Origin of the sequence: Psychroserpens sp. SPM9, from assembly GCF_025153525.1 — a bacterium.
Taxonomy (GTDB): Bacteria; Bacteroidota; Bacteroidia; order Flavobacteriales; family Flavobacteriaceae; genus Psychroserpens.
In genome coordinates this window covers 57,672-173,014 of the sequence record NZ_JANZNR010000002.1, presented here as the reverse complement: position 1 = coordinate 173,014, position 115,343 = coordinate 57,672, and the positions used below count along the sequence as shown (strand labels likewise).

Annotated in this window: 93 protein-coding genes and 2 tRNA genes (2 of these 95 cut by a window edge); 50 read left to right on the top strand and 45 right to left on the bottom strand. The window is 35.3% G+C overall.

Features of this window, described 5'->3' with window-relative positions; genetic code table 11:
* A protein-coding gene (locus N4270_RS04620; RefSeq protein ID WP_260095764.1) for a hypothetical protein crosses the window boundary here: on the bottom strand, positions 1-367 show its 5' end (the start). The gene continues 968 nt to the left of window position 1, outside the view; 367 of the gene's 1,335 nt are visible here — the first part of the coding sequence; its start codon is at positions 365-367; its stop codon lies off the left edge, out of view.
* Between the two features lie 197 nt (positions 368-564).
* Here N4270_RS04620 and N4270_RS04615 point away from each other — a divergent pair, with 197 nt between their 5' ends.
* Both N4270_RS04615 and N4270_RS04610 read left to right on the top strand, forming a co-directional pair.
* Entirely contained in the window at positions 565-1,908 is a 1,344-nt protein-coding gene (locus N4270_RS04615; RefSeq protein ID WP_260095763.1) for a deoxyguanosinetriphosphate triphosphohydrolase, read from the top strand.
* Between the two features lie 228 nt (positions 1,909-2,136).
* A complete protein-coding gene (locus tag N4270_RS04610; protein ID WP_260095762.1) occupies positions 2,137-2,310 on the top strand; it encodes a hypothetical protein in 174 nt (57 codons plus the stop codon).
* Here the strand turns inward: N4270_RS04610 and N4270_RS04605 are convergent.
* Together N4270_RS04605 and N4270_RS04600 are read right to left on the bottom strand one after the other, a co-directional pair.
* Positions 2,285-4,066, bottom strand: a complete 1,782-nt coding sequence (locus tag N4270_RS04605; protein ID WP_260095761.1) for a 1-deoxy-D-xylulose-5-phosphate synthase — start codon at positions 4,064-4,066, stop codon at positions 2,285-2,287. The genes N4270_RS04610 and N4270_RS04605 overlap by 26 nt on opposite strands.
* Positions 4,067-4,088: 22 nt before the next feature.
* On the bottom strand, positions 4,089-5,069 hold the full coding sequence (locus N4270_RS04600; RefSeq protein ID WP_260095760.1) for an energy transducer TonB: 981 nt from the start codon (positions 5,067-5,069) through the stop codon (positions 4,089-4,091).
* Between the two features lie 79 nt (positions 5,070-5,148).
* Here N4270_RS04600 and N4270_RS04595 point away from each other — a divergent pair, with 79 nt between their 5' ends.
* Positions 5,149-5,598, top strand: a complete 450-nt coding sequence (locus N4270_RS04595; RefSeq protein ID WP_260095759.1) for a nucleoside deaminase — start codon at positions 5,149-5,151, stop codon at positions 5,596-5,598.
* A 208-nt stretch (positions 5,599-5,806) separates the two neighbouring features.
* Here the strand turns inward: N4270_RS04595 and N4270_RS04590 are convergent, their stop codons facing one another.
* The 8 genes from N4270_RS04590 to N4270_RS04555 form a co-directional block, all read right to left on the bottom strand.
* Positions 5,807-5,998, bottom strand: coding sequence for a cold-shock protein (locus tag N4270_RS04590; protein WP_260095758.1), 192 nt, complete (start codon positions 5,996-5,998; stop codon positions 5,807-5,809).
* 101 nt (positions 5,999-6,099) lie between these two features.
* Positions 6,100-6,327: a hypothetical protein gene (locus N4270_RS04585; RefSeq protein ID WP_260095757.1), complete on the bottom strand. Its 228-nt coding sequence runs from the start codon at positions 6,325-6,327 to the stop codon at positions 6,100-6,102.
* Between the two features lie 28 nt (positions 6,328-6,355).
* On the bottom strand, positions 6,356-8,134 hold the full coding sequence (locus N4270_RS04580) for a chloride channel protein (RefSeq protein ID WP_260095756.1): 1,779 nt from the start codon (positions 8,132-8,134) through the stop codon (positions 6,356-6,358).
* A gap of 122 nt (positions 8,135-8,256) precedes the next feature.
* Positions 8,257-10,011, bottom strand: coding sequence for an aspartate--tRNA ligase (gene aspS, locus N4270_RS04575; RefSeq protein ID WP_260095755.1), 1,755 nt, complete (start codon positions 10,009-10,011; stop codon positions 8,257-8,259).
* A 172-nt stretch (positions 10,012-10,183) separates the two neighbouring features.
* Positions 10,184-13,696 (bottom strand): efflux RND transporter permease subunit, encoded by a 3,513-nt coding sequence (locus tag N4270_RS04570; RefSeq protein ID WP_260096128.1) that lies wholly within the window; start codon positions 13,694-13,696, stop codon positions 10,184-10,186.
* Positions 13,686-14,879: an efflux RND transporter periplasmic adaptor subunit gene (locus N4270_RS04565; protein ID WP_260095754.1), complete on the bottom strand. Its 1,194-nt coding sequence runs from the start codon at positions 14,877-14,879 to the stop codon at positions 13,686-13,688. The genes N4270_RS04570 and N4270_RS04565 overlap by 11 nt, the downstream gene beginning before the upstream one ends.
* Positions 14,880-14,897: 18 nt before the next feature.
* Positions 14,898-16,241 carry a TolC family protein gene (locus N4270_RS04560; RefSeq protein WP_260095753.1) on the bottom strand — a complete coding sequence of 448 codons (1,344 nt, stop codon included), beginning with the start codon at positions 16,239-16,241 and terminating at the stop codon, positions 14,898-14,900.
* A gap of 9 nt (positions 16,242-16,250) precedes the next feature.
* Positions 16,251-16,856 carry a TetR/AcrR family transcriptional regulator gene (locus N4270_RS04555; RefSeq protein WP_260095752.1) on the bottom strand — a complete coding sequence of 202 codons (606 nt, stop codon included), beginning with the start codon at positions 16,854-16,856 and terminating at the stop codon, positions 16,251-16,253.
* A 123-nt stretch (positions 16,857-16,979) separates the two neighbouring features.
* On the opposite strand from N4270_RS04555, the gene N4270_RS04550 reads away from it, so the two are divergent.
* Positions 16,980-17,954 carry a polyprenyl synthetase family protein gene (locus N4270_RS04550; RefSeq protein WP_260095751.1) on the top strand — a complete coding sequence of 325 codons (975 nt, stop codon included), beginning with the start codon at positions 16,980-16,982 and terminating at the stop codon, positions 17,952-17,954.
* Complete coding sequence (locus N4270_RS04545) at positions 17,941-18,303, top strand: hypothetical protein (RefSeq protein WP_260096127.1); 363 nt, start codon at positions 17,941-17,943, stop codon at positions 18,301-18,303. The genes N4270_RS04550 and N4270_RS04545 overlap by 14 nt, the downstream gene beginning before the upstream one ends.
* 5 nt (positions 18,304-18,308) lie before the next feature.
* Here N4270_RS04545 and N4270_RS04540 read toward each other — a convergent pair whose 3' ends face one another.
* Positions 18,309-18,824 (bottom strand): alpha-ketoglutarate decarboxylase, encoded by a 516-nt coding sequence (locus N4270_RS04540; protein ID WP_260095748.1) that lies wholly within the window; start codon positions 18,822-18,824, stop codon positions 18,309-18,311.
* 139 nt (positions 18,825-18,963) lie between these two features.
* Between N4270_RS04540 and N4270_RS04535 the strand changes: the two genes are divergently transcribed.
* Positions 18,964-21,720 (top strand): 2-oxoglutarate dehydrogenase E1 component, encoded by a 2,757-nt coding sequence (locus N4270_RS04535; RefSeq protein ID WP_260095746.1) that lies wholly within the window; start codon positions 18,964-18,966, stop codon positions 21,718-21,720.
* Between the two features lie 48 nt (positions 21,721-21,768).
* Positions 21,769-23,037, top strand: a complete 1,269-nt coding sequence (odhB, locus tag N4270_RS04530) for a 2-oxoglutarate dehydrogenase complex dihydrolipoyllysine-residue succinyltransferase (protein ID WP_260095744.1) — start codon at positions 21,769-21,771, stop codon at positions 23,035-23,037.
* Positions 23,038-23,746: 709 nt separating this feature from the next.
* On the opposite strand, the gene N4270_RS04525 is transcribed toward odhB, so the two are convergent.
* Entirely contained in the window at positions 23,747-24,382 is a 636-nt protein-coding gene (locus N4270_RS04525) for a response regulator transcription factor (protein ID WP_260095742.1), read from the bottom strand.
* A 67-nt stretch (positions 24,383-24,449) separates the two neighbouring features.
* Positions 24,450-24,890, bottom strand: coding sequence for a retropepsin-like aspartic protease (locus N4270_RS04520; RefSeq protein WP_260095741.1), 441 nt, complete (start codon positions 24,888-24,890; stop codon positions 24,450-24,452).
* A 51-nt stretch (positions 24,891-24,941) separates the two neighbouring features.
* On the opposite strand from N4270_RS04520, the gene N4270_RS04515 reads away from it, so the two are divergent.
* From N4270_RS04515 to N4270_RS04480, 8 genes are all read left to right on the top strand, one after another.
* The gene (locus N4270_RS04515) at positions 24,942-25,709 is read left to right on the top strand and encodes a TatD family hydrolase (RefSeq protein WP_260095740.1); all 768 of its coding nucleotides are present in this window, start codon (positions 24,942-24,944) and stop codon (positions 25,707-25,709) included.
* Between the two features lie 2 nt (positions 25,710-25,711).
* Positions 25,712-26,743 (top strand): asparaginase, encoded by a 1,032-nt coding sequence (locus N4270_RS04510; RefSeq protein WP_260095739.1) that lies wholly within the window; start codon positions 25,712-25,714, stop codon positions 26,741-26,743.
* A 35-nt stretch (positions 26,744-26,778) separates the two neighbouring features.
* Positions 26,779-26,866: transfer RNA gene (locus tag N4270_RS04505), tRNA-Ser, on the top strand.
* Between the two features lie 770 nt (positions 26,867-27,636).
* Positions 27,637-28,416, top strand: coding sequence for a MotA/TolQ/ExbB proton channel family protein (locus tag N4270_RS04500; RefSeq protein ID WP_260095738.1), 780 nt, complete (start codon positions 27,637-27,639; stop codon positions 28,414-28,416).
* A gap of 27 nt (positions 28,417-28,443) precedes the next feature.
* Positions 28,444-28,887 carry a hypothetical protein gene (locus N4270_RS04495; RefSeq protein WP_260095737.1) on the top strand — a complete coding sequence of 148 codons (444 nt, stop codon included), beginning with the start codon at positions 28,444-28,446 and terminating at the stop codon, positions 28,885-28,887.
* An 8-nt stretch (positions 28,888-28,895) separates the two neighbouring features.
* Positions 28,896-29,507, top strand: coding sequence for a biopolymer transporter ExbD (locus N4270_RS04490; RefSeq protein ID WP_260095736.1), 612 nt, complete (start codon positions 28,896-28,898; stop codon positions 29,505-29,507).
* Between the two features lie 14 nt (positions 29,508-29,521).
* The gene (locus N4270_RS04485) at positions 29,522-29,998 is read left to right on the top strand and encodes a biopolymer transporter ExbD (RefSeq protein ID WP_260095734.1); all 477 of its coding nucleotides are present in this window, start codon (positions 29,522-29,524) and stop codon (positions 29,996-29,998) included.
* Positions 29,999-30,096: 98 nt separating this feature from the next.
* Entirely contained in the window at positions 30,097-30,825 is a 729-nt protein-coding gene (locus N4270_RS04480; RefSeq protein ID WP_260095731.1) for a porin family protein, read from the top strand.
* A gap of 4 nt (positions 30,826-30,829) precedes the next feature.
* Here N4270_RS04480 and N4270_RS04475 read toward each other — a convergent pair whose 3' ends face one another.
* The 7 genes from N4270_RS04475 to pyrH form a co-directional block, all read right to left on the bottom strand.
* Complete coding sequence (locus N4270_RS04475) at positions 30,830-31,435, bottom strand: hypothetical protein (RefSeq protein WP_260095729.1); 606 nt, start codon at positions 31,433-31,435, stop codon at positions 30,830-30,832.
* A complete protein-coding gene (rpoN, locus tag N4270_RS04470) occupies positions 31,435-32,895 on the bottom strand; it encodes an RNA polymerase factor sigma-54 (protein ID WP_260095727.1) in 1,461 nt (486 codons plus the stop codon). The genes N4270_RS04475 and rpoN overlap by 1 nt, the downstream gene beginning before the upstream one ends.
* 143 nt (positions 32,896-33,038) lie before the next feature.
* Positions 33,039-34,469: an asparagine--tRNA ligase gene (asnS, locus tag N4270_RS04465; RefSeq protein ID WP_260095725.1), complete on the bottom strand. Its 1,431-nt coding sequence runs from the start codon at positions 34,467-34,469 to the stop codon at positions 33,039-33,041.
* A 30-nt stretch (positions 34,470-34,499) separates the two neighbouring features.
* Complete coding sequence (locus N4270_RS04460) at positions 34,500-36,908, bottom strand: RND family transporter (protein ID WP_260095724.1); 2,409 nt, start codon at positions 36,906-36,908, stop codon at positions 34,500-34,502.
* 73 nt (positions 36,909-36,981) lie between these two features.
* Complete coding sequence (locus N4270_RS04455; protein WP_260095722.1) at positions 36,982-38,259, bottom strand: hypothetical protein; 1,278 nt, start codon at positions 38,257-38,259, stop codon at positions 36,982-36,984.
* Between the two features lie 64 nt (positions 38,260-38,323).
* Entirely contained in the window at positions 38,324-38,881 is a 558-nt protein-coding gene (gene frr / locus N4270_RS04450; RefSeq protein ID WP_260095720.1) for a ribosome recycling factor, read from the bottom strand.
* 50 nt (positions 38,882-38,931) lie between these two features.
* Positions 38,932-39,642 carry a UMP kinase gene (gene pyrH / locus N4270_RS04445; RefSeq protein ID WP_260095718.1) on the bottom strand — a complete coding sequence of 237 codons (711 nt, stop codon included), beginning with the start codon at positions 39,640-39,642 and terminating at the stop codon, positions 38,932-38,934.
* Between the two features lie 219 nt (positions 39,643-39,861).
* Between pyrH and N4270_RS04440 the strand changes: the two genes are divergently transcribed.
* Positions 39,862-41,274, top strand: coding sequence for a S1C family serine protease (locus N4270_RS04440; RefSeq protein ID WP_260095717.1), 1,413 nt, complete (start codon positions 39,862-39,864; stop codon positions 41,272-41,274).
* A 113-nt stretch (positions 41,275-41,387) separates the two neighbouring features.
* On the opposite strand, the gene tsf is transcribed toward N4270_RS04440, so the two are convergent.
* From tsf to rplM, 4 genes are all read right to left on the bottom strand, one after another.
* A complete protein-coding gene (gene tsf, locus N4270_RS04435; RefSeq protein ID WP_260095715.1) occupies positions 41,388-42,362 on the bottom strand; it encodes a translation elongation factor Ts in 975 nt (324 codons plus the stop codon).
* Between the two features lie 86 nt (positions 42,363-42,448).
* A complete protein-coding gene (rpsB, locus tag N4270_RS04430; protein ID WP_260095714.1) occupies positions 42,449-43,252 on the bottom strand; it encodes a 30S ribosomal protein S2 in 804 nt (267 codons plus the stop codon).
* A gap of 329 nt (positions 43,253-43,581) precedes the next feature.
* Entirely contained in the window at positions 43,582-43,968 is a 387-nt protein-coding gene (gene rpsI / locus N4270_RS04425) for a 30S ribosomal protein S9 (protein ID WP_260095712.1), read from the bottom strand.
* Complete coding sequence (gene rplM / locus N4270_RS04420; RefSeq protein WP_260095710.1) at positions 43,968-44,423, bottom strand: 50S ribosomal protein L13; 456 nt, start codon at positions 44,421-44,423, stop codon at positions 43,968-43,970. The genes rpsI and rplM overlap by 1 nt, the downstream gene beginning before the upstream one ends.
* Before the next feature lie 237 nt (positions 44,424-44,660).
* Here rplM and N4270_RS04415 point away from each other — a divergent pair, with 237 nt between their 5' ends.
* From N4270_RS04415 to N4270_RS04405, 3 genes are all read left to right on the top strand, one after another.
* On the top strand, positions 44,661-46,292 hold the full coding sequence (locus tag N4270_RS04415) for an ABC-F family ATP-binding cassette domain-containing protein (RefSeq protein WP_260095708.1): 1,632 nt from the start codon (positions 44,661-44,663) through the stop codon (positions 46,290-46,292).
* A 244-nt stretch (positions 46,293-46,536) separates the two neighbouring features.
* Positions 46,537-48,501: a YgiQ family radical SAM protein gene (locus tag N4270_RS04410; RefSeq protein WP_260095706.1), complete on the top strand. Its 1,965-nt coding sequence runs from the start codon at positions 46,537-46,539 to the stop codon at positions 48,499-48,501.
* A 130-nt stretch (positions 48,502-48,631) separates the two neighbouring features.
* On the top strand, positions 48,632-49,192 hold the full coding sequence (locus tag N4270_RS04405) for a type 1 glutamine amidotransferase (RefSeq protein ID WP_279309189.1): 561 nt from the start codon (positions 48,632-48,634) through the stop codon (positions 49,190-49,192).
* Positions 49,193-49,460: 268 nt separating this feature from the next.
* Here N4270_RS04405 and N4270_RS04400 read toward each other — a convergent pair whose 3' ends face one another.
* From N4270_RS04400 to polA, 3 genes are read right to left on the bottom strand one after another with little or no spacing between them, the layout of a single operon-like run.
* Positions 49,461-52,826 (bottom strand): DUF3427 domain-containing protein, encoded by a 3,366-nt coding sequence (locus N4270_RS04400; protein WP_260095704.1) that lies wholly within the window; start codon positions 52,824-52,826, stop codon positions 49,461-49,463.
* Entirely contained in the window at positions 52,810-53,217 is a 408-nt protein-coding gene (locus tag N4270_RS04395; protein ID WP_248413062.1) for a (deoxy)nucleoside triphosphate pyrophosphohydrolase, read from the bottom strand. Before N4270_RS04395 ends, N4270_RS04400 begins: the two co-directional genes overlap by 17 nt.
* A gap of 12 nt (positions 53,218-53,229) precedes the next feature.
* Positions 53,230-56,076, bottom strand: coding sequence for a DNA polymerase I (gene polA / locus N4270_RS04390; RefSeq protein ID WP_260095702.1), 2,847 nt, complete (start codon positions 56,074-56,076; stop codon positions 53,230-53,232).
* A 101-nt stretch (positions 56,077-56,177) separates the two neighbouring features.
* Between polA and N4270_RS04385 the strand changes: the two genes are divergently transcribed.
* Together N4270_RS04385 and N4270_RS04380 are read left to right on the top strand one after the other, a co-directional pair.
* Positions 56,178-57,107 carry an isoaspartyl peptidase/L-asparaginase family protein gene (locus N4270_RS04385; protein ID WP_260095701.1) on the top strand — a complete coding sequence of 310 codons (930 nt, stop codon included), beginning with the start codon at positions 56,178-56,180 and terminating at the stop codon, positions 57,105-57,107.
* A 3-nt stretch (positions 57,108-57,110) separates the two neighbouring features.
* Entirely contained in the window at positions 57,111-57,929 is an 819-nt protein-coding gene (locus tag N4270_RS04380; protein WP_260095699.1) for a GNAT family N-acetyltransferase, read from the top strand.
* Positions 57,930-57,935: 6 nt separating this feature from the next.
* Here N4270_RS04380 and N4270_RS04375 read toward each other — a convergent pair whose 3' ends face one another.
* From N4270_RS04375 to N4270_RS04365, 3 genes are read right to left on the bottom strand one after another with little or no spacing between them, the layout of a single operon-like run.
* Complete coding sequence (locus N4270_RS04375) at positions 57,936-59,033, bottom strand: HTTM domain-containing protein (RefSeq protein ID WP_260095697.1); 1,098 nt, start codon at positions 59,031-59,033, stop codon at positions 57,936-57,938.
* Positions 59,033-59,371: a hypothetical protein gene (locus N4270_RS04370; RefSeq protein WP_260095695.1), complete on the bottom strand. Its 339-nt coding sequence runs from the start codon at positions 59,369-59,371 to the stop codon at positions 59,033-59,035. Before N4270_RS04370 ends, N4270_RS04375 begins: the two co-directional genes overlap by 1 nt.
* Positions 59,372-59,413: 42 nt before the next feature.
* Complete coding sequence (locus N4270_RS04365; protein ID WP_260095693.1) at positions 59,414-60,274, bottom strand: cyanophycinase; 861 nt, start codon at positions 60,272-60,274, stop codon at positions 59,414-59,416.
* Positions 60,275-60,370: 96 nt separating this feature from the next.
* On the opposite strand from N4270_RS04365, the gene cphA reads away from it, so the two are divergent.
* Positions 60,371-63,010, top strand: coding sequence for a cyanophycin synthetase (gene cphA, locus N4270_RS04360; RefSeq protein ID WP_260095691.1), 2,640 nt, complete (start codon positions 60,371-60,373; stop codon positions 63,008-63,010).
* Positions 63,011-63,081: 71 nt separating this feature from the next.
* Here cphA and N4270_RS04355 read toward each other — a convergent pair whose 3' ends face one another.
* A complete protein-coding gene (locus N4270_RS04355) occupies positions 63,082-63,354 on the bottom strand; it encodes a hypothetical protein (protein ID WP_260095689.1) in 273 nt (90 codons plus the stop codon).
* Between the two features lie 175 nt (positions 63,355-63,529).
* On the opposite strand from N4270_RS04355, the gene N4270_RS04350 reads away from it, so the two are divergent.
* Positions 63,530-64,942, top strand: coding sequence for an aldehyde dehydrogenase family protein (locus N4270_RS04350; protein ID WP_260095687.1), 1,413 nt, complete (start codon positions 63,530-63,532; stop codon positions 64,940-64,942).
* On the opposite strand, the gene N4270_RS04345 is transcribed toward N4270_RS04350, so the two are convergent.
* The 4 genes from N4270_RS04345 to N4270_RS04330 are packed head-to-tail and all read right to left on the bottom strand — an operon-like array spanning position 64,939 to position 70,993.
* The gene (locus N4270_RS04345) at positions 64,939-65,955 is read right to left on the bottom strand and encodes a N(4)-(beta-N-acetylglucosaminyl)-L-asparaginase (protein WP_260095685.1); all 1,017 of its coding nucleotides are present in this window, start codon (positions 65,953-65,955) and stop codon (positions 64,939-64,941) included. The genes N4270_RS04350 and N4270_RS04345 overlap by 4 nt on opposite strands.
* Positions 65,956-65,994: 39 nt before the next feature.
* Complete coding sequence (locus tag N4270_RS04340; protein ID WP_260095683.1) at positions 65,995-67,665, bottom strand: MFS transporter; 1,671 nt, start codon at positions 67,663-67,665, stop codon at positions 65,995-65,997.
* 11 nt (positions 67,666-67,676) lie between these two features.
* Positions 67,677-68,042, bottom strand: coding sequence for a VOC family protein (locus N4270_RS04335; RefSeq protein ID WP_260095681.1), 366 nt, complete (start codon positions 68,040-68,042; stop codon positions 67,677-67,679).
* 2 nt (positions 68,043-68,044) lie between these two features.
* Positions 68,045-70,993 carry a GH92 family glycosyl hydrolase gene (locus N4270_RS04330; protein WP_260095680.1) on the bottom strand — a complete coding sequence of 983 codons (2,949 nt, stop codon included), beginning with the start codon at positions 70,991-70,993 and terminating at the stop codon, positions 68,045-68,047.
* 111 nt (positions 70,994-71,104) lie between these two features.
* Here N4270_RS04330 and N4270_RS04325 point away from each other — a divergent pair, with 111 nt between their 5' ends.
* Together N4270_RS04325 and N4270_RS04320 are read left to right on the top strand one after the other, a co-directional pair.
* Entirely contained in the window at positions 71,105-72,331 is a 1,227-nt protein-coding gene (locus tag N4270_RS04325; protein ID WP_260095678.1) for a metallophosphoesterase, read from the top strand.
* A 54-nt stretch (positions 72,332-72,385) separates the two neighbouring features.
* Positions 72,386-72,682, top strand: coding sequence for a co-chaperone YbbN (locus tag N4270_RS04320; protein ID WP_047548241.1), 297 nt, complete (start codon positions 72,386-72,388; stop codon positions 72,680-72,682).
* A gap of 12 nt (positions 72,683-72,694) precedes the next feature.
* On the opposite strand, the gene N4270_RS04315 is transcribed toward N4270_RS04320, so the two are convergent.
* Both N4270_RS04315 and N4270_RS04310 read right to left on the bottom strand, forming a co-directional pair.
* On the bottom strand, positions 72,695-73,336 hold the full coding sequence (locus N4270_RS04315; protein WP_260095674.1) for a polysaccharide deacetylase family protein: 642 nt from the start codon (positions 73,334-73,336) through the stop codon (positions 72,695-72,697).
* Between the two features lie 8 nt (positions 73,337-73,344).
* Positions 73,345-76,701: a DUF2723 domain-containing protein gene (locus tag N4270_RS04310; RefSeq protein ID WP_260095672.1), complete on the bottom strand. Its 3,357-nt coding sequence runs from the start codon at positions 76,699-76,701 to the stop codon at positions 73,345-73,347.
* Between the two features lie 150 nt (positions 76,702-76,851).
* Between N4270_RS04310 and N4270_RS04305 the strand changes: the two genes are divergently transcribed.
* Positions 76,852-76,924 (top strand) — tRNA-Gln (locus N4270_RS04305).
* A gap of 54 nt (positions 76,925-76,978) precedes the next feature.
* On the opposite strand, the gene N4270_RS04300 is transcribed toward N4270_RS04305, so the two are convergent.
* The gene (locus N4270_RS04300; protein WP_260095670.1) at positions 76,979-77,803 is read right to left on the bottom strand and encodes a universal stress protein; all 825 of its coding nucleotides are present in this window, start codon (positions 77,801-77,803) and stop codon (positions 76,979-76,981) included.
* A gap of 156 nt (positions 77,804-77,959) precedes the next feature.
* Between N4270_RS04300 and rimP the strand changes: the two genes are divergently transcribed.
* The 3 genes from rimP to infB are packed head-to-tail and all read left to right on the top strand — an operon-like array spanning position 77,960 to position 82,439.
* Positions 77,960-78,424 carry a ribosome assembly cofactor RimP gene (gene rimP, locus N4270_RS04295; protein WP_260095669.1) on the top strand — a complete coding sequence of 155 codons (465 nt, stop codon included), beginning with the start codon at positions 77,960-77,962 and terminating at the stop codon, positions 78,422-78,424.
* A 12-nt stretch (positions 78,425-78,436) separates the two neighbouring features.
* The gene (nusA, locus tag N4270_RS04290) at positions 78,437-79,669 is read left to right on the top strand and encodes a transcription termination factor NusA (protein WP_260095667.1); all 1,233 of its coding nucleotides are present in this window, start codon (positions 78,437-78,439) and stop codon (positions 79,667-79,669) included.
* 46 nt (positions 79,670-79,715) lie between these two features.
* The gene (gene infB / locus N4270_RS04285; RefSeq protein WP_260095665.1) at positions 79,716-82,439 is read left to right on the top strand and encodes a translation initiation factor IF-2; all 2,724 of its coding nucleotides are present in this window, start codon (positions 79,716-79,718) and stop codon (positions 82,437-82,439) included.
* 65 nt (positions 82,440-82,504) lie between these two features.
* On the opposite strand, the gene N4270_RS04280 is transcribed toward infB, so the two are convergent.
* On the bottom strand, positions 82,505-82,885 hold the full coding sequence (locus tag N4270_RS04280) for an SPOR domain-containing protein (RefSeq protein ID WP_260095663.1): 381 nt from the start codon (positions 82,883-82,885) through the stop codon (positions 82,505-82,507).
* Positions 82,886-83,129: 244 nt separating this feature from the next.
* Here N4270_RS04280 and N4270_RS04275 point away from each other — a divergent pair, with 244 nt between their 5' ends.
* The 13 genes from N4270_RS04275 to N4270_RS04215 all read left to right on the top strand — a co-directional run bounded on the left by N4270_RS04275 (position 83,130) and on the right by N4270_RS04215 (position 100,057).
* On the top strand, positions 83,130-84,422 hold the full coding sequence (locus tag N4270_RS04275) for a cytochrome c3 family protein (protein WP_260096125.1): 1,293 nt from the start codon (positions 83,130-83,132) through the stop codon (positions 84,420-84,422).
* Positions 84,423-84,455: 33 nt separating this feature from the next.
* Positions 84,456-87,611 carry a TAT-variant-translocated molybdopterin oxidoreductase gene (locus N4270_RS04270; RefSeq protein WP_260095662.1) on the top strand — a complete coding sequence of 1,052 codons (3,156 nt, stop codon included), beginning with the start codon at positions 84,456-84,458 and terminating at the stop codon, positions 87,609-87,611.
* Positions 87,612-87,645: 34 nt separating this feature from the next.
* The gene (gene nrfD / locus N4270_RS04265; protein WP_260095661.1) at positions 87,646-89,376 is read left to right on the top strand and encodes an NrfD/PsrC family molybdoenzyme membrane anchor subunit; all 1,731 of its coding nucleotides are present in this window, start codon (positions 87,646-87,648) and stop codon (positions 89,374-89,376) included.
* An 8-nt stretch (positions 89,377-89,384) separates the two neighbouring features.
* Complete coding sequence (locus N4270_RS04260; RefSeq protein ID WP_260095660.1) at positions 89,385-89,915, top strand: DUF3341 domain-containing protein; 531 nt, start codon at positions 89,385-89,387, stop codon at positions 89,913-89,915.
* 9 nt (positions 89,916-89,924) lie between these two features.
* On the top strand, positions 89,925-90,485 hold the full coding sequence (locus N4270_RS04255; RefSeq protein ID WP_260095658.1) for a cytochrome c: 561 nt from the start codon (positions 89,925-89,927) through the stop codon (positions 90,483-90,485).
* A 49-nt stretch (positions 90,486-90,534) separates the two neighbouring features.
* Entirely contained in the window at positions 90,535-91,896 is a 1,362-nt protein-coding gene (locus tag N4270_RS04250) for a quinol:cytochrome C oxidoreductase (protein ID WP_260095656.1), read from the top strand.
* A gap of 27 nt (positions 91,897-91,923) precedes the next feature.
* Positions 91,924-92,985 carry a cytochrome c oxidase subunit II gene (locus N4270_RS04245; protein WP_260095655.1) on the top strand — a complete coding sequence of 354 codons (1,062 nt, stop codon included), beginning with the start codon at positions 91,924-91,926 and terminating at the stop codon, positions 92,983-92,985.
* Between the two features lie 25 nt (positions 92,986-93,010).
* Positions 93,011-94,801 (top strand): cbb3-type cytochrome c oxidase subunit I, encoded by a 1,791-nt coding sequence (locus N4270_RS04240; protein ID WP_260095654.1) that lies wholly within the window; start codon positions 93,011-93,013, stop codon positions 94,799-94,801.
* Positions 94,802-95,040: 239 nt separating this feature from the next.
* A complete protein-coding gene (locus N4270_RS04235) occupies positions 95,041-95,541 on the top strand; it encodes a hypothetical protein (protein ID WP_260095652.1) in 501 nt (166 codons plus the stop codon).
* An 81-nt stretch (positions 95,542-95,622) separates the two neighbouring features.
* Positions 95,623-96,075: a hypothetical protein gene (locus N4270_RS04230; RefSeq protein WP_260095651.1), complete on the top strand. Its 453-nt coding sequence runs from the start codon at positions 95,623-95,625 to the stop codon at positions 96,073-96,075.
* 78 nt (positions 96,076-96,153) lie between these two features.
* Positions 96,154-97,176 carry a Holliday junction branch migration DNA helicase RuvB gene (gene ruvB / locus N4270_RS04225; protein ID WP_260095649.1) on the top strand — a complete coding sequence of 341 codons (1,023 nt, stop codon included), beginning with the start codon at positions 96,154-96,156 and terminating at the stop codon, positions 97,174-97,176.
* A gap of 62 nt (positions 97,177-97,238) precedes the next feature.
* Positions 97,239-98,573, top strand: coding sequence for a cytochrome P450 (locus N4270_RS04220; protein WP_260095648.1), 1,335 nt, complete (start codon positions 97,239-97,241; stop codon positions 98,571-98,573).
* A gap of 143 nt (positions 98,574-98,716) precedes the next feature.
* On the top strand, positions 98,717-100,057 hold the full coding sequence (locus N4270_RS04215; protein WP_260095647.1) for a cytochrome-c peroxidase: 1,341 nt from the start codon (positions 98,717-98,719) through the stop codon (positions 100,055-100,057).
* A 161-nt stretch (positions 100,058-100,218) separates the two neighbouring features.
* Here the strand turns inward: N4270_RS04215 and N4270_RS04210 are convergent, their stop codons facing one another.
* Both N4270_RS04210 and N4270_RS04205 read right to left on the bottom strand, forming a co-directional pair.
* Positions 100,219-101,052, bottom strand: a complete 834-nt coding sequence (locus N4270_RS04210; RefSeq protein ID WP_260095646.1) for a reverse transcriptase family protein — start codon at positions 101,050-101,052, stop codon at positions 100,219-100,221.
* A complete protein-coding gene (locus N4270_RS04205; protein WP_260095644.1) occupies positions 101,049-101,342 on the bottom strand; it encodes a helix-turn-helix domain-containing protein in 294 nt (97 codons plus the stop codon). The genes N4270_RS04210 and N4270_RS04205 overlap by 4 nt, the downstream gene beginning before the upstream one ends.
* Before the next feature lie 1,037 nt (positions 101,343-102,379).
* On the opposite strand from N4270_RS04205, the gene N4270_RS04200 reads away from it, so the two are divergent.
* The 8 genes from N4270_RS04200 to queG all read left to right on the top strand — a co-directional run bounded on the left by N4270_RS04200 (position 102,380) and on the right by queG (position 112,419).
* Positions 102,380-106,408: a hybrid sensor histidine kinase/response regulator transcription factor gene (locus tag N4270_RS04200; protein ID WP_260095643.1), complete on the top strand. Its 4,029-nt coding sequence runs from the start codon at positions 102,380-102,382 to the stop codon at positions 106,406-106,408.
* Positions 106,409-106,584: 176 nt separating this feature from the next.
* Positions 106,585-107,640 (top strand): class I SAM-dependent methyltransferase, encoded by a 1,056-nt coding sequence (locus N4270_RS04195; protein WP_260095641.1) that lies wholly within the window; start codon positions 106,585-106,587, stop codon positions 107,638-107,640.
* A 23-nt stretch (positions 107,641-107,663) separates the two neighbouring features.
* On the top strand, positions 107,664-108,458 hold the full coding sequence (locus N4270_RS04190; RefSeq protein ID WP_260095639.1) for a DUF6503 family protein: 795 nt from the start codon (positions 107,664-107,666) through the stop codon (positions 108,456-108,458).
* 125 nt (positions 108,459-108,583) lie between these two features.
* On the top strand, positions 108,584-109,672 hold the full coding sequence (locus tag N4270_RS04185) for a nickel-binding protein (protein ID WP_260095637.1): 1,089 nt from the start codon (positions 108,584-108,586) through the stop codon (positions 109,670-109,672).
* 147 nt (positions 109,673-109,819) lie between these two features.
* Entirely contained in the window at positions 109,820-110,491 is a 672-nt protein-coding gene (locus tag N4270_RS04180) for a hypothetical protein (protein WP_260095635.1), read from the top strand.
* Between the two features lie 67 nt (positions 110,492-110,558).
* Entirely contained in the window at positions 110,559-111,080 is a 522-nt protein-coding gene (locus N4270_RS04175; protein ID WP_260095633.1) for a hypothetical protein, read from the top strand.
* A 97-nt stretch (positions 111,081-111,177) separates the two neighbouring features.
* Positions 111,178-111,408 carry a hypothetical protein gene (locus N4270_RS04170; protein WP_260095631.1) on the top strand — a complete coding sequence of 77 codons (231 nt, stop codon included), beginning with the start codon at positions 111,178-111,180 and terminating at the stop codon, positions 111,406-111,408.
* A gap of 75 nt (positions 111,409-111,483) precedes the next feature.
* The gene (gene queG / locus N4270_RS04165; RefSeq protein ID WP_260095630.1) at positions 111,484-112,419 is read left to right on the top strand and encodes a tRNA epoxyqueuosine(34) reductase QueG; all 936 of its coding nucleotides are present in this window, start codon (positions 111,484-111,486) and stop codon (positions 112,417-112,419) included.
* Positions 112,420-112,484: 65 nt separating this feature from the next.
* On the opposite strand, the gene N4270_RS04160 is transcribed toward queG, so the two are convergent.
* The 3 genes from N4270_RS04160 to N4270_RS04150 form a co-directional block, all read right to left on the bottom strand.
* Positions 112,485-114,077 carry a T9SS type A sorting domain-containing protein gene (locus N4270_RS04160; RefSeq protein WP_260095628.1) on the bottom strand — a complete coding sequence of 531 codons (1,593 nt, stop codon included), beginning with the start codon at positions 114,075-114,077 and terminating at the stop codon, positions 112,485-112,487.
* Positions 114,074-114,208, bottom strand: coding sequence for a hypothetical protein (locus tag N4270_RS04155; RefSeq protein WP_260095627.1), 135 nt, complete (start codon positions 114,206-114,208; stop codon positions 114,074-114,076). Before N4270_RS04155 ends, N4270_RS04160 begins: the two co-directional genes overlap by 4 nt.
* 165 nt (positions 114,209-114,373) lie before the next feature.
* Positions 114,374-115,343: the 3' portion of a tetratricopeptide repeat protein gene (locus tag N4270_RS04150; RefSeq protein WP_260095626.1), read on the bottom strand. The gene runs 647 nt beyond the window's last position; the window shows 970 of its 1,617 coding nt (coding positions 648-1,617); its start codon lies beyond the right edge, outside the window; the stop codon is at positions 114,374-114,376.

The following is a 115,343-nucleotide window of genomic DNA, read 5'->3' as shown; positions in this document are numbered from 1 at the left end:
AAATGATAGGCTGAGTTGCAGTACCAACTGCGTTTATTTTTGCACCTCTTGCAATAATTAATGCCGAAGCTAAAGAACCTGTTCCCGGAGAACCTTTAATGATAGTTCCTTCTTGAATTGTTAAAGTAGCACCATTGTCTACAACAACTTTTTGGTTCAATCTATAGATATTATCGTTTGTCCAAGTGGTGTTTTCTGTAATCGCACCAGTGATATTAATTACCGGACAATCTTCGCCGCCGCCGTTTCCTTCGCCATTATTAATAATGGTAACTTCTTCAATAATGATTGGTGTGTCGTCATCTTTAAAGCAACTAGTGAAAACTAGAGAAGAAGCGATCAATGCAGATAATACTAATTTTTTCATGATATTTTTTTTAATAGTTTTTGTTATAGTAATAATGGTGCAAAGAAAGACGCATAATGTAAAGTCAAGGTTAATTGAGAATTAAACCTAAGTCAAAAAACCATTAACTCAATGTTACGTACTGAGCTATTTTTTATCTGATGGAAACATTAAATTAACATTGAAATATTCTATCTTGCAAAGACTAAAATTTATCTATGAATTGGGAACAATTACTCTCCTTAAAGCGGTTTGGAGATACTCATAAACGTTTACGAAAAGAACAAGACGAAACACGATTAGGTTTTGAAGTGGATTATGATAGAATCATTTTTTCTTCGGAATTCAGAAGCCTTCAGGATAAAACTCAAGTGGTACCAATGTCTAAAACCGACTTTGTACATACGCGCTTAACGCATAGTTTAGAAGTGAGTGTGGTTGGACGGTCTTTAGGGCGAAAGGTTGGACAACGTTTGTTAGAAAAGCATCCGCATTTAAGAGATGTTCATGGGTATCAAATTAATGATTTTGGAGCTATTGTAGCAGCTGCGGCATTAGCACATGATATAGGAAATCCGCCTTTTGGGCATTCGGGAGAAAAGGCAATTGGCGAATTTTTTAAATCTGGTGATGGTCGTTATTTTGAAGACCAGCTAACCAAAAAACAATATGAAGACCTCTGTAGTTTTGAAGGGAATGCTAACGGATTCAAAATTTTAACTGAAAGCCGACAAGGTCGTGTAGGAGGCTTACGATTGAGTTATGCCACACTTGGAGCATTTACAAAATATCCTAAAGAGTCGCTCCCTAAAAAGCCTTCATCTCATATTGCTGACAAAAAATACGGTTTTTTTCAGAGTGAAAAGGACTTGTTTGAAGACATTGCAAACGAGTTAGGTCTCGTTAAACGAGGCGCTAATGATGCTATTAGTTATTGTAGACATCCTTTAGTTTATCTGGTTGAAGCTGCCGACGATATTTGTTATACGATTATCGATTTTGAAGACGGCATCAATTTAGGTTTGATTCAAGAAGAATTTGCTCTAGAGTATTTAATCAATTTAGTACGAGATTCTATACAAACAAAAACTTATAACGCCTTAGAAAACACTCAGGACAGATTAAGTTATTTGCGCTCTTTGGCTATCAACACACTTATAAGTGAAGCCGTAGATATTTTTATGACGCATGAAGAAGAGATATTATCGGGAGCGTTTTCGAAAGCTTTGATGGATTATAGTGCTTACGAAGCTCAAATTACAGATATTATTACCTTAAGTATAGCAAAGGTTTATCAATCTGATGAAGTGATAGATAAAGAAATTGTAGGTTATAAGGTCATCCATGAGTTATTGAGTAGTTTTACAAAAGCTGTCGTTAATAATTTGAACGGTGAACCGTCTAATTTTGATAAGCTTATTCTTAAATCTATCAAGCAACATGTAGATTTAAATAAAACCAACCTCTATGATTCTTTACTATCGGTCTGCTTCTATGTCTCAAAAATGTCTGATGGAAATGCGATGATGGTGTATCAAAAACTCAAAGGCAATCACTTATAATTAGTAAAATGAAACCCTAAACTAATTTGGGTTAATGTTTTGTTGATATTAGTGTTGATAATTATTCTGAGAGTAGTTCCAAATCCCTAAAATTTACAAGATATTTGAATTATAAAGAAGGGAACTTTTAGGGGTTCCTTTTTTTGTTAGATGCATTTCATCGATTAAATTTGTATTTTAACGACAATTGACTATATTTGTTTAACCTAATCTTTTAAACCTACTCAGATGAAAAAGAATATTCTTGGAGCTGCAGTGATTTTTTTTGTAACATTAGCGTTTTTATTAATGCTTGATGATATTACAAGTAATGGTAATCATGAGCCACAACAAAACAATGTACAGGTTATAGATTCAAATGACCAGTCAGATATTGCTACTTTAGACGAAGACGAGCAATAGCATTAAACAAAAGACTTAAACTATCAGCATCAATCTTAATCGATTGATGTTGTTGTTTTATAGAGGCATGTTCAATAAATGTATCAGGTATCCCCAGAGTTTTTATAGGTTTTGTGTATTTGTGTTCTGAAGCAAATTCTAATACAGCGCTTCCAAATCCTCCAGACTTAACACCATCTTCAATGGTAATTATATAGGCATAAGTTTTAAAAATATGATGTAGTAAATTCTCATCTAAGGGTTTTACAAAACGCATATCATAATGAGAAATCAATTCAGCATCATCACTTTTATAAATAGCATTTTCTACATTAACAGCTACAGATCCAATACTTAAAACTGCTATATGTTTGCCTTGTTTTAGCTGAACACCTTTACCTATCTCAAGGGTTTCAAAGGGTTGTTGCCAATCAAGAATACTGCCACGACCTCTAGGGTATCGAATAGCAATAGGATGCTTTAATCCTAGTTGTGCAGTATACATAATATGCCGTAATTCGATTTCATTACGAGGTGCACAAATAATCATATTCGGAATACATCTTAAATAAGCCAAATCAAAAACACCATGATGAGTCGCGCCATCTTCACCAACCAAACCTGCACGATCTAAACAGAAAATTACCGGAAGGTTTTGAAGAGCTACATCATGGATGACTTGGTCATAGGCACGTTGTAAAAATGTAGAATAAATATTACAAAAGACAACCAAACCCTGGGTGGTCATTCCAGCTGCTAGAGTAACAGCATGTTGCTCTGCTATACCAACGTCAAAAGCACGTTCTGGCATTTGTTCCATCATATATTTTAATGAACTTCCTGTAGGCATGGCTGGTGTAATTCCAACAATATTAGGATTGGTTTTTGCAAGTTCAACAATGGTATGGCCAAATACATCTTGAAATTTAGGAGCTTCTTCTAAAGTTGTCTTCGGAAGGAGGTCTCCTGTAACCGAATCAAATTTTCCTGGCGCATGGTATTTTACCTGATCATCTTCAGCTTGTTTTAAGCCTTTTCCTTTGGTTGTAATCACATGTAAAAACTTGGGACCTTTAACCGACTTTAAGCGTTCTAATTCTGAAATTAATTCCGGTAAATCATGACCATCTATAGGTCCGGAATAATCAAAATTCAAGGCTTCAAAAATATTGTCTTGTCGTTCTTTTCCTTTCTTTACATTGGTTAAATACTGCTTTAAAGCGCCAACACTAGGATCAATCCCAATAGCATTATCATTTAAAATGACTAATAAATTTGCCTTAGTAACTCCAGCATGATTAAGGCCTTCAAATGCCATTCCGCTGGCAATCGAGGCATCACCAATGACGGCAATATGATGTTTGTCTTCACCTCTTAATTGAGAAGCAATGGCCATTCCTAAAGCTGCCGAAATTGAGGTAGAGGAGTGTCCGACACCAAAAGTATCATAGGTACTTTCATCTCGCTTAGGAAACCCACTAATGCCATCTTGTTGCCTATTGGTATGAAAATTATCTTTTCTTCCCGTTAGAATTTTATGTCCGTAAGCCTGGTGTCCAACATCCCAAATTAATTGATCTTTAGGTGTATTAAATACATAATGCAAGGCTAAAGTGAGTTCAACAACACCAAGACTCGCGCCAAGATGTCCTTCTTTAGTGGCAACAATATCTATAATGAATTCGCGTAACTCTTTGGCGAGTTGCGGCAATTGCTCAGGATTTAATTGTTTTAAATCTGAAGGAAAATTGATATGGTCTAATAGTCGCTTTTGCACCACACAAAAATACGAGAATTAATTAGTCTTCTATATCAAATACAATAGGTAAGTTGTAGATAATAGGAGTAAATAAATTTCGTTGTTTTCCAGGTATAAATTTAGGAAGTAGTTTAACAATTCTAATCGCTTCTTTTTCTAATTCTGGATGTGGAGCTCTTGTTTTTATGTCTTGTATTTGACCTGTTTCGTCGATTTTAAATTGTACATAAATTCTTTGTTTTCCTGATAGACCTATATGTTTTGTAGTTTCTATATTGAAATGCTTTTGAACAAAGGAATTCATCTTTGTATTGAAGTATGTTTGTTTTTCTTTACGTGTTAAATTTTGAGGTGTTTGCGGAAACTCTGGTGGTACATCAACTGTAATTAGTCCTACTAAAAAATCATCTTCAATTTCAAGCATGCCTTCTACTTCTGGATACTCGGGCTCAACAATTGAATCTATAGCAACAGGGGATTTTTCCTCATTGATAATATCGCCTGTTAGAATAACCAAACCGTTTAAAATGGGTTTAGGAGGCGCAGTAATCGGGTTCTTTTTAGTGCTTTGATGCTCCATTTTTGTTTTTGCGGCACACGCTGTTGTTGTATCTGTTTCTTGTTTGATTTCAACCTGAGTGGAATCCATTACAGTTTTAATGATCTCAACACGTTCTATTTTTTTGGACTGCCCTTTTTCATCAGAACAATTAAATAAGGTTGTTCCCATAGCTAATAATAAAGCCAATAAAAATAGTTTCTGAAGACTTAATTGTTGGTCGAATACTGTTTCTGAAATCTGTAGATTAACGGTATCCAATTGCTTCTGTTTGATATGTCCGCAAATGCGTTTGTGCTTGTTTTCATGAATGTAATTTTGAATTTCGTCGCTGTTCATTTTAGTGAAATCGACAACCGTTTTTGAACACGACTGGCAAAAACGTCCTTTGTCGTTAGGTGTCATTGTAGACCAATTTTCATGACACGGTTTGGGAATTGAAATGGAATAACGTGTTTTCATAGTGGATTGATTTCTTTTATGGCATCAAATGTCTTGCCATGTTTACGATGAATTCATTTAGAATTGTATTTTTACAACTATGGAAAACCCGTTTGACGATACTTACTATATGAAAAAAGCGTTGCAGGAAGCTGAAACGGCTTTTGATAAAGGCGAAATTCCTGTTGGTGCTATTGTGGTTATCAACGATCGAATTATTGCAAGAGCTCATAATCTCACCGAACTTTTAAATGATGTTACGGCACATGCCGAAATGCAGGCAATTACTGCCGCAGCTAATTTTTTAGGCGGAAAGTATCTAACAAACTGTACGTTATACGTGACTTTAGAGCCTTGTCAGATGTGTGCAGGTGCTTTATACTGGAGTCAGGTTTCTAAGATTGTTTATGGTGCCAGAGATGAAGAACGTGGTTGCATACATTTAAAAACAAAGCTACATCCAAAAACTAAAATGGTTGGTGGAGTTTTAGCAGATGAAGCGTCAGCATTATTAAAACGGTTTTTTATAGAGAAACGAAATTTGAATTAAGCCTAGCACATTAACGATTGAGCGTTTTGTTTGAGCTCTTCCCGATGTATTATTGGGAAAGCAAGTAGTGAAATAGTTATATTCTTGAGTTCCATATTATAAAACAGAAACCCACGAATAAAGCGAAGTAGTAAACACCAGAAATAAAACACAAAAAAAACGTCTAACTTTCGTTAGACGTTGAAACTGTAATATAAAGTATATCTTCTTAAAGAACTTGTACGTTAGCCGCAACCATTCCTTTTCTTCCTTCTTCTTCTGTGTACTCTACACTATCGCCTTCGCGTAACTCAACACCGTTAAGGTTTGATACGTGTACGAAAATGTCTTTTCCTGTTTCTTCGTTGGTAATGAATCCAAATCCTTTTGAATCATTAAAAAATTTAACTGTTCCAGTCATGGTAATAAAAATATATATTAATTAAGGTGCAAAGGTATGATTTATAACAATGCAATGTATTAATAAATTGTAATTTTTTAAATAATTGACTCTCAGTGCGTTTAGTTTTTCTGATTTTCACGCATTTTTTCTAAGTTCTCTTGGGTAAGCATATAATCTTTTATGTTTTTGCCTTTCCATCTATGGTAGGCAAATAATGGAAAAACGACGACAAATAATCCAAGAACACCAAATCCGATTAGTTTTTGGGTATAATCAACGTCTAAAACATAACCACAAATAATACTACCAAGTGATGCGATTAAGGCGACAAGTATAAAATATTTCATGTAAACAATAAAAAGTTTAATGCTCGGTTTAGGTTGTAAAATTAATCAATTCGCGGCGATAAGCTGTTAGTAATTTAGACTTTGAAACAAAGCCATAGTACTTTTTGTTTCGGATTACAGGTAAATTCCAAGCAGCCGTATCCTGAAATTTTTTCATCACCACTTTCATAGAATCTGTTTCGTAATGAATATGTTCTGGCGGACTGTGCATAAAGGTTTCTACCGAAGTGGTATTGTAAAGTGATTGGTCAAACATAACAGTTCTAATATCATCAAGTAAGATAATACCAACGAGATGTTGGTTTTCGTCTACCACTGGAAATAAATTCCGACTTGATTTGGCAACACCTTGATGTAGCATTTCACCTAGTGACATATCGGGATTAAGGATGGTGAAATCTTGCTCAATAACGCTATCCAACTTCATAAGGGTTAACACCGACTGGTCTTTATTATGTGTGAGTAGTTCACCTTTTTCAGCAAGCTCTTTCGTATAAATAGTATGATCGACAGCATTTTTAGTGATAATGAAGGACATAGAAACAGTAATCATCAAAGGAACAAATAATTGATAACCACCAGTGATTTCAGCAATTAAGAAAATAGCGGTTAAAGGCGCATGAAGCACACCAGCAATGAGCCCAGCCATGCCAATAAGCGTAAAATTAGATTCAGATACCTGAAATCCTAAACCGATATTATTAATGATTTTTGCGACGACATTTCCTAAGGCACTACCCATAACCATGGTTGGAATGATAATTCCGCCAGCACCACCAGCAGCGAAGGTTGTGGTCATGGCAACGGCTTTAAAAATGGTAATTCCAATGAGTAATGCGATGACTACCCAAATATTATCGAGATAATCATCAAAAGGCGTTTTACCTAATGCATGCAAGTGATTACCGTCTAAAAGGTCATTTATAAATCCGAAACCTTCACCATACAATGGCGGAATAAAATACAACATCACACCAATGGCCAAACCTCCAACAATGAGTTTTTGTCCGTTGGTTTTAAACCGTTCAAAAAACTTATAAACAGCAAAGTATATTTTGGAGAAATAGATGGAAGCGATTCCGGTTCCAATTCCTAAAATAATAAAAAACAAGGTGTCTCTCAATGCAAATGTGGTAGACACATTATAGTTGAATAAGACGCCGTTTCCGACAAAAAAATAGGAGGTTAATACTGAAGAAACGGAAGCAATCAGAAGCGGTAATAATGACGCAAAAGTTAAATCGAGACTAAACACTTCTACAGCAAAAATAATAGCTGCAATTGGTGACTGAAAGATAGAAGCGATGGCACCAGCGGCTGCACAACCAATTAACAAGGTTCTTGTTTTTCTATCGACATGAAACAACTGACCAATATTAGAGCTCACCGCAGATGCCGAAGCAATTGCAGGACCAAGTAGCCCAACCGAACCTCCAAAACCAGCAGTTAAAGGCGCTGTAATTAAAGGCAAATAGATCTTACTTCGCTTGAGGAGTCCGTTTTTTTTCGACAACGAAAATAAAATACTGGGAATGGCATGTTCAACCTTTTGTTTAGAGACGTATTTCACAAAAAGATATACTAACCAAAGTCCGATAATTGGAAGAATAAAATAAATACTATTTTGAGATACAATAATTCCTTTAGATAGCAGCCATTCTATGCCGTAAGTAATATTTTTAATAGTTACAGAGACTAATCCTGCAAGTAAGCCAATAAGAATTGCCAATAGAAACACAAAGTTTTTTTGCGAGATGTACTTATACCGCAAAATGAGTAAACGCTTTATGAGGTTTTGGGTTGGCATAGATTAAATCTACTAAAAAATCCTGTCAAAATACACAGAAGCCTTAGCAAAGATGTAAACTTAACTTAAATTGTTAATCTAAAATTATGAGATACTGAACCAAGTTCAGCATGACAAAAAAATTATGGTTTTAAGTTAAGTTTTAAACTCAACTCTGTCAATTGCTCTTCATCGATTGGAGCAGGCGCATCAATCATGACATCACGACCATTATTGTTTTTTGGAAAGGCGATAAAATCACGAATGGTCTCTTGTCCGCCAAGAATAGCTACCAGTCGATCCAATCCAAAAGCGAGTCCACCATGAGGAGGCGCACCATATTGGAAGGCATCCATTAAGAATCCGAATTGCGCTTTAGCCTCTTCAGGAGTAAAACCTAAGTAATCAAACATTAAGGCTTGTGTTTCTTTATCATGAATACGAATCGAACCACCACCAATTTCATTTCCGTTAAGCACTAAATCGTAAGCATTAGCTTTTACAGCTCCAGGATCGGTTTTTAATAATTCTATTTGTCCAGGTTTTGGAGAGGTAAACGGATGGTGCATCGCATGGTAGCGTTTGGTGTCTTCGTCCCATTCTAAAAGCGGGAAATCCATGACCCAAAGTGGTGCGAATGTCTTCGGATCTCTTAATCCTAAACGTTCAGCTAATTCCATACGTAAAGCACTCAATTGCGCTCTAACTTTGTTCGTAGCTCCTGAAAGCACACAGATTAAATCCCCTGGTTTTGCACCAGTCACTTCGGCCCATTTTGCTAAATCGTCTTGGTCGTAGAATTTATCTACGGAAGACTTATAGGTTCCGTCGTCATTACATCTACAGTAGACCATTCCTAAAGCACCTACTTGCGGACGCTTGACCCAATCAATAAGTTTATCAATTTCTTTTCTAGTGTAAGTGTTTCCGCCAGGAACTGCAATTCCAACCACTAATTCGGCTGAATTGAAGACGTTAAAATCTTTGTGTTGTGCGACAGCATTTAATTCGCCAAATTCCATTCCGAAGCGAATGTCTGGTTTGTCATTTCCGTAGAGACGCATGGCATCATCATAAAGCATTCGTGGAAATTTTTCAACCTCTACACCATTAACTTCTTTTAATAAATGACGCGTTAATCCTTCAAAAGCATTTAAAATATCTTCTTGTTCTATAAAGGCCATTTCGCAGTCAATCTGAGTGAATTCAGGCTGTCTGTCGGCACGTAAATCTTCATCTCTAAAGCATTTTACAATCTGAAAGTATTTGTCCATTCCTCCAACCATTAACAGTTGCTTAAAGGTTTGAGGCGATTGCGGAAGTGCATAAAACTGACCTTCATTCATACGAGAAGGCACTACAAAATCACGAGCTCCTTCAGGTGTTGATTTGATTAAATAAGGTGTTTCAACTTCAATAAATCCTTCTTTAGATAAATAGTTTCTGACTTCCTGAGTTACTTTATGTCTAAAAATCAAGCTGTTTTTTACAGGATTACGACGAATATCCAAGTAGCGGTATTTCATTCGTAATTCTTCACCACCATCAGTGTCATCTTCAATAGTAAATGGCGGTAACTGCGCTTCGTTTAATATGTTTAATTCTGAAACCAAGATTTCAATATCACCTGTAGGCATATTAGGGTTTTTGGAAGCACGTTCGATCACGTTTCCTTTGACCTGAATGACGAACTCACGGCCTAAATCCTGAGCTTGTTTCATCATGTCTTTAGAGGTGCGTTCTTCATCAAAGACCAATTGCGTGATACCGTATCGGTCGCGTAAATCGACCCAAACGATAAACCCTTTATCTCTTGATTTTTGAACCCAACCTGCAAGGGTAACTTCTGTATTGATGTGTGATGCTCTTAATTCACCACAATTATGACTTCTGTACATATTGAAATTTTAATCGTGCAAATTTAATGAAGTTTACTGAGTATTAAATAAAAAAGCCTCAACAATTGTTGAGGCTCTTTTCGCTATTAATCAAACCTTTTCTAATTCCCTAAAAGGTTTCTCATACTTTAATATAAAATCAAAGTATATTGTTAAAATTGAAATTCAATTTTTAGTCGTTAATGATGTCTTGCTCAGTCAGCGGAATTACTTCTGCTGAGGTGTTTTTACTTCTCAACCACATTTTTAAACGTGTGACTAGGTAAAATAAAATAGGCACCACAATTAAGGTTAAGAAGGTGGCTATTAATAATCCGTAGATAACGGTCCAGGCTAAAGGTCCCCAGAACACTACATTGTCACCTCCCATATAAATGTTAGGATTGAAATCGGCAAACAGCGTAAAGAAGTTGATGTTTAAACCAATCGCTAACGGAATTAATCCTAAAATAGTGGTAATAGCCGTTAGTAATACAGGTCTTAAACGTGCTTTTCCAGCTTTGACGATACTCTCAAAAAGATCGTCTTTAGATAAGTAAGCATCTTCATCTAGGTCTAATTCGTTTTTCTTACGATCAATTAAAAGTTGGGCATAATCTAGAAGTACCACACCGTTGTTTACTACAATTCCGGCGAGCGAAATTATGCCCACCATGGTCATCATAATTACAAAGGCACTACCAGAGATGACGATACCACCAAATACACCAATAAAACTCAAGAAGATAGCCAGCATAATGATGGCAGGCTTTGATACAGAATTGAACTGAAATATAAGTATGAAGAAAATCAATCCTAAACCAGTAAAAAACGCACCCATTAAAAATGCCATTTGTTTATTCTGTTCTTCAATTTGACCTGTATAATCTATTTTGATATCATCAGGCAAGCCTTCATAGCTTTTCATTTCATTCTGAATTTGAGTCACAATCGCTCCAGCATCTGTATATCCAGGAGCTAATGCAGAGTAAACCGTTACCACACGTCTTGTGTCTTTATGCTTGATAGCACTAAAACCAGAATTATTTTTCTGCTTAGCAACTGCAGATAATGGAATCTCTTTAATTTGTCCTGTATTATCTCTAAAGGTGATATTTTGATTAAATAAAGCACTGGTATTGTATCTATTAGCTTCATTAAATCTTACATAGATATCAAAATCGTCACCATCTTCTTTGTAAATTCCTGCTTTCGCACCAAAAATTGAGTTTCGCAACTGGTCACCAATTTGCTTCGCACTAATGCCTAACTCACCAGCTTTTTCTCTATCAATTTCAACCAACATAGTTGGCTTGTCTTTATTAACGTCTATTTTAAGCTCGTCAATACCAGCAACATTCTTTGAATTGATAAATTCACGCATTTGCTCGGCAGTGGCAATAAGTTCGTTATAGTCATTACCTTCAATTTCAATATTAATCGGTGAACCTGCTGGCGGTCCGTCAACATTTTTCTCTACAGAAATTAAAACACCTGGATAAATACCAACTAAGGCTTCTTGTACCTTCTGACGCAGTAATTCACTGTCTTTGCCACGACGGTATTTATATTCTCGCATCGATGCTGTAATCTTAGCTTTGTGAGGCATTTCGGCAGAAGAACCACCATCAGTTTGCGGATTTCCGGCACCTTCACCAACTTGAGATACGGCACTTTCAACTAAGAAGTTTCTGTCGCCATCCATGTATTCACTTTGGTTGATAACCTGATAAACACGTTGTTCAATTTGTTTGGTGATGGCATTGGTTTTTTCAATCGCAGTTCCTTGTGGATATTCGATATACACAATAATCTGGTTAGGCTTATTATCTGGGAAAAATTCCACTTTTGTACGTTGTGTTCCTAAGGAAATTCCGAAGGCAATAAACGCAGCAATAAGTAATAAAAACGTACCAATACTTAAGATATAAGGCCGCTTTTTAGACAAGGCACGACGTAATTGACGTTCGTACCAATTCTCTAATTTCACTAAAGATTTATTCTGGAAATTATTGGCCCAGTTTCTGATAAAAAAGCGATAAGCCCAAAGCATTACAGCTGTAAAAATCATAATGGTTCCTAAACCTCTGTAAGCACCTCCAAAAAGAAGGATAAGTAAGCCAATAACAGCAACAATAATGGTGATTCTAATAATTTGTTTAAGAGGCATGTCCTTGTCTTCAATCGTCATGTATCGTGAAACCAAAACAGAGTTAAAGAATATAGCCACAAATAATGAGGAGCCTAATACAATAGATAAGGTAATCGGTAGAATTTTCATAAACTCACCCATGATGCCTGGCCAGAGTCCTAACGGTACAAAGGCAGCAACTGTGGTTAAGGTGGAAATGATAATTGGGAATGCAATTTCTCCAATACCTTTCTTTGCAGCTTCAATACGGCTCATGCCTTCTTCGTCCATTAATCTATAGACATTTTCAACAACCACAATACCATTGTCTACCAGCATTCCCAGTCCCATAATGAGACCAAAAAGTACCATGGTATTTAAGCTATACCCAATAAGACTTAATATCATGAGCGACATGAACATGGACATCGGGATTGCAAATCCGACGAATAAAGCGTTTTTAAATCCTAAGAAGAACATTAAAACCGTTACCACGAGAATGACACCAAAAATGATGTTATTGACCAAGTCATCAACTTGGCCAATAGTTACAGATGATTGGTCGTTGGTAATGGTTACTTCTAAATCCTGAGGAAACACATTATCAATTGCATCCTGTACAATGACTTGTATTTGCTCAGCAGCAGCTACCATGTTTTTTCCCGCACGTTTTTTGACATCGAGCATAACAACAGGTTCGCCAGACTTTCTTGCAAAAGTGGTTTTGTCTTCTTCTTTAAATGATACAGAAGCCACATCTTTGAGATAGATGGCATTACCGTTTTCAGATTTAACGACGAAATTTTCAAGCTCTGAAGGCTTTTCTATTTCTCCAATAATTCTAATGGTACGACGTTGGCCACTCGCTTTTAAGTTTCCGGCAGATTGAGTGAGATTCCCATTTCCGATGGCACCAAGAATATCGCTAAACGTGACTTTTGCAGCCATCATTTTATAGATATCTACGGCAACTTCAACTTCTTTTTCCTGGGCACCTCTAATATCTGCTTTTTTGATTTCCTGTAAATCTTCAATTTCATCTTGAAGGTATTCAGCAAAATCTTTAAGTTTTTCAACGGGATAATCTCCAGAAATATTAATGTTTAAGATGGGCATTTCTTCCGAAAGGCTGAGCTCAAAAACATCAGGTTCTACTTTAGCACCATTAAAGGTTGGCCAATCTTCACTAGCAGTTTCACTGTCGATCTCATCTTTTACTTTTTGCTTGGCTTGATCTACAGTAATGTTTTCATCAAACTCTACAATAAGCATCGAATAATCTTCTTGAGATGTTGAGGTGATTTCTACAACATTACTTACGGTTTTTAGCTGGTCTTCCAGAGGATCTGTGACAAGTTTTTCGATATCTTCTGCTGTATTTCCCGGAAATACGGTGCTTACGTAAATTTTAGTTTCGTTGACTTCTGGGAAATTTTCTCTAGGCATGCTAAAAAACGCAGATACACCCAGATAGAAAAAGACAGCAATAAGCACATACATCGTGGTTTTGTTGTTTATGGCCCACGATGAGAATCCGAACTCTTTATCGGTATTTTTCTTTTTCTTAGTTGTCATCATTGCCTTCTTCTTTATAGTTAATGACTTCAACCGATTGACCGTCTTTTACACTACGCGCTCCTTCTTTAATAATTTCAACCCCTTGTTCAAGATTATTTAAGACTTCAATAACATCGCCTTGCGTTTTTCCTGTTTCAATAATTAAACGTTTTGCAACACCAATACCTTTTTCATCTTTATCGGTAACGATGTATATATATTGTTCGCCATCGGCATTTTCAGATATAACACTCTGCGGAATTAATATCGCATTCTCGTTAGTGTAATCGTTAATTTTTAATCGTGCAGTAAGATTAGGCTTTATGTTTTTGTCTTTATTTGGAACTTCGATTTCTGCTTTGAAGGTTCGGTTAGCCGGATTGATGAAATCACTGGCTTGACGAATTTTTGTGTCTATAGTTTTCCCTAACACTGGAAGGTTAACTTCAACTTTTTTGCCTTTAGTAACATTGGAAACATAACTTTCAGGAACTTCAACCTCAATATACATATCATCAAGATTTACGATACGCATTAATTGTGTTTGACCAGCAGCAACAACGCTTCCTTGTTCTGTAATCACATCATCAATGGTTCCTGTAAAAGGCGCTCTTACCGAAGTTTTAGCGATTTGTTGTTGTAATTGATTGACCACTTCTTGCTGTGATTCGTAGGTTGATTTCGCTTGTAAAAACTGGATTTCACTACCAATATTTTGATCCCAAAGGCGCTTTTGACGCTCGTAAGTGGTTTTAGCTAAATCGGTTTGAATACGTAATTGAGCTAATTGCTGACTTAAGCCACCATCGTCAATTTTGGCAAGTAGTTGTCCTTTATTTACTTTCTGTCCTTCTTTTACATACACCTTAGTTAAAATCCCGTTATACTCTGGAGTAATAACTAAGAGGTTTTTAGTAGTAACATTTCCCTGAAGTTCTAAAACGTGCTCAAATTTTTCGGTTTGTGCTGTGAAGGTTGTTATAAGTGGCACATGTTTAGTTGTATCTATTGTTTTGATTTTTTCATCTAACAATTTAATTTGTTCGTTAATGGTTTGTTGCTCATTAACTAATTCGCCACGTTTTTTACGAATGACTTCAAGGCTATTGCTTTCTAAAACGCTCTCTACCGAATTCTTCTTTTGTTCGCCACAAGAGGCCAGAAGGATTGAGGCTAATATGATTGTATATAAATTTTTCATGTTTTGATGTATGCTTGATTAGTTTAATGATATATTGTTTAATGCAGTTTCTAATGCAGTTTTTGAGTTGATGACATCGAGCATCGCCTGTAATAATTCCTGCTGTGCTGTGTATAGTTGTGTTTGTGCCTGGCGTAGCTCAAAACTAGACCCAATACCTTCAAAGAATTTGGTTTGGTTTTTTTGTTCGATACGTTCAGCTAGTTCTAAATTTTCTTTTTTGTTTTCATAATCTTCAATCGCAAATTGGTAATCACTTTTTGCTGAAGCAATCTGAAGTTTTATGCGTTGTTCGGTTTCGGTTAATTCGGTTTTTGCTTTTTCATAATTAATTTGAGCGCGTTGGGTTGAAGCACTACGCATTCCGGAGGTAAATATGGGAATGTTTAAGCTCACACCAACGAGAGAGGAACCAAACCAATCTTGACTTTTCTTGGCGAAGCTAAATTCATCGCTATAAGCAGAATAACCACCATTAATAAAGGCGTTAAGTGTTGGCAAGGCTTTGCTTTTTTCTAATTTTAATAGCAAGGCTTTAGACTCAGTATCATTTTCGGCAATTAGATAATCGATGGTGTTTTCTGGATTGGCTTCAGTTTCTAAAATGTCAAGAGATATGTTTTGCTGGGTTAAACTTTCTAAATCATCGGTAAGTGTTAGCGAATCATAGACGTCTATTCCCAAGGTAATATTTAGCATTTGATAGGCTAAAGTTTTGAGTCTGTTGGTATTATTCAAACTACTTTTTACACCAGATAATGTGATTTTAAGTTGTTCTACACTTTCTTCTTCCTCTAAACCGTTTTCAAAAATTTTATTTGTCTCGAAGAGGTTTTTTTCAAGAACTTCAATATTGCGCTCTAAAATGGTAACACTTTCTTCGGCTAAGAGCACATTTCCGTAGGCTTCAATAACCGATTTTCGAACTTCTAAATCTGTTTTTACTTTAGCATTTTTAGAAATTTCCAGAAAGACTTTAGCCGATTGCAAGCCGACAATATAAGAACCGTCAAATATCTTCTGATTTAAAGTTGCAAAAGCAGTCATGCTTTGTTTGGTGCCAAAAACGACTTCGGCAAATTCACCTTGTTGACCACCAAAAAATTCGGCAGGAATAACCTGAACCTGCTGTTTTAAAAAGTTTTGATAATCAATACTGGCATTAATTTGAGGCAAACCTGTCGCAATAGTTTCCCATTTTTGTTTTTCGGCAGCTGCGATATCACGTTCGGCATTTAGTGCTGTACGATTGTTTTCTAAGGCATAATCTATCGCCTCTTGAAGCGATAAACTTGTTGGTTTATCTTGTGAAAATCCGATACAAGTTATAATCATGCTTAATCCTATGAGTGTTTTTCTCATTTTGTAATTCTAATTTTGATTGATGTTTAATAATTCAGTTAGTGTTTTAATACCTTCTGGTGTGCAAATGCCTCTTAAATGATATTCTAAATAATATTCCATCAAGGCATTCATAGAAAATGTTTTTAATGGAAATAATTCGTGGTCTTTAAGAGACACCATGCCATAGAAATAAATCCTGGAAATAAAATCAATATTTAAATCTTTTCTATAAAGTCCTAGCTCCATCCCACGTTTTAAATTTTCGGTAACACAACCTTGCATGACTTCAAACTGCTTTGATTTTAGTGATGCAAAAATCTTGGGATAATATTTTTGTAACTGGTATTGAGGTGAGGTTTTTTCATTTTTTAAATGCTCCATTATAAACTGCTTGATGTCATAAACCTCTTCGATAGGGTTCTTTTTTAATTCACATATACAGTCTATCCCATGCGAAATGGTTTCAAAAATATGTAGTGTCGTGGCTTCTACTAATTTAGTTTTATTAGGAAAGTGCACATATATGGTTTTTTTTGAAATGCCCATTTCATTGGCAATATCATCCATTGTAACACTTTTAAATCCTAAGGTTAAAAACAAATCTACCGACTTATGTATAATTTTTTCTCTCATAATGAAGCGCAAAGATAGGTGAGGAAACTTTAAAAACAAAAAAAGTTTCCAAAGTTTTAAACTTTTTTTAACATTGCGTTAAAGTGTAGTTGTAGGTTGATGCATTTGCATTATTTTTGTGCAATGCAACATATTTCATCTTATCAAGAGGCGTTTGTTAAACATCTGGAGACTTTTGTGAGTCCGAAAGAACCTTCAACACTTTACGAACCCATTCATTATATTTTACAACTTGGCGGTAAGCGATTAAGACCAATTTTAACTTTGATGACTGCCGAAATTTTTGAATGCAATTACCAAAAAGCCCTAGATGCAGCCTTAAGCGTTGAGGTGTTTCATAATTTTTCGTTAGTGCATGATGATATTATGGATGATGCGCCATTGCGACGAGGAAAAACAACAGTGCATGAAAAATGGGATGTTAACACTGGGATTCTTTCTGGAGACGCCATGCTCATTATGGCTTATCAATTATTTGAAAATTATGAGCCTAAGGTATTTCAGGATTTAGCCAAATTATTTAGTAAAACGGCATTAGAAGTCTGTGAAGGACAACAATACGACGTAGATTTTGAAACCCGCGATGATGTGACTATTGTCGAGTACTTAAAAATGATAGAATATAAAACAGCGGTACTGGTTGGTGCTGCTATGAAAATGGGTGCTATTGTCGCCGAAGCTTCTGTGGCTTGTCAAAATGCTATTTATGACTTCGGAAAAAACTTAGGTATTGCTTTTCAATTACAAGATGATTATTTAGATGTGTTTGGAGATCCAAAAACCTTCGGAAAACAAGTAGGAGGTGATATTATAGAAAACAAAAAAACCTATTTATATTTAAAAGCACTTGAGTTTTCGGAGGCTTCAGATCAACGGCAACTGGAGCATTTATATGGTGTAAATCCTACAGATGCTTCCGATAAAATAGAGACCGTAAAGCAACTGTTTGTTTCCAGTGGTTCGGCAGCAGCCACTAAGAAAGCAATTGAAGATTATACGCAAAAAGCGTTTTCAGTATTAGAGACCTTAAAAATTTCCGAAGCCAATAAAGCAATCCTGAAAACATTTGGAAATAATTTAATGAATAGAAGTGTCTAAATTACCTACAACCTTTTCAGATTTAATTACTGAAGCTGAACAATTAGATCTTTATGAAGCCCTTATTAATCAGGTTAATAAAGATTTTCTCTTGGCTAATATCGATCTGGATTTTGAAGTTAATATATTGCCTTCGAGCTTAAAATACCTTTTACATGAAGTTATCTATAAGCTTATTCAAGAGAAATTTGCAGATTACCTCAATCTGTTATATATCGTTGATGTTTCTGAGGCGAAAATTAAAGCTTTAGACGGAAGCGATACTTTAAAACTATCTGAAGACGTTACTTTTTTAGTACTTCAACGTGCCTGGCAAAAAGTATGGTTTAAAAATCACTATAGACGTTAAAGATACTAGAAATATACTCTAACAAAAGGCATCCAAGGATCGGCATAAATACTTTTTTCTCTATCGTATAACACATCATATCTAATGCCGAATGTTACATTATTACTGCGATAACCAATACCTGCAAAAAGTGCTGGATACCAGTAATTTTGATCTTCAAAAGCCGAGTCGTCAAACCTTCGGTTAACATTTAATTCTTCAAATTCACCCGATAATTGCAGTTCAGGAATGGGATTGTACAAACCAATCACACTGGCTCCAAATATGGTCGATTTAAAAACATGTTTTTGTTTGTTATAAGTGCCATTAAGCCCAAGCCCTAAAGCAAAATCAGAATTAAACTGATAAATCGCACTTGGCGCTAATGTGCCACTAAAAAATCCGTCTCCAAAACTCAAGCCAATACCACCTCCAAAACGTACATGGTCCCAAAAATTAGTTTGTCGGTCTGAATTTTGATTTTGAGAAAAAGCAATGTTTGAAAAATTGATAAAAACAAGTGTAAAAACTAAGGTTTTCATTTTTAAAAGTTCAGAAAAGTTCATAATCCAAAATTTGCGTTAAATTACATTCATAAATATATCAAAAACGCACCTATTTTTAGTAATTGTTGTATTTTTGTTTAAATTTTGTTGAAGCGAAAACGACTGACACCCAATAATGGATAAATATTCCTTTTTAAACGCAGCACATACAGCATACTTTGCTGATTTATACGAACAATACCTAAAAAATCCTGATTCAGTAGAACCAAGTTGGAGAGCCTTTTTTCAAGGTTACGATTTTGGTAGTGAGAGTTACGGTATGGACGAAAACCTTGTTGAAGGGGTTTCAACTCAAATTCCGGAGCACGTACAAAAAGAATTTCAGGTTGTAAAATTGATTGATGGCTATAGAAGCCGTGGTCATTTATTTACCAAAACAAATCCTGTTCGAGATCGTAGAAAATACGAACCAACCTTAGCTCTTGAAAATTTCGGATTGTCTAAAGCAGATTTAGATACCAAATTTAATGCTGGAGAAATCTTAGGAATTGGTAAGCAGACTTTAAGCGAGATCGTTAGACATTTAGAAAGTATTTATTGTGACTCTATTGGTGTTGAATATATGTATATTAGAAACCCTTCAGAGATTCAATGGATTCAAGACAAGTTGAATATTAATGATAATCAACCGCAATTTTCTGCGGAACAAAAGAAACATATTCTCAAAAAACTAAATGAAGCTGTTTCATTTGAAAGTTTTCTACATACCAAATACGTTGGGCAAAAACGATTTTCTTTAGAAGGAAATGAATCGTTGATTCCTGCATTAGATTCGCTTATTGAAAATGCCTCTGTTCATGGTGTTAAAGAGTTTGTTATGGGAATGGCACATCGTGGTCGTTTAAGTACTTTAACGAATATCTTCGGAAAATCTGCTAAAGACATTTTTAGTGAATTTGACGGAAAAGATTACGAGCAAGAAGTGTTTGATGGTGATGTAAAATACCATTTAGGTTGGACGAGCAATCGTGTGAGTGATAACGGAAAAGAAATTAATCTGAATATCGCTCCAAACCCGTCACACCTTGAAACCGTTGGTGCTGTTGTTGAAGGTATTGTAAGAGCAAAACAAGACGATAAATATCCTGATAATCCATCGCAAGTACTACCAATTGTAGTGCATGGAGATGCTGCAATTTCTGGTCAAGGCTTGGTTTATGAAGTTGTTCAAATGGCTAAGTTAGATGGCTATAAAACCAACGGAACCATACATATAGTGGTTAATAATCAAATCGGATTTACAACGAATTATCTCGATGGACGATCAAGTACTTACTGTACAGATGTTGGTAAAGTGACCTTGTCGCCAGTTTTACACGTTAATGCCGATGATGCGGAAGCTGTGGTTCATGCCATGCTATTTGCGCTCCATTTTAGAATGAAGTTTAAGCGCGATGTTTTTATCGATTTATTAGGTTATAGAAAATATGGTCATAACGAAGGCGACGAACCGCGTTTTACGCAACCAAAATTATACAAAGCGATTTCAAAACATAAAAACCCAAGGGATATCTACGCTGAAAAGTTATTAGCTGAAGGTGTTATTGATAAAGATTTTGTGTCGCAATTAGAAAAAGAATACAAAGACAAACTGGAAGAGAATCTCGAAGATTCCCGTAAAATAGATAAAACAGTTATCACACCATTTATGCAAGATGAATGGGTGAATTATCAAACCGTTATTGAAGATAAAATGCTTCAGGCTGTTGATACGACTTATCCTAAAGAAGGTTTGGCTAAAATCACAAAAGTGATTTCAAACTTACCGGAAGACAAAAAATTTATCCGAAAAATTGAACGTTTAGTACAATCTCGCCAAACCATGTTTGACGAGGACAAGCTTGATTGGGCCATGGCTGAGCATTTAGCTTACGGAACTTTATTAGAAGAAGGTTACGATGTTCGTATTTCGGGTCAGGATGTAGAGCGTGGAACATTTTCTCATCGTCATGCTGTGGTCAAAGTTGAAGATAGCGAAGAAGAAATTTTATTGCTTAATCAAATCAGTGATAAACAAGGGCGATTTTTTATCTATAATTCATTGCTTTCAGAATATGGCGTCGTAGGATTTGATTATGGATATGCTATGGCAAGTCCGAAAACACTGGTTATCTGGGAAGCTCAATTTGGCGATTTCAGTAATGGTGCTCAGATCATGTTAGATCAGTACATTTCAGCAGCTGAAGATAAATGGAAACTTCAAAATGGTTTGGTCATGTTGTTACCACATGGTTATGAAGGTCAAGGTGCTGAGCATTCTTCAGGTCGTATGGAGCGTTACTTACAATTATGTGCTAAAGATAATATGTTTGTGATGGATTGTACAACACCTGCAAACATGTACCATTTATTACGTAAACAAATGAAGGCCGAATTTAGAAAGCCTTTAATCGTCTTTACGCCAAAGAGTTTGTTGCGCCATCCTTTAGTGGTTTCTACTGTAGATGAATTTGCAAATGGAAGCTTCCGAATGGTTATTGACGATGCTTCGGTTAAGGCAGATAAGGTTAAGACTTTAGTATTTGTTACAGGTAAATTCTATTACGACTTATTAGAGCGACGTGAAGAGATTAAAAGAGACGATGTAGCATTGGTAAGAATAGAACAATTATTCCCGTTACCAGAACAGCAAATTAAAGATGCGATTGCGAAATACAACAATGCTGAAGATTTAGTTTGGGCTCAAGAAGAACCAAGAAACATGGGAGCTTATGGGCATATCTTAATGCACTTAGATGAGGCAAAATCATTTAGAGCAGCTACGCGTAGGCCATACGGAGCGCCAGCAGCAGGAAGTAGTGTGCGTTCTAAAAAACGTCACCTAGAGGTCATAGATTATGTCTTTGATAAAACCAAAAACAACCAACGTTAGATTACAAATATAAACTGATACAAACGCTTAAAATAAAATTATAGAACGATGATTTTAGAAATGAAAGTTCCTTCTCCAGGAGAATCAATCACAGAAGTAGAAATTGCAGAATGGCTAGTTGCCGATGGCGATTATGTTGAAAAAGATCAAGCCATTGCTGAAGTCGATAGTGATAAAGCTACATTAGAATTACCTGCTGAAGCAAGCGGAACGATTACTCTTAAAGCTGAAGAAGGTGATGCTGTTGAGGTTGGAGCAATTGTATGCTTAATTGATACAAGTGCAACTAAACCTGAAGGTGGAGACGATGCACCAGCTACTTATGGTGGAGGCGATGAAGGTGGTAATACCAATGCTGAAAAGGATTTAGCTAAAGATCAAAAAGCGACACCTAATTCATCGAACCATGAAAAGGCACCAAACCCAGCAAAAGACACCTACGCTTCAGGTGTTGCGAGTCCGGCAGCTAAAAAGATATTAGACGAAAAAGGCATCGAGTCTTCTTCAGTTTCGGGAACAGGAAGGGACGGACGAATTACTAAAGATGACGCTGTGAATGCTGTACCTTCAATGGGAACACCAACAGGTGGAAACCGAGGGACATCGAGAAGCAAAATGTCTATGTTACGTCGTAAGGTAGCCGAGCGTTTGGTTGAAGCAAAAAACACAACTGCCATGTTAACGACGTTTAACGAAGTTGATATGTCGCCTATTTTTGAATTACGTAAACAATATAAAGAAGACTTTAAAGCGAAACATGGCGTTGGTCTTGGGTTTATGAGTTTCTTTACATTAGCTGTAGTTCGTGCATTAAAATTATATCCTGCCGTAAATTCAATGATTGATGGCAAAGAAATGTTGAGCTATGACTTTGTTGATATTTCTATAGCAGTATCTGGTCCTAAAGGATTAATGGTCCCAGTAATTAGAAATGCTGAAAATTTAAGTTTTAGAGGCGTTGAATCTGAAGTAAAACGTTTGGCGATTCGTGCTCGTGACGGACAAATAACTGTTGATGAAATGACAGGAGGAACCTTTACCATTTCTAATGGAGGTGTATTTGGAAGTATGTTATCGACTCCAATTATCAATCCGCCACAAAGCGGAATCTTAGGAATGCATAATATTGTTGAGCGTCCAGTTGCAATTGACGGAAAAGTAGAGATTAGACCAATCATGTATGTGGCCTTATCTTATGATCATAGAATTATTGATGGGAAAGAATCTGTTGGATTCTTAGTCGCAGTTAAAGAAGCACTTGAAAACCCTGAAGAGTTATTAATGAATAATGATGTGAAGAAAGCTTTAGAAATGTAAGCTTAAACATTGTTTAACAATTATAAAAAAGCCCAATTCAAAGTTTGAATTGGGCTTTTTTCCCTAATAAAAAAAATAACTAACTAATAACTAAAAAAAATTAACAAGAATGTTAATTGATATGATTAAAATGGCACTAAAGATTAAGCCTGCAATAAATAGCTTATTGGTATAGCTTTGTTTGTTTTTCATCGTTTCCATTTTTTTATTGTTTTAAATTAAAATTTCTGCCTTTTGAATAAAGCTCTGGGACTAAGAATACCCAGAGCCTTATATACCCTAATTAATTAATAGAGTTACTATAAAAAAATCCCTCTAATCTTAATAACTCTGATGTAAAATTCGGCATTATAAGCATGTCAAACAATACGTAGTTCTACGTATATTTTGATTTTTATTAAACTTTTTGAAGAAAATGGAGGGTTAAAGAAGACTAAAATTAAAAAAAGCTCTAAACCAAAATGACCTAGAGCTTTAGATCCTTCTTTTCAAAAGGAAATTGATTAATAGCGTTACAAACTTCGGTAATAATTGTATAGTAAACAATACGTAGTTCTACGTATTTTTTTACTTTTTTGAAGGGGTTGAGGCTCTAAATAAAGAAACCCTGGATTAAAAAATAATCCAAGGCTTCTGTTTTAATCCTCCCTATAAGAATTAATAGCTTGACAAATATCAGTATTAAAACTTATGGAAACAATACGTAGTTCTACGTATATTTTGATAAAAATTCTTCGTGTTCTTTGGCAAATAATACAAAGCTATTTGCATTCGATTTTAGTTTTAGCTTGTTCCGAATATTACTTTTATGTTTTTCAACTGTACGAGCCGATATGTATAAAACATCGGCAATCTCTTTAGCTGTTTTGTTTTCTGTAATGAGCTTCAACACTTTCATTTCAGTATCAGTTAGTGTTTTTAATTCTTCAGGAGTTTCTTTTATTTCAAGATACTCAATAAGTTCAGGGCTAAAGTAAGAACGTTCTTCTAGAACAGAAGCAATACAATGTTCAATCTCGGCAATAGCAAACTCTTTTAGAATGTAACCATATATGCCTAAAGATTTCGCTTTATTATAGATCTCTTCACTTTTTTCAAATGTGATGATAATAATTTTGGTATGTAAGCCTTCAGTTTTACATTTTTCAGCAACTTGTAAACCCGTTAGTATTGGCATTTGAATATCTAAAATGGCAATATCAGGCTGGTGTGCATTAATAAGTGTAAAGGCTTCTTTACCATTTTTTGCACTGGCAATAACATTAAATTGTTTTTCTAAAAGGTAGTCATTGAGACCTTTAAGAATAAGAGGATGATCGTCTGCTGTAATAATCGACGTAGGCATTGGGCTAGTGTGTGAGGGATTTAAGTTTAAATATAACTAGTTTTTACCAATATTTAAAATATAAAACTTACAATTTTAAGTATAAATACTTTTGGTCATAATCGATAATAGCTTTAGATTTTTTTAGAATATCGGCCCCAATAATACCGTCAACTGGTTGGGCTTTATGTGTTGTTAAAGCTGTATTTACATGTGTTAAATTAAAAAGTACCAGGGCAACTTTATCTTTTTTCCACTTGCCAATCTTAAGCGTGTTTTTTTTAGATAATTGCGTTAGCATATCTGTAGCGCCAGCACCAGCAGCTTTGATGTTTGAATCTTTAGCAATAAGCTTAAAGGTCTCAATAGCTTCAAAACCAACACATGAGCTCGATGCACCTGTGTCTAAAATAAACCGTCCTTTAACACCATTAATAGTCGCCTTTATCTCAAAATGATTGGTTTTAGTGAGCTTCAGTTTTGCTTTTGTATACCCTTTATCTAACAAGTATTCTTGTAGAGTTTCCATAACTTATAATTTCGTACAAATATAATTCTATAATTCGATTATTTTTGCACAATGATTATAACAGATACACATACACATTTATATAGTGACGCTTTTGATGCTGACAGACAGGAGATGATGAAGCGCGCCATTGATTCAAATGTTAAGCGCTTTTTTATTCCTGCTATAGATTCGAGTTATACCGAAGCAATGTTACAACTTGAAGCCGACTATCCCGAGCATGTCTTTTTGATGATGGGATTGCATCCTACATCGGTTAAAGCGAATTTTAAAGATGAATTGAAGCAGGTAGAAACACAGCTTGCCAAACGTCATTTTTATGCTGTAGGTGAAATAGGCATTGATTTGTATTGGGATACTTCAACTTTAGAGATTCAGAAAGAAGCTTTTAAATATCAAATTAACTTAGCCAAACACTATGGCTTACCAATTGTTATACATTGTAGGAACGCCTTTGATGAGATTTTTGAAGTCTTAGACGAAGTGAATGATGATAAACTCTTCGGAATTTTTCACTGTTTTACAGGGACTTTAGAACAAGCGCATCAAGCCATATCCTATAATATGAAATTAGGAATTGGAGGTGTCGCAACATTTAAGAATGGTAAAATCGATCAGTTCTTAAATGAAATCAATTTAAAACATATTGTTTTGGAAACCGACTCACCATATCTGGCACCAAAACCCTTCAGAGGAAAGCGAAATGAAAGTGCTTACATTACTAAAGTTTTAGAGAAATTAGCTCAGATATATGAAGTTTCCGAAGAAAAAATTGCCGAAATTACAACTCAAAACTCAAAAGATATATTCAAAATATAACTATGGCAGCATCTCAACCTAACATATTATTGGTGTATACAGGAGGTACGATTGGCATGATTAAGCATCCTGAAACTAGCGCTCTTAAATCGTTTGATTTTAAAAACCTGTTAAAAAACATACCAGAGTTAAAACTTTTAGATTGTAATATTGAAGCCATTTCGTTTAAAGAACCTATAGATTCGAGTAATATGAATCCTAAATACTGGATTCAAATAGCCGAAAGTATAGAAGCCCATTACGACACTTTTGACGGATTTGTTGTTTTACACGGAAGCGACACCATGAGTTATTCTGCTTCGGCATTGAGTTTTATGTTTGAAAACTTAGCCAAACCTATTATTTTTACGGGTTCACAATTACCTATTGGAGATTTAAGAACAGATGCAAAAGAAAATTTAATTACGTCCATTCAAATGGCCTCTTTGCAAAAAGGCGGAAAGCCAGTGATTAAGGAAGTTGGATTGTATTTTGAATATAAATTATATCGCGGAAACCGAACCACTAAGATTAATGCTGAACATTTTGAAGCCTTCGAATCTATGAATTATCCGCATTTGGCAGAATCTGGCGTGCATTTAAAGGTAGAACACGATGACTTATTTAAGCCCAATCTGAGAAAAAAACTGGTAGTACATAAAGTCTTTGAAACCGATATTTTATTAATTAAGCTGTTTCCGGGAATTTCAGAATCTATTTTGACTCCTTTATTTGAATTGTCACAAGTAAAAGGTATTGTGATAGAAACTTATGGCGCTGGTAATACAACTACTGAAGATTGGTTTATTGATTTGCTAAAAGCGACCATAAAAAGAGGGGTTCCTATTATTAATGTCACGCAATGTTCTGGAGGAAGTGTGAACATGGGGCAGTATGAGACCAGTACTCAATTAAAATCGATTGGCGTTATATCGGGAAAAGATATTACTACTGAGGCTGCATTGACAAAATTAATGTTTATGCTAGGCGAGCAAGTCTCTATGAAAACTTTCAAAACCATTTTTGAAACATCTTTACGTGGGGAAATGTCATAATCATTTCAGATTTGTATATTTGCCAACTTAAAAATAGAGAGGTGGCCGAGTGGTCGAAGGCGCACGCCTGGAAAGTGTGTATACTCCAAAAGGGTATCGAGGGTTCGAATCCCTTCCTCTCTGCGAATACATGAAAACATCCCCATAAATTTATCGAAGCTCGCTTCAGTAAATTTATGGGGATGTTTTCGTAAGCAAACGAGAGTTTGCTAATACGATGTATTATCAGCATAGTCAATTGGGATCAGCGTAGCTAATCCTATTAATATCGAAGCTCGCTTCAGTAAATTTATGGGGATGTTTTCATAAGCAAACGTGAGTTTGCCAATACGATGTATTACCAGCATAGCCAATTGGGATCAGCGTAGCTAAACCTATTTAATATCGAAGCTCGCTTCAGTAAATTTATGGGGATGTTTTCATAAGCAAACGAGAGTTTGCTAATACGATGTATTACCAGCATAGTCAATTAGGATCAGCGCAGCTCATCCTTTTGGTTGTCGAAGCTTGTTTCCAAAGACTAACAAATTTCAATTCTTTTTCGGTTATAAGGGTTTAAATTATAGATTTTCCAGTCGTCACCGATAAAATTCAATATTTACAGTATAAATTAATGAGTTTTAAAGCAGGTTTATAAATAAAAGGGTATGAGGGTTTTAAGATTTCAGATGGATAAATGAATTATAATGTAGGTTCAGATTATATAAATAGTGGCAATATTTTTTTCATTGAACTAAGAAATCCAAAACATTTTATTTAAATTCGTCACAATAAAAATTGCTGATTGCGTCTAACAACTGTTAAACCTAGTGACTCAATTAGGATTTTTATTTATTAATTGCATTTTTTTTATATCTTTAACACTTTAACTAATAAAATTAAGAACAAGAACGATGAAAAGACTATTTTCTATCTTAGCCATAGTATGTATCATGGCTTTCGGTACTGTTAACGCAAGTACAAATGCTTACACAGTAGAGACTGCAACTACAGCAGTTGCCACAACATTTCAAGACGCAGATCCAGTAGCTGCTGAAGAGGACAAATCATTTACTCAAGTAGTGAAAGAACGTTTTATTGAAGGTGGTCCATTTTTTATGGGAATTGTATTGCTATGTTTAATTCTTGGATTAGCAATTGCTATTGAAAGAATTATCTATTTAAACCTTGCTACTACTAATACTAAAAAGCTAACTCAAAATGTTGAGGATGCACTTAATTCTGGTGGAATCGAAGCAGCAAAAGAAGTTTGTAGAAATACAAAAGGGCCTGTTGCCTCTATTTTTTATCAAGGATTAGATAGAGCAGACGAAGACATTGATGCTGCAGAAAAAGCTGTTGTTGCTTATGGAGGAGTTCAAATGGGACAATTAGAAAAGAATGTGTCTTGGATTTCATTGTTTATCGCATTAGCACCAATGCTTGGTTTCATGGGAACTGTACTTGGTATGATTGATGCCTTTGATAAAATTGAAGCTGCAGGTGATATGAATCCGTCATTAGTAGCAGGTGGTATTAAAATCGCCTTATTAACAACAGTATTTGGTCTTATCGTAGCGATTATTCTTCAAATATTTTACAACTATATCATTGCTAAAATTGATAGTATTGTAAACGATATGGAAGATGCTTCAATAACTTTAATGGATTTATTAGTAAGACACAAGAAGTAATAACCAAATTATTAAATCAAACATAACATGAATATTCAAAAAATAATCAAAATTGTTGCTTTAGTAATTGGTCTAATTGCGGTATTCTTTCTAGTAAGAATCATCATGTTAGGTGATGATGCAATTAAAGCTGATGTTGACAACCAAGCTGTTTTATCATGGTTTGCTAATCTCGCTTATGTGGTTTTAGCTATTGCCGCTATCTCAGCCGTTGTATTCAGTTTGGTTAACTTAGTTAGCCATCCAGATAAACTAAAGAAAGCACTATTATCATTTGGTGTATTTGCTGTCATTTTATTAGTAGGATTTTTTCTTTCTTCTGGAGAAGAGCGATTATTAAGTGATGGTACGACATTAACAGCAACTCAATCTCAAATGATTGAAGGCGCAATAAAAGCATTCTATATTTTAATTTTGTTAGCAGCAGGTTTAATGCTGTTCTTTGGAATTAAAAAGATGCTTAGTAAATAATATTAATTATGGCAAAACGATCAGCACCAGAAGTAAATGCAGGCTCAATGGCCGATATTGCATTCTTACTTCTTATATTTTTCTTAGTAACAACTACGATTCCTAAAGATTCAGGTATAAATCGAAAGCTTCCTCCTATAGAAGAAAACGATGAAGATGTTGTCATCAAACAGAAAAACATTTTTACTGTCTTGTTGAATAATAAGGATCAATTACTAGTTGAAGATGAACTAATGGAACTTAAAGACTTGAGAGCAGCTGCCATTAAGTTTTTAGATAATGGTGGCGATGGCACTTGTGATTACTGTAATGGTGAAAAAGATCCATCATCATCAGACAATCCTGACAAAGCGATTATATCACTAAAAAATGAAAGAGAAACATCGTATTCTGCTTATATATCTGTTCAAAATGAATTAGTGGCAGCATACAATGATTTGCGTAACAAAAGAGCCTTACAAATAGGTCCTAGCAAAGGTTTTAGAGATATGGATTTTGTAATGATGGAAAAAAATTACAAAGACGTTAAGTTTTTAGGTAACAAGGATAAACTTAAAGCTGTAATTGACCAAATTAGAGAAGAATATCCTGAGAAACTCTCTGAAGTGTATAGTAAATAAAAACATTAAAGATTATGTCTAAATTTAAAAGTAAAAAGGATAATGCATTACCAGCTGTAAATACAGCATCATTACCTGATATTGTTTTTATGTTATTATTTTTCTTCATGGTTGTAACTGTGATGAGAGAAGATACACTATTGATTGAAAATCGATTACCATTAGCAGATCAGGTAGAGAAATTAGAAAAGAAAAACCCTATTAGTTATATCTATGCAGGAAAACCAACTGCAGCATATAAGAAATTTGGTACAGAAGCGAGATTACAGCTTAACGATAAGTTTGCTGAAATTAGTGATATCCAAGCTTTTATTGATGCCGAAAGAGCGGCACTTAGAGAAGAGGCTTTGATTCCATACATGACCATTTCTTTAAAAGTTGATAAAGAAGCTAATATGGGAATTGTAAGTGATATCAAGCAAGAGCTAAGAGAAGCTAATGCACTTAAAATTAATTATACTGTAGGTACAGGTAGTGCTTTAGATAATTAATTATCACACTTTATAAATTATATTAAAGCATCCATCTGGATGCTTTTTTTGTGTCATAAACCAAAATTTTCTACAAACTATTGAGTTATATTTGTAGTATGAAACATTTGATTTTTTACGTTCTATTGATTCTGCCTATTATTAATGGATTCGCTCAAGAGGATACAAATCCTTTAGCCGAAACCCCAAAAAATGATAGTATTGCTGTGGTCGATCATCAGTATAAAGAAGATCAATTTTATCTCGCTATTACCTATAACTTATTGGGTCAAAAGCCTGATGGTGTCTCTCAAAATGGGTTTTCTAGTGGTTTTCATTTGGGCTTTATTAAAGATATGCCTATTAATACACAACGAAATATTGCCATAGGACTTGGCCTAGGCTTATCTTCAAATTCGTATAATCAAACCTTGTTGATTACAGAAGAAAATGGGGACTATATTTATACCGATATTGATGATGATACCAGCTTCAGTAAAAATAAATTTACAACCTATTTATTAGAGATGCCTATTGAATTCAGATGGCGTACATCGACCCCTAAAGATTATGATTTTTGGCGAATCTATACCGGATTTAAAATAGGCTACGTCTTTCATAATTCCTCGAAGTTTAATGGGAGCCCGAATGACATTAAACTCTCAAATATTGATGATTTTAATGCTTTTCAATACGGATTGACATTCAGTGCAGGTTACTCCAATGTTAATTTTCACTTTTATTACGCGCTAAACACGATTTTTGATACCAATGCTAAAGTGAGTGGTACAGGAGAAGCTGTAGATATGAATGCCATTAAAATCGGATTAATATTTTATATCCTTTAGTCTACTACAACCAATAATTTAATAATAGCAGCTGCGGGAGTAAACCCACAAAAAAGCCTGTAATTAATTCTACTGAAGTATGGGCTTTTAAATGTAATCTTGATGTGGCTATAGCTCCAAGAATAATACACATCAATGCAATTGTACCATTAGTGTTTATCTTAAAATGAATGGCAACAGCTATCGCAAACATAAAAAATCCAGCTGAAGCAATCATGTGAATACTTGCTTTAAATTTCACTAAAGCTAAGGCCAGACAAGTGATGGTTGAAATCAAAATTCCAATAAAGAAGAAGTAGAGCTCTGGTATTTCATCTATAGGAAGGACACGTGCAATGACCAATACAGTAATGATGCAATTGATAAATAATGGAAGTCTGCGCTCTTCAACATTTTCTAAATGAATTGTCGCTACTTTATTCAAGGTTTTTAATAAATAATACAGAAGAATTGGCAGTATAATCGTAAGGATTGTGATTGAAAACACTTTCGCTTTCATCATGGGTTCCGGAATATATCGAGGTGTTTTTGAAAAGTAAAAAATCACACCAAGCAAAGGCATCAATAACGGATGAAAAATATATGATATGCTTTTAAGAATGAAGTTCATTATATTTTCTTCCGCAATCTCGCCACAGGAATATCTAATTGCTCACGATATTTAGCAACAGTTCGACGTGCAATAGGATAGCCTTTTTCTTTAAGTATGGATGCTAATTTTTCGTCGGTTAGCGGTTTTTTCTTGTTTTCTTCTTCAACAACTGTTTCTAAAATCTTTTTGATTTCTCGTGTGGAAACTTCTTCACCTTGATCATTAGTCATCGATTCACTAAAGAATTCTTTAATGAGTTTTGTTCCGTAAGGCGTATCTACATATTTGCTATTAGCCACACGAGATACTGTTGACACATCCATGTCTATTTCATCGGCAATATCCTTTAAAATCATAGGTTTTAGCTTGCGCTCATCACCTGTAAGAAAGTATTCTTTTTGATAATGCATGATGGCACTCATGGTCACAAAAAGGGTTTGCTGACGTTGCTTAATCGCTTCAATGAACCATTTTGCAGCATCTAACTTTTGTTTGATGAACATAACGGCATCCTTTTGTGATTTGCTTTTATCCTTAGAGGCTTTGTAACCTTTCATCATATCACTATATTCTCGCGATACATGAAGCTCTGGAGCATTTCTTCCGTTGAGTGTGAGTTCTAGTTCGCCATCAACAATTTTAATTGCAAAATCGGGTACCACATGCTCAACAATTTTATTGTTTCCAGCATAAGAACCACCAGGTTTAGGGTTGAGTCGTTCAATTTCTTCTATGGCATCTCTAAGTTGGACTTCGGTAATGTCAAATTTTTGAAGTAGCTTTTTGTAGTGCTTCTTTGTAAACTGATCGAATGCTTTATCGATAATATCACAAGCCAATTCGACATCTGGATACTTTTCTTTTCTATGTAACTGAATGCTCAAACATTCCTGAAGATTACGAGCACCAACACCTGCTGGATCTAATTGATGAACCGTATGTAATACCTTTTCAATCGTTTCTTCGGTAGTAAAAACATTTTGAGTGAAGGCTAAATCATCCATGATATCGCTTAACGAGCGACGTATATAACCACTTTCATCAACGCTACCTACGAGAAATTCAGCAATTTCACGTTCTTCATCATTGAGTCTAAAGGTATTTAACTGATTTCTTAAATGTTGGGTAAAGGATGTTCCAGCAGCGTATGGGACATTCTTTTCTTCGTCATCTGCACTATAATTACTGGTTTGTGTTCGGTATTCTGGGACTTCATCATCACTCAAATATTCATCGATGTTGATGTCTTCGGTGTTGATTTCATCATTGTCATTATAATCATCTTCAGAGTTATCAAACTCATCAAACTTGTCGTCATCATTACTCTCTTTACCTGTATCTAAAGCAGGATTTTCTTCCAGTTCTTGCTTTATTCGTTGCTCAAAAGCTTGTGTAGGCAACTGTATCAACTTCATTAGCTGAATTTGTTGTGGCGACAACTTTTGTGATAATTTAAACTGTAGGTATTGTTTGAGCATGCTTTGTTTTCGTTTAAAGTAAAGTTAAAAAAACTATTGATATAAGTTTATAAAATCAAATGCTTTTAAGAATAATTTAAAAGACCTGTTAGGTTTTAAATCTAACAGGTCTGTCATATCATTTTATATCAAATGCTGATGTGTTAAAATTCTGCATTTTGTGGTGTTCTCGGATAAGGAATCACGTCTCTAATATTGCTCATTCCTGTTGCAAACATTACCAAACGTTCAAAACCTAATCCGAAACCAGAATGTACAGCGGTTCCATATTTACGTAAATCTAAATACCACCATAATTCTTCTTCAGGAATGTCAAGTGCCTTCATTTTTTCTATTAAGACTTCTAAACGTTCTTCACGTTGCGAACCTCCAACCATTTCTCCAATACCTGGAAATAAAATATCCATTGCTCTTACCGTTTTTCCGTCTTCATTTAAACGCATGTAAAAGGCTTTAATATTTGCCGGATAATCAAATAAAATCACGGGACATTTAAAATGTTTTTCAACTAAGAAACGCTCGTGCTCACTTTGTAAATCGGCACCCCATTCTTCAATAATATAGTTGAATTTCTTTTTCTTATTTGGCTTAGAATTCTTTAATATATCAATGGCTTCCGTATAACTCACACGTTTAAAGTTGTTATCAACCACAAACTTAATTTTATCAATTAAGCTCATATCTGAACGCTCGGCCTGAGGCTTTGTCTTTTCTTCGTCCAGTAAGCGTTTTTCCAAGAATTCCAGATCTTCTCGATTGTGTTCCAAAACGTAGCCTAATACCGATTTCATAAAGTCTTCGGCTAAGTCCATATTACCACTTAAATCCATAAACGCGACTTCAGGTTCTATCATCCAGAATTCTGCCAAGTGACGCGAAGTATTGGAGTTTTCGGCTCTAAACGTTGGACCAAAGGTGTACACTTTTCCGAGTGACATGGCAAATGTTTCAGCTTCTAATTGACCAGAAACAGTAAGATTGGTTTCTTTTCCGAAGAAATCTTCTTTATAATTAACAGAGCCATCCTCATTTAAAGGTGGGTTCTTAGCATCTAAGGTACTTACTCTAAACATTTCACCAGCACCTTCGGCATCACTACCTGTGATAATTGGTGTATGAACGTGGTAAAACCCGTTATCATTAAAATACCCATGAATAGCAAATGACAGTGCAGAACGTAAACGCATTACAGCACTAAATGTATTGGTGCGGGTACGTAAATGGGCATTTTCACGTAAAAATTCAAAAGTGTGCTTTTTAGGTTGAATTGGATATGATTCAGGATCAGAATCCCCCAGAATCTCTATAGAAGAAACCTGAATTTCAACCTTTTGTCCTTTCCCTTGACTTTCTGCCAGTTCTCCTTTAATATGAACTGCAGCGCCAGTAGTGATGCGTTTTAGAATGGCTTCATCTGTATTTTCAAAATCAACAACACACTGAATATTATTTATAGTAGAACCGTCATTTAAGGCAATAAATCGGTTTGCTCTAAAAGTTCTTACCCAGCCTTTAATTTCGATGGGCTGAAAGGTAATGTCTTGTGTCAATAATTGTGAAACTGTGTAGCTCATTAGTTTAAAATTTTATGCAAATATAACAGATTATGAATTTTTATCTGCTTCGGAATCGTCATCTTCCATAGGAATAATATTTATAGAAGGTTCACGCATTACTTCCTTATTAGCAATGCTGCGTTCTAAGGATAATAATAAGGACGGAAGCAGTAGTAAATTAGATAACATTGCAAACAGTAAAGTCGCCGAAACTAATGCTCCTAAAGCAACGGTTCCTCCAAAGCTCGACGTTGTAAATACGATAAATCCAAAGAATAATACAATAGAGGTATAAAACATACTCACGCCAGTTTCGCGAAGAGCAGCATATACAGATTTACGTATTTTCCAGTGGTTGGCTTGTAGTTCTTGTCGGTATTTTGCCAAAAAGTGAATGGTGTCGTCTACCGATATTCCGAAGGCAATACTAAAGACCAAAATGGTTGAAGGCTTGATAGGAACACCAAGATACCCCATTAAACCTGCTGTGATCACAAGTGGAAGTACATTAGGAATAAGGGATACAATAATCATTCTTACCGATCGAAACATATAAGCCATGAATATTGAAATTAATAGTATGGCTAAAGACAATGAAATGGCTAAGTTTTTAACCAGATACTTGGTACCTTTTTGAAAAACGAGTGCCTTTCCGGTCATGGTGACATTATAGCGATCGGCTGGTTGAAATACCTTGTTTATTTTATTTTGTAAGTCTTCTTGAATACGTTCCATTTTATCGGTACCAATATCTTTCATAAATGTGGTAATCCGTGCATATTGTCCAGTGCTGTCGACGAAATTTTTAAGTAAGTCTACATCAGAAGATGAGTTTTTTGCATAAGATAAAATAAAACTGTTTTCTTGACTTGTTGGGAGTTGGTAGTATTTAGGGTTGCCATTGTAATAGGCTTGCTTACTGTATTTTACTAAGCTAACTACAGAAATTGGACGCGATAATTCTTCGGTTTCATCAATTAGGTTTTCAAGGTCTTCCATTTTTTTAAGCGTACTCAATTTCATAACACCCTTTTTACGCTTGGTATCGACCATAATTTCTAAAGGCATAATGCCATCGAACTCTTGTTCAAAGAACCTGATATCTTTAAAGAAGTCTTCTTCTTTTGGCATGTCTTCAATGAGGCTGCCCGAGATTTCTATCTTATAAATGCCAATAATACTCGCAATAATAAGTACAAGAGCGGTAACATAAATGGCAATTTTTTGTTCACGTACCATGCGTTCAATCCAATTTACAAAACCACCAATCCAACGCTTGTTTAAGTGTTCTAAATGGCGCTCTTTTGGATATGGTAAAAAGGTGTAAATGATAGGAATTACAAATAAACACAATAGAAAAATCGCAATAATACTAAGCGAAGCTACAATACCAAACTCCTTTAAGAGTGTGCTCTCTGTCAAAATAAAAGTTGCAAAACCTGAAGCGGTAGTGACGTTAGTCATTAAGGTTGCGTTTCCAATTTTGGTAATGACACGCTGGAGCGATTTTACTTTATTACCATGAAGCTTAACCTCATGTTGATATTTATTGATAAGAAAAATACAGTTGGGAATCCCGATGACGATTATTAATGGCGGAATTAACGCCGTAAGTACCGTAATTTCATAGTTGAGAAGCCCAATGATACCAAAGGTCCACATAACGCCAACACACACCACAATAAGTGAGATAAAGGTAGCTCTAAACGATCTGAAAAAGAAAAAGAAAATAAGCGAAGTAACACCTAAAGCCAAAGCGATAAAGAGTCCGATTTCGTCAACAATATTCTGAGCATTTAGCGTTCGTATATAAGGCATTCCAGAAATACGAACGTCTAAATTATAAGTGTTTTCAAAGGCTTCAATTGTATCGTTAAGAGTTAAAAGGATAAAATCTTTTCTGGCTGCTGTGTTTACAATATCCTTTTTGAGATAAATGGCAGTTCTTATAGTTCTTGTTTTGGTATTAAACAAGAAATTGTCATAGAACGGATAGGTTTTAAATAGCTCGTTTTGAAGCGTTTCGATTTGCTCTTGTGAAGCAATCGAATCTTTAATAAACGGAACTAAATCAAACTTTTCGGCCTCATTATTTTTGACCAGTTTTTGCAGGTCATTAATAGATACAACGGTTTCTACTTCGTCGAAAGCTTTAAAACTTTCAGAAAGCTGGTTCCAAGCATTTAATTTTTCAACCGTAAACAGCGTAGAATCTTTTACACCAAGTACAATAAGGTTGCCTTCTTCTCCAAAGACATCTAAGAATTCGTTATAGGTGACATTGACCTCGTGATCATCGGGAAGTAAATTGGCTTCAGTATAGGTGAAACGCATGTATTTCCACTGCGAACTAAAGAAAAGAGTAGCCAAAATGATGACGACTAAAATACCAATTTTGTTACGCAAAATCAATCGCGCAACCACTTCCCAAAAGTTCTTTGTAAATAGTTTAAACATGTGCTTTCAAAACGAAGCCCAAAGGTAGAAAAAACCTAATGATAACCGATAAATTTAACGATATATTATTGTATTATAAACTGACATTAAATGTAAACTTCGCAGCAATATTATCGGCATAAGACGGAAGGTGATAGCCGCCATAACGATAGGCGAAACTCAAGCCAAAACCGAAGAGTAATTTGTTTAATTCAAATCCCACTTCCGAATAGCCTTTAGATAGTGTCCCGAAATTGATGTTTTGATGTCGTTCTATATTGTTCATGTCTCCAATAGCCATTCTTGAAATGAGCACTAATTGCGGTCGGTAACGCTCGGTGATTTTAAAAGGTTTTACAAAGTGTTTGAGCTGGAGCGTCGCATATCTATCTGAAAAGAATTCGTTGAAATACATGGTTTCAAAACTATTAATTCCTGCCACCGAAAATCGTTGTAAAATCGTCTCTTTAGTAATGTTATTAGGATAGGCGTGATACAAGTGCGTTAATGGTGTTTTTCCCGTAGCCAGTCCAGTGGTTAATATGGCTTCGGTAAATACATGGTCGTTAAATATAAATCGGTGTACCGTTCTAAAGTCTGTTTTAAAGAAATTGAAATTACTACCAATAACATTTTTAAAACTCTGAGTTAGTTGCAAGGTGAATTTTGGATAGCCGCTTTTAGTTTCTTTTACGGTTCCTTTTTCAACTGAAAAAAGACTAAATGGGCTCCATTGTAAAGCCGTTTTGGCGGTACTTACATTAAAATTTCCATAAGATTGTCCGTTAACATTAAATCTATAATCGTAGGTTGGATCAATTTTACTTACAGCAAATTCGGTTTCGGTAAGCAAATAATTTGAGAGTTTGTGCTCTATAGCAATCGCTTTTGTAATGTGTTTATGAAACAAATCAATATTTAATAAACGCGGCTCAAAGAATGAAAAAAAGCGCTTATCTGTTAAAAAAGTGGAGCTACCGGTTTCTTGTAAATCGTCAGTATAAGAAAGGTTTATCCAGGTGCTCGTTGCTTCATTTACCCTAAATCCGCCACCAATTTTATATTTGAAACGATGATCTTTAAATCCGTAAACCACATAACTATTGATTTTATATTTTTCTGAAAACCCTTCGTTTGTTTCGCCACCAATTCCCGTTCGAAATCCTTCGTACTGATTAAATTTTATCAGATATTTTAAATCGACATTTAAAAATTTTGTTGGATAAAACCCATTGCCTAATTGTTTTAAAAACTCTCTTTTTCTTAAAGAGTCATTTTCGACTTTAGTAGAATCCTGTGCCGTGTTAGGGGTTTGCGAATAAAGTGCACAAGTAAAAAGCGTAACCAAAATTAAGCAAAAAATCTTATGCATTTAAGTAGAGAATAAAGAGGATTAATAAAAAAAAGCGACTTATAATACGTCGCTTTTTGAGGATTTATACAGTCATAATTTCTTTTTCTTTGACTTCAAAAATATCGTCTATTTTCTTAACGTATTTATCGGTCATTTGTTGTATATCAATTTCGGCATTTTTTTGTTGATCTTCAGAAGCATCCTCAAGATTTTTTATCTCGTGGTTGGCATCTTTACGTGCATTTCTTACACCAATTTTAGCATCTTCGGCTTCAGCTTTGGCTTGTTTAGACAAATCTCTTCTGCGCTCTTCGGTTAAAGGTGGTACATTGATAATGATGGTTTCACCATTATTCATTGGGTTAAAACCAAGGTTAGCGATCATAATGCCACGTTCAATTTCTTGAAGCATACTCTTTTCCCAGGGCTGAACTGTAATGGTTCTTCCGTCAGGTGTGTTTACATTGGCAACTTGAGATAAAGGCGTTTGAGAACCGTAATAGTCTACCATAACGCTACCTAACATAGCAGGGCTAGCTTTACCTGCTCTAATGTTTACAAATTGTTTTTCAAGGTGCTTGATGGCACCATCCATTGCTTCTTGAGCTGTATCTAATATAAATTTTATGTCTTCGTTCATGATTAAAAAACTTTAATATGTAAAATGCTTACCAAAAAATGAGCCAAATATTATAAATTAACTTTAGTGCCAATATTTTCACCAGAAACTACTTTTAGCAGATTTCCTTTTTTATTCATATCAAACACGATGATTGGTAGTTTGTTTTCCTGACTTAGTGTAAATGCTGTCGTGTCCATAACTTTAAGTCCTTTTCTCAATACATCATCAAACGTAATGTGGTCGAATTTTACAGCATTTAAATCTTTTTCAGGATCTGCATTATAAATACCATCAACACGCGTCCCTTTTAAAATAACATCGGCTTCTATTTCTATCGCTCTTAATACGGCTGCAGAATCTGTTGTGAAATACGGGTTACCAGTTCCGCCACCAAAAATAACAACACGACCTTTTCTAAGGTGACTCATTGCTTTTCGTCTTATAAAAGGTTCGGCAACTTCATTGATTTTGATGGCAGTTTGCAGGCGTGTTTTTACATCTGCATCTTCCAGTGCATTTTGTAATGCTAATCCGTTAATCACAGTCGCCAACATTCCCATATGATCTCCTTGAACACGGTCCATACCTGCCATAGCTCCAGCGACACCTCTAAAAATATTTCCACCACCAATAACGATAGCCACTTCTACACCTAAATCGGTAATTTCTTTGATGTCTTTGGCATATTCTGCTAAACGTTCTGGATCAATTCCGTATTGGCGTGAGCCCATAAGTGCTTCACCAGATAATTTTAGTAGGATTCTTTTGTATTTCGTCATTTGTAGAATGAATGTTTATAAAGGTAATTAGATTGCGACAAAAATAAACAAAATTATTTTTTACTTGGCAATTGTTTTTATTTATGTCTTATCGTTTATAGCGGATTGGTCAATTTATTTTATTTCGTGCTCTGCTTGGTGTTTATTGTTGATATTAAGTGATTTAATTTTCATAGAATAAATAATTTTCGTTTTTTTATACTGTTTTCAATGCCAACCATGATGAAAAATAGTTTACCTCTTATACTTTTCGCTTTTATTACAGTTTTTTCTTGTGTCGATCCAAAGCCTACACCAAAGGGTTTAGATACCAAGCTTATTGCTTCGGCGTATAGCAAAGGAGTTGTGAAAATTATTATGGCAGACCCAGAATTAGAAAAAGAAAAACCCGGAAAAGGTTATTTAAGCAGAGGTTCTGGTTTTGTTGTCACCAAAGACGGCTATATTTTCACTAATAAACATGTTGTTGAAACTGGAGTGAAAGGCTATATTTATTACGATAGTACTGTTGGAAAAGAAAAAAAGACAAGTTTTGATGTTTACTCAGATGAGATTGTGAACACTAAAAGCCTGACTAAGGTTCATAGAGTCGGACATACAATCCCGTTGATTCAGGTATTTAATGGAAATAGTGAAAACGATTATACCTTATATAAAGCAGAAATAGTCGCTATTGGCGCAGGTGCTTTTGATGGTGCCTTACTCAAGATTGTTAGTGATATTAATGATCAACCTGTAAGTGCTAATTTCACAGCATTGCCATTAGGAAATTCAGACACCGTTTCACAAGGCGAAAAACTATGTGTGTTTGGTTATCCAGCTCAGTTTATTGGGTCTTCGGAAATGTTACTTAAAGACATGAGTACTTTGAGTGTAGGGATTATGAGTGGAAGTGATTTTGTAATGAATACAGATTATGGATACATAAAAACAGATGCTGAAATTCATCCCGGAAATAGTGGCGGACCCGTTTTTGATGAAAATAATAAAGTGATTGGTATTGCTACTGCTAAAGGAAATAAAACCGGAATTGGGCTTGTAGGAGGCGTTAATGGGATGTACTACATTTCGGCAATAGATAGTAAAGCACACAAGAAGTTGATTAATTTAGGCTTAACCTTGCCAACGCGTTCTACCTCTATTAATACAATTAAAGGTGATAAACAGCCTTTAAAAAGTAAAGCGCAGATTAATGCGGCTATTGCTTTAAGAGTTAAAAAAGAGAACGAAATTAAAAATCCGCCCATTAAATATGGTAATTACATAAAATCGAAAGTCTTTTTCTCCAATATTTCGGCAGCTTCAAATAACAATTTAATTCCGAATACGAGTAAGCGCTACACAAGTTTTACTATTGATAGGGTCAAAGGAGGTCTTATTTGGACTTATGTTGATAACGGACTTGGTAATCCGCTTTATACAGATAAGCTAAAAGTTTATGTTGATAAAATGGATGCCAGTGGTTTATACAAACAAGTAGAAGTGTTTAATGTGACTCAGGTTAATAGCAATGCCGATATTACCCATTTTTCTCATGCGTTTTACAAAGCAGGCAAATACAAAATAAGAGTATATTCGGGAACCAACAATGCTTATATTAATTCGGGATATATGAGCTTAAGTTTTAAATAAAAAAAACCACTACATCTTAGACTAAGAGTAGTGGCTTTGGTATTTTAGAGGGATCTTTTACTTCGATACAACCTTCACTTTAGTTTCCGGGTATCATTAGTAAAAAGAGTGTATTATCCTACTGTTGCACGTTTAAATCCAGTAACAGCAACATCACCAAAAGATGCTACGTATTGCGCTACAGTTTGTTTTTCATCTTTGATAAACTTTTGATCTAATAAACATTGCTCTTGATCTAAAGTCGTATTATCAGAAATAAAACGCTCCATTTTTCCTGGTAAAATTCTGTCCCAGATTTGTTCTGGTTTACCTTCTGCTTTTAATTCTGCTTTAGCAGCCTCTTCAGCTTGAGCAATAACTTCAGGAGTTAATTGCGCCATAGAAATGTATTGTGGTACATTTTTTAAGGTTTTACCTAAACGACCTAATTCGATATTATCTTTTTCGATAACAGCAATTCTAGCTTCCGTTTCAGAAGCAATAAATGCAGGATCAAAATCTTTGTAAGATAAAGTCGTAGCTCCCATAGAAGCGACTTGCATTGCAACATCTTTAACAAGAGTTTCAACGTTATCTACTTTTGCAGATAACCCTACTAAAGCAGCAATTTTGTTAATATGAACATAGTGTCCTACGTAAGGTGCATCTAATCTTTCAAAAGCAGTGATGTCTAATTTCTCACCAATAACGCCAGTTTGTTCTGTTAACTTTTCAGCAACAGTCATTCCACCAAAATCAGCAGCTAAAAACTCGTCTTTAGTGTTGTGGTTTAATGCGATATCTGCTAAATCATTAGCTAATGCTACGAAGTTTTCGTTTTTTCCAACGAAATCAGTTTCACATCCTAATACGATAGCCACACCAGAGGTGTTATCGGCATTTATTTTTGCGACTGCAGCACCTTCAGAAGAATCTCTGTCGGCTCTTTTCTCTGCAACTTTTTGTCCTTTTTTACGAAGTACTTCAATGGCTTTGTCAAAATCGCCTCCAGCTTCAACTAAGGCTTTTTTACAATCCATCATACCAGCTCCAGTGGCTTGTCTTAATTTATTTACTTCTGCGGCTGTAATTTTTACCGTATTTTCCATAATGTTTAAAAATTTAAAAAAGTCGTTTAATTTATAGTTTCAAAGAAAACAATTAAACGACTTATTTATATTGTGTAATTGTTAATTTATTCTTCTTCGTTAGCGGCAACAGGTGCAGCTACTTTAGCTTTTTTATCAGCTTTAACTTCTTTTTTTGCTGCAGGTGATTTTTCACTTTTAGCATCTTTTTCAGCTTTATCTGATTTTCTTTCAGCTAATCCATCAGCTACTGCCGATGTAACTACAGACATAATTTTGTCTATAGATTTTGAAGCATCATCATTTGAAGGAATTAAATAATCTACTTCACGAGGGTCAGAATTGGTGTCAACCATTGCGAAGATTGGAATGTTTAATTTTTGAGCTTCTTTGATAGCGATGTGCTCACGCTTGATGTCTACAACAAATAGAGCACCTGGTAAACGTGTCATATCAGAGATAGAACCTAAGTTTTTTTCTAATTTAGCACGTTGACGATCAACCTGTAAACGTTCTTTTTTAGAAAGCGAATTGAATGTTCCGTCTTTTTTCATACGATCAATCATAGCCATTTTCTTAACCGCTTTTCTAATCGTTACGAAGTTCGTTAACATTCCACCAGGCCATCTTTCAGTAATGTAAGGCATGTTTACATTTCCAGCTTTTTCAGCAACGATGTCTTTGGCTTGTTTTTTTGTAGCAACAAATAAGATTTTCTTTCCAGAAGCAGCAATTTTGTGAAGTGCTTCTCCGGTTTCTTGAATTTTTGCTTGAGTTTTGTAAAGGTTGATAATATGGATACCATTACGTTCCATATAAATGTAAGGAGCCATGTTTGGATCCCATTTTCTTGTCAAGTGACCAAAGTGTACACCTGCTTCAAGTAAGTCTTTTACTTCTACTTTTTCCATGTTGTAATTTGTTTACGTTCTATTAAATTAGCAATGATCAAGTGGTTGCTCTCGATAATCGAGGTTGAATTACTTCTTTTGTTTATTTGGAAGTAACTTGCTCGCCTTCATCATTTAGATGCTAAACTGTACCTGAACTCGTTTCAGGATTTTTTTTAATCTAGCTGAATGTGATTCAGCAATTTTAATGTAAAGCTGTTCTGAATATAAAAGTTCAGAACAGCTTTGAGATTTTTATATTCCGCATATTTCCGAAGTTTCGGAACAGAATAATACATTCCATTTGATTGAGAAAGCTCATGACGAGATTCCCAGTCAAGCTGAGAATTTTAACGTTTCGAGAATTGGAATTTTTTCCTTGCTTTCTTCTGACCGAATTTCTTACGTTCAACCATACGAGGGTCTCTAGTTAATAATCCTTCTGGCTTTAATATTAGTCTGTTTTCTGCATCAAGCTCACACATAGCGCGAGATAATGCTAAACGGATCGCTTCGGCCTGGCCTGTTACACCACCACCATAAACGTTTACTGTAATATCAAAGTTGCCATCGTTGTTAGTCATGGTTAAAGGTTGGTTTACTTTGTACTGCAATGTTGCAGTAGGAAAATAAGCCTCCATGTCTTTTTTGTTTACCGTGATCTTGCCTTTTCCTTTGGCAAGGTACACACGAGCAACAGCCGTCTTTCTACGACCGATTTTGTGAATTACTTCCATTAGTTAACTTGGTTTAAGTCTATTGTTTTTGGTTTTTGAGCTTCATGTTTGTGCTCAGAACCTACAACAACATTTAAATTACGGAATAAATCTGCACCTAATTTGTTTTTAGGGAGCATTCCTTTTACTGATTTTTCCACGATTCTTGCCGGATCTTTTCCAAACAATTCATTCGCAGTTAAACTTCTTTGACCACCTGGATACCCTGTGTGACGAATGTACGTTTTGTCATTCCACTTGTTTCCTGATAAGTTGATTTTTTCAGCATTGATAACAATTACGTTATCGCCACAATCAACATGTGGTGTGAAGTTAGGCTTGTGTTTACCTCTTAAAAGTATTGCTACTTTAGAAGCTAAACGACCTAGCGTTTGATTTTCAGCATCAACTAAAACCCACTCTTTATTAGCGGTAGCTTTGTTTGCCGAAATCGTTTTGTAGCTTAATGTGTCCACACTTATTAATATTAGTTGCCTGTTCACGACAGACGGTTAAACTTTCTCTCTCGAAAAGAGTTTGCAAATTTACGATTAAATATTTGATTACCAAATAGTGTGATGAGATATTTTTATGCCTTTTAATAGGCTTTTTTTTAGTTTGGTACTACTCTCGATTTCAATGTGTTATTTTTTTAATTAATTGGTTTGTCTAAATCGAGCTTTTACTAGTTTTGCAACTTTAAAAGAAGAACGATGATTTCAGTAGATAATTTAGCGGTAGAATTTAGCGGACAAACACTTTTTAGTGAGGTGTCTTTTACCATAAATGCCGATGATAAAATTGCCTTAATGGGAAAGAATGGCGCCGGAAAATCGACCATGATGAAAATTATTGCTGGTGTTCAAAAGGCAACGCGTGGTCATGTAAGAACGCCTAAAGATGCCGTTATAGCTTATTTGCCTCAGCATTTATTAACGGAAGACAATACGACTGTTTTTGATGAAGCGTCTAAAGCTTTTAGTCATGTGTTTGCCATGCGTGATGAAATGGACGCCTTAAACAAGCAGCTGGAAACCCGAACCGATTATGAGTCGGAGGATTATATGAAAATCATCGAACGCGTATCTGATTTAGGAGAGAAGTATTACGCTTTAGAAGAAGTGAATTACGATGCCGAAGTTGAAAAAGCCCTGAAAGGTTTAGGATTTAAGCCAACCGATTTTACCAGACCAACCAGCGAGTTTTCTGGAGGCTGGCGTATGCGGATTGAACTGGCCAAAATTTTACTTCAAAAGCCGGATTTGATTTTGTTAGATGAGCCTACCAATCATATTGATATTGAATCGGTAATCTGGCTCGAAGACTTTTTAGTGAATAAAGCCAATGCCGTTGTTGTCATTTCGCACGACAGAGCCTTTATTGATAGTATTACCAATCGTACGATTGAAGTCACTATGGGACGCATTTACGATTACAAGGCCAAGTACACTCATTATTTGCAATTGCGTGAAGAGCGTCGCGCTCACCAGATTAAAGCCTATCAAGAGCAGCAAAAAATGATTGCCGATAATATGGCATTTATCGAACGTTTTAAAGGCACGTATTCTAAAACCAATCAAGTAGCATCACGAGAGCGCATGCTTGAAAAATTGGATATTATTGAAATTGATGATATTGATACTTCGGCTTTAAAATTACGTTTTCCGCCCACACAACGTTCGGGAGATTATCCTGTAACGGTTAAAGAGGTGTCTAAATCCTATGGCGATCATGTGGTGTTTAACGATGCGAATATGTCGATAGCCAGAGGCGAGAAAGTCTGTTTTGTAGGGCGTAATGGTGAAGGGAAATCGACCATGATTAAAGCCATTTTAGGTGAAATAGATGTAGAAGGGACTTGTACCTTAGGACATAATGTAAAGGTTGGGTATTTTGCACAAAATCAAGCCGCTTTATTAGATGAAAATTTTAGTATTTTTCAAACGGTTGATGAGGTTGCTAAAGGCGATATCCGAACGCAAATTAAAAATATCTTGGGTCGCTTTATGTTTAAAGGTGACGACATTGATAAAAAAGTAAGTGTATTGTCGGGAGGTGAAAAAACCCGATTAGCGATGGTGAAGTTATTGCTCGAACCTGTGAATGTATTGATTCTCGATGAGCCAACAAACCATCTGGATTTAAAATCGAAAGACGTTTTAAAAGAAGCACTTCAGGATTTTGATGGCACACTGATACTGGTGTCTCACGATCGTGATTTTCTGCAAGGTTTGGCTAATAAAGTTTTTGAGTTTAAAGACCAACGTGTGATTGAACACTTTGAAACGATTGATGCCTTTTTGGAGCGTAATAGGATTGAGAGCGTTAAGGCTCTAGATTTGTAGTTTTCTTTTTTTCAATATTATTTCAATTTTCTCATTTCTTGCTTCTCTCTGCGTTAGCGATTGCAACGTAAAGCCCACAGTGAGGCACGAACGAGGACTTGCAGTGGAAAGCGCGACCTAAGCGATCCTGCAAGGTTTTCAAAACCTTGTAGGGATGAGTGTGGTAACGCCCAACACATAATCTTAGTTAATTCGCGTCATACAAATAACTAAGCGCCAATTTTTTGACTACTTTTGCAAAGTCATGCAAGAAGAATTAAGACTTTCGAGTTGGTTGCCTACCACAAACAAAGAGGTGAAAATACGCGGATGGGAAGCGCTAGACGTTATCCTGTTTAGTGGTGATGCCTATGTGGATCACCCTACGTTTGGTCCGGCAGTTATTGGGCGTTTACTAGAAAGTATGGGATTGCGTGTGGCGATTGTACCACAACCGAATGTGAATGATAATCTTCAGGATTTTGTAAAACTTGGTCAGCCACGCTTGTTTTTTGGTGTGACAGGTGGTTGTATGGATCCGATGATTAGCAATTATAATGCTAATAAAAAGCGTCGTGATAAAGATGCTTATACGCCTAATGGTGATATAGGTTTTAGACCAGATTATGCTTCAACGGTGTATTCTAATATCCTAAAGGAAAAATGGCCAGACACACCAGTTTTAATTGGTGGTATTGAAGGTTCCTTACGTCGTGTGACGCATTATGATTACTGGAGTGATAAATTGATGCCAACCATTTTGGAGACGTCAAAAGCTGATATGCTCGTGTATGGAATGGGCGAACAACCGCTTCGTGAAATTGTTCGTTTGCTGGAAAAAGGCGTGCCGTTTCAAAGTATCAATACCGTAAATCAAACAGCAGTACTTTTAGATAAACATGATAAAATTCCGAAAAACAGCAATTGGGAAGATGTTGAAATTGCGTCTCATGAAACTTGTTTAAAGGATAAAAAGCAATACGCTTCTAATTTTAAGGTGATTGAGCAGGAATCGAATAAGCTGGCAGCGCGACGAATTTTTCAGAAAGTAGGTGATAAGACCTTGATGATTAATCCGCCCTATCCAACCATGACTGAGGCCGAAATTGATGCCTCTTTCGATTTGCCCTACACGAGATTGCCGCATCCGAAATACAATAAACGCGGACCCATTCCAGCTTTTGAAATGATTAAGTTTTCTATCAACATTCATAGAGGCTGTTTTGGTGGTTGTAGTTTTTGCACGATTTCGGCACATCAGGGAAAATTTATTGCATCCCGAAGTCAGGAATCCATTTTAAAGGAGGTTGATACGGTTGCGAATATGCCTGATTTTAAAGGTTATTTATCTGATATTGGTGGTCCGAGTGCCAACATGTATCAAATGAAAGGAAAGGTACAATCGATTTGCGATAAGTGTGTGGCGCCGAGTTGTATTTCGCCAGTAATTTGCAGTAATCTCGATACGTCTCATAAACCGCTAACCGAATTGTATCAGGCGGTTGACAGTCACCCGAAAGTAAAGAAATCGTTTATCGGTTCTGGAATTCGCCACGATATGCTGGTGCCAGAATTTAATAAAAATGCCGATCCGAAAGAGCTTGACGATTATACCGAAGAGGTGATGACTAAGCATGTGTCTGGTCGCTTAAAAGTGGCACCAGAGCACACCAGCGATCCGGTGTTAAAGCTGATGCGTAAGCCGTCGTTTACGTACTTCCATAAGTTTAAGGAGCGCTTTGATAAGATTAATATTAAGAAAGGGTTGAAGCTTCAGTTGATTCCGTATTTTATTTCGAACCATCCGGCTTGCGAAGTAGAGGACATGGCGAATCTCGCTGCCGAAACCAAAGATATGGGCTTTCAGTTAGAGCAAGTCCAAGGTTTTACACCAACACCTATGACTGTAGCGACAGTGATTTATTATAGTGGGTATCATCCGTATACGCTTAAAAAAGTGAACACGCCAAAAACGCGTAAGGAAAAAGATGAGCAGCATCGTTTTTTCTTCTGGTATAAAGATGAAAATAAGGCGTGGATTAGAAAGACCTTGAATAAACTGGGTCGTCAGGATTTATTAGACGTCTTACTTCCTGCCAAAACCGAAAAATGGCGAAAAAATAAACCTAAAGGTGAGGCCAAAAACACCTTTAATGATGCTGTGCCTTTTAATCAGCGGAAGGATAAGGTGACGTTTAAGAAGGGGAAGAAGAAGCGGAGGAGGCGGTAAACAAAAGTATTTTAAGACTCCTTAACATTCGTTGTTAAGTCTAGGTTAATCTCTATTGGTTTTTTGGTATTGATTCATAAATCTATTAGATTATATGGGTAATTATAAACCAAAAAAATCACAAATGATAATGGAAAATTTGAAAAAAAAGATTGTTGCAATTTTAGCAACCGATGGCTTTGAAGAAAGTGAATTAAGAGAACCTAAAAATGCTTTAGAAGAAGCAGGAGCAGAGGTGCAAATTGTCTCTTTAAAAACAGGCGAAATTAAAGGTTGGGATAATGGAAACTGGAGTAAAGCTTACAAAGTGGATAAAACTTTAGATGAAGTATCTCAAGAAGATTATAATGCTTTAATGTTACCAGGAGGTGTCATTAATCCTGATATTTTGAGAAGAAATAAAATGGCCGTAGATTTTGTAAAGTCATTCTTTGAAAATAAAAAACCTGTGGCAGCCATTTGCCATGCACCATGGTTGTTGGCAGAAGCAGATGTTTTAAAAGGCAGACAGGTAACGTCGTTTAACTCTATCAAAACCGACATTGAAAATGCAGGTGCACATTGGTTAGACCAAGAGGTAGTAGTTGACGAAGGCTTAGTTACAAGCCGATCACCAGAAGATTTGCCTGCTTTTAATGCTAAATTAGTAGAGGAAGTTTATGAAGGTAAACACGAAATGCAAACAGCATAATAGCTACCTAATATTAAGAATAAAAAGCAGGATTTTTAATCCTGCTTTTTTTGTTTTTTTTGGAAAATAATAATGACCGTTTTTTTTAATTCTAATTAAAATGATTAATTTTTATGTTTTGTCCTTTTGAGTTTAATATATAAATTTACTTGTTAAAGCTAAAATACCTTTAATGATGCAGAGTCTTTTTATTCAACTAAAGGATAAGGTGATGTTTAAGAAGGGGAAGAAGAGGAGGAGAAGGTAAAACGAAATTAGATTCTTTCGGTTAGTTTTCTAATACTTTTACAAATTCTCCAATTACTCTCATTTCTTTGCTATTTTCTTCATCAAGAATTATGTTTTTAAAACTTTTATCATAAGAGTTAGGTTTCAAAATTATTGAGTTATGTTGCCAACCTTCATCTGTAATGATTTTTTCACTTGAATAAGTTTTTACAGTAAATGATGAGTTGAAATCTGGGTCATAAGAATCTCGATTTTCGATTAGGAGAATCTTTCCACTACGAGAACCAGCAAAATACTTTTTGAATAAACAAATTGAGTTGTTCGGAATTATCTTATTCATTGATTCTCCAATGACTCTACAAGCAAAGTAATCATCACTAGCATATTTTTCTGGAACAGATATTAAGTTGTACTCTTTTTCATTTTGCATTTCACTAAAGGTACCAGCTGCGGCATAGAAATCATATATTGGAATAGTAGACTCTGATTGCTTTACTTCATTTTCTATTAATTTAACTTTAGAATTTATGACTTTATCAGTTGTTTTCTTCTTATTGTCTGCAGTTATATAATTATATAAATCGTCTTTTACAGGCACATCTAATTGGAATTTGAAATGAACTACTGGTTTTCCAGATTCAGGCATTTCAGCTTGTTGAATTGAATCTTTTATGATAGATACATCTCCCATAAAATAAAAATCAGTTCCTTCAGCATCTTCTTTTTTTACAAAAAGTAATATGCGTTTAGAATTAATTACATTTTTAATTTCTTCACTAGTTAATTTTCTGTTGGACCTTGATTCCCATGCGAAGATTGAAGGAGAAATAAAATAGTCGTTATATTTTATTGTGTCTTCAATATCTTCCGACTTATGGTAAGTTACAAAGCATGGAGTGATTTCATTTCTTGTTCTATAGCCATAAACAGTACTACTTATATCATTTTCCCAATTCAACAATCTGCAAACATCTTTTCTACTATATTTATTAAAAAGAATAAGTCCTCCTTTGTAATAATCTTTGTCAAAATTATTATTGAAAGTATAAATAGAATAGTCTATAGAGTCAATTAAAAATTCTTTGAAAATGTTATTGTTAAGTAATTCTTTAAACTCATCATGAAACCTTAGGGTATTTTTATATAAATAGATGATTTTTTCCTCTTTTCGAATAAAACGAAAATTAATATTAGAAATACAAGAATCTATAGTTTCTGTAGTAGGTTTATATTGATATCTATCATGTATTAATTCATTGAGTTTTGAAATTTTAAGTTCGTTTGAATTAAGTAATTCTTTTAAAATTATACTTTCTTCAATTCTTTTGGCATTATTAATCTCTTTTGAAAAAAGCTCTAATAACTCAGCAAGTTTTTTATTTAAAGATTTGTCAAAGGTCTTATCAATTCTATTAATGAAATTAAAGTAAGATTTGGAATATTCAATAAATGAGAATGGTTCTCGTGCATTATTTTTTACAAAATCCATCATCATAGGAATTCGACCAATTCTACTCTTTAAATTATTATAGTCAATCATTAAATCTGTAAGCAATTGCATGTTAGCAGAATCAATGGAAGCGTATATTCTTTCCTTGGTGATTTCATCAAAATTGATTGTGGATTCTCCTGGAATCATATTGCTGCCTTCAGAAATTAATTTCCTTATTTTATCTTTATTATATGATGTATCGCCATATAAGGCAATAGGAATCAAATAATTGTTTTTGTAGTTGCCTATAAAATCAATTACAGTTAGATAATGTTTTTCGTCAGTTTTTCTTAAACCTCTACCTAATTGCTGAATGAAGATGATTGCTGATTGCGTTGGACGAATCATTACAACTTGATTAATTTTAGGAATATCAATTCCTTCATTGAATATATCAACAGTAAAAATATAGTCTAATTTTTCTGTCAAGTCGGTACTCTCTAATTTATTAATTGCTGATGTTCTTTCTTCTTCCGAACTGTCTCCAGTTAAAGCAACAGTTTTGTAGCCTTTTTGATTAAATTTTTCAGATAATTCTTTAGCTTCAATTTTTTTAGAACAAAAAATTAAACCTCTTGTTATTCCATTGTCAGAACCATAGAATTCAATTTTTTCTATGATTTTATTTACTCTTTCATCAGCAGTTAATAATCTAAAATCTGATTCATTTTCAAGTATTTCATCATTAACTGATAAATCTGTGACACCATAGTAATGAAACGGAATAAGCATGTCTTCTTCCATAGCTTTACTTAACCTAATTTCATAAGCGATGTTATGGTCAAATAGGCTATAAATGTCATTTCCATCAGTTCTATCAGGCGTTGCAGTCATGCCAAGAAGAAATTTTGGTTGGAAATAATCTATTAATCGAGTGTATGATTCAGCTCCAGAACGATGGGATTCATCAATAATTATGTAGTCAAAACAAGCTCTGTCGAATTGTTTTAAATGAGTAGATTTGGATATTGTTTGAACGGTTGAAAAAACAAAGTCACAATCTAATTCTCTTTTGTTACCAGAGTACAATCCCATTGTTTTAGTATTGCCAAAAATTGTTTTGAAAGTTTCCATAGCTTTTTTTGCAATGTTTAATCTATGAACTACAAATAAGAGCTTTTTTGGATTAAAAGTTTTGGCGTCAAAAGCTGCTAAAAATGTTTTTCCTGTACCTGTTGCTGAAATTATTAAGGCTTTATTATTAATTTCCCTTAACTTTTCTAAATTTTCCAATGCTTCAATTTGCATTGAGTTAGGAGTTATTTCTAAACTAAGCTCTTCAGATAATTCTTCCTGACTTTTTTTATAAACTAGATATTGTTTTTTATAAACATCTTCATAATTTTTGATATAAGATTCATTTACAATTTCTCCAACATTAAAATCACTCTCAAATTCTTTTATTACTTTATCTACAATTGAACTAGAGTTTCTAGCCGAAACTTTCATGTTCCATTCTTTATTTGTAGTTAAAGCTGAAGATGTTAAATTGCTACTTCCAACAATTAAATTATAATATTCAGAATGTTTGAAAATGTAACCTTTGGAGTGTGAATTTTCTTTTGTAATTATTTTTAATTCAATGTTTTTAAATTGAGATAATCTTCTTAAAGCTTCAGGCTGAGTAAAATTCAGATATTGAGAAACAAGGATTTTTCCTTTAATTCCTTTTTCATCTAGATTTTTGAAAGTGTTTATTAAAGTAGCTACACCTCCAGTTGTAACAAAAGCGACAGATATGTAAAAGCTTTCACAAGTTTCTAATTCCTTAATGATTGTAGATAGTACTTTTTTTCTAGGTATTTTCCTATTAATAAGTAATTCAGGTTGATAAAGAACATCAGACTCTAATGTCTTATCAATGAATCCAGTTAATAAACTATCTCTAAAATTATCATTAAACTTTTTGTCCATTCTGAACTAATCTATTAACTATTGGAATATCTGCCTCTGCCCAATCTAGCTTAATTAAGTCATTTAGTGTTAGCCATTCACAAGAAATATGTTCATTTAAATTTATATCTTTAGTTTCGGCATAACAAACAAAACTATGCATTGTTAATTCAAAATCAGGATATTTGTGAACAACTGTCAGAAATAAATCTTCAATTTTAGTGGGAATGAAATTTAATTCTTCAATAAGTTCTCTTTTTAAAGCTTCTTCTTTTGTTTCTCCTTTTTCAATTTTCCCTCCAGGAAATTCAAATTTTTCTGAAATATAACTTAGCTTGTTTTTAGGTCTTTGAACACATAAAATTTCATTTCCGAAATATATAATTGCTGCAACAACTTCTATTTTTTTCATACGATAAACTTCTTAATGCGCCTCCAACCAATTATCACCAATATCCAAATCGACATCTAAAGGCACCTCTAATTTGTATGCATTTTCCATTTCGGTTTTGATAAGGGTTTTCATGGTCTCGAGTTCGGGTTTGTAGATGTCAAATACCAATTCATCATGGACTTGCAACAGCATTTTTGATTTATAATCGCCTGCCTGGAGCTGTTTATGAATATTAATCATCGCAATTTTGATGATATCGGCAGCGCTTCCCTGTATAGGTGCATTCACGGCATTTCGTTCAGCAGCTCCACGAACCACAGCATTACGAGAATTAATGTCTTTTAAATAACGACGCCTGCCTAAAACGGTTTGTACATATCCATGGTCTCGCGCAAAATCAACCTGCTCATGAATATAACTACGTAGCTTCGGATAGGTTTCATAATAGGTGTCAATCAACTCTTTAGATTCACTACGCGATAAATTGGTTTGATTACTTAAGCCAAAAGCAGACACCCCATAAATGATTCCGAAGTTGACGGTTTTGGCATTGCTTCGTTGCTCGCGAGTGACTTCAGAAATAGGCACGTTAAATACTTTAGAAGCCGTCGATGCGTGAATGTCTTCTCCATTTTTAAAGGCTTCAATCATGGTTTCTTCCTGACTTAAGGCTGCGATGATTCGGAGTTCAATCTGTGAATAATCGGCAGCGAGTAAGGTGTACTCATCGTTTCTCGGCACAAAGGCTTTTCGAACCTGACGACCACGTTCGGTACGTATCGGAATGTTTTGTAAATTCGGATTATTACTACTCAGTCGTCCCGTTGCAGCCACCGTTTGCATATAATCGGTATGTACGCGTCCTGTGTGTGCTTCAACCTGTAAAGGCAAGGCATCGACATAGGTGCTTTTTAATTTTGACAAGCCTCTGTAGTCTAAAATTTGCTGAATGATTGCATGCTCTTTTGCCAAATAACTCAGTACGTCTTCTGCTGTTGAATATTGTCCGGTTTTGGTTTTTTTAGGCTTATCGACCAGTTTTAATTTTTCAAATAAAATAACACCCAATTGCTTTGGTGAGGCGATATTAAATTCTTCACCAGCAGCTTCATAAATACTTTTTTCAAGGTTGGCAATATCTGTATTGAGTTGTTCTGATAACGAATGCAGAAAATCCTGATCCAGATTGATACCTTCCAGTTCCATCGTCGCTAAGACGCGAAGCAACGGAATTTCAATTTCGTCAAACAATTTTTGGGTATTGGCTTCGCCGAGTTCTTTTTCGAAATGCTCTTTTAACTGAAGCGTAATATCGGCATCTTCAACGGCATATTCGGTTTGTTTTTCTAAAGGAACCTCACGCATCGACAGTTGGTTTTTACCTTTTTTTCCTAAGAGTTCGGTAATTGAAATCGGTGTGTAATTGAGGTAAGTTTCAGAAAGCACATCCATATTATGTCGCATATCTGGATTGATGAGGTAATGCGCTAACATGGTGTCAAAGAGTTTGCCTTTGACTTCGATATTATATTTAGCGAGGACTTTAATATCATACTTTAAATTCTGACCAATTTTTTCGATGGTTTCATTTTCAAAAAACGGTCGCAGGACTTCTATGAGTTCTTGCGCAGCTTCTTTATCCTCCGGAAATGGAACATAAAAGCCTTTTCCGGCTTCCCATGAAAAGGCGATACCAACGAGTTCAGCTGTGAGCGGATTAAGCCCTGTAGTTTCGGTATCAAAACACACCGATGTTTGATTCATCAGGTTATTGACAAACAATTTGGTCGCCATTCCTGGTGCGATACTCTGGTAAAAATGAGCCGTGTTTTCAGCCGTTTTACGAGTGTATTCTGAAGCGGTATCAGGAGTCGCCGAAGCATCACCACCAAACAATGAAAATTGTCCAGCACCAGCCGATTGTTGTTCTTTTGGAGTCGCTTTAGGCTTGGTTTCAGTTTGAGAGCTTGTCGTGGTTGCAGCATCAGGAACTTCTGTAGCAAATGTTTTTAAGAAATTATCGGTCAGTCGTCTAAATTCTAAATCGGTAAAAATTTGCTTGACCTTTTCAACATCAGGATGATCGAGTTCAAAATCTTTCGCATTAAATGTCACAGGAACATCCAGCATAATGGTTGCCAGTTTTTTTGAAAGTAAACCAAGTTCGCCATTGGCTTCAACTTTTTCTTTCATTTTTCCTTTAAGCTGGTCGGTATTGGCTAATAAGCCTTCCATACTTCCAAATTGAGCGATGAATTTTTTAGCCGTTTTTTCACCAACACCTGGAAGTCCCGGAATATTATCACTTGAGTCGCCCATCATGCCTAAAAAATCAATGACTTGCATGGGATCGGTTACTTCAAATTTCTTCTGTACTTCAGGAATGCCCCAAGTTTCGTAGCCACCACCAAAAACAGGTCTGTACATAAAAATGTTTTCGGTAACGAGTTGCGCAAAATCTTTATCGGGAGTAACCATATAGATTTTATAGCCTTCTTTTTCGGCTTGACGCGACAAGGTGCCAATCACATCATCGGCTTCGTAACCTTCCTTGACCATGATTGGAATGTGCATGGCTTTAAGAATTTCACAGATATACGGAATTGCAGTTTTAATGCCTTCGGGAGTTTCATCACGATTGGCTTTGTAGGCTTCAAACATTTCGACGCGGTCTGCGCTTCCACCTTTATCAAAACAAACGGCTAAATGATCTGGGCGCTCACGTTTGATGACGTCGAGTAAGGAGTTCATAAAGCCCATAATGGCTGAAGTATCTTCACCTTTGGAATTGATTCTCGGGTTTTTTATAAAAGCGTAATACCCACGGAAAATAAGGGCGTAGGCATCGACAAGAAATAAGCGTTTTTGATCTGACATCGGATTGATTTTTGAAGTTTATAAAGCTACAAAAACTTATGCGTTTATAGGGAATAAATTGAACTACAATTTGTAATTTTCCGAAGTAAAAAAAGGAGTGCATGAAAAAGTTTTCGATAGCCATTCATGGTGGTGCAGGTACATTGGTAAAAGGCATGATGACCCAAGAATTAGAAGCTCAATATAAAAACGATTTAAAAGCGGCTTTAGATGCAGGTTATGCGATTTTAAATGATGGCAGAGCGGCTTTAGACGCTGTTGAAGTTGCCGTCAAGGTTTTAGAAGATTCGCCTTTATTTAATGCAGGCAAAGGATCGGTGTTTACAGCAACCGAATCCCACGAAATGGATGCGAGTATTATGGATGGAAAGACTTTAAATGCTGGTGCTGTGAGTTTAATTACCGGAATTAAAAATCCGGTGAGTCTAGCACGTGATGTCATGGAACAAAGCGACCATGTGTTTTTAGCAGGCGAAGGCGCAATGAAATTTGCTAAAGAGCTAAATTATACGCTCGAAGACGCTGCTTATTTTTATGATGAATTTCGTCACAAACAATGGCTGGAGATAAAAGATACCGATCAGTTTCAGCTGGATCACTCAACAAAAAAAGATTCTAAATTTGGTACTGTTGGTGCTGTGGCTTGTGATCAAAACGGAAACATTGCTGCAGCGACATCTACAGGCGGCATGACTAATAAAAAATGGGGGCGCGTCGGTGATAGTCCGATGATTGGTTCCGGAAATTATGCCAATAACAAGACTTGTGCGATTTCATGTACTGGAAGCGGTGAATTTTTTATTAGAGGCGTTGTGGCTTATGATGTGGCTTGCCTTATGGAACATAAAAACATGAGTTTGCAAGATGCTTCCGAAGAAGTCATAAATAAACGAATTCTTGAAATTGGTGGAGATGGCGGATTGATTGCTGTTGACGCCAAAGGTAATATCGCTATGCCTTTTAATACCGAAGGCATGTATCGTGCGAGTAAAACGTCTGAAGGAGAAGAAACTATTTCTATTTATAAATAAATCATGACTGTTAAGCATCTAGGACATACAGATTTTAATACGATAATGACGTGTTTTCTATCTGCGTTTGAAAACTATTTTGTCACAATGCCTACAGATTATAATTATTATAAGAAGCGTTGGGAAGCAGCTAAAGTTAACTTCAATTGGTCTTATGGAATGTTTGATGGTGATACATTAGTTGGTTTTATAATTCATGCCATTGATGATCGTCATGGAGAACGAGTTGCGTTTAATACAGGAACAGGTGTCATTCCAGAATACAGAGGACAAAAAATTGTAAAGTTTATTTACGAATATGCTATTGCAGATTTAAAACGTCATGGAATTACCAAAAGTGTTCTTGAAGTTATTACCGAAAACGAAAAAGCAGTTAAGGCTTATCAAGGTGTCGGATTTAATATTTGTAAAACGTTTAAATGTTTTGCAGGGGATTTATCAACAGATGAAACTCAGATAATTGTCAAGAAAGTACCTTTTTTTGAGATTGACTGGGACCATATTCCAAATCAAGACACCTACTCATGGGATTTTCATTCTAGGTGTTTAGAACATGGGAATTCTGATTATTATTACGTGTATCATGAAGATAAAATAGAATCATTTTTTGCAATTAACACAGAGAATGGAACTATTAACCAACTGGAAGTTCTAATAAATCAAAACGAAAATTGGAAGCGATTATTTCAGGCTATTCAATCCATTGCAAAACAAGTCAGGATTATTAATGTTGATGACAGACTTGAAGAAAAACTTCGCGCTATCGAAGCTGTAGGTTTATCAAATACGGTCAATCAATATGAAATGGAATTGTATTTATAACACTATCTAAACCTCTGTTTTTCTAAACCACTTCACAGGGAGAAAATACAAAATGACACTCCAGATAAAGATCATATTGAACACAAATAAGATGGTTCTATGATTATACAACACAATGTACATCGCCATATCAATGGCTATCATAAGCATGAAAAAGTTAGGCGTATATAAAAGCATATCTTTTAAAGCCTCGTGATTGTAAAGTGTTTTGTCTTTCGTCTTAAGGCTAAGCCAATGTGGACTTTCAGAAGTTATTGGATCCCAGACTTGCTTTTTATCTCGATCTAAAAAAGTAAAGAACTGTTTTAATTTTTTTAAGGAGTGTTCTTTGTAGTTAATAAGTAATTGTTCTTTCGGAATGCTTAAAAACGCCAATAACACAATGGCTAAAGATTCAATAAAATGACCAAATCTAAACGAGGTCAATGTAAACAAAGAGGTATGGAAAATGATGATGAACCAAACCGTTAAATTCCTTGTTTTTTTAAATAGGATTAACACAGCAATTGCAAACTCAGTAAACATAGCGATATAAGACAAAAGCTTCGCAAAGACTAGTTTTGGCAATAATTCTGAAACATATAAATATACAGGATTCGCTCTTGCTGTTCCTAACCAGGTGTCCATAAAGGCTCCAGACCACCAATCGGGTTCCAGAAACTTATTAATAGATGCTCCAAAATAGACTAAACTTAATTGAAATATAAGCAAGTAAGGTGGTTCTTTATCGCTCGATAATCCGCCTAAAATTAAAGCGCATCCGCAGATAAAAGCATGATTAAAAAACAGCGGTTTTGAAGCTAAAATGCTTAAAATAACGACTAAACCTGTGAGGATGCTGGAGGTTCGGACTTTAATATTAAACAGAACACCAAAGGCTCCAACGACATATAAAGTTCTTAAGACATATTTGAAGACATTAGGGTAATCATTAAAATTATCTAAAGCTGGAATAAACGGAATAAACGGATCGTTTATTTTGAAAAAAAAATGATGTACACTAAGCAGAATCACGGTAAGCTTACACATCAATAAGATGTTGGGTAGCATCTTGGTGCCTTCAAACTGAAATGGTCGTACTATAAAAGAGATAAAGCTGTTCATTAGTTATATATCCATTCTTTTTCTTGGTGACCATTGGTAGAATATTTCACAATAACCTTAGCATTATCAGCCTTACCATAAGTGTCTTCATATTGAGAAATTAATGAGAAAATATTGTCAATAGAACGTTGTTCCCAACCTTTCATTTTGTATTGGTATCGCGCTTCGGCTTCTTGTTGAGTTAAGGTTATCCCATCAATGGTTACAAAGGTTTCAAATAGCGTATGACTATCATAAGGTGCCCAGCAAAAAAAACGTTCGGGTGTGAAACGTGCATACACAATTCCGCCCACTTGAAGTAGAAGAAAAAGAATTCCGAAGTAAAACCTAATTTTCATAAGCCTTAAATCTAGAATAATTAATGAGTTAAATCAAAAAAATTAGATGAAAGGAGCCTCAATAGGAAGAACTTCCACTTTTTTCTTTTTAATGTTAAAGCGATCACCATTAGATAAGATATGCGTTCTTAAATTGGTTAAAGACATTGGTGTGCCTTCTTTTAAGATTTTATGATTATTGTGCTTGATTTTTCTGCCATCAAAAACGATAACCATTCCCGAACCTATAACTTCAAAACAACCATTTTTTATAATGAGTCCGGTATCTTCAGCCAAACCAAGACCCACTAACTTAGGATGTTGAGCTACGGCTTCAGTCACTCTGCCAAAACGACCACGTTTTATAAAATGCGTATCGATAATTAAACTCGGAATCAAGCCTAATCCTTTATACATATGAACAGCCCCTTTTATAAACGCTTCAGAAGCACTTCCACCAGCAATCATTTGCTTAGTCATAGCCATGGCACCAGCACTGGTACCAGCTATTACAAACCCTGTTTCATTGGTATAGCGTTCTAATAAAATAGAATGTATGGTAGAATCGCCAATTTTATTGGTAATCTTAGATTGGTTACCACCCGAAAACATGATGCAATCTGCCGATTTTATAAGATCAATTGATTCTTGTTTTTCAGCATCTTTTTTACTTCTAATATCTAATACCGTAACATCTGTACAGCCTAGAGTTTTAAAGGCGGTCAAGTAGTTTTCTCCAACTTCCTTCGGAATACTTGAAGCCGTAGGAATCACAACAATTTTTGAATTAATACCTCCAGCTTCTTTAACAACATGATATAAAATACCTTCGTCAATAAATTCTAGAGTGTACATCTCATTGTCTTCAATCCCTTTATCTTCGTTTCCTCCAATAGGAATAAGTGTTCCTTTAATCTTCTGCATAAAATCTATCCTATAGTTTGAATATTGGGCAAAAATAAACTAATTTTTCTATTGAAAAATGTTATATTTATAATCTTTCACTTAAAAAATCAACCTATGGATATACGCAGTATCAATGCAATGAGAGGACCAAATTATTGGTCTATTAGACGTCACAAATTAATCGTCATGGTTTTAGATCTTCAGGAGATGGAAGAACGACCATCAGATAAAGTAGAAGGTTTTTACGATCGTCTAAAAGCGATGTTCCCCGGAATGTATGAGCATCGTTGCTCTGTGGGATCTCCTGGTGGGTTTTTTCAGCGTGTGGAAGAAGGGACCTGGATGGGACATATCATTGAGCATATTGCATTAGAAATCCAAACCTTAGCTGGGATGGATGTTGGCTTCGGAAGAACCAGAGGGTATGGTGAAGTAGGGGTTTATAATGTCGTTTTTGCTTATATGGAAGAATCGGTTGGTCGCTATGCAGCCAAAGCAGCCGTTAGAATTTGTGAAGCTTTAATTTCTGGTGAAGACTATGATTTATCTGAAGATATTCAGGAAATGCGCGAATTACGTGAAGCCGATCGCTTAGGGCCAAGTACAGGTTCTATAGTAGAAGAAGCTGAATCGAGAGGCATTCCGTGGATTCGATTAAATAAATACTCATTGTGTCAATTGGGATATGGTGCTAATCAAAAGCGAATTCAGGCAACAGTCACCAGTGAAACAAGTAGTATTGGTGTAGAATTGGCTTGTGATAAAGAAGATACAAAATACTTACTGGAACAAGCCGAAGTTGAAGTGCCTAAAGGTGATATCATTCGTCGTGAACGTAGCTTAGAAGAAGCCTGCCGCTATGTTGGTTACCCTCTAGTTATTAAGCCCATTGATGGTAATCATGGTCGTGGGATTACTGTCGATATTCAAAATTATGAAGATGCGCTTCAAGCCTTTCATCATGCTAAAGAAAGTTCTAAAAGCGGAGCGATTATCGTTGAAAAGTTTATTAAAGGTGAAGATTATAGATTATTAGTCATAAATAACAAATTAGTGGCTGGAGCTATTCGTACGCCTGCTCATGTTATAGGTGACGGAACATCTACGGTACAAGAGCTCATAGATAAAGTTAATAGTGATCCGAGACGAGGTTTTGGGCATGAAAATGTGCTCACGCAAATCTCTGTTAACGAACTGACCAAAACCATTATTAAAGATGCAGGTTATACCTTAGAATCTGTAATTGCCGAAGGCGAACGCCTAGTTTTAAAAGATACGGCAAATCTAAGTACAGGCGGAACTGCCGAAGATATCACAGATATTATTCATCCAGCAAATGTGAGTATGGCTGAGCGGATTTCTAAAATTATAGATCTGGATATCTGCGGAATTGATATCATGACCACCGACATTTCTAAACCATTATCGGAAACAGGTGGTGCTGTTCTTGAAGTTAATGCTGGTCCAGGGTTTAGAATGCATCTAGCACCAACAACAGGCTTACCTCGTAATGTAGCTGCTCCTGTAATTGATAAATTGTTTCCTCAAAAAGGAGATACAGGTCGTATTCCTATTATTGCTACTTCTGGAACTAACGGAAAAACTACAACCACGCGTCTTATTGCGCATATCGCCAAGATGAAAGGCTATCGTGTGGGCTATACCACGAGTGATGGTGTCTATATACAAAACAGATTACTCATGACAGGCGATTGTACTGGTCCGTCGAGTGCCGAGTTTGTACTTAAAGATCCAACCGTGAATTTTGCTGTTTTAGAATGTGCACGAGGCGGTTTATTACGTGCCGGATTAGGATTTAAAAAGTGTGATGTAGCTGTTGTTACCAATGTTGCTGCCGATCATTTAGGCTTAAAAGGAATTCATACCATAGAGCAACTAGCTAAAGTTAAGGCCGTTGTGCCCGAAACCGTACTGCCTGATGGCTATGCCATATTAAATGCCGATGATGATTTGGTATACGATATGCGACGTAATGTCGAATGTAATATTGCCTTATTTTCGATGGATGAAAATAACCCTAGAATTAAAGCTTTACAACGTCTTAATGGGATTACAGCAGTGTATGAAAATGGTTATGTAACCATTTGTAGAGGCGAATGGAAAATGCGTCTGATGAAGGCTGAAGATATTCCGTTGACTTATGGCGGCAAAGCGAAGTTCATGATTCAAAATGTACTAGGTGCTGTGCTTGCAGCTCATGTGCAAGGGATTAGTATCGAAGATATGAAAGCGGCTTTAGAAACCTTTATTCCTTCGGCTTCACAAACCCCAGGACGCTTAAATCTATTTAAGTTTAATGACTTTAGCATCTTATTAGATTATGCGCATAATCCAGCAGGAATGAGAGCCCTTCAAAAGTTTACCGACGAATTAGATGCCACTGTAAAAGTGGGAATTATTGCAGGAATTGGTGATAGACGTGTTGAAGATAATAACGAAATGGGATCGATTGCTGCCGAAATGTTTGACGAAATTATTATTCGCCAGGATAAACGCTTACGCGGAAAAACCGAAGAAGAGTTGATTAAAATGCTCAATGATGGGATTCAAATGAAAGATCCTAATAAGAAAACAACCATTATCCCTTCAGAAAAAGAAGCCATAACCCATGCTGTGAAAAATGCAGTGAAAGGCTCTCTGATTATTTTGTGTAGTGATGTGATTCCTGACGCTTTAGATCTGGTAAAGCAATTTAAAGAACAGGAAGCTAATGGCACATTGACATTTTCATAAAGGCATGAGTTCTAAACATAAAAAAATCCGAAACGCAAGTTTCGGATTTTTTTATGTTTTATATGTTTTGATTAACAAAGCTTAATAGTTTTTACTTTAATCTGTAAACTTTTTCTATAGGCTTTAATGCTAATAATTTCAGAAGTTTTCTTTCTGTTTATTTTTAATAGTTGCGCTTTAGCAGCAGAACTTGATGTTGTCTCTTTTTTAATTTCTGGAGTTTCTTCCTTATTTACAATAACAGTTTCTACAGTATCGTTATTTTTGATATCTACATTAGTTTCCTGTCCCATTGAAAGGAAAGGTAATAATGTAAAGGCTAATATGGTTAATACTTTTTTCATAATTGTTATTGTGGTATTTTGTTTTAAACTCAGTTCAAAGAAACGCAACATTCGAGGCGATAATGAATATATTAGATAAAGCGGGCGATTTTTAGTTAAGATGAAAACGACCGCAAAAAACATCGATGAAATGCACAAAAACGGCTTACAGCCCAATAAAAACGTTACGGATTAAATGACAGATTATTCAGATAACAGGTATTTTAAACTTTTCGAGAAGCAAAAAGCAAATCAATTTGCTGTAGGTAGAACGCATTATAAAGAGCGCCTTAAAAAATTAAAGGCGTTACAATTTGCTTTGGAAAAAACCTATAAACAAGAGTTACGGGATGCACTCTATGCCGATTTTAAAAAGCCACAGTTAGAAACAGACCTTACCGAAATTTATCCAGTTGTCGATGAAATTAATTTTGTAGCCTCTAATTTAAAGTCCTGGTTAAAACGACAAAAAGTAGATACACCTTTGGCTTTATTAGGAAGTTCATCGTGGATTAAAAATGAGCCAAAAGGGGTTTGCCTCATTATATCTCCATGGAATTTCCCTGTAAACCTTACTTTCGGACCATTAGTATCGGCTATTGCTGCAGGAAACACGGTTATTTTAAAACCAAGTGAGATGACACCTCACACATCTAAAGTAATGCAGGCTATAGTAAGTGATTTGTTTAATGATAACGAAGTCGCTCTTTTAGAAGGCGACGTTGAGGTCTCTCAAGAACTTTTAAAACTCCCATTTAATCATATCTTTTTCACCGGGTCGCCACAGGTAGGCAAAATTGTGATGAAAGCCGCTTCCGAGCATTTAACGTCGGTGACTCTGGAGCTAGGCGGAAAGTCGCCAGTCATTATTGACGATACTTCAAATTTAGATAAAGCGGTTAAGAAAATTATCTTCGGAAAGTTTCTCAATGCAGGTCAAACTTGTATTGCTCCCGATTATGTGTTTATTAACGACAGTATTAAAGCTGAATTTATCCAAACTTTTAAAACAACTCTGAAAGCCTTTTATTCTGAAAATCCTTCCGAATCTGATTCTTTGGGAAGAATTGTGAATCAGAAACATTTTGAACGATTGAAATCCTACTTAGACGATGCTTCCTCAAGAAATGCAAGCATTGAAGTTGGCGGAGTTTCAGATGAAAAAGATAATTATATAGAACCCACTTTAGTGTTTGAAGTTTCCGAAGACAGTGAATTGATGCAAAATGAAATTTTCGGACCCATACTTCCGGTAAAAACTTATAAAGTGATTGATGAGGTCATAGATTATATCAATTCAAAAGAAAAACCGCTGGCACTTTATATTTTCAGTAAAAATAAAAAACGTACAACACAGATTATTAATAATACCAGAGCAGGAAGCACTTGTATCAATCATAATTTATTGCAGTTTCTCAACCATAATTTACCGTTTGGAGGTTCTAATAATAGTGGTATTGGAAAATCGCATGGCTATTTTGGCTTTTTAGAATTTTCTAATCAGCGTTCGGTTTTAAAACAGCATACACTAGGCGCAGTGGATTTATTAATGCCTCCATATTCTAGTTTCAAACAGAAGTTAGTGGATTTAACGATTAAGTGGTTTTAAGCTTTATTAAAAAAATCAGACTGTATCTGCTCATTCACACCATCTTGAAACTTGGTCATACTAAACCATTGGTGGATAGCGTAACTACCCGTTTCTCCATTTTTATTGACTGCGATATAACCCACTTGAAAATCCTTAAAATTGCTGTTAGGTTTGTTGACGATTCTGCTAATGGCTTCTTCACAGGCTTCTTGTGGCGATTTACCTTGTCGCATCAACTCTACGACTAAAAAACTACCAACAGTTTTTACCACTTCTTCGCCTAAACCAGTTGCCACACAAGCGCCAATTTCATTGTCTACAAATAAACCCGAACCAATAATAGGCGAATCTCCAACGCGACCTCCCATTTTATAGGCCAGCCCACTTGTGGTACAGGCTCCAGAAATGTCCCCATTTTTATCGATGGCGAGCATCCCGATGGTGTCATGATTTTCGATATTGATAATAGGTTTGTATTTGGCTTCTACTTTCCATTTTTCCCAAGCCTCTTTTGAAGCGTCTGTCAACAAATCTTCGGGTTGAAATCCTTCAGAAATAGCAAACTGTTTGGCGCCTTCTCCTGCGAGCATCACGTGAGGAGTGTCTTCCATCACTTTTCTGGCTACTGAAACCGCATGTGTAATATTTTGCAGATAGACCACAGAGCCACAATTGCCATGTTTATCCATAATACAAGCATCGAGTGTCACGTTTCCGTCGCGATCGGGCAAGCCACCTTTACCAACCGATTGCCCTTTCTCATTAGCTTCTTCAACCATGCAGCCTTGCTCGACAGCATCAAGAGCATTTCCTCCAGCTTGTAACACTTCCATCGCTTTTGCGGTAGCATCCATGACGTGCCAGGTTGCAATAACCAATGGTAATGAAGCTTTAGTGTTGTTATTTGTTGCAGAGGTATCTACCGACTTTTTTTCTTCCGAAGTTGTTTCAGCACAAGCTACAAGTGTCGTTCCAACAGCAAGTCCGACTCCAGTTAAAGAGGCATTTTTTAAAAAATTTCTACGTTTCATGAGTTTGTGTTTTATGCGGTTACATATTTAGTGGTGAAATCAATAAGTGACCTCTTGTTTGTCTAATACCGCTTTGGTTCTAAAAGCATAAAATAATAAATATCCAAAGCAAGCTACAGCAATCCAATATGAAGATTGAATATTAAATACATCAGCTAATTTGCCTTGTACAGGAGGAATAATAGCACCACCTAAAATCATCATAATTAAAAAAGCAGAACCTTGAGAGGTGTATTTTCCTAAGCCTGCAATACTTAATGTAAAAATACATGGCCACATAATTGAACAAAATAATCCACCTGATAAAAATGCAAATAAGGCGACATTTCCTGAAGAGAATAAACCAATCAACATGGCTAAAACCCCTAATAAACTGAAGATTTTAAGTGTTTGAACCGGATTGTCTTTTGCTAAGAAAAAACCACCAATTTGAACGGCTATACATATTGCAAAAAAGAGAATCTCATCAGATGTAAAACTGTATTTAATAGAGTTCGCTAAAATAATGACTCCAAATGCAACATAAGGTACAATAATGAGCAGTGCTTTTTTCAAACCTTTGCTCGGATTGAAAACCGTAATGGCTCCAACCCAACGACCAATCATGAGTCCGCCCCAATACAAAGAAATATAAGAGCCCAGTTGAGAATCGTTTAGAACGGGTAATCCGATAGCATTTAATCCAGTATCATTAATGCTTTGTTTTAGGAGTTCTCCAAGATTACTTCCAATGGTAACCTCGACACCTACATAGGTGAAAATGGCGAGCATTCCTAAGACAAGCTGTGGGTATTTCATGGCGCCCCAACCTTCAGGTTTTTTAGAAGCGCTGGTGTAGGCGGTAAATACGGCAGCAACTACAGCAAAAAGAGCTACAAATAGAATAATAAGTCGTGTTTGTTCTATAGCTTCAGTCGTTGTTGCATCTCCAGAATAAGTACTAAAAATATAACCAAAACAGCTAATGATTATCAAGGTTAATACAATTAATAATAGAGCCGCTTTGTTAGCGGGTTCAAAGGGCTTGTCAGATTTTAGCGAAGGTAACTTTTTTGAAAAGTGAAATAACGCTGCTGCCACTAAGAATAAGGCGCCTACGCCCAAATATAAGCCTTGTACAGTTACTAAAGTGATTTCATTATTAGTAATCATTTGAGCTAATTCATCAGTACTCCATGAGGCCGAGCCAAATATAACCAAGCTTACTACAACGGGACCAATAGTCGTTCCAAATGAATTAATACCACCAGCTAAATTAAGCCTGTGCGATCCTGTTTTTGGATCCCCAAGTGCTATGGCAAATGGGTTAGCAGCTGTTTGCTGTAATGAAAATCCTAATCCAACAATAAACAAAGCAATGAGTACAAAATAGAATACAGCTGTTTGACCTTGCTCTGCACCAGACGTAGCAGGATACATTACAAAAGCACCTATAGCTGATAACAGAAGACCGTATACAATCCCATTTTTGTAGCCCCAATTGTTTAGTATGTCTTTTTTGATGACAGTAGACATTAAAAACAGAAAAAGTGCCCCAAGATAATACGCACCATAAAATGCAAAATCTACCAATTGTGATTGAAACTGGTCAATGTTAAAGTAGGTTTTACAAAAAGGAATAAAGACACCATTAGATGCTGCAATAAACCCCCAGAAAAAGAAAACTGTGACGAGAGTTGTTAAAGCTGATTTGTTGTTTTGATTAGTCATTTTAATTGTTGTTAGTTAATTTCTAGTTCCTGCCCAAAATGTAATCTATAGCCATTACAATCTAGGATAGCAAATTCTCGCATGCCATATTCAACATTTTCTAAGGGATAGCAAATGTCTACTTTATCTTTAAGTATTTGCCAAACGACATCTACATCATCTACATAAATGTATAATCCACCTGTAAAAACAGTTTCCGGGAATTTATCCTTATGAAAACGCGATGAAAACATGATGTTGATCTCATCTTTTTGAACAAATGCCCAATCATTTGATTCTCTACTAATACATTCGAAGTCAAGATGTGTTTTATAAAACGCAATGGTTTCATCCATATTTTTAACTTCTAATGTCGGTACTAATGCGTTAAAAGCCATAATTATTTAATTGATATTTCGTCAGCAAAAATCCAGCTTCGTCCATCATGAGGATACCCTAAATGCCATTCTGGTAATTCGCCCATTTTTTTTGCGACGATTTTTATAAACTGAAATTTTTTAGAAGGTTGTTTAAAGTACACTTTTTTAATTTCTATATCTTCTGATCGTTTAGCAGTATCAATTATTTTTTTACTGTCAATTGGTTCAAAATTCACACCATCTACAGAGCCAAAGCATTCGACTTGAGTCGGATAAAAAATCCAAGCACCTTGGTCTTGTAAAAAGTTGATGAACACCATATTTACTGACTTCAAACGCCCCAAATCGACTGTGGCGATCAAATCTTCATCATGATAACCTTGCCATGTACCAGTTCTAAAATCTTGAGTTCCTAAAATGCCATCAATTAAGGCATCATTACCTCCAGCATTATATTGATTGGCATATGCTGTCTCGAGTTCTATAGAAAGGTTTGGATCGATTTTATAGAATTTAGTTTCAATCGTTGCACTTTTCGTATTGTTTTTTTCTGAATACACTTGCAATGTCGTTGGCTTAGAAATTTTAAATGCATTTTCATAGCTTATGAAATCCTCACCATTCAAGCTGTAATAAATAGAAGCCTCTTCATCGATGCATTGTAAAACCACTTCCGTTTCGCCTTTAAAAGCCACATCTCCTTGCGCTATAAAAGGCGCAGAAACAATGAGATGCTCATTGATTTCTGTTTTTGGATATTGATGTTCAAGGCTTCCCCAAACAGCAGGATTGTCATTCATATGAAATTCTAGAGTGCCACCATTCACAAGTTCCTCATGTGTGAGATAACTTCGGTCTAATTTTTCACCATTGAGATATACATATTCGATGTATTTATTGGTTGCACTCAAGTTATGAGCTTGTATGGTAAATTGCTTGCCGTTTTCTAAATTAATGGTGGCTTTATCAAATAAAGGTGTACCTATGATATATTGATTCGAACCAGGCGTTACGGGATAAAATCCCATAGAAGAAAACACATACCAAGCACTCATTTGTCCGCAGTCTTCATTGCCCGAAATTCCATCAGGTTCATTAGTGTACAATTCGGTCAGAATCTGGTATACTTTCTCTTGAGTTTTATGTGGTTTTCCAACGAAGTTATAGAGGTAAGCCATATGGTGACTTGGTTCATTTCCGTGAGCATATTGTCCAATTAACCCTGTAATATCGGCTTGGTTTCGGCCAGAAGTCTGAGCTTCAGCTGTGAATAGTTTGTCGAGCTGATTTTCGAGTTTGTCTTTTCCGCCTAAAGCCTTCATAAAACCAGAAATATCTTGAGGGACATAAAAACTGTATTGCCAGGAGTTGGCTTCAGTATAGTTGAAATTTACTTCATAAGGATCAAAAGGTGAAAACCAGGTGTTTCTAAAGCGTCCACGCATAAATTTGCTTTCTGGGTCATAGATGTTTTTATAGTATTGTGCTCTTTCGGTATAGGTTTTATAATCATCTGTTTTTCCCATAGCTTTTGCCATTTGAGCAATCGTCCAATCATCATAAGCATATTCGAGCGTTTTAGAAACCGATTCACTTTCTTCTTCGACAGGAATAAACCCAAATGTTTTGTAAGACTTGAGTCCGAGTTGATCTCTAGTCGCCGAATGCTTCATCGCTTCAAAGGCCTTATCAGTATCATAATTTCTAATCCCTTTTAAATAGGCATCAGAAATTACCGGAACCGCATGATAACCAATCATACAACCTGTATAATTGGCACTTAAATCCCAAATAGGCATAATGCCGCCTTCATCATACTTTGCTAAAAATGTATTGATAAAATCGTTTGTTCTGTCTTGCTCAATAATGGTGTAAAGCGGATGAGTAGCACGATAGGTATCCCAAAGAGAGAAAACGGTATAGTACTCAAAGGCATTAGCTTCATGGATTTTTAAATCCATACCACGATAGCGTCCATCAACATCCTGATAGAGATTAGGCGCCAACATGCTGTGGTACAAAGCGGTGTAAAAATTGGTTTTATAATCGGTATTAGCAGACTCGATTATAATTTTATCTAATTGTATTTCCCAGGCATCTTGAGCTTCCTTTTTAATTTGATCAAATGATTTTTTATCAAGTTCTGATTTAAGATTGTTGGAGGCTCCAGCTTCGTCAACTGCCGAAATAGCAACTTTGACATACACAGTTTCGTTAGTAGCATTGTCAAACTCTATAGCCGCTTTTTTACTCTGGTATTTGTAGTTTTTAGAGACAGCAGTTCCGTTTTCTTCATAAGTAATGGCTTTTATAGGTTTTGAAAATTGGAGCGTGTAGAATAAGCGCTGATCGGTTGCCCAAGCTTTTGAATGTCTGTATCCAGTAATCGTTGAATCGTTAATTTTCTGAATTTTATAATCTAACAACTGGTCTCGATGTTCTAAATCGAGAATGATAAACTGTTTGCTTTCAGGAGGGAATTCGTATTTATGGATACCACTACGTTTAGAAACGGTTAATTCTACGTCGATATTTGTAGAGTCCAAATGTACTTTATAGTAGCCTGGTTGCGCAATCTCATTGTCATGAGAAAAATGTGCACGATAGCCTGATTTGCCATCGCTTCCGTTGTTAAAATTAACAGTATTTGTAGGCATTAAAAGAATATCGCCATAATCACTAACACCTGTTCCGCTAAGGTGAGTATGCGAAAATCCGTAGATAAATTCGTCACTATAATGGTAACCAGAGCAACCATCCCAGCCGTCTAATCGCGTATCAGGACTCAGTTGCATCATTCCAAACGGCATTGTAGCACCAGGATAGGTATGACCATGACCACCAGTTCCTATAAAAGGGTTGACGTAATTGATTAGTGGTTGGTCTTTTTTTGCAATTTCTATTGGTGATTCTGTTTTGCAACTTATTAGAAATAAAGTTGTTAAAGCAAAATAAAATATGGATTTCATAGAAGGCTGTTATAAATCGAATGAAAGATACTAAATCTTAAGGTATCGTTAAATATATTTTGGCAACATACTTCCTTTTTAAAATACCTTATCTTTGGAAAAACTTCATCTATGGTGCGTTGGATTATATTTATTTTAATCTATTCTCTTATTTCAATTTACGGTTATCAAGCAATTAAGACAGTTACTAAAGCGGGTTGGATACATATTTTGTTTATTCTGATTGCATTGGTGGTCGCTGGAAATTTTATTTATCAGTTTTCTATAGGAACCGAAGGACGTGTATTAACGCCAATTAAAAGTTATTCTTTTGGGTTTTTATTGGCTTTCATGTCTTTAAACCTAGTCATCGTACCAATCCTTTTAGGAGAAGATATTGTTAGAAGCGTTATTGGTTTGTATGATAAGTTAGTCACCAAAGAATCTTTTTACATGCCTTCACGACGCAAATTTATTAGCCAAGTGGCATTAGGTTTGGCTGCCATTCCGTTTACATCTTTACTCTACGGAATGTATAAAGGAAAATATCGTTTTCGAGTTTTAGATTATACGCTACATTTTGAAGATTTGCCAGAGGCTTTTGATGGCTATCGCATCACGCAGATTAGTGATATTCATTCCGGAAGTTTTGATAATCGCAAAAAAATTGAATATGGTGTAAATCTTATCAATCAACAAAAATCAGATGTGATTATGTTTACTGGTGATATGGTGAATAATAAAGCTTCTGAAATGTTACCATGGAAGGATCTCTTCGGAACCTTAAAAGCTAAAGATGGTGTGTTTTCGGTTTTAGGAAACCATGATTATGGCGATTATGTCGATTGGGAATCTGAGGAAGACAAGCAACGTAACCTTAACGATCTTATAAAGATTCAAAAGGAAATGGGTTATAATGTATTACTGAATGAAAGCCGATTTATTGAAAAAAACGGAGAACGAATCGCTATTGTTGGTGTAGAGAATTGGGGGAAAGGCGGATTTAAAAAAGCAGGCGATCTTAGGAAGGCTACTGAGCACATAGACGCTCATGATTTTAAAATATTAATGAGTCATGACCCAAGCCATTGGGATGAATGCGTTATTTATGATGATTACCATTATCATTTAACTCTAAGTGGGCATACCCATGGGATGCAATTTGGAATTGAGATTCCGGGTTGGGTTAAATGGAGTCCAGTAAAATGGCGTTATAAGCGTTGGGCAGGTATTTATGAAGAATTGGGGCAGTACATAAATGTCAACCGAGGATTTGGGTATTTAGGCTATCCTGGACGTGTCGGGATTTGGCCCGAAGTAACCGTAATTACACTTAAAAAGGGTACAAATAATGCTTAATAGCGTGGAAATGTTATATTTGTATACACATATTTGATTCAAAAGTTTAAACGTATGTCAAAATTTGGGGAACTTATTGATGTAGATATTCCTGTTCTGTTAGATTTTTTTACAGAATGGAATGAGCAATCTACCGCCATGCATCCTGTTATGAGAGATGTAGCTGCTGCATTAGGTGACAAAGCAAAAGTCATTAAAATTGACGTTGATAAAAATAAGGAACTAGCTGAAGCGTTGCGAGTTAAAGGGCTTCCTACTCTTATTATTTATAAAAACGGAGAAATGAAATGGCGACATAGTGGCGAACAAGACGCCAATACGCTTATTGGTATTGTTCAAGAATATCTGTAATCAAAATTAGTGTTAAGTTAAAGACTTAAACACATAACCTTTATTGCTAAATGTTTCCAATACTTTTGGAAGCGCATACATCATATTTTTAGACGCTTTTATACTATCGTGAAACACGATGATGCTACCAGGCTTGCTTTTAGAAAGTACATTTTCTAAACAGTTGTCTTCAGTAAGCGTTTGTTCCCAATCAAAAGAGAGCACATCCCACATAATAATTTTGTAGCCTAACGCAATTAACTCTTTGCCTTGCTTTGGTTTTATTTGCCCATAAGGAGGACGAAAAAGCCCAGCCCTTTTTGAGTTAGTTTGTTTGGTAATCACCTCTTGGGCTTGTAGGACATTATTTAGGTAATCCTTAGTTTTTGTTGACCATCCTTTAATGTGCTGATGGGTATGATTGCCAATGCTATTCCCATCTTTTAAAATAGCATTAAAAATATCAGGATGCGCCTCTATATTAGATCCAATACAAAAAAAAGTTGCTTTGGCATTGTATTGTTTAAGGGTGTCTAAGGTCCATTGTGTGATTTCTGGTGTAGGACCATCATCAAAGGTTAAAAACAATTCCTTTTTAGTTGTCGGGATGTCCCAAACATAGTTTGGGAACATCTTTTTAGCAACTAATGGTGTTTTAACAGGTGTTATTTTCATTGAAATAACTAATCTTGAATTCCTAGAATACTATCAATCGTGTCTTTAGGCATATCTCTATCTTCTCTTGGAGGTGTAGCGTCGACATCTTCCTCACCGGTGAAATGTTTAAAGAGTTTAAGATAGTTGTTGAATTTTTCGGTTTCCTGCATTGCAAACTCTTTATCGTTATAAATAACCAGCAAATCAACAAGGCTTCTGTAGCGTTCAATGTCTGTGACAATTTCGTCCAGATATCGCGTTTGATTGTCTATAGTGAGTCCGCTCCAATACGTCAAGTTTTCTTGGTATTTTCTAGCGACATCGGTATAGAGTTTTCTGGCTTTATCTTTTTTGTCTATTTCGTAATACCCGCTTATATAAGGTTCTAAAAGGGTGTAGAAACCAAATTTATTCACAGGCATTTTTTCCATGGCAAGGTCTGCTACTTTTTCAGCCTTATCATACTTTTCTTCATTGATTAATTGTTCCAGAAGTCTGGCAAGGTTTCCTCTGTAAGTGATTCCGTTTTTGCGAGTTTCAACATCGTGATAAATAGTATTGCTACCACTATTTCCCCAATCCCAGGACATCACTTTTTCGTACATCAATTCAGAATCAACACGTCCCATATCAAAAGGATTGGCTTTATCTACAGGTGTTTTTATCGGCACGAGTTTGTAACAAAGTCCGTCGAGTTGTAAATAATCTTTCATCCAGATATAATCCTCATCACTAAAAGCACCACCTGTAAAATAAATTGGACGTTTCCAATCATTATTGGCAATGATGTCTAACATCAACAAGCGATTTTTGTATAATCCACCAGCGGTAATACGAATATCAATATAAGGTTCTATTTTATCGGCATCTTTAGGTTTAACAACACCATTTTCTAATACAGCGGCTTTATTAACCGGAATTCTAACATTACTTGTTGGTAAATAGTTAGAATTAAGTAATTGATCAGGATAAACCGAAGTGTCTTCGCCTCGACGTTGTAAACCGTATTTAAGGCTGTATTTTGGATCATCACTAGAAATAAAATCCATAAAATCCTTAATCATTAAGGTGTCTTCAATGAGCTCGTATTTCATGATATAATCTCGTGTTCCGAAACGGTATTGTTCATGAGTTAATTGTGATGGAATAGGGTCACTTTCGTAAGCTTTACGTTTCATCTGATCAATATACCAGTCGGTTTGAAATAAACTCGTATTAACAACGCGAACATCGGTTCTTACACCTTCAATTTCTTGTAGATACCAAAGCGGAAAACTATCGTTGTCACCAATAGTAAATAAAATAGCATTTGGTGCGCAAGATTCTAAATAGTGTCTGGCCATAGCCTGAGCTGTGTATTTTTCAGAACGGTCGTGGTCATCCCAATTTTCAGCAGCAAGAATTCCTGGAACTAAGACCAAACAAACGACTGTAATTGCTGGAGCTAAAAATTTACTGCTGGTAAATTTCCGCAGAAAATCATAAATCGCATACACACCAAAACCAATCCATATTGCAAACACATAAAAGGAACCAACAACCGAGTAATCTCTTTCTCGAGGCTCAAAAGGTCGAACATTGGTGTAAAATTGAATTGCTAATCCTGTAAACAGGAAAAACACTAATAAGACCCAAAATCGTTTCGGATCTCTTGAAAGCACAAATAAAAAGCCAATAATACCTAAAATAAGCGGTAACATATAATAGGTGTTTCTTGCTTTATTGTTTTTAACATCACTAGGAAGATTCTCTTGAGAGGCTCCTAAATGCCATTGGTCTATCGCATCGATACCGCTAATCCAATTGCCGTGTAAATCATCATACCTACCTTGGATGTCATCTTGTCTTCCTGAGAAATTCCACATAAAATAGCGCCAATACATATAGCCTAACTGGTAATCTATCATATAATAGAGGTTGTCTCCAAACGATGGTTTTTCAATATCTAAAAAGTCACGACCAAACTTTTTCAAAAAGGCATTATAATCTTCGTAATCGACATTACCCTGAGCGACTTCATTTCTAAAATCATTAACAATGGCGCGTACCTGATTTTCCATTTGATATTGCGGCTTGATTTTAAAGTCGAGTAAGCCTGTAAACATCATATAATTTTCGGCATGCTCAAAACTCCACATTCTAGGGAGAATAGAAGCTTGGCTGGAGTTATAATTTTGCTTGGCATTTTTCCATTTATTTACAATTACATATTCGCCTTTCTCATAATCTTTCTCATACTTAGGCTTGTCATCAACATACGGATTGTTTTCATCTAATCCTGTGTATTGATCGGTAAATAAAGGTCCGTAAAACAAGTGAGTTTCGGGATATTGTTCTAAGTTATAATAAGCTAAAAGCTCGCGCGCACTTGAAGGATTGTTTTCGTTAATAATTACGTTTGCATTGGCGCGAATAGGTAACATGACCCATGATGAGAACCCAATAAATATAAAAATAAGGCAAAGGGTTAATGTATTGGCATATTTATAACCTTTATCTCTGGTGTATTTTAATCCGAAATAAAACGCAGCGATAACCAAAATTCCGGCGATGATTGATCCTGAATTAAACGGAAGCCCAATGGTATTGACAAAGAAAATTTCAGAAGCACTAAATAAACGCAGGGCATTTGGCAATAATAATTTGAAAATAAATAATAATATCGCTGCAGCAATCACATTAGCAAGAATGAAATTGACTACAGTAATCGTTTTGTAGTTTTTAAAGTAATAGATAAGTCCTAAAGCGGGAATCGTTAAGAGTCCCATAAAATGAACACCAAAGGATAAACCAATAACAAAAGCGATTAAGATGAGCCATCTGTGACCGCGAGGTTCATGCATATCTTGTTCCCAACGCAAGCCTAAGTAAAAAAGAATGGCCATAATTAAGGTAGCCATGGCGTATACTTCGGTTTCTACAGCATTAAACCAAAACGAATCGGTAAACGTAAAGGCTAAACTTCCCACTAAAGCACTTCCTAAAATGGCTATATACTGATTTTTTGTTAAGACTGTTTTTGAATTGTTTTCAGTGGTTTTATCGGTTTTGTTAGAAATAGCTGCCAGTTTCACCATGAGCATACTTATGGTCCAAAACATAAATAATATTGTAAAAGCGCTAGAAACAGCACTCATCATATTAAGCATCGCTCCAATTTGTGCAGGCTCAATAGCAAACATTGAGAAAAAAGCACCCAGCATTTGAAATAAAGGAGCGCCTGGTGGGTGACCAACTTGTAATTTTGATGAGGTCAAGATGTATTCTCCAGCATCCCAAAAGCTTACCGTAGGTTCAATGGTTAAAGCATAAGTGATTAAAGCTATGGTAAAAGCCAACCATCCTAAAATGGTATTCCATTTCTTGAAGTTGAAATGTGTCATAAAACAGTCTATTTATATGCGAGCGAATTTAACAATAAATATGTAAAGCGCTACAGATTTTAAGTAAACGTTACCATTTTTTAATTTTTTTATAAAAAATTATTTGTACAAATAAAACTTTGTACTAAATTTGCACCCTCTTTAAGAGATTGGCCTATGGTGTAATTGGCAACACATTGGTTTTTGGTACCAAAGAGTCTAGGTTCGATCCCTAGTGGGCCAACAAAAAAGTCTTCCTGTTTTCAGGAAGACTTTTTCTTTTATGGGTTTAACCGTTTTAGATTTTAAAAGTAATCACAGGTCTTTTTGCGTGATTAACAAGGTCTTCACTAATGCTTCCGTTGAAGAAATGAGAGATGCCTTGTCGGCCATGCGTACTTATTCCAATAAGATCAGCATCTATAAGTTTAGAGAAATTAAGGATGCCTTTTTCAATAGATTCATCATTATAGATGTTAACCGTAAAATTCTTAAAGCTATAGTCCTCAATAAAGGCATTGATACGCTGGTTAGCTTTTTCGGTCGTTGTAAAATTGCTAGCTGTATTAACCATTAAGAGGTGTATTTGCGCTCCAAATGCCGTCGCTAATTCGGTTGCCTGACGATAGGTTTCTTTATTATCGTTTTTAAAATCTGAAGCAAAAACAATATCATCAACACTAAAATCTTCATGATCGTTTTTGATCACTAACACAGGAACATCAGAAGAACGCACCACCTTTTCGGCATTAGAACCAATAAACATTTCTTTTAAACCACTGGCACCATGTGACCCCATGGTTATCATGGTAATACCATGTTCCTTACTAATTTCAGAGATGCCATTAAATGTACCATCAGGTTTTACGATTTCATGAACGGTAATTCCTTTTAAGTAGTCACTATCCATAATATCTTTAAACTTTTGATGTGCCATTTTCATAAAAAACATTACTTCTGGTACATCGGCATGACTGCTAACAGCATCTAATTCCTGCATCGGAATTTCTAACATATGCAGCAGATAAATTTCACTACCATGCTTTTTAGCGATTTGCGAAGCAACTTTCAATGCACTTTCGGCTTCTTTAGAAAAATCTGTGGGAACGAGTATTTTTTTCATGAGGAATTGGTTTAAATTCTTGTATATAAATTTAATAATAAAAATCGAAAGTAAACGCATTTGTAGAAATCAATTAAAATGTTGTATATTTGCAGCGTTGTTTGAAGAAAAAAGAATAATGAGCGGACGGAAAGTCCGCTCTTTTTATACTTAGAAATGTTCAAGAATACTGTTCAAAAATTATTAGATGAAGCGTTGCAGCAACGTGAAGACCTCTTTTTGATTGATTTTGAAGTATTATCAGATAATACCATAAAAGTCATCATAGATGGGGATAATGGTGTATTGGTAGAAGATTGCATGTTTATTAGCAGAGCTATTGAACATAATTTAGATAGAGAAGAACAAGATTTTTCTTTAGAAGTTTTATCGGCAGGAGCAACAGCACCTTTGGTAAATAAAAGACAGTATAAAAAAAATGTAGGACGCACATTAAATGTTAAGACGACAACCAGTGAAACTATCGAAGGAACGCTTACCCAAGCGAATCAAGATACGATTCAGTTAGAGTGGAAAACAAGAGAGCCTAAACCTGTTGGTAAAGGAAAAGTAACCGTAAAGAAGCAAGCAGAAATCGCCTATGATACGATTTCAAAAGCTCAAGTTGTAATAAAATTTTAATTCATAATAGTTATGGAAAATATTGCATTAATTGATTCGTTTTCAGAATTTAAAGACGAAAAATTAATCGATCGTGTAACGCTAATGGCGATTTTAGAAGATGTATTAAGAAATGCATTAAAGAAGAAATATGGGGATGACGATAATTTTGATATCATTATTAACCCAGACAAAGGCGATTTAGAAATTTGGAGAAATAGAATTGTTGTTGCTGATGGTGAAGTTGAAGAACCAAATCAGGAAATTGCATTAAGCGAAGCTCAAAAAATAGAGCCCGATTTTGAAGTTGGTGAAGATGTTGCTGAAGAAGTGAAATTAGTAGATTTAGGACGTCGTTCGATTTTAGCATTACGTCAAAATTTAATTTCTAAGATTCACGAGCACGACAATACTAATATTTACAAGCAGTTTAAAGATCTTGAAGGAGAGATTTATTCAGCCGAAGTTCATCATATTCGCCATAGAGCAATCATTTTATTAGATGATGAAGGGAATGAAATTATCCTTCCTAAGGATAAGCAAATCCCCTCCGATTTTTTTAGAAAAGGTGAAAATGTTAGAGGTATCATCGAAAGTGTTGAATTAAAAGGTAACAAGCCTGCAATTATCATGTCTAGAACGGCACCTGCTTTTTTAGAGAAATTGTTTGAGCAAGAAATTCCGGAAGTATTTGATGGCTTAATTACCATTAAAAATGTGGTCAGAATTCCAGGTGAAAAAGCAAAAGTTGCTGTAGATTCTTACGATGATAGAATTGACCCAGTTGGTGCTTGTGTGGGTATGAAAGGATCCAGAATTCACGGGATTGTTCGCGAATTAGGAAACGAAAATATTGATGTTATTAATTACACCAATAACCTTCAATTATTTATCACAAGAGCATTAAGTCCTGCGCGTGTAACGTCTATTAAATTAGATGAAGAAAATAAACGTGCTGAGGTTTTATTAAAACCAGAAGAAGTATCTAAAGCTATTGGTAGAGGCGGTCATAATATTAGATTGGCAGGAAAATTAACAGGTTATGAAATTGACGTGTTTAGAGAAGGTGCTGAAGAAGATGTAGAACTTAGCGAATTTACCGATGAAATTGAAGGCTGGATTATTGAAGAATTCAGTAAAGTAGGATTAGATACGGCTAAAAGTATTTTAGAACAAGATGTTGAAGATCTTGTTAAACGTACAGATTTAGAAGAAGAAACAATATTAGATGTCATTAGAATTCTTAAAGAAGAATTTGAAGACTAATACCTAATAAGGTATAAAAGATTTTTAAGTATATTATAAGCAATTTATGGCTCAAACTAGATTAAATAAAGTATTAAGGGAACTTAACATCTCTATAGATCGTGCTGTTGATTTTTTAGAATCAAAAGGTGTCGAGATAGAGAAGAGCCCTAATACAAAAATATCAGAAGAGGTTTATGCAATTCTTTCCAACGAATTTCAAACTGACGCTAGTAAAAAAGTAGCTTCATTAGAAGTTAGCGAAGCAAAGCTAAAAGAAAAGGAAGAGTTACGTGAACAACGCGAGCGTGAATTGGAAGAAAAGGCTCAAAAAGAAGCTAAAGCTCGTGAAGTTGTTAAAGCTAAGGCAGAATTAAGTGGTCCTAAGCAAGTTGGAAAAATCGACTTAGAGAAAAAGGAAGAGGAAAAGGTAAAGGAAGAAGCTGTTGAAGCACCAAAAGCTGAAGCAACTCCCGAAGCCAAAGAAGCGCCAAAAAAGGAAGTAGAGCCAGAACCAAAGGCTGACAAACCTAAAGCGCCTGAAGCTAAAAAGCCTAAAGCCAAAGAAGCGCCTAAAAAAGAAGCCGAGCCTGAAAATGAACCAGAAAGCGAGCCTGTAGAGGAAACGCTTAAAACACAATATAAAAAGCTATCAGGTCCAAAAATTGCTGGTGATAAAATTGACTTGTCAAAATTCAATAAGCCTAAAAAGAAGAAAGAAGAGAAAAAAGCGAGTACTGATGATAACAAGAAAAAACGTCGTCGTATTAGTAAAGGACCTTCAACAGGTGGCGATAATAGATCTAATAACAGAGGTGGTAACCAACGTGGTGGCTACAAAGGTAAAAACCAAGGTAAGCGAGGTTCTACTGTAAAAGAAGAACCAAGTGCAGAAGAAGTACAAAAGCAAGTACGTGAAACTTTAGAGAAACTTCAAGGAAAGTCCTCTAAAGGGAAAGGGGCGAAATACCGTAGAGAGAAAAGAGAACAACATAGAGAGCAGACCGAAATCGATCAAAAAATCGAAGCAGCTGAAAGCAAAATTCTTAAAGTTACCGAGTTTGTAACAGCAAACGAAGTTGCTACGATGATGAATGTGTCTGTAACCGAAATTATATCAGCCTGTATGTCGCTTGGTATGATGGTTACTATGAACCAACGATTAGATGCCGAAACTTTATCGGTTGTTGCTGATGAGTTTGGTTACAAAGTTGATTTTATTACTGCTGATATTGAAGAATCAATTGAAGAAGTTGAAGATAAACCAGAAGATTTAGTCAGTCGTGCGCCAATCATTACGGTTATGGGTCACGTTGATCACGGTAAAACATCTTTACTGGATTATATTCGTAAAGAAAATGTAATCGCTGGAGAGTCTGGTGGAATCACACAGCATATTGGAGCTTATGGAGTTCAGTTGGATAACGGACAAAAAATAGCATTCTTAGATACACCAGGTCACGAGGCCTTTACAGCAATGCGTGCTCGTGGTGCGCAGGTAACCGATTTAGCAATTATTGTAATCGCTGCCGATGATGCCATAATGCCTCAAACAAAAGAAGCCATTGCACACGCACAAGCTGCCGAAGTGCCAATCGTTTTTGCAATCAATAAAATTGATAAACCTGGAGCAAATCCTGAAAAAGTAAAAGAAGGATTAGCCAATATGAATTTACTAGTTGAAGATTGGGGTGGGAAAATTCAATCTCATGATATTTCAGCTAAAAATGGAACAGGAGTAAAAGAATTACTGGAAAAAGTATTGCTTGAAGCCGAATTATTAGAGCTGAAAGCAAATCCAAATAAATTGGCATCAGGAACAGTAGTAGAAGCATTTCTCGACAAAGGTCGTGGATATGTGTCGACTATTTTAGTACAAGCCGGAACATTAAAAGTAGGAGATTATGTCCTTGCTGGTAAAAACAGTGGTAAGGTTAAAGCGATGCATGATGAGCGTGGAAAAGAAGTGAAAGCTGCCGGACCATCAACACCAGTTTCCATCTTAGGATTAGATGGTGCGCCGCAGGCAGGTGACAAATTTAACGTCTTTGAAGACGAACGTGAAGCGAAGCAAATTGCAGCCAAACGTACCCAGTTACAACGCGAGCAATCTGTAAGAACACAACGTCATATTACACTTGATGAAATTGGACGTCGTATTGCACTTGGTGATTTCCAAGAATTAAATATCATTCTTAAAGGTGATGTGGATGGATCTGTTGAAGCTTTAACAGATTCGTTTCAGAAATTATCTACGGAAGAAATCCAAGTCAATATCATTCATAAAGGTGTTGGAGCCATTACCGAAAGTGATGTGCTGTTAGCAACGGCATCTGATGCGATTATTATCGGATTTAATGTGCGACCTATGGGTAATGCACGTCAAATTGCTGATAATGAAGAAATTGACATCAGAACATACTCCATTATCTATGATGCGATTAATGATCTTAAAGATGCGATGGAAGGAATGTTATCTCCAGAGCTTAAAGAAGAGATTACAGGAACCGCTGAAATTAGAGAAACCTTTAAAATTTCTAAAATTGGAACTATTGCAGGATGTATGGTAACCAACGGAAAAATTTATAGAAACTCAGGCATTCGACTTATTAGAGATGGTGTGGTTATTCATACTGGAGAATTAACATCATTAAAACGTTTTAAAGATGATGTGAAAGAAGTCGCTAAAGGTTACGATTGTGGTATGCAACTTAAAAACTATAACGACATTCAGGTCGATGATGTTCTAGAAGCATTCCAAGAAGTTGAAGTGAAAAAGAAACTTAAATAATAATTAGGACCCCAAAAAAAAGCGACTCATTGAGTCGCTTTTTTTATTTTAATAGCATACTATTTTTAGTTGTCCTTTTTAGGTTCAAAAACCATAGCTTTTGAAAATTTCTTTTTAATTTTTAAAAGTGCAATATCCGCTTCTAAACGGGTGCTAAAATTACCAACCCAAACTTTATAGTTAGGCGTTTCATAAACCACATCAGTTGGCCATTGCGAAAAGGTGTTTTTAAATTTTTGTTCTAATGCCATGGCTTCAGAACGCGAACCAAAGTCTAATTGTATTTTGTATAAATCAACAGTTTTTACATCTTTTTTATACTCTAAAAGTTTTGAGATGTCTTGATCCTGATCAATTGTGACCACACCATCCTGTGCGAATAACGGATTAGCAATGGCTAATAATGCCAGTAAAAACAACGAGTTTTTTAATGTAGATGCTTTCATATATTTTGAAATTTAGTACAAAGAAAACGATTTTTTTAATGTGTTGTTTCAATAGTTAAAAATAATAACTATTTTCAGCACATAAATATTATTTAGAATCCTTATAAATTATCAATTAACAGTTCTGTAACATTTCTAAAATGGTCTATAAGTATTATTTTTGCATGAGATTTTACAAACGTTTTTTTCAATAGCAATAATGAAAAAATCATACCAAAGTTTAGAAGATAATTCAACTAACAATATGATACAGGTGATTTACCGTCAACTAGCCTCAAAGATTCCTTACATAGGATTGGTTATTTTACTTACGTTTTCCACTTCACTTACAGCCCAAGAAGGCGATCCTGCAAAAGGAAAAACTTTATTCAACACCAATTGTGCGTCTTGTCACCAATTAGATAAGAAAATGACTGGACCTGCGCTACGTAATGTAGAAGCGCGTCTGGATGAAGAACATGGTTTAGATAGAGCTTGGCTTAGTGCATGGATTAGAAACAGTGCAGGAATGGTTAAGGCTGGTGATGCTTATGCAAACCAGATTTTTAATGAGTACAATGGAACAGCTATGACAGCGTTCCCGCAATTAGAAGATCAAGATATCTCAGATATTTTAGCTTATACGGCTCAGCCTATTCCAGAAGATAATGGTGGAGGTGGCACTACTACTGTTGGACCTGTTACTCCAGTTGAAGGTGGAATCTCAAACAAATTAATCTTAGGTGCTTTAGCAGTATTATTTGCCTTATTGGCAATTGCTTTAGTTTTAGTAAGACAAACATTAAATCGCTTTGCACAAGAAAAAGGTATTGAAGCTGCTGCTAAAGACAAAAGCCTTCCAATCTGGAAAGCCTTTGCTCAAAACCAGTTCTTGGTTTTGGTTACAGCTATCTTTTTCTTATTAGCTAGTGCATATTTTGTCTATGGTTACCTATCTCAAATAGGTGTTGATCAAGGATATCAACCTGTACAGCCAATTCACTTCTCGCATAAAATTCACGCAGGAGATAATGGTATTGATTGTAAGTACTGTCACTCTTCAGCAAGAGTTAGTAAAACATCTGGTATTCCGTCATTAAATGTATGTATGAATTGCCACAAGTCAATTTATGAATATAAAGGAGAAACTACGGCGAAGTATGATAAGGCATTTTATGATGGAGAAATTCAGAAATTATATGCTGCTGCGGGATGGAGTGATGCCGATCAAAAGTATACTGGAGAATCACAGCCAGTTAAATGGGTGAGAATTCATAATCTTCCAGATTTTGCTTACTTCAACCACTCACAACACGTTGAGGTTGCAGGTGTGCAATGTCAAACATGTCATGGACCAGTTGAAACAATGGAAGAAGTGTATCAGTTTGCACCTTTAACAATGGGATGGTGTATCAATTGTCATAGAGATACCAATGTTAAGGTTGAAGATAATGCGTATTACACAAAAATACATGAGCAATTGTCTAAGAAATATGGTGTAGATAAACTTACGGCTGCTCAAATGGGCGGATTAGAATGTGGTAAGTGTCACTATTAATAAATTTAATAAGAAGTAATTCAATTATATAATATGTCATCAAACAAGAAATACTGGAAAAGTGTTGAAGAGCTAAACGAAAATAGCTCTATTGTTGAGACGCTAAAACAAAATGAATTTGTTGAAGAGATTCCTACTGATGAATTCTTAGGCGATAAGAAAACATTAGAATCTTCTTCTACAACGCGTCGTGACTTTTTAAAGTATGTTGGTTTTAGTACTGCTGCTGCATCATTAGCAGCTTGTGAAGGGCCAGTCATTAAATCAATTCCTTATGTAGTTCAACCAGAATCTATTATTCCTGGTGTTGCTAATTATTATGCAACTACAATTGCTGATGGATTTGATTTTGCAAGTGTTTTAGTAAAAACACGTGAAGGTCGTCCAATTAAAATAGAAAACAACAACTTAGCAAAAACACATAATGGTGCTAATGCAAGAGTTAACGCTTCTGTCTTAGGATTATACGATAGTTTAAGAGTTAAAGGTCCGATGAAAGGCGATCAAACGATTTCATGGGGAACTTTTGATACGGAAACGAATCAGAAATTAACAGACTTGATGAATGCTGGAAAAGAGATTGTGTTACTAACACAAACCTATGCTAGTCCGTCAACATCAAAATTGATTTCAGAATTCAAATCTAAGTATGGCAATGTACGTCATGTTGTTTATGATGCTGTTTCAGAATCACCTGCTTTAGATGCTTTTGAAGCGCGATACAAAACACGCGGATTAGCGAGTTATGATTTCTCTAAAGCGATGACTATTGTTTCTGTTGGCGCAGATTTCTTAGGCGATTGGCAAGGTGGCGGATTTGATGCTGGATACGCCCAAGGTCGTGTTCCGAAGAACGGAAAAATGTCACGCCACATTCAGTTTGAATCAAATATGTCATTATCTGGTGCGAATGCAGACAAGCGTGTGCCTTTAACACCAAGTCAGCAAAAACAAGCACTAGCAAAATTATATAGTATGATTGTTGGTGGTTCTGTTTCTACAGATTTACCAGAACATATTAATGCAGCTGTTCAAAAAGCAGCTTCCGAATTAGATAAAGCAGGACGTAACGGTGTTTTAGTTACAGGGATTCAAGATGTCAATGCTCAACTAGTAGCATTAGCAATTAATGAACACCTCAATAGTAAAGCATTTGATCCTTCTACACCAATACTAACTAGACAAGGTAATAATGCTTCTGTAGCTAAATTAGTAGCTGATATGAAAGCAGGTCGCGTTGGCGGAATCATCATGAGTGGTGTGAATCCAATGTATACCTTACCTAATGCTGCAGATTTTGCTGAAGGTTTAGAAAAAACGGAATTGTCAATTGCGTTTTCGATGAAAGCAGATGAAACAGCAAAAGTTTCACAATATACAGCAGCAGCACCTCATTATTTAGAGTCTTGGGGTGATGTCGAGCTTAAAAAAGGACATTACAGTTTAATGCAACCGACGATTCGTCCGTTGTTTGATACACGTCAATTTCAACAAGCTTTATTAAAATGGACAGGTAGCACTATGAGTTACCGTGAGTACATTAAGGATGCTTGGGGAAGTAGTATTTTAACAGGTTCATCTTTTAACAAAGCACTTCAAGATGGTGTTTATATTGGAAGTATTGCAACTGAAACGACTAATACTGCCGACGATGTTGTTGATGCTGAAGGGGAATTAGAAACTGTATTAAACACATCAGTAACAGCTATTTCTGCTGGAGCAGCAGCTAGAGCTTTAGTTGCTTCTGCTAAGTCTGAAGGTATGGAGCTGTCATTGTATACCAAAGTTGGTATGGGTGACGGTCAGCAAGCTAATAACCCTTGGTTACAGGAATTTCCTGATCCAATCACAAGAACATCTTGGGATAACTATTTAACCATTTCAGCAGCAGATGCAAAGTCAAATAATTTGATGAATGAGCATGTTGCTACTGGAGCATTAAATGGTAGTTATGCCGATGTAACGGTTAATGGTGTTACTGTAAAAAATGTACCTGTAATTATTCAGCCTGGACAAGCTAAAGGATCTATTGGATTATCTTTAGGTTATGGTAGAACAGCAGGTTTAAAAGAAGAAATGATGACTGGTGTTAATGCTTATCCATTATACCAGAATTTCAATACAGCACAAAGCGTATCGATCAAAAAAGCTTCAGGTGTGCATGAATTTGCATGTGTTCAGTTGCAAAATACATTGATGGGACGTGGTGATATTATTAAAGAAACGACTTTAGAAATATTTAATACTTACGATAGCCAAGATCATAAACATGGATGGAATAGAATTCCTATGGTGTCATTAAACCATGAGGAAACTCCTGTTACCGATCCTAATGTAGATTTATGGGATGAGTTTGATCGTTCAATAGGACATCACTTTAACTTATCTATCGATTTAAATTCGTGTACAGGTTGTGGTGCATGTGTTATTGCCTGTCATGCAGAAAATAATGTACCAGTCGTAGGTAAAGAAGAAATTAGACGTAGTCGTGATATGCACTGGTTACGTATTGATAGATATTATTCTTCAGAAGATACATTCGCTGAAGATGATAAGAAAAAAGATGAATTTTCTGGACTTTGGGGAGATAAAGGGTCATTAGGCGGATTTGGAGAATTAGAAAATCCAGCTGATAACCCACAAGTAGCTTTCCAACCAGTAATGTGTCAGCATTGTAACCATGCACCTTGTGAAACTGTTTGCCCTGTGGCTGCTACATCACATGGTCGTCAAGGTCAAAACCATATGGCATACAACCGTTGTGTTGGTACCCGTTACTGTGCTAATAACTGTCCGTATAAAGTACGTCGTTTCAACTGGTTCTTATACGCTCAAAATGATGAGTTTGATTACCATATGAATGACGATTTAGGACGTATGGTATTAAATCCAGATGTTACAGTTCGTTCTCGTGGTGTGATGGAAAAATGTTCTATGTGTATTCAAATGACACAAAAAACTATTCTTGACGCTAAACGTGACGGAAGAGAAATCAAAGATGGTGAATTCCAAACCGCATGTTCTGCAGCTTGTAGCAGTGGCGCTATGGTATTTGGAGACATTAATGATAAAAGCTCTAAAGTTGCAAAACTTAAAGAAGATGATCGTATGTATCACTTATTAGAAAGTGTTGGTACCAAACCTAATGTGCAGTACCAGACGAAAGTGAGAAATACAACAGAAGCATAAAAAAGAATTAATTAAGAAACAATTATAATAGATTATGGCGTCTCATTACGAAGCACCTATTAGAAGACCCTTAGTTACAGGAGAAAAATCATATCACGATGTATCAGTAGATGTGGCTGCACCTGTTGAAGGAAAAGCAAACAAAGCTTGGTGGATTGTATTTTCAATTTCACTGGTCGCATTCCTTTGGGGAATCGGGTGTATTATCTATACAATTTCTACAGGTATTGGAACCTGGGGATTAAATAAGACCGTTGGATGGGCTTGGGATATTACTAACTTCGTTTGGTGGGTTGGTATTGGTCACGCAGGAACATTAATTTCTGCAGTACTATTACTATTCCGTCAAAAATGGAGAATGGCAATTAACCGTTCTGCTGAAGCGATGACAATTTTCTCAGTAGTTCAAGCTGGGTTATTCCCAATCATTCACATGGGTCGTCCATGGCTAGGATATTGGGTATTACCTATTCCAAACCAATTTGGGTCCTTATGGGTAAACTTCAACTCTCCACTACTTTGGGATGTATTTGCAATTTCTACCTATTTATCGGTGTCACTTGTATTCTGGTGGACAGGTTTATTACCAGATTTTGCGATGATTCGTGATCGCGCAGTAAAACCATTCCAAAAGAAAATATATTCTTTATTGAGTTTCGGGTGGTCTGGACGTGCTAAAGACTGGCAACGTTTTGAAGAAGTATCATTGGTTCTTGCAGGTTTAGCAACACCATTAGTACTTTCGGTACACACCATTGTATCTTTTGATTTCGCGACCTCAGTAATTCCTGGTTGGCATACCACGATATTTCCACCATACTTCGTTGCTGGTGCGATTTTCTCTGGGTTTGCCATGGTAAATACACTTCTTATAATTATGAGAAAGGTATGTAGTCTGGAAGATTATATCACCGTACAACATATTGAATTAATGAACATAGTCATTATGATTACAGGTTCTATTGTTGGTGTGGCTTATATCACAGAGTTATTCATTGCTTGGTATTCTGGTGTTGAATACGAACAATACGCCTTCTTAAACAGAGCAACAGGTCCTTACGCTTGGGCTTACTGGATGATGATGTCTTGTAACGTATTCTCGCCTCAGTTTATGTGGTTTAAAAAGTTAAGAACAAGTATCATGTTCTCATTCTTTATCTCCATTGTAGTAAACGTAGGAATGTGGTTTGAGCGTTTCGTAATTATCGTAACCTCATTACACAGAGATTACTTACCATCATCTTGGACAATGTTTCAGCCAACCTTTGTTGATATTGGAATCTTTATCGGAACTATTGGATTTTTCTTTGTACTCTTCCTATTATATGCGAGAACTTTCCCTGTGATTGCACAAGCTGAAGTAAAAACAATCTTGAAATCATCAGGTGAACGCTATAAGAAAATTAGAGAACGAGGTGATAGCTTAGTAGGAACTGGTGCTGATGAAAGAACCTCTAACTTAAAAATTGAAGCGAAAACAACTTCAAAACAACCAACTCAGGATAAATCAGATAAATTGGAAAATCTGCTTAAAGGAGTTGGTACTTTTGATCCTGCTTTACAAACTGCTGACGATTTAAAAGTAATCAATGGTATTGGGCCAAAGATGGAAGAAGTTCTTAATAGTATAGGAATATTTACTTACGCTCAAGTAAGTAAAATGACAAAAAGAGAATACGATTTGTTAGATGATATCACAGGTTCTTTCCCTGGAAGAGCCGAACGTGATGATTGGTCTGGACAAGCTAAAAAATTAATAAACTAAAATAGTACATGGAAGCTTCAAAAGTAATTCACGCTATTTATACAGATGATGACGTCTTAATGAATGCTGTCAAAAAAGTGAAGGCAGAAAGACATCATATTGAAGAAATTTATACGCCTTTTCCAGTTCACGGACTAGACAAAGCGATGGGATTAGCGCCTACAAGAATAGCCATAGCCTCATTTATGTATGGTTGTGTTGGTTTAACAGTGGCAATCGTTATGATGAATTTCATTATGATTGAAGATTGGCCTCAAAACATTGGTGGTAAGCCAAGTTTTAGCTACATCGAAAATATGCCCGCTTTTGTACCAATTATGTTTGAGTTAACTGTATTTTTTGCAGCACACTTAATGGTGATCACGTTTTATTTAAGAAGTAGAATGTGGCCATTTAAAAAAGCTGAAAATCCAGACCCAAGAACTACCGATGACCATTTTTTAATGGAAATTGCTGTTCATAACAATGAAAACGAATTGACAGATTTGTTAAAGGAAACAGGAGCCGTAGAGATTAATTTAATTGATAAAGCGCACTAAACGATAACTATGAAAAGCTTAATTAAAATAGCAATAGTATTAATGGTATTTGCAAGTGTTGTGGCCTGTAAAAAGGACACTAGACCTAATTACCAATTCATGCCTAATATGTATGAGCCCGTACCTTACGAAACTTACCAGCAAGCTGATGTTTTTGAAGGTGGTATGGAAGCTCAAATACCAGCAGAAGGAACAATTCCTAGAGGTGGTCACATGCCTTTTGAAATTGAAAACACGACTGAAGGTTATGACTTAGCTAAAACAACATTAACGAGTCCGTTAGATTCTACGCAAATTGATTCTAATAGAGGCGGACAATTATATGATATTTACTGTGGAATCTGCCACGGAAGAAAAGGTGATGGTCAAGGAACTTTAGTTAAAAATGAAAAAATACTAGGAATCCCTAGTTATGATGATGCAGGTCGCGCTATTACAGCAGGTAGTATTTACCATACTATTTACTACGGAAAAAATGCCATGGGTTCTTATGCAAATCAATTGAATGAAGAAGAGCGTTGGCAAGTTGTTGATTATGTATTAAAGTTAAAAGCAGACTTAGAAAAATAAGATAGATAAAGATTATATAATGGAATATAAAATTTCAAATCGATTAAAAATGGCTTCTATTATCCTAATAATCCTCGGATTAATAGGTGTAGGATATGGATTTGCAACATCTCATAAATCTTTAGACGATGTGAAAAAGATGATTGCTCTTGAAGAAGCTGGACATCATGGAGGTGGTCATGAAACAACAACCGATGCACATACTGTTGCCAATGATCATGGAACATCTCATGCTGAAGAATCTCATGGAGAAGGTTCTCATGCAGATGCTAAAGAGCATCATGATGATAAACATGCAAAGCACGTACAACACCAACTAGAAAACAGACCTTGGTCTGCATTATATGTAGCAGCGTTTTTCTTCTTTATGATTGCTCTAGGTGTGTTAGCATTTTATGCTGTACAATTTGCTTCTCAGGCAGGTTGGTCTCCTGTATTATTTAGAGTTATGGAGGCAATCACAGCTTACGTTTTACCAGGTGCATTGATAGTTTTAGGGATTGCTGTTGCTTCTCATTACATAGGACATAACAATATCTTTATCTGGATGGACCCAGATTTAACCAATCCTGATAGCGATAAATATGATGCTTTAGTTGATGGTAAATCAGGATTCTTAAATATGACTGGATTTATTATTAGAGGTTTGGTCTTTATAGCAGGATGGTCATTATACAGACACTTTGCACGAAAATTTTCTATTGCACAAGATAATGCTACCGATAACAGAAACTTTAAAAAGTCATTCCGTATCGCTGCAGGATTCTTAGTATTTTATATCTATACCGAATCTATGATGTCATGGGATTGGATTATGAGTGTTGATCCTCACTGGTTCTCTACATTATTTGGATGGTATGTATTTGCTTCAATGTTCGTAAGTGGTATTACTGTTATTGCAATGATAACCATGTATCTTAAATCAAGAGGACACTTACCATTTGTAAATGATAGTCATTTACATGATTTAGCAAAATTCATGTTTGGTATCAGTATTTTCTGGACCTATTTATGGTTCTCTCAATTTATGTTGATCTGGTATTCAAATATTCCAGAAGAAGTTACTTATTTTGTGACGCGATTCCAAGACTACCAATTACCATTTTTAGGTATGGTTGTGATGAATTTTGTATTCCCATTATTAGTATTAATGAATAGTGATTACAAACGAATTCCTTGGTTTGTAGTTATGGCTGGTATTGTGATTCTTTGCGGACACTATATTGATGTTTTCAACATGATTATGCCAGCTACAGTTGGAGATAGATGGTTTATCGGAATCCCAGAAATAGGTTCCATTTGTCTCTTTGCAGGATTATTCTTGTTTATTGTTTTTACAGCTTTAACAAAAGCACCATTACTGGCAAAACGAAATCCGTTTATTAAAGAGAGTGAACATTTCCATTATTAATAAAATATATAAAGAACAGAAACGACAATGACTGCTTTTTTAACAATTATAATAGTACTTTTCATAGGAGTTGCAATTTGGCAAATGGTCAAAATATTTGATCTGGCTCAAGTAGGGTCATCTAATAGTCAAGTAGCTACAGATAAAGACAATAAAATTAATGGTTATTTAATGATGGGATTCTTAGTCTTCATCTATGCCATTACAATTGCGAGTTTTTGGTATTTAGGAGACTTACCTTTAATGTCTAATTCAGCTTCAGAACATGGACCAGGTTTAGATAATTTAATGATTATCTCCATGGTACTTATTTTTATAGTACAAACGATAACACAGTTTTTATTACACTATTTTGCATTTAAATACAAAGGTGAAAAAGGACGTAAAGCATTATTTTATGCTGATAACAATACCTTAGAGGCTATTTGGACTCTAATTCCTGTTGTGGTGTTAGCGGGTTTAATAATCTACGGATTATTTACTTGGACGAGTATTATGAATGTAGAAGAAACGGAAGATACTTTAGTTGTCGAATTATACGCGCAACAGTTTAACTGGAAAGCGAGATATGCAGGTGACGATAATGTTTTAGGTATGGCTAACGTAAGATTAATCGATATTGATCGTGCTAACATATTAGGTTTAGATGAGTCTGACCCTTATGCACAAGATGATATCATTACTACAGAATTACACTTACCTGTTGGCCGACCAGTATTATTTAAAATGCGTTCTCAAGATGTATTACACTCAGCTTATATGCCTCACTTTAGAGCACAAATGAACTGTGTTCCTGGTATGATTACGCAATTTGGGTTTACACCAACAGTAACGACTGCCGAAATGCGTCAGAATCCTGATATTGTAGAAAAAGTGGCTAATATCAATGCATTGAGAGCAGAAAACAGAGCAGATATTGAGGCTAGAGGACAAGAAGTAACCTATGAGTTTGACTATTTGCTGCTTTGTAACAAAATTTGTGGTAAGTCACACTACAATATGCAGATGAAGATTATTGTAGAAACTCAAGAAGAATATGATGCTTGGATTAAGGAGCAAAAATTATTCAAGAATTCTTTAACTAACTAAAAAGATTTAAAAAAGAAAATAGATTATGTCAGCACACGCAGATACTCACGCACACGACGATCACGGACATCATCATAAAGAGACTTTTGTAACTAAATACATATTTAGTCAAGATCATAAAATGATTGCTAAGCAGTACCTTATCACAGGTACCATTATGGGTGTTATTGGAGTTTTGATGTCCATTATGTTCCGTATGCAAATCGCATGGCCAGAAGAGCCTAATGTTCTTTTTGAAGCATTATTAGGGAAATGGGCGCCAGGTGGTGTTATGGATGCCGATATTTATTTAGCATTAGTCACCATTCATGGTACCATCATGGTATTCTTTGTATTAACAGCTGGATTGAGTGGTACCTTTAGTAACTTACTTATTCCGTTGCAAATTGGAGCACGAGATATGGCTTCTGGTTTCTTAAACATGGTATCGTACTGGTTGTTTTTCCTTTCAAGTGTTATCATGGTTATTTCATTATTTGTTGAGGCTGGACCAGCGGCAGCAGGATGGACAATTTATCCGCCATTAAGTGCCTTACCAATGGCACAAGGTGGTTCTGGTGCAGGTATGACCTTGTGGTTAGTATCGATGGCTATATTCATTGCATCATCATTGTTAGGGTCGCTTAACTATGTTGTAACTGTAATTAACTTACGTACAAAAGGAATGTCTATGACAAGACTACCTTTAACTATATGGGCTTTCTTTGTAACCGCTATTATCGGTATTGTATCGTTCCCTGTATTATTATCGGCAGCTTTATTATTAATCATGGATAGAAGTTTTGGGACGTCCTTCTTCTTATCTGATATATTTATACAAGGTGAAGTTTTACATTACCAAGGTGGTTCTCCAGTACTTTTTGAGCACTTATTTTGGTTCTTAGGTCACCCTGAAGTATATATCGTTTTATTGCCAGCATTAGGAATTACTTCCGAAATTATAGCTACAAACTCCCGTAAACCAATTTTCGGTTATCGTGCGATGGTGATGTCAATCCTTGCGATTGCCTTCTTATCAACCATCGTTTGGGGTCACCATATGTTTATCTCTGGTATGAATCCATTCTTAGGTTCTGTATTTACTTTTACAACCTTATTAATTGCGATTCCTTCCGCAGTAAAAGCATTCAACTATATTACCACGCTCTGGAAAGGTAATCTCCAGATGAATCCAGCAATGCTATTCTCTATCGGTTTAGTATCTACATTCATCACAGGTGGTTTAACGGGTATTATTTTAGGTGATAGTGCCTTAGATATCAATGTTCATGATACCTATTTTGTTGTGGCGCATTTCCACTTAGTAATGGGGATTTCTGCACTTTACGGAATGTTTGCAGGTATTTACCATTGGTTCCCAAAAATGTACGGTCGTATGTTAAACAAAAACCTAGGCTATTTACACTTCTGGGTAACTGCAATTTGTGCTTATGGTGTCTTTTTCCCAATGCACTTTATTGGAATGGCAGGATTACCAAGACGTTATTATACAAACTCTAATTTCCCATTATTTGATGATACTGCTAATGCGAATGTTGTGATTACAATGTTTGCAATTGTTGGTGGGATTTTCCAATTGGTATTCTTATGGAATTTCTTCTATTCGATTTTCTACGGAAAGAAAACAACTCAAAACCCATGGCGTTCTAATACTTTAGAATGGACGGCTCCAATCAAGCATATCCATGGCAACTGGGAAGGTGAGATTCCTCATGTTCACAGATGGGCTTACGATTACAGTAAACCTGGTCATGAAGACGATTTCGTGCCTCAGAATGTGCCATTATACGATGGTGAAGAAGAATTACAGCATTAAGATTTATATATAAAATATTGAAAAAGCCTTTCGTAACTATCGAAAGGCTTTTTGTTTATATTTGTTTTGACTGCTTTGTCATTCTGACTCCTGATAGTAAATGTTAGGAAGAAGAATCTGATTCTAATGCGACAAAAGATTCCAGATCTCACAGAAGACGAATTATAAAATTAATATGTGGAAATTAGTTTATATCGGTTTTTTTTATAATTTTATAAATATCTAAGAATCAGATTATTATGAAAAGTACATTTAGTTTATTAGCGGTTATGGTCTTCTTGTTATTTTCTTGTGGAAAAGAAGATGATAGTCGTATTTCCACAGAATCATCAGTTAAAGAAGAACTAAGTTTCAAAAGACTAACTAACAGTAAAATAGGATATGAAAAGGATGGAAAAGTTAAACTTGATGTCAGTGATGAAAAAATTATGGCATCTTTTCGAAAGTATATAGCTATTGCTGATTTGGAAATAGAGCCACAATATTGTAAAGTAATTACTATTCATAGCAAGAATTATTTGCGTTTTTATGGTAAGGATATGCAAGTATCTACTATCGCATTGATAAAAAATTCTGATAATGAGTATAGAACTGGTAATACTGTATGTACATCAACAGCTTGTGCGAGTTGTTGTGGGTGTTTGCCAGATGGGGATTATTGTACTAAATGCACGCGTTACCAAAGCCTTCCTGGAGGACCAACCAATGACTGTAAACGATCTACGACAGGATTTGAATAGGAGTTAAATATCCATATATTTTAAAATTTTTTTAGTAAGCCTTTCATCTAACGCGAAAGGCTTTTTAGTTATATTTGATATATGTCGAAACACCTATATTCTTTAATGATTTTGATGGTTCTATTTTCATGTCATACAGACCATAGAAATAGTAATGATGACCGCATAATTTATGAGTTAGATAATAAACATTCTGAATACATAATTGAATATTTTGAAGCAGCAAGTATGAACTCAAATGCAGACAAGTATAATTTAAAAAAACAGTTTGTAGCTATTTATGGTTTCAAGGAACGCTTTACTATTCATTTCAATAGTTGTGACGATTATTATAAAAATGAACAGTATATGAGATTAACCAATAGATTTTTGAGGTTATCAGAGGATTATTTTATACCAATTGTTCCTTCTGAAGATGCAGAGTTTTCAATTTTAGAGAAACCATCTAATAACTTACAAAACTGGGTTGGTTCAAAAGGATTATCATTTATTGTAGATGAAGATGGTTCAATACAAAAAATGACTATAATGTAAATTCTTATTATTAAATTTGAACTAAATAGATTTGCAGTTTAACAAAAGTGAACTTTCCTGTTTTTTTAGGAACTAAAGATGAACGAAAACCTAGATCCAACAAACGATAATTTTTCTCCTGAAGAACTGGACGTAGAAAAAAAATTAAGACCCTTATCCTTTGATGATTTCACAGGCCAGGATCAAGTGTTGGAAAATCTTCAAATTTTTGTTCAGGCCGCCAATGGAAGAGATGAAGCTTTAGACCATACTTTATTTCATGGTCCTCCAGGATTAGGAAAAACCACCTTAGCACACATTTTAGCAAGCGAACTCAACGTAGGGATAAAAGTGACCTCAGGACCTGTTTTAGACAAACCAGGTGATCTCGCTGGTTTATTAACTAATCTCGATGAACGTGATGTTCTGTTTATTGATGAAATTCATCGCTTAAGTCCGATAGTCGAAGAGTACCTATACTCTGCAATGGAAGATTATAAAATCGACATCATGATCGAGTCTGGACCCAATGCCCGAACCGTTCAAATTAATTTGAACCCCTTTACACTCGTTGGAGCGACAACCCGATCGGGATTATTAACGTCTCCTATGCGCGCTCGTTTTGGGATTCAAAGCAGACTTCAATATTACAACACCAAATTACTAACAACTATTGTACAACGTAGCGCATCAATTTTAAATGTGCCCATCTCTATGGAAGCAGCTGTGGAAATAGCAGGACGTAGCCGTGGCACACCCAGAATAGCTAATGCCTTATTGCGTCGCGTTCGTGATTTTGCCCAAATAAAAGGCAACGGAAACATTGATATCAAGATTGCAAAATTTGCACTTGAAGCTCTTAATGTAGATGCTCATGGCCTGGACGAAATGGATAATAAGATTCTAGAAACTATTATCGATAAATTTAAAGGTGGTCCTGTAGGCATTACAACTTTAGCTACTGCAGTTAGCGAAAGTGCCGAAACAATAGAAGAGGTGTATGAACCCTTTTTAATTCAGCAAGGATTTATCATGAGAACACCTCGTGGTCGCGAAGTCACGGAGTTAGCTTACAGACATCTTGGTAAAATAAAAGGGCCAACTCAAGGCGGATTGTTTTAATAAACTGACGTCGTTCTGAACTTGTTTCAGAATCTCATTTTACGAACAAAGGAGATTACGTAATGAATACATACAAACAAATACCTACAGTTCCTTTAACCAGATTTATAAAGCATTCGTTTGAAATACTTAAAAATCCGCTGCCATTTCATGCCCAAAATTTTGAAAACCTAGGCGATGTTTTTAGATTGAAAGTAGGGTTCAATACTGTTGTTTTTTTTTCCAGAGATGCTGCTTTTGCCGAATATGTGCTTCAGAAGCATCAGAAAAACTATGTAAAATCTAAAATCCAAACCGAAGATTTAGCCAAATATGTAGGGAAAGGTTTATTGACTTCAGAAGGCGAGCATTGGAAAAAACAACGAAAACTTATCCAGCCTGCCTTTCATAAAAAACAACTTGAAAATTTATTAGCGTCTATTCAAAATGCTATTCTTTCAGAATATAAACGTATCGAAACAGATACAGTTATTGATATATTTCCTATTCTAAATGATTTGGCATTTCAAACGGTTGTAAAATCTTTATTCAGTAGTGCTGCAAATCAAGATGATATTAACCGACTTCAATACATTACCGAAGCAGCTCAAAAAATGATGGTGAAAGAACTTAGGCAACCGTATTTAGGCTGGTGGTTTAAAGCCAGTGGTAAAATTGAAAAGTACTTAGGTTTAACGAGAGAGGCACGTGATATTTTAAAGCGAATAGTCAATGAAAGACGTGTTTCTAAATGCAAAGAAAATGATTTGTTAGACATGTTGTTAGATGCGCGCTATGATGACGGCAATGCAATGGATGAAGAACAACTCATTGACGAAATTCTAATTTTATTCACAGCAGGTCACGAAACAACCTCAAACGCGCTAACGTTTACATGTCAGCTTTTAGCCTTACATCCAGAGTGGCAAGAGAAGCTATTTGAAGAAATTACAGAAGTCAACCAATCTACAACCGATCTGATGAGCCGTGTAATGGCTTCAAAAGTTTGTCAGCAGGTCATCGAAGAATCCATGCGATTATATCCGCCTGCATATTTTATTGATCGTGTTAATATTCATGATGACGCGTTTAACGATATGCATTTTAAAGCCGGTTCAAACTTGTTGTTTTCGGTGTATGAGATTCATCGTCATCCTAAATTATGGGATCAACCCAATACTTTTTTACCAGAACGTTTTGCTGAAGGTGGCCGAAAATTTTCATCGCAATATTTTCCTTTTGGTGCTGGACCAAGAAAATGTATTGGAAATAACTTCGCCATGTTTGAAATGATTATTGCGGTGACCCAATTGGTTTCTAAATTTAAAATACATCCCGATTTTGAAAGGATTGAAATCACACCTTTAATTACATTGAAACCCAAAAACGGCTTTTTAAGGTTTGAAGCAAGAGCTTAAAAGTTGTACGGTTCTTTAATCTGTAAAAGTTAACATTTTATCTTACAGAGACTTATCTGAACTATTAAAAGGACTGTTAATCTATTATTTTTAATTAAATTTTTATTTTGGTTTACTTTTCAGAAGCTATTAAACCAATCAAAATGAAAAAATTACAAATATCAGCATATGTTGTTGGCGCTTTGTTTACACTTATGTCTTGTGCGTCTGATGATGATAATTATGTGACTATTCCGTCACAAGATCTCTTAGAAAATAGAATCGTAGAACTTTATGGTTCAAAGGCGGCATTAATTCAGCCTTTAGCAACAGATTTTAGTTTGATTCCTAACGATATTAATAATCCGCTTACCGAAGCTAAAGTCGAATTAGGTAAAATGCTGTTTCATGAAACAGGTCTTGCAGAAAATCCAACTATGGAAGAAGGTATGCATACCTATTCTTGTGCAAGTTGTCATCACGCCCAAGCAGGTTTTCAAAGTGGAATCTTACAAGGTATAGGTGAAGGCGGAATGGGTTTTGGAATTCATGGAGAAGGCCGATTTAAAAATAGCATGTACGCTGAAGCTGACTTAGATGTACAACCTATTAGATCACCAAGTGCACTTAATGTAGCCTATCAAGATGTTATGCTTTGGAATGGTCAATTTGGTGGTACTGGAACCAATCAAGGTACAGATGCTAATTGGACTGTTGGAACACCAAAAGAAGTTAATAATTTAGGCTTTGAAGGTGTGGAAATTCAAGCTATTGCAGGTTTAGATGTGCATAGATTAGTGATTAATGAAGACTTTGTTTTAAATTCTGATTATAAAACGATGTTTGATGAAGCTTTTCCAGATGTGCCTGTATCTGAGCGGTATTCAAAAGTAAATGCAGGACTAGCTATTGCTGCCTATGAACGTACCTTATTACCTAATCAGGCACCATTTCAGCAATGGTTAAATGGCAATCAAAATGCAATGAATGCTCAAGAAACTAAGGGAGCCTTACTATTTTTTGACGACGCAAAATGCTTTTCTTGCCATTCAGGACCGGCTTTAAACGATATGAATTTTTATGCTTTAGGAATGAATGATTTGGCTGGTGAAAACATACTGACACTTATTGATGACGCAACAAAACGTGGACGTGGTGGATTTACAGGAAATCCTGAAGATGACTATAAGTTTAAAACACCACAGCTTTATAATTTAAAAGATGTCGCTTTTTTTGGTCATGGCGGAAGTTTCCACTCTATTGAAGAAGTTATTCGTTATAAAAACAATGCTGTTATTGAAAATCAAGACGTGCCATTAACTCAAATTTCTCCGTTGTTTGCACCGCTTAATTTATCGGATGATGATATTGATGCTATTACGGCTTTTTTAGAGCATGCTTTATACGACAGCAATTTACAACGCTATGTTCCAGACGCCTTACCAACAGGCTATTGTTTTCCTAATGCAGATAGCATGTCATCTCAAGATATGGGCTGCGATTAATAAATCTTGTTTTAGAAGCGTAGTAACTCTAACGTTTACATACATGGTTAGTTGCGCACAAGTACGCTGTTATTCTTTGATAAGCAATATAGTAAATTGTGAGAAAAAATCCTGCGCTTAGCCAACACTAGCAATTAATTATACACGTTGTTGGTAACTGGCTATTTTCCTTTATTTGATCTATCTACTTTTTCTTTATAGAGTAAAAGGCCAGCAATTTGTTGAGGAGACTTTCCTTCAGTCGAGGCTAATTTTTCCTTAAATGATTTCGGAAGTTCTAAATGGTTATTCATAACGTGCAAACCTGTTACATTTGGGTTTCGAGAATAATTAGTCTTTTTGTGACTGATCTTATAATCTAAAGTAATTATTTTCAGAATCTCTGGAATTTTGTTTTTAAAATCTTTTGCGGACGAAAAAGTCATATCATCAACAAATGAAGTGAAAGTAGCACCATTATTTTTAGCAAACTTATTTAAAATGTCTCCCGTTTTGATAAAAACCAAATTTGCAAGAGTGGAGGATGTAGGTGCTCCTTGAGGGATTTGTCCTTTATATGTTGTTAGTTGTGTTAGAATTCTTGCCACTGTTGGAGAAAATCCTTGACTAACAAACATTTTAAAAACAGCCTCATTTTTAATTGAGGGAAAAAAATCTTTTAAATCAGTAGTGAATTTGTACTTTTTACCTAGATGTTTTTTTGCATTGTCTACATTGTCTTTTTTCTTTACAGCTCCATATGCATAACTAGGCATTTCTATTTTATTTAAAATATTTCGATGAATTCTTTTTTGAATAATTTTTAGCCTTTTTTTACTTGGATGAATTATTCTTTTTTTTGGAATTCCTTGAGCGTCAAGTTTTGGTTTTCCGAATTTATCTGTCTTAATTTCTATTTTCTCCCTATAGAAGTTATCTATATTCTTAATAATTGATTCAATTTCTTTGAAATCTACTTTTAGTGTATACGCTAAATGTTTAGTAGTACGGATCATTGAGTTGCAAAAAATTGATTAATCAGTGATTTCACAGATGGAGCAATTATTTTAAACGCTTCTTTTTTCTCTGGGCTAATATCTTCGCTATCAATAGAAAGAAAAAACAATATTGGTAAAGGTGTTTCTAAATTATTAGAAATTACTTTCAATGTAGAAAGATTAGGTTCTTTATTATTATTTTCTATTTGAGATAAATACGCTTGCGTTATATCACAAAGTTGAGCAAATTCGGTTTGTTTTAAACCTTTTTGCTTTCTTATTGACTTGATTGCTAGTCCTAAATCCATATAGTACTGTTTTAAAAAAATTAAGGGGTGTCGGGTCAGAATAAGTTCTTAAAGTCATCAAAATTTGAAAATACTCTACTGAGTAAATCAATTCCTCTGAATATTAGACTCCAATCAATTGGCTTTTTATTGCCTTTTTTCTTGGAATCTTCCAAATACCTAATTGCATTAGTTAAATGAACTTTTTCTTCGTCCGAGAATGAACAACGTCTCTCGGAAAGGATGGTATTCATACCTAGTATGAGATCATCGACGTACTGATAATTGCTTTCTTCACGCATATATCTTTGGGTTTTAATTAAAAAGGCACTATTGCCTTGCCATTTTTCCAATATGCTTAATAATTAAATTCAATATGCGTTGTCCACAATATCACCCCCGAATTATTCCTTGCCATTACATAGCCTTGTTAGACTAATTGCCAGTTATTAGCTTTACTCAAATCAGAATAGCTTTTAAGCGTTTCAAGGGTTTTGCCTTAATACATCTTAGCAGTTTTCTTACGTGAATGACTTCATCTGTTTCAATCGTTAACCGAAACAGCGTTTACATCGTAACTCTTTAAGAGCGCTACGTGCCGTCGCCAATAGAACCATAAATTGGTTGTGTAACTTAATACACTTTAGTAGTTTGAATTTAATTACTACAATTTTCAATACTCTTTCAAAGAACTTATGCAAATATAAAACAATTATTTTAATCACCAAATAAATTGTAAAAAATATATCTGTGAGTATATAAAATATACATTTTAATAATCTACAAGTTATTATATTTTTTTATTTATAACTGTCAGTTAATAATATAGTGATATATATATACTTTGGATGTGAATAAAATTAGTGAAAAGTTATGGGTCATTAGCTTGTTGTCAACAAATTTTAGTGTTTTCATTTGCGTGTGATGATATAGATTTCAAAATTCGTAGCATCTGCTTAAAAAACATTAACTTTAGTACTTATTAATCAATTGGTAATAAGGTGGTTATTGGGTGTGTTAGATTGCGTATTAACAATAAATGGCAAGGCTTTACTTTTTTGTGTTTAGGCATTATGATGCTGTCATTGTCTTCAGCTTTAGCCCAATCTAACAACGAAGCTTTCAGAATTAAACATTTTAACTTAGAGCAAGGCCTTTCACAAGCTTCAATTAACGACCTTATTAAAGATAAACATGGGTTTACATGGATTGCAACGGCAAATGGAATAAACAGGTTTGATGGTAAATCATTTAAGCATTATTTATATGATGAATCCAATCCGGCAAGCCTTCAAGGTAGTTTTATAAATAAATTGCTTGAGGATGGTCATGGGAATATATGGATTGGAACCATGAATAATGGCTTGAGTATTCTAGAGAATGGCTATACTAAATTCAGAAAAATTGAATTAAAAAGTGATAAAACCATATCGAATATCACAGCTTTAGAAACTGATGCAAACCACTCAATATGGGTTGGAAGTGATACACATGGACTTTTTAAAATTGATAGTCAGAACACGCAAAAGCAAGACCTTGTTTTCAACAAAGCGATTACAGCACTTCAATACGATTCTAATCACGATAAATTATGGATTGGGACATTAAACGGAGATATCTATACTTATGATGTTAATGCTCAAAAAGAACCGAAATTTATAGCTACAACTGGCGAGCAAATACGGTCTTTTTACGTTTTAGATGCCATATTGTTAGTTGGAAGCAACGAAGGGCTATTCAGACTTGATATTGAAACACACAAAATCACACATAAAGAACTGGAAGTGAGTGGTAAGTTCAAGACAAAATATGTACTTACATTTTTGGAGAATGATGATAAAAGCGTTTGGGTTGGTTCGGGGAATGGCTTATACCTTTATAACTGGGCAGATGATAGCATAAAAACTAAATATGAAAACTCTGATGAAAGCAAATTACAATTAACAAATAATACGGTACATTCTTTACTTAGAATTTCTGAAAACAACATATTAGTTGGCACGGCGAGCGGACTGAATTTATTAGATTTTGAAGTGCCTTATTTTAATAATATTTCTAAGAACAAAAAAGGCGCACAACTCCTTAATGATAACGTTATATTTTCAGTATATAAAAATGATATCGGTTTATGGGTTGGTACGTCTCGTGGTGGATTAAATTTAATTACAGATTCTAAAACCTATCAGTATTTTCACCATCAGGATTCTCCAAATTATTTGGCAGGACCCACCGTAAGAGGTCTTCAGGAAGATCAAGTAAATAAGCGATTGTGGATCGCAACTTCAAGAGGCTTGAGTATGATGGATTTAAATAATTTTGATCCAGAACATCCCATAATTTCTAATTTCTTTCATGATCATGAAAATCCAAATTCAATCAGTGCCAATTTCTTAATGGATATTGCTTTAGATTCTAATAAGGATTTATGGGCAGCAACCTCAGGGCATGGTATTTTTAAACTTAAACTCGATACAGAAACAGGTCTAACCATAACCCAATTTAAACACGATAAAGACGATAGTAATACTTTGGTTAATGATGTGGCACAATGCTTAAAATTTGATGCGAATGGTAATTTATGGGTTGGAACCAGAAATGGTGTGAGTAAACTTAGTTTTAACGGACATAAGTTTTCTAACCCAGAATTCAAAAATTATCTTCACGATAGTAACAATTCTAATTCCTTACCTCAAAATACTATATATGATATTTATAATGATGTAAATGGTAACGTGTGGTTTGGTACCAGAAAAGGGCTTTCGGTATTGCGTGATGGGAATTTTACAAACTGGAAAGTTCAAAAACAGTTTCCCAATGATATCATATATGTTGTAGAAGGTGATGAAAATGGCAATATCTGGTTAGGAACCAATGATGGGATTGTAAGATTTGACAATAACAATCAGCAGTTTAGCCATTATAAAGATTCTGATAATATCCAAGGAAGAGAATTTGATATTCATGCAGGATTTAAAGACAATAATGGGATTATCTATCTCGGCGGAATTGATGGCGTCACCTATTTTAATCCGAATGATTTCGACAATATTGATACACCAAAACCATTGTATTTTTCAGAATTACGGATTAAAAATGAAAAACAAGATCATGCTGTTTTACAAAATAAGATACTAACGGATGATTTAATCAATACAAAACACTTACAGTTTAAACATAATCAGTTCCCATTTTACTTAGATATCTCATCCATAGATTACCGAATAGATAAAAGTGTAGAATTTGCATACCGATTGCTTCCAGATAATCAAGACTGGATTACACTAAAAGATAACGAGGTACAGTTCATCAATTTACCCAGTGGTGATTATACGCTGGAAGTAAATGGGTTTTCAAGAGGAAAAGAATGGAACCAAGATCCCCTAGTAATGAATTTGGCAATATTACCACCATTTTGGGCAACCTGGTGGGCTTATACTTTATACGCTTTAGTTTTAGGGTATTTGGTTTATGTGTTTTATAACTTTCAATTATCCAAAAAACTGGCTATTGCAGAGCGCAATAAGCTTAAAGATCTCAATACGCTAAAAAGCAATCTTTATACCAACATCACTCACGAATTTAGAACACCACTTACCGTAATTCTGGGACTAAGCGAGACTATTAAAGATGATTTCAAAGTACAAAATTATCAAACGGCTAATGAAGCCATTAGTATTATTGAGCGTAATGGTAAGGATTTACTCTTACTGGTTAATCAGTTATTAGGAATTAGTAAGGCAGAAAGTGGTACAATGGAGCTAAACTTAATACAAGGCGATATCATTCCTTTTTTAAGGTATATCTGTGAGAGCTTTCAATCGTTGGCAAAAACAAAGCAAATAAATATTACCACTTATTTTGAAACTGAAAGCCTTATAACAGATTTTGATGATGGCAAGTTGCAAATTGTGATATCCAATTTACTGTCTAATGCAATTAAATTTTCCTCTTCTGCAGAAAATATAATTTTTCATGTCAAAAAAGACATCGCTAAAGATGCTGAAGTTGTGAGTATCAAAGTCAAAGATTATGGTATTGGTATTCCGGAAAGTGCAATTCCACATATTTTTGATAGATTTTATCAGGTAGAAAATTCATTGTCTAAAGCTGGAAAAGGCACCGGAATTGGTTTAGCACTAACCAAAGAACTGGTCACACTTATGAATGGAAGCATTTCAGTAAAAAGTAAAGTAGGTAAAGGTTCTGAATTTGTTGTTACGATTCCGGTAACTCAACATTCAAAAATCACAGCACCAACGTTAAACAATCCGATGGATTCTGTTGAAGATCTACCAGAAAATCAAGAATGGTCTTTACAACTTTTTGATACAGATGCTCATTTACCCGAAGCTTTAATTATAGAAGACAATACCGATGTGGCTTATTATTTAAGGCTGTGTTTACAAAATAAATACCATTGCCGATTTGCTAATAATGGGGATTTGGGTTTGGAAAAAGCGTTTGAGAAAATTCCAGATATCATTATTTGTGATGTGATGATGCCTGGACGTGATGGTTTTGAAGTTTGCAAAATATTAAAAACAGATGAGCGTACAGACCATATTCCAGTGATTTTACTGACTGCAAAAACTTCTGAAAGCGATAGACTCAAAGGCTTACAACATGGCGCAGATGCATATTTAACGAAACCTTTTTTAAAAGCCGAATTGCTCACACGTATCGACCAGCTTATTATCCTTCGTAAGCGGATCACCCAATCATTTGCTAATAATAAATTTTCTCAAATATTAAACTCCCAAGAGAACACGCCAGAAACAAAATTTCTTCAGAAAGTGATTCAAATGATTCATGCTGATATCGATAATCCAAATTTAGGCTCAAGACACGTGGCGCAACAAATGAGAATGAGCGAATCTCAAATCTACAGAAAGCTAAAAGCTATAACAGGTAAATCTACAGCGGTTTTTATTCGATCTGTCCGATTGGAAAAAGCTAAAGATCTCATCCAAAGTACTGAAAAATCAATTTCTGAAATTGCTTACGACGTAGGTTTTAATGATCCTTCTTGGTTTAGTCGCGCATTTAAAGAAGAATTTGGTCAGTCTCCCAGTGCAATGCATAAATAATTGATATTAAGCAAGTTGAATTTATTTTGATTGACTTTTTTGACTAAATACTGCTAGTCTTTTATGGGCTTGCATAAATAGTTCGTGTCCATAAAAGAATAGTGAAAGACTATTCTATATGTCTTAGTTAGCTTGCACTCAATGAACAAACTCCGTTCATTTTAAAACTATCAATTATGGGAATCGACGAAAACAAATTAAACACGCTTTTAGGCAAAATGGTAACCGAAATGGGAGCCGCAGCAATTGGACCACTTATCATTATAGGTGATAAGCTAGGCATTTATAAAGCTATGGAAGCAAAAGGTAGCGCAACTTCAGCCGAACTTGCCAAAGCAGCAAATGTCAATGAACGCTATTTAAGAGAATGGTTATCGGCTCATGCCGCTTCAGGATATGTAGAATACGATGATACGAATGAAACCTTCACGTTATCACCAGAACAGGCATTTGTTTTTAGTAACTCAGATAGTCCTGTGTTAATGACAGGCGCGTATTATGCCATTTCGTCAATGTACCACGATGTACCAACCATGGAAAAAGCCTTTCAGTCTGGAGAGGGTGTATCTTGGGGAGATCATCACAGTTGTTTGTTCTGTGGAACCGAAAAATTCTTCAGACCATCTTATGCGACTAATTTGGTACAAACATGGTTGCCATCTTTAGATGGTGTTGTTGAAAAACTACAAAAAGGAGCTAAGGTTGCCGATGTTGGTTGTGGTCATGCTGCTTCAACAATGATTATGGCTAAGGCATTTCCAAATTCAGAATTCATAGGATTCGATTTTCACCAAGGTTCTATCGATCATGCGACTCGTGTCGCAAAAGATTCTGGTTTAGATAATATGTCGTTTCAGGTTGCAACTGCAAAAGATTTTCCTGGAAATGATTACGACCTCGTAACTTTCTTTGACTGTTTGCATGATATGGGAGATCCTGTAGGCGCTTGTGAACATGTGAAGCAAACTTTAAAGCCTGATGGCACCTGTATGATTGTCGAGCCATTTGCGAACGACACCTTACGAGAGAATATAAATCCTGTAGGACGTGCATTTTATTCCTTTTCGACCTTATTGTGTACGCCAAGTTCAATGAGCCAGGAAGTCGGTTTGGCATTAGGCGCACAAGCAGGCGAAAAGCGATTAGGAGACGTTGCACACAAAGCGGGTTTCAATCACTTTAGACGCGCAACAGAAACACCATTCAATTTAATATTAGAAGCAAGACCGTAATTTTTTAATAGGCAACGATTAATATGAAATCAAGGAGCACTTTTTTTAAACGACTTACAAATTTTGCTGGGTTTGTTATTGCTTTTCTGGTATTACAGCAATACGCTATTGGACAATCGAATGAGGATATGTCTTCCCAACAAATTTTTGACAAAATAGTCGATTATTACGATCCGGAAGGTCTGTGGAATACCTTTTCAGGTAAAATGAAGCAAACCTCTCTCTGGAATGGGAATCTTAACTCACAAGACATATCCCTAAACAATAAAACAAATACATATATTTGTTTCAGAAAACGAGAGGATGGGATTTACATCAAAGGTATTAAAGACGGACAATCGTTTTTCAGTATCAACGGTAAATCATATACAAAAGACGACGTTCCCGAGGCTTATCAAAAGTATCCCTATAGCCTCTCAGAACACTATGCACAGACTTACAAAGAGCATCATGCTTTTCATTTTAGTTATCCGCTAGTCCTAAAAAATGCTGGAGCAAAACCACTAGAAGGTGTAGGTGAAAAGTATGTATTTGGGCAACTGTGTCAATCAATTAAGTTTAAAGCGCTTCCTAACTACTATATAAATGGATATTATACTGGTGACATAACTTTATATGTTATCCCTGAACAGCATTACAAACTTCACGCAGTTCATATCGATAATGGTAAAGGTCGTGCCAAAGAAGGATGGATGGTATTACTGGATGGCGAAATTGAAGTCGAAGGGATAAAAATACCTGCAAGTAAACTGACTTTTTATGCTGGTAGTTTAGATTTTTTGATCGTTGATATTTTAGAAATAGAAACAGGAAACTAATGTATTTTCATGGAGTAGCCTCCACCATTCAAAACCTACAAGTGTGATGCTGAATGTTAATCGAGTTATATCTATTTGTCAGCGAATTAAGATTTATAAATTTTAAACATAAAAAAAATATAAGGATGCCTTTTTACATGGATTTACACGTTGTTCCAGGGTTAACACCAGAAATGGTGGCTCAAGGACATGCGGCAGATTTAAAAGTTCAAGATGAGTTTAATTGTAAATGTATCACCTATTGGGTTGATGTTGAAAGAGGTAGAGCGTTTTGTTTGGCAGAAGCACCAACTAAAGAAGATTTACGTAAAACCCATCTTAAAGCTTTGGGAGTCGCACCTATAGAAATCATTGAAGTAGATGACAAGGTTGTCAATATGTTTTTAGGACGATTAAAAGATCCGGAAACCTATCTAATAGACGGGTTAACAGGTTTAAAGATTTTCAATGATCCAGCATTTAGAATTGTGCTGGTTTGTACTCGGGAAAACACAAAATTATTAGAATATAAATATGGCGAGTCTAATACCAAGCGCTGGCTCAAAGATTATAAAACATGTGTAAGTGATCTTGCAAAAACTCATGGAGGTAGAGAGATTAGAAGCGAAGAATTTGTACTGTCTTTTCGAACCGTTTTTAAAGCTGTAGAATGCGCTTTGGCCATACAGAAGCAACTTCAAGATAGTGGCAAAAAGATAGGTTTGCAAATGAGTTTACATGGCGGATTACCTGTTACAAAGAACAAACAGATTTTTGGTGATGTTATCAATTATGCAAAATTTATATGTAAGTTTAGTAATAGCGCACAAATTGTTATTTCACCTATGATTAGGGAGATGTACAAAAGAGAATATGAAAAACTATTAGCCAATGAAGGCATTACCTGTATTAATACTTCAGAAGATTTATTTACTGAAATGTTGGCCCAAACACTTCATAATAATTGGCAAAACCCAGAATTTAAGATTGAAGACTTTAGTAGGCAAATGTCGATGAGTAAATCTGAATTATATCGAAAAAGTGTATCCTTAACTGGGATGTCTCTTAATGCCTTACTCAAAGAATTTAGACTCCAAAAAGCACTCGAACTTTTTGACAGCAATAATAATATTTCTGAAACAGCATTCGACTCTGGTTTCAGTAGTCCTTCCTATTTTACAAAGTGTTTCCAAAAACGGTTTGGTATTCAACCCAAAGAACTTCTCAAAAATTAGCCTTTGGTCTAATTTTACAAGTAATTGAATTGTTTTTGTCAGATACTTAGAGTTTTACTGCATAATTTAGTGACGTTGAAGGTGCATTTAGAATTAGATCTAACTACCAAATCAATTATTTTTTAAAAAATATAAATACATAAAATTATGTCAATTAACAATAGGAGATTAAGTGCTTGCGTAGGGATAGCACTTTCAGGAGGTTTACAAATAAAAGGTATAAAATTTACAAGTTGGAAGCATGAATTTAATATTAAGGCTGTGCATTTTGAATATTTAGAAGATGGAATTAAAATCAATGGTAATAAAAAACATCATATTTCACACCATAGATCTTTTAAAACTGATCAGCAGGTTTATTATGCTGCCAAAGTAAAGAATAATGGAGAAATAGAAGGCATTTGGGTTAACAATGAATCTTCTACAATTATATTAAAGAACTGGTTTGAAACTTTTGATTTAAGAGCAATTGTCAAGATAATTACCCAAGATGGTTTTCAATACGAGTTGTTATCATCACCTATATTTTGGCCTCAAATAGAAGCTGCTGCTAATACAGATTTGCTATTAGATGGAACATGGCGTGGTGATGTAGAATGCTTAATAGCTAATATATTAATATATGCAGCAGTTTGCAAGATGCCAGAAATTGCAAATGACCCTCCTACACACTTTATACCTGAAGGATTAGTTGAGAAGCTCGCTTTTGAATCTAAAATAAGAAGAGATTATCAAAACCGTCAAGAAGAAGAATTAGATAAGGATATTTTATTTGATGTTTCTAAGATGGAAGAATCAGAAAATATAATTAAATTATAAGTCTATTTTTCATAGGCGCATTATTAGAGAGTATAGAAACAAGTTATAAACATAAAAACTAATAATCATGAAAAATTTAAAAAACAATAAAGAGACAGTTTATTATAGCACTTTATTTGCTTTATTAATAGCAGCACTTTTGTTAGTCAGTTGTAATAATGATGACGATTCAGCACCAGAACTTGAAGCCTGGCAAATTGAAGTCAACCAATTAAGGGCAGCCATAAACCCAATAAGTGCTATAAATGATGCTATGGCAGCAGGTTGGAATATTGATGCAACTGGCTATATGCCTAACATGGGACACCATTATATTAAACTGGAATTAATAGACAATGTATTTGAAATAGAAAAACCTGAAGCCTTGTTGTTTGTACCAGACGAGAATGATGTGATGCAGTTTGTTGGCGTTGAATATTTAGTGCCAATAGAAGATCTAGATAATCCGCCACCAGCACCAGAAGGTTATACTGGTACAGAAGATGTTTGGGAAATAAGTACCATGGATAGCATGTGGACACTACACGTGTGGATTGGTTTAGAAAATCCTGATGGGATTTTTGCCAGGCTCAACATGACACTTGATTAAAAAGAACACACCTAATTTTCAAATGTATTGACTTAAAAGGTTTACTATTTGATACGTTCAATTTAATTTTTTAAGGACTAATGTAAAACCATATAATATGAAAACTTCAATCGTTATTATTGCGCTCATATTTATAAATACAACAGCACTTATAGCAGAACCCATTAATCAACTGTTAAATGGCATAAACACTTGGTTACTTGTACTAGCAGAATTGATTCTTTTTTTAAGCTACTACATTAATAATATTGTTAAGTCAATAAAAAAAGCATCAGAAATTGATTTCAATAATATATTAACCCAGAAGGATATTGATATTTATTTCTAAATCCTAACTTTTGACTCTAGGTTGGTTTTTTGAATGAATTATAAAGTGTATTTTAGTACTTGTAAAATGTCACTTGTGTCTCACAAACAAAGCACTAAAGAAATTTGGACCGCCTTAATAAAATCCGAAGCCAAACGCCTCGGATTTTTGTCTTGTGGTATTAGCAAAGCTCAGTTTTTAGAAGAAGAAGCACCTCGCCTTGAAAAATGGCTGAAGAATAATGCCCATGGTGACATGCGTTACATGGAAAACCATTTTGACAAACGCCTTGACCCAACAAAACTGGTAGAAGGTTCAAAAAGTGTGGTGTCTTTGTTGTTGAATTATTTTCCATCCGAAACACAAAACCCAGAAAGCTATAAGCTTTCAAAATATGCTTACGGAACCGATTACCACTTTGTCATTAAAGACAAGTTAAAGTCTTTGCTCTATTTTATTCAAGATGAAATAGGTGATGTTCATGGACGCGCTTTTGTCGATTCGGCACCAGTTTTAGATAAAGCATGGGCAGCCAAATCGGGTTTGGGTTGGATAGGTAAACATAGCAACTTATTGACGCAACAAATCGGGTCGTTTTATTTTATTGCTGAATTGATTATCGATTTAGAGTTAGATTACGACACACCTGTCACTGATCACTGCGGAACCTGCACTGCCTGCATTGATGCGTGTCCAACAGAAGCCATTACAGAACCGTATGTTGTTGATGGCAGCAAATGTATCTCGTATTTTACGATAGAACTCAAAGACAATATCCCATCAGAATTTAAGGGCCAGTTTGACGATTGGATGTTTGGTTGTGATGTGTGCCAAGATGTTTGTCCGTGGAATCGCTTTTCAAAGCCACATAATGAACCTCTCTTTAATCCGCATCCCGAATTATTAGCAATGACTAAGAAAGATTGGGAAGAAATTACGGAAGATACCTTTAGAAAAGTGTTTAAAAAATCGGCAGTTAAACGCACAAAATTTGAAGGTTTACAGCGGAATATTAGATTTTTGAACGATTGAAAAAGAAGAAAGCTCTTTCGAAATTAATCAAAAGAGCTTTTATAGAGATTATTAAATATAGGGATTTACTTTTTTATAATCTTAAGGTTTTGCATTTGGTTTTGAACTGTTTTTATCGTTACCAAATACAATCCACGACTCCAGTTTTGTGCATCTATTGTCGCTTTATTGGAATGTATGTTTTGCGATTTAGAAACCAATTGCCCCAATGCATTATAGACATAAACAGATTTTAATTCACGTTCACTTTTTAAGGTTAAAATCTCATGGATTGGGTTGATAAATTGTAATGAGTTTTCTGTATCAAAATCAGAAACTGACAATGCATTATCTGTAAAATTCTGAGCATAAGCTTGTTCCCCAGAGCCTCTATCTTCGGTAAATGTTGCAACCAATTCAGCATTTGATATTTTATTTAAGTTCACATGGGATTTTCCAGCCGCATAAGTTGCTATAGGTTTTGATTGTTCTGTCCAAACAAAATCACCATTGCTATCTAATAAATTGATATTAAGCTCATTGCCTTCAACTGTTAGAAACACAGGTTGGTCTTGACTCAATCTGAAATCTCCAATCGGACTTACATTATTGCTTATTGCATAAATTTCTTTAGCATTATCTGTTAATTGTCTCGCTCCAGTTTCTTTATCAAACTTTTGAAGAAAAATACCACTATCGCCTTGTCCTGAACCTGTGTATCTACATAAAGCAAATAGGTTTTGCGAACCAGGAGACATTGCTATTTGTATTTCTTGCTCATAATCGGTTTGATTGGTGTCAAAATCGACACCAGTAATTCCCCAAGGTAATGTCCCATCTGCATTAATGCGTTGCACATAAGCGTCAAAACGATTGTCATGTGCTAATTTGTAAGACATATAAATAACATCTCCATCTTGTAGCCCGCTATATTTTACATTATAAGCTGTATTGTTACCATTTGCAAATAATTGAGGAGGTGTAGCCCATTGTGTATTTCCATTAGTATCAATGTTTTGTGCATAAAGTCTAGAGGTAATTCCAGAAAGTAAAACATGATACACGATTGTAATACTACCATTAGATAATTCATAAGAATTAGCAGGTACAGTTCCAGAACCAAGTTCTACAGGATTTGTCCAAAGCGAATTTCCACTCGTATCAAATTTTTGTATAGTTCCATTAAAAGAACCACTAAGCCATGTAATAATTGTCTCTCCAGAAGCTAAAGGAAGTAACCGAACAATATAGCCAACACCTAAGCTAATTCCATTACTATCCCAGAGATGATTTCCGTTACTATCTAATTTGAAAGCATAACCTCCGTTTCCATTAGTTGCCGTAACACCTACGTAAATATTTTCATTAGCATCCGTAGTTAAACTCGAAACTTGGGTAAACGAACTCATTGGTAAGGTATCACTAATTAAAGCGCCTTGATCTCCAAACTGAATGTTTCCTAATGCATCTGTTTTTTGAATACGAAGCTCATAATTTGCAGGAGAAGGTACTTCACTCCAAATTAAAGTATAAGTGTTTCCGTTTGATGTTGTAACCGATTCTATGGTGCCAGTAGTTAGATCTGCTAATAGTAGATTGGTTGCTGTATCACTATTCCATTGCGCATGAGTTATAAAGGTCATTAATATGCTAACCATTAAAAGTGTAATTTTTTTCATGATTGTTTTGATTTATTTATGTAAGAATTTATTTTGCCTATAATTTTTTTCAAAGCCTCTTTTTTGATTTTAGAGGCTTCTAATAATTCTTCTAAACTTTTAGTATCATTATGTTTTGATTCTGAAGGCATGTTCTGTTTTTATTATACAGATACAAATCTAAGATGGCATTACTTGATTAAAAAAAACAAGCCCATTGTTAAAACACTCAATCACAAATAATGAACCTATTAAAACCACTCGAATAAGTTTAATTAACTCATAATCAATTATTTATTGAGTATGAATAGTGCAAGCTAATTTAAAGATAATGAGTTCAAATAAGTTGATAAGTTGACTTTTTCGTTGGTAAGATTCAGCTTTTTACGTAATCTGGTACGTGCATTTTCTACTGCTTTAAACGATTGCCCCGTAATTTGAGAGATTTCTTTAGACGTTAAATCTAGAAATAATAAAGCACAAAGTCTGCGATCTTTAGGAGTAAGATCTGGATGGTTTTGGGTTAGGTTTTTATAAAACGATTTATGGACTTGTTCAAAACTGACTTCAAATTCTTGCCAAATGTCGGTATTAAGATCGCGTTGTAAACGTTTTAAAATAAAATCGATAGCTTGCTGGGTTTCTTTTTTAACAGCTTTAAGCTTAATTTGTTTTAAGTCTGTTAAAATACTGTTGATGATATCGGTTCGATGCATTTCGGTCATTGCTTTTCCTATAAGCACCTTGTTTTTAGCATCTAAGCTATAGGATAATTCTTTTTGTTTAGTTTCAAGCAATTCTTTTTCCAAACGATTGTTAGTGATTCGGTTTTTATATTTTATGAGTAAAATAAGGAGTAATAAAATACTAGCAATTAAACTCAAACCAATCAAAATATATTTGAATTGTTTTTTTTCAGCTTTTAACGCTTCTATTTGTGCCCGAGTTCTGTATTCTTGTTGTAATTTTAAGCGTTCAACATTAACGGCTTTTTCTTCAATATTTAGGCTATCACGAATGGTGTTAAAGACTTCAAAATATTCCGCTGCATCTTTATAATTTTCTTTATTGATATACGCTTTATATAGCGTGTTCACAGCATTTTTGTTGCTAAAACTGTAATAATTGTCTTTTAGTAAATTTATAGTTTTTTTAGCATAAACAATAGCAGAATCATTTTCTTGACGGTTGAGATAATATTCAGAAACAGATTGGTAAACAAAAGCTTTTGTAGGTGTTTCAACAACATTTGCAATGGAAATCGCTTTGTTTAAAAAATACGCTGCA

Bases quoted from the DNA above. Each gene is read 5' to 3' on its own strand.
- N4270_RS04485 (WP_260095734.1), top strand. From the start codon at position 29,522: ATGTCTAAATTTAAAAGTAAAAAGGATAATGCATTACCAGCTGTAAAT.
- N4270_RS04520 (WP_260095741.1), bottom strand. From the start codon at position 24,890: ATGGAAACTCTACAAGAATACTTGTTAGATAAAGGGTATACAAAAGCA.
- N4270_RS04350 (WP_260095687.1), top strand. From the start codon at position 63,530: ATGACAGATTATTCAGATAACAGGTATTTTAAACTTTTCGAGAAGCAA.
- frr (WP_260095720.1), bottom strand. From the start codon at position 38,881: ATGAACGAAGACATAAAATTTATATTAGATACAGCTCAAGAAGCAATG.
- N4270_RS04610 (WP_260095762.1), top strand. From the start codon at position 2,137: ATGAAAAAGAATATTCTTGGAGCTGCAGTGATTTTTTTTGTAACATTA.
- nusA (WP_260095667.1), top strand. From the start codon at position 78,437: ATGGAAAATATTGCATTAATTGATTCGTTTTCAGAATTTAAAGACGAA.
- N4270_RS04570 (WP_260096128.1), bottom strand. From the start codon at position 13,696: ATGACAACTAAGAAAAAGAAAAATACCGATAAAGAGTTCGGATTCTCA.
- N4270_RS04240 (WP_260095654.1), top strand. From the start codon at position 93,011: ATGTCAGCACACGCAGATACTCACGCACACGACGATCACGGACATCAT.
- N4270_RS04245 (WP_260095655.1), top strand. From the start codon at position 91,924: ATGACTGCTTTTTTAACAATTATAATAGTACTTTTCATAGGAGTTGCA.
- N4270_RS04400 (WP_260095704.1), bottom strand. From the start codon at position 52,826: ATGGACAAAAAGTTTAATGATAATTTTAGAGATAGTTTATTAACTGGA.
- N4270_RS04255 (WP_260095658.1), top strand. From the start codon at position 89,925: ATGAAAAGCTTAATTAAAATAGCAATAGTATTAATGGTATTTGCAAGT.
- N4270_RS04190 (WP_260095639.1), top strand. From the start codon at position 107,664: ATGAAATCAAGGAGCACTTTTTTTAAACGACTTACAAATTTTGCTGGG.
- N4270_RS04170 (WP_260095631.1), top strand. From the start codon at position 111,178: ATGAAAACTTCAATCGTTATTATTGCGCTCATATTTATAAATACAACA.
- N4270_RS04175 (WP_260095633.1), top strand. From the start codon at position 110,559: ATGAAAAATTTAAAAAACAATAAAGAGACAGTTTATTATAGCACTTTA.
- N4270_RS04325 (WP_260095678.1), top strand. From the start codon at position 71,105: ATGGTGCGTTGGATTATATTTATTTTAATCTATTCTCTTATTTCAATT.
- N4270_RS04500 (WP_260095738.1), top strand. From the start codon at position 27,637: ATGAAAAGACTATTTTCTATCTTAGCCATAGTATGTATCATGGCTTTC.
- N4270_RS04600 (WP_260095760.1), bottom strand. From the start codon at position 5,069: ATGAAAACACGTTATTCCATTTCAATTCCCAAACCGTGTCATGAAAAT.
- rpsB (WP_260095714.1), bottom strand. From the start codon at position 43,252: ATGGAAAAAGTAGAAGTAAAAGACTTACTTGAAGCAGGTGTACACTTT.
- N4270_RS04555 (WP_260095752.1), bottom strand. From the start codon at position 16,856: ATGAGAGAAAAAATTATACATAAGTCGGTAGATTTGTTTTTAACCTTA.
- N4270_RS04405 (WP_279309189.1), top strand. From the start codon at position 48,632: ATGGAAAATTTGAAAAAAAAGATTGTTGCAATTTTAGCAACCGATGGC.
- N4270_RS04525 (WP_260095742.1), bottom strand. From the start codon at position 24,382: ATGCCTACGTCGATTATTACAGCAGACGATCATCCTCTTATTCTTAAA.
- rpoN (WP_260095727.1), bottom strand. From the start codon at position 32,895: ATGCTCAAACAATACCTACAGTTTAAATTATCACAAAAGTTGTCGCCA.
- N4270_RS04365 (WP_260095693.1), bottom strand. From the start codon at position 60,274: ATGCAGAAGATTAAAGGAACACTTATTCCTATTGGAGGAAACGAAGAT.
- cphA (WP_260095691.1), top strand. From the start codon at position 60,371: ATGGATATACGCAGTATCAATGCAATGAGAGGACCAAATTATTGGTCT.
- N4270_RS04410 (WP_260095706.1), top strand. From the start codon at position 46,537: ATGCAAGAAGAATTAAGACTTTCGAGTTGGTTGCCTACCACAAACAAA.
- N4270_RS04230 (WP_260095651.1), top strand. From the start codon at position 95,623: ATGTCGAAACACCTATATTCTTTAATGATTTTGATGGTTCTATTTTCA.
- N4270_RS04415 (WP_260095708.1), top strand. From the start codon at position 44,661: ATGATTTCAGTAGATAATTTAGCGGTAGAATTTAGCGGACAAACACTT.
- N4270_RS04440 (WP_260095717.1), top strand. From the start codon at position 39,862: ATGATGAAAAATAGTTTACCTCTTATACTTTTCGCTTTTATTACAGTT.
- polA (WP_260095702.1), bottom strand. From the start codon at position 56,076: ATGTCAGATCAAAAACGCTTATTTCTTGTCGATGCCTACGCCCTTATT.
- N4270_RS04270 (WP_260095662.1), top strand. From the start codon at position 84,456: ATGTCATCAAACAAGAAATACTGGAAAAGTGTTGAAGAGCTAAACGAA.
- N4270_RS04560 (WP_260095753.1), bottom strand. From the start codon at position 16,241: ATGAGAAAAACACTCATAGGATTAAGCATGATTATAACTTGTATCGGA.
- N4270_RS04395 (WP_248413062.1), bottom strand. From the start codon at position 53,217: ATGAAAAAAATAGAAGTTGTTGCAGCAATTATATATTTCGGAAATGAA.
- N4270_RS04345 (WP_260095685.1), bottom strand. From the start codon at position 65,955: ATGAAACGTAGAAATTTTTTAAAAAATGCCTCTTTAACTGGAGTCGGA.
- N4270_RS04180 (WP_260095635.1), top strand. From the start codon at position 109,820: ATGTCAATTAACAATAGGAGATTAAGTGCTTGCGTAGGGATAGCACTT.
- nrfD (WP_260095661.1), top strand. From the start codon at position 87,646: ATGGCGTCTCATTACGAAGCACCTATTAGAAGACCCTTAGTTACAGGA.
- N4270_RS04495 (WP_260095737.1), top strand. From the start codon at position 28,444: ATGAATATTCAAAAAATAATCAAAATTGTTGCTTTAGTAATTGGTCTA.
- N4270_RS04185 (WP_260095637.1), top strand. From the start codon at position 108,584: ATGCCTTTTTACATGGATTTACACGTTGTTCCAGGGTTAACACCAGAA.
- N4270_RS04315 (WP_260095674.1), bottom strand. From the start codon at position 73,336: ATGAAAATAACACCTGTTAAAACACCATTAGTTGCTAAAAAGATGTTC.
- N4270_RS04340 (WP_260095683.1), bottom strand. From the start codon at position 67,665: ATGACTAATCAAAACAACAAATCAGCTTTAACAACTCTCGTCACAGTT.
- N4270_RS04615 (WP_260095763.1), top strand. From the start codon at position 565: ATGAATTGGGAACAATTACTCTCCTTAAAGCGGTTTGGAGATACTCAT.
- N4270_RS04280 (WP_260095663.1), bottom strand. From the start codon at position 82,885: ATGAAAGCATCTACATTAAAAAACTCGTTGTTTTTACTGGCATTATTA.
- N4270_RS04250 (WP_260095656.1), top strand. From the start codon at position 90,535: ATGGCTTCTATTATCCTAATAATCCTCGGATTAATAGGTGTAGGATAT.
- N4270_RS04215 (WP_260095647.1), top strand. From the start codon at position 98,717: ATGAAAAAATTACAAATATCAGCATATGTTGTTGGCGCTTTGTTTACA.
- N4270_RS04235 (WP_260095652.1), top strand. From the start codon at position 95,041: ATGAAAAGTACATTTAGTTTATTAGCGGTTATGGTCTTCTTGTTATTT.
- N4270_RS04535 (WP_260095746.1), top strand. From the start codon at position 18,964: ATGGATAAATATTCCTTTTTAAACGCAGCACATACAGCATACTTTGCT.
- N4270_RS04275 (WP_260096125.1), top strand. From the start codon at position 83,130: ATGATACAGGTGATTTACCGTCAACTAGCCTCAAAGATTCCTTACATA.
- N4270_RS04335 (WP_260095681.1), bottom strand. From the start codon at position 68,042: ATGGCTTTTAACGCATTAGTACCGACATTAGAAGTTAAAAATATGGAT.
- N4270_RS04460 (WP_260095724.1), bottom strand. From the start codon at position 36,908: ATGTTTAAACTATTTACAAAGAACTTTTGGGAAGTGGTTGCGCGATTG.
- asnS (WP_260095725.1), bottom strand. From the start codon at position 34,469: ATGAGCTACACAGTTTCACAATTATTGACACAAGACATTACCTTTCAG.
- N4270_RS04195 (WP_260095641.1), top strand. From the start codon at position 106,585: ATGGGAATCGACGAAAACAAATTAAACACGCTTTTAGGCAAAATGGTA.
- N4270_RS04515 (WP_260095740.1), top strand. From the start codon at position 24,942: ATGATTATAACAGATACACATACACATTTATATAGTGACGCTTTTGAT.
- tsf (WP_260095715.1), bottom strand. From the start codon at position 42,362: ATGGAAAATACGGTAAAAATTACAGCCGCAGAAGTAAATAAATTAAGA.
- N4270_RS04355 (WP_260095689.1), bottom strand. From the start codon at position 63,354: ATGAAAAAAGTATTAACCATATTAGCCTTTACATTATTACCTTTCCTT.
- N4270_RS04330 (WP_260095680.1), bottom strand. From the start codon at position 70,993: ATGAAATCCATATTTTATTTTGCTTTAACAACTTTATTTCTAATAAGT.
- N4270_RS04155 (WP_260095627.1), bottom strand. From the start codon at position 114,208: ATGCCTTCAGAATCAAAACATAATGATACTAAAAGTTTAGAAGAATTA.
- N4270_RS04580 (WP_260095756.1), bottom strand. From the start codon at position 8,134: ATGCCAACCCAAAACCTCATAAAGCGTTTACTCATTTTGCGGTATAAG.
- N4270_RS04160 (WP_260095628.1), bottom strand. From the start codon at position 114,077: ATGAAAAAAATTACACTTTTAATGGTTAGCATATTAATGACCTTTATA.
- rpsI (WP_260095712.1), bottom strand. From the start codon at position 43,968: ATGGAAGTAATTCACAAAATCGGTCGTAGAAAGACGGCTGTTGCTCGT.
- N4270_RS04590 (WP_260095758.1), bottom strand. From the start codon at position 5,998: ATGACTGGAACAGTTAAATTTTTTAATGATTCAAAAGGATTTGGATTC.
- odhB (WP_260095744.1), top strand. From the start codon at position 21,769: ATGATTTTAGAAATGAAAGTTCCTTCTCCAGGAGAATCAATCACAGAA.
- N4270_RS04320 (WP_047548241.1), top strand. From the start codon at position 72,386: ATGTCAAAATTTGGGGAACTTATTGATGTAGATATTCCTGTTCTGTTA.
- aspS (WP_260095755.1), bottom strand. From the start codon at position 10,011: ATGTACAGAAGTCATAATTGTGGTGAATTAAGAGCATCACACATCAAT.
- N4270_RS04595 (WP_260095759.1), top strand. From the start codon at position 5,149: ATGGAAAACCCGTTTGACGATACTTACTATATGAAAAAAGCGTTGCAG.
- N4270_RS04565 (WP_260095754.1), bottom strand. From the start codon at position 14,879: ATGAAAAATTTATATACAATCATATTAGCCTCAATCCTTCTGGCCTCT.
- N4270_RS04550 (WP_260095751.1), top strand. From the start codon at position 16,980: ATGCAACATATTTCATCTTATCAAGAGGCGTTTGTTAAACATCTGGAG.
- N4270_RS04210 (WP_260095646.1), bottom strand. From the start codon at position 101,052: ATGATCCGTACTACTAAACATTTAGCGTATACACTAAAAGTAGATTTC.
- N4270_RS04205 (WP_260095644.1), bottom strand. From the start codon at position 101,342: ATGGATTTAGGACTAGCAATCAAGTCAATAAGAAAGCAAAAAGGTTTA.
- pyrH (WP_260095718.1), bottom strand. From the start codon at position 39,642: ATGACGAAATACAAAAGAATCCTACTAAAATTATCTGGTGAAGCACTT.
- N4270_RS04375 (WP_260095697.1), bottom strand. From the start codon at position 59,033: ATGAACAGCTTTATCTCTTTTATAGTACGACCATTTCAGTTTGAAGGC.
- N4270_RS04385 (WP_260095701.1), top strand. From the start codon at position 56,178: ATGAAAAAGTTTTCGATAGCCATTCATGGTGGTGCAGGTACATTGGTA.
- N4270_RS04370 (WP_260095695.1), bottom strand. From the start codon at position 59,371: ATGAAAATTAGGTTTTACTTCGGAATTCTTTTTCTTCTACTTCAAGTG.
- N4270_RS04300 (WP_260095670.1), bottom strand. From the start codon at position 77,803: ATGAAAAAAATACTCGTTCCCACAGATTTTTCTAAAGAAGCCGAAAGT.
- N4270_RS04220 (WP_260095648.1), top strand. From the start codon at position 97,239: ATGAATACATACAAACAAATACCTACAGTTCCTTTAACCAGATTTATA.
- N4270_RS04490 (WP_260095736.1), top strand. From the start codon at position 28,896: ATGGCAAAACGATCAGCACCAGAAGTAAATGCAGGCTCAATGGCCGAT.
- N4270_RS04585 (WP_260095757.1), bottom strand. From the start codon at position 6,327: ATGAAATATTTTATACTTGTCGCCTTAATCGCATCACTTGGTAGTATT.
- N4270_RS04310 (WP_260095672.1), bottom strand. From the start codon at position 76,701: ATGACACATTTCAACTTCAAGAAATGGAATACCATTTTAGGATGGTTG.
- ruvB (WP_260095649.1), top strand. From the start codon at position 96,154: ATGAACGAAAACCTAGATCCAACAAACGATAATTTTTCTCCTGAAGAA.
- N4270_RS04380 (WP_260095699.1), top strand. From the start codon at position 57,111: ATGACTGTTAAGCATCTAGGACATACAGATTTTAATACGATAATGACG.
- N4270_RS04540 (WP_260095748.1), bottom strand. From the start codon at position 18,824: ATGAAAACCTTAGTTTTTACACTTGTTTTTATCAATTTTTCAAACATT.
- N4270_RS04480 (WP_260095731.1), top strand. From the start codon at position 30,097: ATGAAACATTTGATTTTTTACGTTCTATTGATTCTGCCTATTATTAAT.
- N4270_RS04455 (WP_260095722.1), bottom strand. From the start codon at position 38,259: ATGCATAAGATTTTTTGCTTAATTTTGGTTACGCTTTTTACTTGTGCA.
- N4270_RS04260 (WP_260095660.1), top strand. From the start codon at position 89,385: ATGGAAGCTTCAAAAGTAATTCACGCTATTTATACAGATGATGACGTC.
- N4270_RS04510 (WP_260095739.1), top strand. From the start codon at position 25,712: ATGGCAGCATCTCAACCTAACATATTATTGGTGTATACAGGAGGTACG.
- rimP (WP_260095669.1), top strand. From the start codon at position 77,960: ATGTTCAAGAATACTGTTCAAAAATTATTAGATGAAGCGTTGCAGCAA.
- N4270_RS04475 (WP_260095729.1), bottom strand. From the start codon at position 31,435: ATGAACTTCATTCTTAAAAGCATATCATATATTTTTCATCCGTTATTG.
- infB (WP_260095665.1), top strand. From the start codon at position 79,716: ATGGCTCAAACTAGATTAAATAAAGTATTAAGGGAACTTAACATCTCT.